Genomic DNA, 93,120 nt, shown 5'->3' with positions numbered 1-93,120 from the left:
AAGCAGCTAGTTATGTGAGTCAACCTGATGCACCTTTTGTCAAGCTTCCCCCCATGCTGTCAAATAATTCGGGAAACATTTATGCAGGGCCTGGCGATCGCGTCATGAATGATGTGCTGCGAACCAGACAACAAGGATGGCCAGCCCAGTTGGTAATTCCACCCAAACAAAGCCGGATGTTAATGAATCATCCCATTCCTGTGCGGACTTTAACGCCGCCATTGAATGGACGTTCTACTTTGTTACGTTTGTATAGCGATCGTCCTGTTTATCTGGCGAACCTGGCCATGTTTGCCAAACCCAATGCCGATGGTAGCGAACGAGCGCCTACTTTAGAAGAATGGGAGAATTTATTAGAAAATGGTGATTTTGCAGGGCCCCGCGAACCTGCACCCAGTCCTCCAGATCGGCTTGCAGGGGCAACAGAAATTTACGGACGGGTAGCAGGGGTAGCTATTGGCTCTCGTTGGCAAGCACAAGTTACCGACTCTAATAGTTCATACCTGACAATTCCCGGATCGGGACAAGCTTTTTCTTACGGTTTAAGTACCCTCTTGGCTGGCAAAATGGGTACTGGACAAAACCAAACTGCTAAACTCGTAGCGCGTTATCCTGGTACTGCTTACGAAGCTCACGGCAACTATGGCATTGAATACAACATCTCTCTACCATTATTCAACAATACGGATAAGCCGCAAACTATAAATGTACTTTTTCAAACGCCTATTAAAGAAGATGAGTTAAGTAAACCAGGGCTTCGCTTTTTTTCACCACCCGCACCATCTGTCTTTTTCCGAGGCACAGTTCGTATTCGCTACAATGACGATAATGGCTTACCCAGAACTCAATATTGGCATTTAGTTCAACAACGGGGACAGATGGGAGAACCGCTGGCTCAATTAAAAATATCTCCTGGACAGCACCGACTGGTAGAAGTGGATTTTCTCTACCCACCTGACGCTACGCCTCCTCAAATGTTGACAATTCAAACTGTAGATCGAAATTAACAATTTAAAATTCCAGAAGTATTGTATGGAATACAAGTCTTGATTTGAGTGCAATTTCTGATAAAACAGATGTTGTTCTGAATCTACTGGGGCAAAATAGAAAACATGACGATTGAATCCAATTCCTCTAATCTACCAACCCCAGAAAACGATTCGCAACCAGATGACTTTGACGGTGGCGCAGCTGAGAAGAACCTAAACTCAGAAGTACTAGCAACACCACAAGCTCTAGCGGCGATCGCGTCTTTAAAATCTCCGCAATATACAACTGCGCTACAACAAACTCGTTCGGAAGTCAAGCACCCTACTACCAAACAATTCACAGTTAAGCCCAGGGCATTGCTGATTACTCTAATCGCGATCGCCACCACCTTCATTGGAATTATCCTTAATAACTGGATCGTTGGCATTATCGGAACGCTGATGGCTTTGCTGCTATCACTGGCGATATTATTGCCTTGGTTGCAAGAAGTTTTAGACGAATGGTTTTCACCTCAAGAACGCACTCTGTTTGTGGCTTTTTTGGGATTACTAGTAGCCATTATCGGCACGATCAGGTTCACAGGTGTAGGCGATCGCTTGCTGCTTTTAGGACGCCAAATTAACTGGGACATTGCTGGAACCCTCGCTGATTGGTTTGGCGCTTTGGGGCAAATTCTCATCGCTATCATCGCCGTTTACGTAGCATGGCGACAATATGTTATTTCTAAAGACTTGACAATTCAGCAAAACCTGCTGACAGTTCAGCAAAATATCATCACCCAGCAACAGACAATTGATTCCTACTTCCAAGGCGTTTCCGACTTGGTATTAGATGAAGAAGGATTATTAGAAGATTGGCCCCAAGAAAGAGCGATCGCGGAAGGACGCACTGCGGCAATTTTAAGTAGTGTCGATGGTAGTGGGAAAGCGAAAATTCTCCGTTTTTTGTCACGTTCCAAGTTACTGTCACCCCTAAAACGCGATCGCTTGTTAGGTCGAGCCATTCTTGATGGAACTGGCGGATATGCAGAAGACCGCCTCGAAGGTGTGCGCGTCATCGATTTAGGCGTAATGCTAGCCGCAGCCGACCCTTTCTGGTACTGATTTACGTTGGACTGATCTGAGCGAAGCTAATCTTGTCCGCGCCAATCTGAGCGGTTGTGATTTAGTAAAAGCCAACCTCTCCCGCACAATTTTATATGGTGCGAATCTCAATGATGCTGACATCAACGGGATTCGCCTATTCTATGGTGTAGTAGATAAAGCCTCACCCCGCAGTCGCACCCAAGCACCAGATTATGAAACCGGCGAACAAACCGGCGCTGTGGTAGAAAATGCCGATTTCAGCAACGTACAACGAATGTCTGAGTCTACACGTAACTACTGTTGCACTTGGGGTGGCGAGAAAACTAGAGGTACTATTCCTGGTGGTTGTGAAGGTATTCCGAATAAGTTGGGAAGATAATTATAAGACTAGATAAAAAATTAGTTAGCCGCATTAAAAATCTGCTGTGCAGTTAAATTTAATTGGGGAAAGGTAGGTGATGAAATCGCGGTGTTACCTTGAAACGCTGTCATTTGATATTCACCATCAACTAATTCGCATACAAAAATAGTGGGTTGTTTGGGATTACCGATGAACTTTCTTGCACCCAATGCAGCATAATCAGCAATCCAATATTCGGGAATGCCCATTTCTTCATAATCTCCAAATTTATTGTAGTAATCATCTCGCCAGTTGGTTGAAACAACTTCGATGACTATTGGAACCGATGCAGCTTGGCTTACTGTTGACTGTTTTTGAAAAAGCGGTTCATTGTCGAGATTATCAAGATTTAGCAGCAACACATCAGGCGAATAAGCGGATTCGGCAGAAGCAGTTTGGAGCAATACAGTTTTGGGAATTCCGTAGGGTAAATTGAGACGATCAAACTCCACAGTTAATTTCCGCGACAAAAATGCAATAACTTTTTCATGTGTTCCGGTTGGAGGCGGCATTTCAATAATTACTCCTTTGTGCAACTCATAGCGTTTTGCATCATTGGGATACCATTCGATAAATTCATTAAAGGTGAGTAATTTGGGCAACGCTTGGATCATAATCTTACCTCCATATATGTTTTACTTTATCATCCAATAAATTTTGATTAGGACTTACGCATTGACAAAGTGATAAAAGAGTATCATATTGTACAAAAATTCTTGACATTGCCTACAAGTATTAATTTGCTTGCAAAAGTTTAGACAAAATGCCAGCATTCTAGAAATTTGATTGCTATATTAGATTAAATAACTATTCTGGCAAGGGTTGAAAAGCTGTGCGGGATGATTTACAGGGATTGGAAATTAGTCAGAACGATCTGCAAAAGCTGACTAATTTACCTGTCAATGAGGAACTTTTAATCATTACAAATCCTCTCAAGAGATTAGTAAATGTATATATACAAAAACTTCAAAGCTCTGAAGGAGCAACTGTGGTTTTTATTGGATTTTCTACATTTATTTTTATCTATATTTTATTCGATTTAATTATTAAAATGTTTGTGACGTGGATAACAATTCCATCATGGATATTATTATTTTTTTTAGGACTTTGGGCTGGTGGTCTGACGCAAAGCATTTTATATTTTGTCTGGAAAAGTAAAAGTAAGCTTGTTAAAGCTAACATGACAAAATCTCTGCAAATCCTGTTAAATGAGGTTAATAGATATAATACTGTTATTAGAGTTATAGATATCAATGACCAAATAGAAGAAGCTGGTAATCCAGAAGTGATTATAAAGGAAAGGGAGGATGTAATCGAAGCGCTTAAACTCACCAAAGCTGATTTAGTTCGCGCTTTGAAGACAGAAAGGATTTTAAGAGAAAATAAGAATTTTATCCTCAGTAATACAGAACTATTTATCAACAATTTAGCAACGTTAACAGCGATGCAAGTAACAGAGGAGGCTACTGAACATGGAAGGTTACTCAATGAAGCATTACAAATTGCATTAGATGTGCAATACGAAATGAAAAGATTACAGACTCAACGTTAAGATAATTCGTAATTAAGTTTTGTAATAGGAATTTAGAAAGCACTCGTAAATTCACTCGGTACTCAGTCAGAGTGAGAGAAAGCGTAGATGCTACTGATAAATCCATAGAGGTTACTGGGTGAGTTAGCTTCCAATCTGCTAGTAAAATATTCTTAATGGCTTTTTTCCATAATCTTTCCCACGGTTGCAATCCCCGGTCTACCATAAAGAATAATCGTAAAGCGATCGCTTATCCGTATGGACTGGAAAGAAATTAGAGGGAACTGGGTAATCATTCCCCAAAATCCCATAGGTATCGTTCATTTTTTAGGAGGTGCATTTGTCGCCACTGCACCACACATCACTTATCGCTGGTTGCTCGAACAACTGGCAAGTAAAGGCTACGTTGTAATTGCTACGCCTTTCGTCAATACATTGGATCATACTGCGATCGCAAAATCCGTGCTGTTAAACTTTGACCGCACCCTCGAACGATTGCATGATTCTGGGGCATTACGCAAGCTTTACTTCCCTATCTACGGCGTTGGGACACAGTATGGGCTGTAAACTCCACTTGCTGATTGGTAGCCTGTTTAAAGTAGAACGTGCAGGAAATATTTTAATATCCTTCAACAACTACGCCGCTAAAGAAGCTATCCCTCTAGTAGAGCAGTTCAATTCTACTTTTGCGATTGAATTTACCCCCTCACCGTTGGAAACTAACAAACTTGTCCAAGAACATTACAATATCCGGCGCAATTTATTAATAAAATTTAGTAATGACACCATCGATCAATCGGCAGCTTTAACCAAAATCTTACAAGAACGTTTTGATGAGATGGTGACAGCGAAAACGTTACCAGGAAATCATACAACACCTTTAGGTCAAGATATCAAATGGCAAACGGGAACATCTTTTACCCCCTTTGATGCTTTAGGGCAATGGTTCAAACAAGAAGCATACCGCGACTTAAACCAGTTAAAAAGCAACATTCTTTTATGGCTAAATCCTTTGGGAACGCCATAATATTTTATGACTCTTAAATAGTCGTAAATTTGATGAGTAAATAGAAATGAGTTATAGTGCTTCTTTCTCATTTGAGTCTAATAAAGACCAAACTCTCAACTCCTTACGCCTGTTACCCCAACGTCAGGTACTTTCTCTTAAAAAGAGAGAGTAGTCAAAGTCTATTGCATACATAGACACGTAGCGGCTACTTTACGAGTTATCTGTTCGTCCTAGCGTCTCCCCTTCTCCCAAAGGGAGAGGCTAACGCCAAGGGGGAAGGAGTACCCGCAGGGTACGATAAGCGCTATAGCATCTCTGTATTGATACTACTAGCTTATTAGCTCATATCATATTTTTATTTTCTAGTTTGACAAAAAATTATTAATGAGTGTTTTCAAAAAATTTATATGTTTCAAATACTAATAATTGATGACGATCATTCAATAAAAATACTCCTGAAAAGGATGTTGGAAAAACAGGGTTATGAAGTAGTTACTGCCAGTAGCGGCGAGGAAGGAATAGAAAAGGCATTAGTTTATCGTCCAGCACTAATTATTTGTGATTGGATCATGCCGGGATTGAATGGTCTGGAAGTTTGCCACCACATTAAGACAGACCCAAAATTTTTCACCACATTTTTTATTTTATTAACATCCTTAGATTCCGTTGCCGATTGCGTCAAAGGTCTAGACGCTGGTGCTGATGATTTTATCTCTAAACCTATTGAGCATAATGAATTACAAGCACGGGTAAGAGCAGGATTACGCCTGCATCAATTGAGTAGAGATTTGCAGGCTCAAAAGTTGCTTCTAGAATCAGAAATGTCAGAAGCAGCAGAATATGTGCGATCGCTGCTACCTCTTTCAATGACTGAACCCTTCAATATAAATTTTCGATTCATTCCTTCACGACAACTCGGCGGTGACTGTTTCGATTACTATTGGCTCGATGATGACTATCTAGCAATTTACCTACTCGATACTGCCGGACATGGACTCAAAGCTACTCTTCCTTCTGTTTCAGTGCTAAATCTGCTGCGTTCCCGTGCGCTCAAAGGTTTCGATTACTATCAACCTAGTGATGTATTGAAAGGTTTAAATGACACTTTTCAGATGAATTATCAAAATGATAAATACTTTACGATTTGGTACGGAGTTTACAACCGAATCAACCGCCAGTTAATTTATGCTAGTGCAGGTCATCCACCAGCAGTTTTAGTAACCGGCACATCTCCAAGAAAGTCTGAAGTTCAACTCCTAAAAACCCCTGGTATGCCAGTTGGCATGTTTCCAGAGGCAAAATATATTGATGGGTTTTGCAATATTGAAAAATTCAGTACCCTTTATATTTTTAGTGATGGCGCTTATGAAATAACTAAATCAGACGGCACACTTTGGAGTTTGGATGCTTTTATTCAGCTACTAGTTAGCTTACAAGATCCTGTTGATAGCCAACTCGATCGCGTACTCAGTTATTTAATAGCTCTGAACTCCAAAGATGCTTTTGATGATGATTTATCTATTTTGCAAATTAAGTTTGATTAATTACGTGTTAGAGACTAAAACCTGATTAAATGCGTCTTGGCTGGGAAAGATTTCAAATACTTTATCCATATTAGTCAGTTCAAATAATATCCTGACCTGCTCATTAATTGAGCAGAGAACAAGCTTAATATCTGCGGCTCGCAAGGTTTTAAAAGCTAATACTAAAGCTCCCAAACCCGAACTATCCATAAACGTTACATCTTTAAAATCAACTAACACAATTTTCGCACCACTTTCTAGAATATTTGTGATATTTTGCCGAAAGTCTTGTGAAGTTGTGGCATTCAAATTACCACTGAGCTTAATAACTTTTACTTGTTCTCTCATAATTATGTCACTCTGACTTATGTAAATAATACTCTGATTTCGCTATTATAGAACATTTAAAAATGCTTGTAAAATAAAATTTAAGATTAGAGATGGAATAATTATTAATCATTAATCAGGATAGAGAAGGATTAATTATCAAAATTTGAATCTATTTTCTTGTAATTTTAAAAAACTATTAGTTCAATTAAATATAGTTTTTTAACTATAAATAGATCAGCTATAAATCAACCAGTTAAGTAAGCTCGCATAATAAACAACTAGTAGATTTAGTTTTGTAAAGATGTTAAAATGACCAATTTATAAGCCGTTCGTTGATTTGATGTTCTATCATATATGTTGATTTTTTGACGACGACTTATTTGCATCTTATCGATTTAGATATATACTTACTTATATACAAGCTGAAGTTAGTGCTTTTCAGATTATTTCCCAAAAATTTTTGCAAAACTGAGATTCTCCAATCAATCTCACGATCGTAGCTGTCATTAAGCAATTCAAAATTCAAACAGTCTGAGCTACACTTACGTATAGCTAAACCTGGTCTAGCAGCAGCTTTTCCTCCGTGAGTATTTATGATAGTAACTAGGATCTACATTTATTTATGTCCAATTACTTACATAATTGAAAGAATTTACCTCTGGACTACCGCTCTAGAGCCAAAAATTTAGGTTTCAACAGCGCCAAGCAAGCTAGAACCGACACCAAGGCTTTAAAAGAAGTTTTCTCAAGGCGATCGCCTTTGCTATTTTAGTATTCCCAATATCTGTCATTTATCGACAAACAATACAAAAAGTAAAGAGTTATGAATTTGTTACTCCTAACTCCTGGAAAGACTTGGGTTAATCGCGTCTCTATTCCTCACGCTCTCAAACAGGACTCACTTTAGCTCTGTAAAGCAACTTCTCACCTTGAAGGTAGCCAGTGTAGCGTACTTTGACTGTTTCTCCAGGTTGTGCAGTTCCCTCCAGCAATTGGTGCAGTTGGGGATCGTAAGGTAATTCTGCTCCCACAGGGGCGATCGCTTCCACTCCCCACGCCTGTAATAGCTTTTCTAGGGGTTTCTGCACCAAAGGTACTATTTTGACTGCTGCTAGCTGGGGATTCTCCTGCGCTTTCTGTGCTGCTGTTGGCCATTGCAATAATAAAGACTCCAGCAGTTGTAAACTCGACTGCTGGAGTTCTTGTAGTAATAATTCTCGCTGTTGTTCTAATTGAAGCTGCGAGCGATCGTACTCTCTTCTTAAATCTGTAATTTCTTGTAACAATTCCTGAGTAGGCGCTGTTTTCTCTTGTAATAACTCTACGGTTGAAAAAGTTGCGATTAATTCATTCAATGGCATCTGTAGCACTGGCGAAAGCTTAAGCAGCACATCTACCCGCATCTGCTCTAACTTTCCTTGGCGTAAGCGTAAAAGTTGACGCTCTGAGACACCAGCAGCGCGACTCAGCCCTTTAAAACTAGAAATACCTACCTGTTGCATTAAATCTTGCAACTTTTGGGAATGGAGCATTGGAAATGGGGCATTGGGAATGGGGCATTGAGAATGGGGCATTGGCGATTAAGTTTTTTCTCTGTTCCCTATTCCCTATGCCCTATTCCCTATTCTTTATTCTTCCAGTAAACTTCTCAACATCCAAGCTGTCTTTTCGTGTACTTGCATCCGCTGAGTCAATAAATCGGCGGTAGGTTCGTCGTTAACTTCCTCTATCACCGGAAAAATAGACCGTGCAGTTCTGACTACAGCTTCTTGTCCTTCCACAAGTTCGCGAATCATCTCCACAGCTTTTGGAACTCCGGGAGTTTCTGGAATCGAACTTAGTTTGGCATATTCGCTGTAGGTTCCTGGTGCAGGATAGCCAAGCGCTCTAATTCTTTCGGCTATTAAATCAACTGCTAAGGCTAATTCTGTATACTGGGTCTCAAACATCAAATGCAATGTTTGAAACATCGGCCCCGTTACATTCCAATGGAAGTTATGAGTTTTCAGATACAGTGTATAAGTGTCAGCTAACAGGTGAGATAAGCCATCGGCAATTTTAGCCCTACTCGCCTCGTCAATGCCGATATTTACATTTTTGACTGTTACTTTCGATGACATAATTTTCTCCTAATTAGGTTATATGTAATGGGGGATTGGAAATTGGGCATTGGGCAGAAGAGGCAGAAGTTCTAAAATGTTTGAATTTTGAATACTTCGGCTACGCTCAGTACAAGTTTTGAATTTTGAATTGATTTCTCCCCTGCTCCCTCATCTCCCCACTCCCATTCTCTATGCCAAGTGCATCTTCAAAACGCTACGGGGTGCTTTACGAACTCTGGCTAAAACGGTTTCTTTGCCTAAACGCTGGCAAGCTTCATACCGATGGCAACCAGAAAAGCCATAATATTGTCCATCTACTTCTAGGACATCAATAGGTTCTTGCTGCCCAATCTCCGCAATCGATTCCATTAAGGCTTGTACTTTATTTGGATCGTTTGTACGCGGCAATGGCCGTTTTATCTGATTTAATGGAATTTCTTGGACTTTAACCATAAAGAGTTTATCCAACTAGTTCTGTTTTTTGTCTCTATATAAATCATAGTCATTATGACTTCGTTTTGCAACTAGTATTTAGGGCAAAATTGGTAATGGTATCATTGGAGCATTCATGCGACAAAAAAACCGCACTACAAAGCAATTGGAAAATCAGCTCCAACGACGCATTAAGGGGCAGAAGACGCTTGAGTACTCGCTATCGCTTCCCTATCAGATAGCCATGAAATTTTCGTTTTGGCGTTTTCCCCACGCTGTGCTTACAACATTTTGTCTATTGGGGGACTGACTGCTGCATCAGGGCCTGAGAGCAACATCCAGGATATAGAACTGAAAATTGGGATTGTGCAGCGATTTGGCGCCGAAGCCACAGCCAAGCTGCAACTCGAACCGATCAAAGGCGATCGCTTAAAGCTAAAATTTCAAGTAGGCAATAAGCAGCAAGTCCTGTTTACGAAAAATCCTGTAAAGCTGGAAACAGTCATGCAAGCTTTACCCCAGTCAGCAGTCCAAGAAGTAGTAGTTTTGGGCACATACCGTACTTTTGAAACTGCGGAAGACAGTGCTAATAAATGGCGTTCTCAGGGAATGGAAGTGGAAATAGCCCAGCCAGAACGCTGGCAGGTTTGGGCTAAACGAGATGTTTACAGCACCCCTTTACTGCGACGCTTGTTATTACAAAACATCCAAGCTTCTACTCAAGATAAAGTATATCTTGATACTAAAATTTTGAAGCAAGTGCCGCGAGTGAGCTGGGTAGTGGATGGTAATCGCTATAGCCCAAATAACTTGGAAATTAGCACTGATAAAAACTTGATTCGGCTAAATAAAAGCGAAAAACCAGAGTTTGCTCGTCTTTATGCCGGTCGAATGAATTTGCAGCCAAATGCTTATGGCACATACACTCTCGTTAATCAAGTACCTTTAGAAACTTATTTGCGTGGGGTTGTACCTTACGAAATAGGAACAGATGCACCAAAAGCGGCGCTGGAAGCCCAGGCAATTCTCGCCCGGACTTATGCTTTGAGAAATTTACGTAGGTTTGCCGCCGATAACTATCAGTTGTGTGCTGATACTCACTGCCAAGTTTATTATGGGCTGAAGGGAGCAGCGGCCAAAACAGACCAAGCGATCGCCTCAACTAAGGGTAAAGTACTAACTTATCAAAATGAACTCATAGACGCCCTGTATTCTTCTACCACTGGTGGCGTCACCGCTTCCTTTAGCGATGTCTGGAATGGCGAAGATCGGCCCTATCTGCGCCCTGTACTGGATGCTCCGACTAATTTTTGGGACTTGTCTAAGCAGAATTTAGCAGATGAAAAGAACTTTCAGAAATTTATTAATACGCAACAAGGATTTAATGAAAGCAAGTGGGATATGTTTCGTTGGCATAAGGAAACGCCTTTAAAAGATATTATCAAGGACTTGCAAAAGTTTTTACAGGTGAAAAACAGTCCCCATGCCAAATTTAAGACAATTCAGGCTATGGCAGTAGTGGAGCGCAGCCAGAGTGGACGTATCCTAGAACTTGCGGTTAAAACCGATCGCAGTACTTTTATTTTGCACAAAGACGAAGTTCGCAGTGCTTTTGCCGCTCCTACAAGTACGCTTTTTTACATCGAACCCCTGAACAAAGGCAAACCAGAACTCTGGGGATACGCTTTTATTGGTGGTGGATTAGGACATGGAGTTGGCTTGAGTCAAACTGGCGCTCAAAATTTAGCTAAACTAGGTTGGTCAAGTCCAAAAATTCTCCAATTTTACTATCCTGGTACTCAGATTCAAATTCTCAACAAAAAAACTAAGCTTTAAGCTTATTAACATTTAAGTTGCATCTTTCGCTAGGAGTCGGGAGTTAAGAAGAGGTAAAAAATAGAGAGCAAACTCATACTTAAAAAATTAAGCAGGAACACAGTAAATGTTGTGTTCCTGCTCAACACAAAATTAGACTTTTTGTCAAAGTCGCCTTCAGAGGTACACACGGCATTGCATTGCCAGGGTGTTAACTCTAGATATCCTGTTTGTATTTTGTCAACATTAGTAACTCTTGCAAGAGGTTTATGTTTGAGCCGCTTAACTCTTAATAAAGGTCTTCTTCTTTGTGAGTTTCGATTGTTACGTCAGAGGTTGGGTAAGCGACACAAGTCAGTACATATCCTTTTTCTATTTGTTCATCATCTAAGAATGACTGATCGCTCTGATCGACAGTACCCTTGGTGAGTTTACCTGCACAGGTCGAGCAGGCACCAGCGCGGCAAGAATAAGGCAAGTCAAGACCAGCTTCTTCAGCAGCATCTAGAATATAGGTATCGTCTTCAACGTCAATTGTTTCGTTCAGCCCTTCAGCCTCGTTGATTAGTGTGACTTTATAACTTGGCATTGAGTAATCCTCTCTTTTGCGAACGGCAGTATAAGTTATCTTAAGGCAAAGGTCACGGCTGTTCTGTGGAATTAGCCGTTGGTTCAAATTTGCTTCAATTCTGATACTACGAGAAAAATTAAACGATGTGACTGGAAATTGAACGCGATTAGTAATGAAATTTAGTTACTTAATCCCGATAAGTTTTGTTTATATTATTTTCGACCCTATTCAGGTTGTAATTAGAAAAAATTATATACCTAAAACATAAACATGAGTAAGGTTAATGTTACCGAGATGTTGTAGAACTTACGTAGAAAAGATTCCCTGGCTCCTTGAAAAAATAGGGCTGTTTCATTTTCTAATCTGATTTAAATGCGCCCGTTATAACAGTAGAGATGTAATTTTTCTTTTGCCATTTTTTTGCTCATAATATTGACAAATTTCTGAGATTATGGATAAAAAAAGGCTTTTGTTTTGAAGTCTTCATTTTTGAGTACACGTAATTTTATTAAATAGGACTTACGCACTGAAGCCTGAAACCCCGATCCCCCTTAAAAAAGGGGGGAACCTCTAAAGCCCCCTTTTTAAGGGGGTTGGGGGATCTGAGTGCGTAAGTTCTATTAAAGTCTTATCGATCCTTGAGGAGGTAGGACGAATGTTGTAAAGTCTAGACTGGTGAACCCCATGAAGAGAGAATCTGACTACTAGAAGCGTGGGAAGATCGAGAACAGAACTAATGAGGATCGTGTATAATTCAGAAGCAGCTTTGGAAAAAGCAAGAGTGCGTGTAGGTTTGGTAGGTACTGGGTATGCGGCAAAGTTTCGGGCTGAGGCATTGCTCCATGATGAGCGATCGCACATAGTCGCAGTTGTTGGTCATACAAGAGAAAAAACCGAAAGCTTTGCCAAAGAGTACCAGATTGAAGTCTTGAGTACTTGGCAAGAGCTAGTAGAGCGTGAAGATATAGACCTAGTAGCGATCTCCACTATTAATCGAGATCATGGGGCGATCGCTCGTGCAGCACTTACCAACGGCAAACATGTAATTGTAGAGTATCCTCTTTCGTTGGATGTATTTGAAGCCGAGGAACTGATTGCCTTAGCCAAAACACAACAAAAACTCCTGCACGTTGAACATCTGGAACTTTTGGGTGGTTTGCATCAAGCTTTGAAGCAAAACTTAGACAAAATTGGTGAGGTATTTTATGTTCGCTACAGCACCATCAATCCTCAAAATCCTGCACCCCGCAAATGGACTTATAACCACGAGTTGTTCGGCTTTCCCTTAATTGGTGCCTTGTCTCGCCTACATCGCCTGATCGATTTATTTGGTACAGTATTTACTGTTAACTGTCACCAGCGATATTGGGAAATAGAACCGGAATACTACCAAACCTGTTTCTGCAATAGTGAACTGTGCTTTAACAGTGGACTTTTAGCCCAAGTAGTGTATGGCAAAGGCGAAAGTATTTGGCAATCAGAGCGGAAGTTTGAAGTTCACGGTGAAAAAGGTGGTTTAATTTTTGATGGCGACACCGGAATATTCGTGCAGCCAGGGGAAACAACACCTATAGAGGTTGGGCCTCGCCGGGGTTTGTTCGCTAAAGATACGAGGATGGTGTTAGACCATCTTTTTGACGGGACTCCTTTGTACGTTACCCCAGAGGAAAGCTTGTATACCCTGCATGTTGCTGATACTGCACAAAGAGCTGCACAGACAGGGTTAACTATGTTTATGAAAGATACTTTAGATAAAAGTTAATGAAAACTGAACTAATTGTTATTTTATCCCAACGAGAAATAGAGAAAATGCGTCAAGCTGGGCGTTTAGCTGCTAAACTTCTCCAGCATCTAGAACCCTTTGTGAAACCAGGGGTTAGCACTCTCGAACTAAATGATGAAGCCGAACGTTGGACGCAAGCGCATGGAGCAAAAAGCGCACCCCTTGGCTATAAGGGTTATCCTAAATCGATTTGTACCAGTGTAAATGAGGTAATTTGTCACGGCATTCCCAACGCCAAGCAAATTCTTAAGGAAGGTGACATCATCAATATTGATGTGACGCCAATTGTTGAAGGTTATCACGGCGATACATCCAAGACATTTTTTGTTGGTTCTCCTTCCCCAAAAACGAGAAAGCTGGTAGAGGTGACAGAAGAGTGTTTGCGTCTAGGTATTGCTGAAGTTAAACCTGGGGCACGCATTGGCGATATTGGTGCAGCCATTCAAGAGTATGCTGAAGGACAAGGCTTTTCTGTAGTGCGAGATTTCGTTGGCCACGGCATCAGTAATATTTTCCATACTGCGCCGGATGTTCCCCACTATGGCACACGCGGTAAGGGCAAGCGTCTCAGACCAGGGATGGTTTTTACCATTGAGCCAATGATTAATGAAGGTACTTACGAAGTCGAAGTTCTGGGCGATAAGTGGACGGCGGTAACGCGCGATCGCAAGCTTTCTGCTCAATGCGAGCATACCTTAGCTGTAACTGAAGATGGGGTTGAAATCCTTACCTTACCTGAAGGCGAGAATTACTGGGCTGTATGAGTAACGAGAAAAGAAAAGTTTTTGCTCCCCTCTCCTGGTAGGAGAGGGGCTGGGGGAGAGGTCAAAATAGCACTCGTCGAACTCACATTAACATGAGTCCCTTTTCCCTAAGAGTGCAAAAATATATTTTTGCAAGAGACTCCATAAGTGGAACTCACAAGGAACAATGAAAATACTTATCCGGTTTTGCAAATTGTCGTTAAGAAACTGGTGGCGAAGTTTCCGCAGTGGAGTATCGCTTGCGTAAATGGGATGCTGGTGAATTAGGAGGAGTAGTGAATCAATACAATCGAGAAGAGTTTTGGCTTGCTGTTTAATATCCAGATACCCTTGTCTAGAGCGTTACCCGGCAATGTAGTTAACTTGATGACACCTCAATGACATTTTGGGCAAAGCTTTTATAAGCATCGCCCATTTGTTTAGCTATCGAGTCAGGAAAGACGTGAAAATCCCCAGCTTTGAGAGCTTTTATTATCCCGTCTGCCACAAGTGCAGGTGACTGTGCAACCTCACTCATTCCTGCTGCATCGCTCATATCCGTGGCAATCGGGCCAGGGTGAACACTTAGCACAATCGTGCCCTGCTCACTCAATAGTTCTCGTAATGCCTGGGTGATTGAATAGGCCGCAGCTTTTGAGGCACAGTAAGTAGCAGAGTCGGAGAAAGCCTTGAGCGAAGCAACAGAATTGATTTGGGCAAAGACACCACCTCCATTGGCTTTGAGTACCGGGGCAAACGCCTGAGCCATGTAGATCAATCCATATACATTGATGTTCATCTGAAATTCGAGAGCGGCGATCGCATTCTCAGCTAAGGGAGTTCCAGCTTGAAAGACTCCTGCATTATTGATAACAACTTGCACATCTGGGGCAGTTTGAGCAGCAGCAACAATAGATTGGCGATCGCCTAAATCAACCTGAATTGGTACTACCCGTAAGCCGTATTGTTCAACCAATGAGGAGACACTGTTGAGCTGACGAACAGCCGCATAGACTTTGGTGGCTCCGTGTTCAATAAACGACTCAACTATCGCCTTGCCGATGCCGCGATTTGCGCCCGTAACCAAAATGGTTTTGTCTTTGATGTCGTAGTTCATTGGGATTTTTACTTATGGTTTTTCACGATCTGAAAAACCTTGGACAATCGCTCTAAGTTAGGGCAAAGAAATTTAGCTGCTCTCTTGAAGAAAGACTGCGGCTTCCACCGCTCCTTCTAGCATGGTATCATCATCCATCATGCGAATCTAGCAACACCAATTTTTTAGCCTTCTTGAAAGTTTGTGCTTTTGGACACCTCGTTTCAAGCCTCTCCTTTATGGAGAATATTTAAAAAAATCATTATTGAAGCCTCTTCTTTAAAGAAGAGGTTAATCCTTGCATCCAAAATCGACGTGACCTTTCAAAACTTTTCAAACATCCTCTTAGAGCTTAGTATTTATTAATAGTAGTGTACAAACTATTGCACCAAGCATATAAACCATAGACGTGTCAGCCTCTTTTAAAAATAGAAGATAAAACATAGACAACACTACAAAAATAAACACTGTTATTTTCAACATAAAACCTAACAATTTCAACTATAACTACCAAAAAATACATCAAAAATATATCTTACGTTTTTTGAAATTGTTGTTTGCAGAAAATAGTTCAATTTCTAATAACATTTAAGACTTTATACCGTTTCTTTGTAAAGCTGCATATATTTACCCCCCAGCTACGCTGTCCCTCCAAGGCATCGGGGGACTACAGGGGGGTCTTATTATGTGCTTCTTCATGCAGAATTAGTATTAGCGTGAAAAAATTATTGAATCACTATTCTTAATATATTTCTCAAGTAATTATTTACCTGATTGTAATTATGACAGTTTTTTTTGTGGTAGTAACTAATCTAGACAAAAGTACCGATACCAAGTACTTTTATCTGTCTAAGTTAAATCTTGGTCAGAAATATGCCGTCTCTAGCATTATTTATTTTATTCTCTGGAAGTCCCTTAGTTAGATAATCTAAATAGTGTGAGCTTCTTTTTATTTTTCAGCAACCCCTAAATCATTGTGTCTTATTCGTTACATTAAGTTCGTTTTGGCTGAGGATTTAAAAATGGGGGGATGGGGGGACACTCTAGCGTCATGGCGATCGCTCTGAGTAAATCTGCTTCTGAAGAAGTAACTTTGTTATCTAATAGTACTGTGTGGGCGCAAGCATCAACAATAGATTGTTTGAGTTTGGGAGTGGCAAGACGCAGACGCTCAATACTTTTCTTTAGTTCAGTAAAATTACAACTTAATGGCATTTCTGGTTTTTCTTGCTCTCCGGCTTTGGGAAGTCGAAAAACTCCAGAACGAAAAGCATAAGCGATGTCTTCAGTAGACGCATCAGGTTGGGAGTGTCCGACACGAGCAATTACGGACAATATTAATAGACTATCTGGCCAAATCTGTTCGATGGAGGTGAATTCTACGGTTGTAGTAGATGCAGGATTTATACTAGGTTGCAGACGATACCACAGTATTAACTGCAACACAAAATGCCACAGCGATAAACTTCCCGTAGCTACAACTAAACCGTGAACGCATTTGCATAGCCTTTGGCATTCTTTGGCAGAGTTTTGGCGCAATATAGGCACTGCCAAATCCACAAGCGGCAAGCGAATTCTGGAATCTAACTGACTAATTTCGCTACTTAGTTCCAAGGTTTTGTCTACCAACTCAGCAGACTGCACCTCGCGTAACCAAGCAATTTGACGTTCTTGAATTTGGAGATTTTCCGTATCTAAAGTTAGTGCCAAAGCGATCGCCATTGCACTTTGTTGCTCCCGCGCACCCAAACGCAAGGATTCTGGTAACTGCGATAACAGCGCTTGAGCATGGGCAAAATGCTCTGGTGTAACGCTTCCAACTTGGTTTACAACCTGTGATGGTGTGGTGTTGCCACCACCAGCAAAGCCCATTGTTAAGGATTCTTGGGAAGGGGAACGCATTTGATTGGGAGATGGCATTGCTGCTAAATTTCTGACGTTCAAACCCCCAACGCGGCGGATACGTTCTGCTAAGGGTGGGTGGGTAGAAAACATATTTTCCCAAAAAGAGGGGTTGAGGGCATTGCCAAAAAACATGTGGCTAGAGGCTTCTGCACGTGGCGATATCAGGCGTGAATCCATCTGTTGGAGTTTTTGAAAGACTCCGGTAAGTCCGTTGGGGTTGCGAGTGAACTGTACGGCTGAAGCATCAGCGAGAAATTCGCGTTGGCGAGAGACGGCAGCTTTAATCAAGCGTCCGCAAAGTAATCCGATACCACCAATGGCCATTAATGCCAAACCAAACGCCCAGATAGGTAAACCCTTGTCTTCCTTTCCGAAGCGGAAGCTACCACGAAGGCGCCACAGCAATTCCCCGGTTAAATAAATGAACAAAATCCCGTGCAGTAGTCCCACCAAACGCAAATTCAGTCGCATATCTCCATTGAGAATATGACTGAATTCGTGGCCGATGACTCCTTGTAGTTCATCCCGGCTCAAGTGTTCCAAAGTTCCACGGGTAACTCCAATGACAGCATCATTGGGCGTAAATCCGGCAGCAAAGGCATTAATGCCGGTTTCTCTGTCGAGGAGATAAACTTGGGGGACAGAAATACCAGAAGCGATCGCCATTTCCTCGACAATATTTAATAGTTGTCGCCCTTGTTCATCGGCTATTTCTGGTAGCAGGAGTCTTCCTCCTAACTCTTGGGCAATGACGCTTCCGCCTTGACGGAGACAGGCAATTTTATACAAACTTCCGACTGCGATCGCAACTATTGTAATCCCAGCTACGTAGAGAAATAACCCTGGATGCCACCAAACACGAGGAGCCATGCGAAACAGAAATAAACTGGCAATATAAATTGCCATAATCATGACTGCGATCGACAGGGAAAATAACCCAATTAATTGTTGCGTATTTTGGCGTGCCCGATCCTGATGTTCAAAGAAGTTCATAGACACCTAAAAAGATACGCGTGGAGCATTTCTTATTTCTGGGGTAGCTTCAGGGAGCAATTCTGCAACAGTAAAGTTAAATGTATTTGCCACCAAGTTGCTGGGAAAAGATTCGCTCTTGGTGTTGTAAAGTGTCACCGCGTCATTAAAAGCCTGACGGGCAAAAGCAATCCGGTTTTCGGTGGAAGATAATTCTTCCATTACCTGAGTCATGGCGCGATCGGCTTTCAATTCTGGATAAGATTCTGAAAGTACCATCAACCGACTTAACGCACCCGTTAGCGCCCCTTCAGCATTGCCCAACTGTTGCATCGCTTGGGGATCGCCAGGATTTTGTACCGCCCGACTGCTAGCATTAATTGCAGAATTTCGGGCAGCAATAACTGCTTCTAAGGTTTCTCGCTCATGTTTCATGTACCCTTTGGCAGTTTCCACCAAGTTGGGAATTAAATCATAGCGGCGCTGTAATTGAACATCGATTTGAGAATAAGCATTTTTGTAACGGTTGCGATACTTAACTAAATCGTTGTAGGCATTAATGATAATTACAGCAACAATGGCAACTAAAGCAACAGAAAATATTAAAAGCCCCATATTTTTAGATTATTTCCATCAGGTACTTACTTTTTTGCAGATTTACCAAACACGGTAATCCTGATATCCAGCAAAATTAGTGTGGATATAAAGATGAGTCTACTTGTAGCAAGTTGGCTTCGTCGTCTGTAGAATTAGTTACGCAAGTTTACTGATGTAGGATTTTTAAATAACCGCAGAGGCGCAGAGAATGCAGAGTGAAATAATTTACAACAATTCCAAACTATTTGTGTCTAAGTATTTAGGCATAAATAAATTAAAGTTTGTAGTAAGGACTTGAGTCCTGATAATCCTTGTTCTGAGCGATAAATCACTCACTACAAATTAACAGTTTATTTTATTGTATTTAATTATGTCTACCTATTTACCTAATTATCATCTCTCTTTTCTCTGTGTACTCTGCGCCTCTGTAGTCGATTAAAAATTATAGCCAGATATATTACCTATGAATCTGCATAAATAGGGAATAACCACTGACAGCAAAAATAAAAAGGATGGCGGCAGGAAAAATTACTACATCCCTGACAATAAATAAAATCCAATCTTTTCTTAGTTCTTGTTTAAACTTGAGTTCTCGCAGTTTTCGCTCAAGTTCTACATCTTCTTGTGGCTGCAAGTTGACAGGTGACAAACTTAGCGGATTATCGCCTTTGCTGGCAATTCTTTTTGATAAATCTGTTATATCTGTCATACCGTTGAGATACTGATATTACTTAGTGTCTCATAAAAAAGAGCCAGAGAGTTCTAACTCTCTGGCTCAAAGCTGGAGACAAAAGAATCATCAAATAAAGGCTAACTTGGGTAAGAACCTAAATTCTTCCCAGGTTATGCAGCCCTAAAATAGCACCCACTCCTAAGATATGACCAAAGGCGGTAGTTGCTAAAAGGGCTGGTAAACCAAAATTACCAAAGAAATTGGCTGAGGGTAGTTTTGGTTCGGCATTGGGATACTTGATGCTAGATTTGCCAAAGGCAATGGCAATGATATTAGCAATAATCATAATCAGTCCAACTGTAGGACTCCATTGCAGAGGTGTAGTTGCAGCAGCGAGTAAGGTTGAGGTCAACACCTAGATTTGCTCCTGAGATTTATTAATGGTTGAAAACATAATCTGAAACTTTCCGAAGCAAATTCAAGAAATTGCCCGATTTTGCATCAATATTTAACAGTTATTCTTACTACTTAATACAATATGAGTTCAATGCGGCGAGCTGATTGTGGTAGCTAGTTTGAATTTCAATGTCTGAAACAAACGAACTGTTAGTATTGATTTATACTTACAGTAAAATTCAGGACTAAAATACGCTTTATATCTGGGTAACAGACTTAATTTGCGTACCTCCCGAACTTGAAATCTGCTGTAATAAAAGTGATTCCGATAAAATTATCCCTAACTTTTTGAAGGATACAGTTGAAGTCAGAAATTTCAGGAGCGGATTCACCTTTCGGTAGATTTAGACAGAATCATCAAAACTGTATATTTGGATGGAATAACATATAATTTGCCGCAAAACCTCATGCCAAATCAGTAATTTCAAGAACGACAGATGAAATTTTGATTGAATCTAGTTAATTTGTTCCTTAAGTTCCTCAAAAGCCATGACATCCCCTGAGCCTCAAACTGATTTGGGAGAAAAAGCTCCAGAAACGTCATTTGAGCCACCTTCTGGAAAACGGCGGTGGCTTTGGTTGAGTTTAGCCGGACTCCTATTATTAGGAAGCGGAGCAACTCTATGGCGTTTACTCACTCCACAAAATTCAGCACCTTCAAATGCTAACGCTCAACCTCAAGGGGTAAGAGTCAAAATATCAACAGTACAAAGCGGCATAATTGAGGAAAGTTCAGATTTTATTGCTAGTCTAAAATCCCTGCGCTCAGTCACGCTTCAGCCGAGAATTCAGGGTCAAGTTACCCAGATACTTGTCAAATCTGGAGATCCAGTTGTCCAAGGAGCGCCAATTCTCCAAGTAGATTCTACACCACAGGCAGCGATCGCTAGGAATAATCCTGTGCCTCAAGCATTTTTAGTGCAACTGGCAAATGCTCGCGCCACGCTCAAATCTTTAGAAGCAGAACGACCCTCCTACGTTGCGAATGTGCAATTGTACCAGCAGAACTACGAAAAGTTTGTCAGCCTAGCTGAACAAGGAGCCGTGTCTCGACAGACTAGCAATCTGTTTGCTAATCGTCTTGCCAATGCTAAGACAAGTCTGGATGCAATAGATTCCAGAATTCAAGCACAACGAGCCACCATCTTGCAGGCTGAAAAATCTTTGCAGCAATCTAATGTAAATCCTCAAACACAACAGCTCCAGTCTGACAAAATTACCGCTCCTTTTAGTGGCACAGTTGGTAACATCCCTGTGAAAGTCGGTGATTTAGTTAATACTTCTACACCATTAGTTAATATCACGCAAAATCGACCTTTAGAAGTGAATATCTCTGTACCAGTACAACAAGGGCCCCAACTGCGTAAAGGTATGCCAGTAGAGGTGATGAACACACAAGGTCAAAAGCTTGGTAGAAGTAGGATATTTTTTATTGCACCTAATGCTAGCAATGAAACACAAACGATATCGATCAAAGCACTTTTTGACAACAAAAACGGCCAGCTACGTGCAGATCAATTGGTTAGGACTAGAGTGTTCTGGAATCAGCGCCCCGGAGTTTTGATTCCCACAACAGCAATGACTCGTATAGGTGGAGACACTTTTGTTTATGTAGTTGAAACAGAGATATCTCCCCAAGGTGTATCCCAACAAGTAGCTCGGCAAAGGCGAGTAAAGCTAGGCGAGATCAAAGGTAATAATTACCAAGTTATTGAAGGATTACAGCCAGAAGATAAAGTGATTATTTCAGGGTTGCTCAATCTCAGAGATGGTGTTGCGATCGTTCCAGAATTTTAATTGAGGGGAGTAGCACTTCTCTACGAGACGCTGCGCGAACGACTCATTTCGGCTACGCTCAATGACCAACGCTCAGTGACCGAGGAGCAAGAAAGAAGTCTCAATCTTGTCTCCTACCAATTTTCACCCAAGAGCGTTACTATAGCGATCGCTCTTTGTTAGAGAACTGGCAAAATAGTCTCTAAGTGTCTATCTATGCAATACACTCTGAACTCACTTCCATTGTTTTCTCGTACAAAAAAGCATTCATGACATTTTAAGATATAACTCGTTTTGTCAATAGTGATTACGCTGTAAATTATCTATGCTATCGAGTATCTAATTAAGCTTTATACTAAATTTTATGGCAAGGATGACCGATGTTTTTAAATATGCGTAGGCGTAGCTAGTCTTGTCTATGAAACGCTATGCGAAGGCATCACAGGCTGGAAATTTACGTTTGTAACCTCGATTTTGACTAAATTTAATCACCACTACTTATTGGCAAATGGTTAACGATCTTAACCTGTCACCAATGAGTAAAAGTAAGCAATTACTTGATTACGTAACAGAGGCAAACAATTATGTCAGTGAAAATCATCCAATCTAAGTTTGGTTTAGTTTTAACTTGTTTACTTGGACAAATAATGTTGTTGGCTGCGCCAGTACAAGCTGGAGTGGAGGGCAAAAGCTACGATGTCAATGTTCAGTCAAGTCAGGGAGATAATTTTACTGCTTGTTTTGAATTTAACGCCAATGGTAACAGCCTTCGCTTTGTTGGGCTAGATGCTACTTATAGCCGTACAAATCTAGGTCGGGATCAGAGAAATTGGCAAGCAGTAACAAATCCAGGTTCAGAAGTAAGTATCGCACTTAGCGGTCAAGTAAGAGGAGACTTTATTCCAGATCGGAGGATAAGTGGTAATGCTATCAATTCCAAGAACACTACTTATACATTTAATGGAACACTCTTATCTGAGCCAACGTGTCCAATTGAGAATGAATCCGTGATCGGTTCAGAAAATCCCTTCTTCAAATAATTTAATCTACGCAGATACGATCGACCAGATGAGCTTCAATACTTGTCGGGTTTTGGGGAAAAGGTTATGTATTGTCCCCTTCCCCTTTAACCTTTACCCTTTTCCCCAAGAGTGCAAAAAGCACAAATGCCAAGAGGTCTAATATTCGCCAAGCCGTAGCAAATCTTAATCTGCTGTGAAGATGCCGCCAAGAGGGCACGTATCTTTACCTTTTGCAAAGTATTTTCATTTCTCCCGCCTGAGAGTTACTTGAATTCACTGGCGGGATTTTAGCTGGAATCAAGTCGGAAGTTTTAGCAGCGATCGCTAAATTTAACCTTGGAACAGTACTGTAAAAGCAGATAATCACTTTGGTGAACCAAAATAAAACTCGATTAATCTATGGCATCAATAACCGGAAAAGTTGCAATTATCACTGGTGCATCGCGGGGAATTGGACGAGCGATCGCACTCAAGTTAGCTGGTAATGGCGCATCTATTGTCGTTAACTATGCAGGCAATGCAGGCAAAGCACAAGAAGTTGTTGCAGAAATTGAAAAGTTGGGAGTAGAAGCGATCGCTATCCAAGCTGATATTAGCAAAGTACCCGACATCAAAAGGTTATTTGAACAAACACTTGAACGTTTTGGTAAAGTCGATATTTTGGTCAACAATGCTGGAATTGCCTTCTATAAACCAATTACTGAGGTGACAGAAGAAGATTTCGACGCGATTTTTGCCATTAATGTCAAAGGCACTTATTTTGCTTGTCAACAAGCCGCGCAACATATATCAGAAGGCGGGCGGATTATCAATTTTTCCTCATCTACTACGGCGATGATGCTGCCAACTTATAGTGCTTATGTAGGAACCAAGGGTGCTGTTGAACAAATCACGCGGGTACTAGCTAAAGAATTAGGTGCAAAAGCGATCGCAGTTAATGTTATTTCTCCTGGTCCCACCGATACAGAACTGTTTCGAGAAGGCAAAACACAAGAACAGATAGATCGTTTAGCCCAAATGGCTGCTTTTAATAAACTGGGAGATGTGCAAGAAATCGCCGATGTAGTAGCGTTTCTCGCTAGCGATGAAGCTAGGTGGATTACTGGGCAAAACATTCGTGTCAACGGTGGAATTGCGTGAGGAAAAACTCTCCTCATAAAAGCGATATTCCCCCTTTCAAAACCTCAGCCAGTAATGTGCAACGCCGTAATAGAAATTTAAGCCATGAATTCCAATATCAATCTTTTCACACCAGTTCAGCTTGGCCCTTACACCCTACCAAACCGAATCGTAATGGCACCGATGACGCGTTTACGGGCAATTGCAAGCATCCCCAACTCGCTAATGGCAACTTACTACACCCAACGCGCCAGTGCTGGGCTGATCGTTACTGAATGTACAATGGTTTCACCTCTGAGTTTAGGATACATTAACTGTCCAGGAATTTACTCAGAAGAACAAGTGGCAGGATGGCGGTTAATAACTAATGCAGTACACGAACAAGGGGGCAGAATTTTTTTGCAACTTTGGCATTCTGGGAGAGTTTCTCACTCAGCTTTACTTAATGGAGAATTGCCAGTTGCTCCCAGTGCGCTCGCAGGGATTGGCTCACTCCACACACCCATAGGTAAAGTATCGTTGGAAACTCCCCGCGCTTTAGAAACTCCAGAAATTACTGAAATTGTCGAGCAATTTCGCAAAGGTGCCGAAAATGCTTTAACAGCTGGTTTTGATGGGATTGAACTTCACGGTGCATTTGGCTATTTAATCGATCAATTTCTCCAAGATGGCTCGAACCAGCGCACAGATGAGTATGGCGGTTCAATAGAAAAGCGTAGCCGATTCCTCTTAGAAGTTGTGGAAGCAGTCGCTAGCGTTTGGGGTGCAAACCGGGTTGGCATCAAACTTTCGCCAAGTAACACTTTTTATGGAATGCATGACTCCAACCCTCAAGAAACTTTTGGTTATGCTATCAATGCTCTTAACTCCTTTGGACTTGCCTATCTTCACCTGATGGAACCGAACGAAGTCGATTTAGCAACCCGCGAAGTCATGAACCCAGTTACACCCTACTTTCGGCAAATATTCCAAGGTACTTTGATTACTAATGGTGGCTACGATCGCCAAACAGGAGATAGCATTCTTGCTAGTAGCAATGCAGATTTAGTTTCTTTTGGCAAGTTATATCTTGCTAATCCTGACTTACCAAAACGCTTAGAACTTAATGCACATTTGAACGCTCCAGATCCAAAAACATTTTATGCCCCTGACGCTACAGGATACACCGACTATCCATTTTTAGAACTTCAGACAAATTAAAGCAATCACAGTCATCTCTAAATCAAAAATATAATTTGTCAGTTGCACAATTTTTCGGTTTTATAATTGTCCAAGTAAGAGAACACAGCCGTGCTAGCTTCCGATCGAAACAGATTGCTTATGGGATGACAAAGTTTGTATAAAGCATTTATTACTTATACAAATAACGGCTTCTGTATCCGGTTGTAGAGTCTGTGCTTTTGCACTAAACATCACTTATCAGGCATTAAAAAATTATGGATTTGTCCAACTTTACTACACTTCAAAACCTAGAAGCTGCCTTCGGTGGCGAATCGATGGCAAATCGTAAGTATCTGTTTTTTGCTGAGGTGGCGCGTCAACTTGGGTTTACAGACTTGGCGAAACTTTTTAAAGAAACAGCAGATCAAGAAACTGAACACGCTTTTGCACATTTTAAGTTACTACATCCAGAACTTGTAGTAGAAAATGCAGCTGCTTTAACTGATGAACAAAAGCGGGAAATTGTATCTCGCTGTTTATCTTTGGCAATTGAAGGCGAGACTTACGAATATACTACAATGTATCCAGAGTTTGCCGCAGATGCCCAACGCGATCGCGACAATCCGGCAGCTGAAGAATTTCTCAAACAAGCTCAAGAATCTACCGATCATGCCAATACATTTCGGGAAGCTGCACACCGTTTTGACTTGTTAAAATTCATCGAAAATTACCACGCCGATCGCTACGCTGAAGCCTTAGAAGTATTAAATGGAGGACAAGCAGCAACTAGAGTTGCTGGTGAAGAACCTAAAACTCGGAAATGGATTTGTAAGCAATGCAGCATGATTTACGATCCCGTTGCTGGCGATCCTGATTCGGGAATTGCGCCAGGTACACCTTTTGAAGAAATTCCTGAAGACTGGGAATGTCCGATTTGCGGTGCTAGCAAAAAAACCTTTAAACCATTTGAGGAAAAAGTTGCAGCTTAAGACGACAATCAGTTAGGCAATCTTTTTTAGCAACTAAACGCGAAGCGTCTTAAAAGATACTTCGCGTTATTGATTTTTTATACGTACAAATTAAATGCGTAACAGCTGAGGTAATTCGTAATTCCTTTAGGAAGTGAGAGTCTTCTCAATGCGACGGTCAGGAATCAGCCACATGATTGCGACTAAAACGTACAATGCACAAGCAAACCATGAGTTCACAAAGGCAAGTGGAATTCCCACAGCATAGACAACTACTGATATTTTTCCTTTGAAGTCTTCACCAACTGCGATCGCTAGAGTCGAATCTTTGCCGTGGTGAGAAATCAGCGTGCGGGTAAGAATGAAGTAAGCGATCGCATTCAACAACAATACCGTACCATAAAGGGCAACAGGCATGGCGGCAAAGTGATTCTCGCCCATCCAACCGGTGACGAAGGGGATTAGCGACAACCAAAACAGCAGATGCAAATTCGCCCAAAGGATACGCCCATTAACGTGTCGGACTGCTTGTAGTAGGTGATGGTGATTGTTCCAGTAGATGCCGATATAAATAAAACTCAACACATAGCTCAGAAATACTGGGATTAGTGGACGTAGCGCGGCTAAATCGAACCCATGCGGCACTTTAATTTCCAGCACCATGATGGTGATAATGATGGCAATCACCCCATCACTGAATGCTTCTAATCTCCCTTTTCCCATGTACGCATTCCTTTTCTATTTACTTGAAACTTAGTTGCAATCCTCTGTACTTTATCGTACAAAGTAGTTGCCATTGATGAAGATTGTCTGCGTTGGCGTAGCTTGCCGAGGGCATCGCAAAATCAAAATCTTTAATTCTCACTCGCCAATTTCTGGCGTAATTCCCGAATAACAGCGCTAGTATTGCGCTTGTAGGAAATTTTTAGAGCTAATTTGTAAACTCAAGTAAAGTACTTGTCTTGCAAGGATTTCAGGAATTTGAGTCAAAAAAATACTTATTCGCTGAAACTCAGACCTAGTAACGAGTTGAGTATCCTTCAGATTTTCTTTACGAATCAGCTCTTAGAGACTCTGTGACTACTTCTGACACATTGATGTTAGGGAAATAACGGCTACTGGTTTCAACAGTGTAGCGATCGCCCTGCAATCTGTAAATTACAAGCTGGTTTTTCCTAAACAACCAAACTTCTGGTACTCGATAAGGTAGGTAGTCATTGACATCGGTATAGCTGGTGATGTCTATTTCCACTACCAAATCAGGTGATGGATCGACACCCCAATTAATTCGATCTTTACCTGCGATTGCCTGCCAGTTTTCAATATAAAAACAGTAGTCTGGTTCTATACCACTTTCCTGTGGTAGTTCCATTGTGATTGGGGTAAATGCCTCGTATTCTCGTCCCAAACGATCGAGCAAAACTTTGACTACATCTGCAATTACACTTACTTTACGCCCATGTTCTGGTAGCGGTGCCATCAAGATAATTTCTCCATCTCGATATTTAATGCGAGGAGAGGAGCGATCGCCTAGTTGTTCATTGAGTGCTTGATAATCTTGCCAGCTTCCAGGTAAGCGTACTACCGCACCTGGGGGCAAATGGATTGTATCGGGTGTGACAACAGCAAACATACAACTGAACCTCCACCTCAACTGTAATGCTTTGGATAAACTGTAGCTATACTTCGAGGATAATAACTGTTAAGCGCTGCAACAAAGTTTTAGTTTTATGGGAATCACAGGTGAGATTAAACAGATTTCGGCATCGACACTTGAATTATTGAAAGAAGATCCACTTCTTGTTGAGGTATTTCGTGATGCCCAATGGTTGCCAGAATCCGCTCTTTGGCAACGAGAAACTTATGGGTTAGGATATGAAACAATCAAAAAGAAAGCGAGGGCGCGGTTTGATAAATTGCCTACAAGTCAGGGTTTAAGTAGGTTTATTCCTAGAAATCGCCGACAGTGGAAAAAGAATTATGATTGGCAAGTGCTAGAACAACGGTTTCTCGCAGAATGGGAAAATCTCGAACTAGATTTACACAAATCTTGGATAGAACTGACATTTCTATTAGCTGGTTATGTTCCAGGTTATTATGCGACATCTCAAGGAAAAATTCCAGAATTGATAGTAGATCAAGGATATAAAAAAGATTTTCTACCATTTTCAGTAATAGAAAATTCTGCGTGGGATGGTATGCCTTTGATTAATGCTTTTGGTGCTGGTAAAGAAATCGGTGATGAAAATACAACGAGTTATGGCCCTATGAGGTATCTATCGCCAGGTGATGAAGTTGGAGAAATTCTGGATGGGTTATTAGAACTTTCACAAGAGGGGTTCCAGAATCGTTTCATCCGAGAATCACAGAAATCAGAACCAATACCCTGGATTGACTGGTCTGAAGAAGAAATGTTGGATTGGATGACAGATTACTACAACGAAATTGTTGATTATTACCAGAGTGCTGTCAGACAGCACAAGGCTCTCCTACTTTACCTTACTTAGTACAGCCCACCACAAAAAGAGTATGAAATTTAATCATTCGTAGATTCGGTGGAACGTAGTGAAACCCAACATCAACCCTCGATATTTCCGACCCCTTTTACGTTGACGTGTACTTAGTTTTTGTAATCGTTTAAATATCAATTGCTGCGGCTGAAAAATACAGCAGCTATAACAATTAAACCTAAAAGTGCTAAAGGAACCCAGAGATTAGGGATATCGGACAAACTCATAAAATACTTCCAAATAAGTAAGGTATATGAGGCGAAAGCTATAACGCATCACGATAGACAGTTGCTACTTGATAAATCAACTTTTAGGTAAGCCTTCTTTTAACTTCCTCAGCTAAATTTTCTAGTAGTACTTCTACTTGCTCGCCTGTTTTCAAATCTTTGAGCGATGACTTTTGTGCTGCTGCTTCTTCAGAACCAATAATTACACAAAATTGAATTCCTTGCTTCTCTGCTAATTGAAATTGTTTACCCAAAGGACGTTTATCAAAGTTAGTTATGACATTAATTCCTACTTGACGTAGATGTTGAGAAACTTTTAAATAAGTGGGCATTAAATCTTCTTGCATATTCACTACCATCACTTGGGCTGGTGTAGCAGCTAAGGTATTTAGAATACCAGCTTTTAACAAACGACTAATTAAGCGAGTTAAGCCAATAGAAATGCCGACACCAGGCATTTTTTCACCCAAGAAGACCCCGACTAATTCTTCATATCTCCCGCCAGAACAAATACTACCTAAAGCTTGATGTCCTAATAGAGTTGTTTCGTAAACTGTGCCAGTATAGTAATCAAGACCACGGGCAATGGATAAATCAATACAGAAACGATTTTCGGCAACTCCAAGATTACGCACGCCTGCAATTACTGTTTCTAATTCGCTAACTCCTAAACTCAATTGCTCGGTTTCTGGTAAATTTTGGGCGAGGTGCTTGAGCTTATCTAAAACTTCATCAACGGAACCGTCTATTTTGATAAATTCAATTATTTTTTGCGATCGCTCGGCTGCAATCCCTTCTTTCTCTAAATCTTGTTTGACTTTACTTTCACCAATTTTCTCTAGAGTATCAACAATACCAATACAAGATTTTATTTGATTTTCGGCAATACCTAATGATTTAAAGAAACCAGTAAGAACTTTACGGTTATTGATGCGAATCAGAAAATCACCAATATTAATTGCTTCAAATATCTCAGTGATAATTGCAGGCATCTGAGCATCATAGAGTAAACTGAGTTCGCGACGCGCAACTACATCAATATCGCACTGGCGGAACTGACGAAAACGCCCATCTTTTGCCCGTTCTCCCCGAAAAACTACATCGGTTTGATAACGAGCAAAGGGAAAAGTTAATTCATTCAGGTGACGCGCTATATACGCCGCTAAAGGAACTGTTTGATCGAACTTTAAAGCTCTGGCTTCCGAACCAGTTTCGCCCGATTTATCTCTCTCGGCTTGTCGATTTGGTGGCAATATAGGATTAATTCCATAAATGATATTATCGCCTTGATTACCTTTAGCTTGCAGTACTTCTAAACGTTCTACAGCAGGTGTTTCGATGGGCGTAAATCCATAGCTTTCAAAAACTCTACGGATGATATCTAACAAATATAATTCTAGACGCTTTTCGCTAGGAAGAAATTCTGGAAACCCGCTAGGGGTAGAAAAGTTTATTTTGTCACCTTTGGCCATGCGTGTACCTTACTAAGTTAAGATTTGAGATCAAAGCTTAACGACTGGAAGTCGTGGCTACACAAACAAAGTCCGCCTGCGCGGACTGGAGAATAATCAGTGGTTATCTCTGAAAGGAGAAATTACTATCTTAGCGGTTCTTCTTGTCTTATCCGTCAAACTCACGCTAATTAGTGGCAAAATCCTGACTTCGGTTGGAATTAGGACGTTGTAAGGAGGTTCCGGTGGCTCTTAAAATAATGGCTTCTAGCTCCAATAGTAACGTAGGGTTTTCCCAATATGAAATGAATTGCACTGCGATTCGCACATCTTCATCGTTATACTTATCGAGCCACGCTCACAAAAAAGCTTGATGTCCACCACTGAAACGCCCCCGCATCTTGGTTTTACCGATGTACAGCAATCCTTCAGTCCTGTGCCTGATTGCATAGATGCTAGGACTAGCCGGAATGCTCGTAAAATCACGAACGAGTCAAGGGTTGGCATTGTTCAAAGGGAATTAAGGCGATCGCATCCAGAATTTTCCTTTTCTTGACTTTGAAGTTCAGAATCATTTGTTGGCATGAAGACGAGAGAGGCGTGATTACACAGAAATCATATTCTCACGAATTCAGTTATTTTCTAGCCCTTCCCAAAGTTGAGCCACTGGGATACGCAATTTAGAGTTTGCCTGCCAGAATTTGAGCTGCTGTGAGATTGAGGTTTGGAAAGGTGGGGGATTGGATCGCTTCATTTCCTCGAAATTCAGTGGAGTCGTAAAACTGATGCTCCAGGATGCAGAGGGTGATTTTCCCTTCCAAGGGGTCAACGATCCAATATTCAAGGATTTCTAGCAGCCCATACTCAGCTCGTTTTGAGCGGTAGTCTTCAGCTTTGGTCGAGGGACTAACGACTTCGACGACTAGAATCGGAGGTGGCTCATTAAGATTAATTACAGCTTCGCGATCGCTCATAGCTTCCCATTGGGCAACCGTTAGAACAGTGACATCAGGAATACGGGAAGTATCCCAATTTCGCCCACGCGGAGAGCGAACACCAACGAGGGCAGGAAGTGCTACCCAAGGTTCCCCAGATTGCACCAGTGCATCCTCAAACTGCCGTGCAACAAAGTGGATGATTGCCCCATGTTTGCCAGTTCCTAAACTCATGGGTACCAGTTCTCCATCGACCAGTTCATAGCGGGTATCTGTGCCATCATCGTAGGCAAGGTATTCTTCAAAGGTGAGTTTTTGAGTCGTAGTCGTCATATAACTGTCTCTAGGCAAGAATCAGGCAACTGGGGTCTGTGAACTGTTGGGGCGGAGTGTGGGGAAACAGCGATCGCTTGCTTTATTGTCATCAATATGCTATAAATTCCGAGACTTCACGAATTAATTCAACGATCGCGCTTTTGAAGATTTCCTTAAGTTGCTCTGGATTTATAGTAATCTTATACATTATGCCTCCATTAGGTTAGTTTGAGTTTGATAGATTGATTCCTAACGCTTCAAGCTGCTGGTTCATCCAAGCCGTTGCTGTCGCTTCATCGGTTGCGATCGCTCTTTCTACTCCGGTTTTAGCAATTTCTAGTAGTTGCTTGGATTTAGATTTTGCATCTTTCCCATTTTGCATTTTCTCAGCTATTAAAAGTTGTACATCTTTGGTAACAAGTGGAATATACATATTTTTGATGGTTGGCATCAAAATCAATCGAAAATACCTTTTCCTTGACATACTCATCGCACTCTGGCGGCTTTGGTTTAGCCGTAAACAGATGACTGGCTTCCCGTCCTTGATCGCGCATAATCTGCTTCCAGACATGAAACATTGTAGTTCTGAACCAAAACTATCAAAATTCTTCCAGATGCTTTGATTATCGCGGACGAAACTGTGGCAGAGGCGATCGTCTCTAGTAAAATAACGTGAGTTCGATGAACTTCTCCCCAACCCCTCTTTGAGGCGGAGAGGGGCAGAAATATTCTTAGTTGACAACGAAAAAATTAGGGTTTCAAAGCCTCTCGAAGAGTGGGGGAGAGGAATGGAAGTGGGGTTTTTAGAGCCGTCGAACTCACGTTAAAATAGATATTTTGAAGAAGATGAGAATGCAATGCCAACTCTTGGAGACGCTTTGCGTAGCTTGCTTCTTTAAAGGAGTACGGCGGCAAGCTACGCCATTGGTTACGGTAATCAGTTGCATAGTGATAATGGCATTGGTCACTCCCCATTTTCAAACCACCAAGGGTCATTAGTAGCATTAGTTTTAATCAAAATAGCTTTTTTTCGCATAAATCGTTTCATCGCTGCTGCACCTATGCGTGACTGTCCCAAACCGGAGAATTTGAAGGCGTTTTTCTCTCCCTCATGCATGATGGCGGTGAGTCCAGCATCGTTGATACTAATAGCACCTGCATCTATTTGGTAAGCAACTTCTAAGGCTTCTGTTTCTGAGGCAAATACAGCAGCACTTAATCCATAGATTGAGTCATTGGCTAAAGAGACTGCTTCACCTACTCCAGAAAAAGGCATGACTGGCATAATCGGGCCAAAAGTCTCTTCAGTCATGACTTTCATGGAATGATTAACTTGGGTAAGCACTGTTGGACGACACCACCAACCCCCACCTAAATCCTCGATGACACCACCGCAGTGAATTACTGCTCCTTTTTCCACTGCATCTAGAAGATGATCGCTAATAATGGCTGCTTGTTTTTCGGCAACGATCGGGCCAATTTCTCCACTTTCGACTGTGGGATAGGCTAGCTTCAGGCGATGTGCTTTGGCTACTAGTTGATGGTAAAACTTTTCAAATATCGAGTCTGCAACGTAAATTCGCTCAATTGAGAGGCATGACTGTCCGGTGTTGACAACAGAACTCCACAAGATTGCTGAGGTTGCTAATTCTAAGTTGGCTGATTCTAAAACGATCGCCGGATCTTTTCCTCCTAATTCCAAAAAAGCTGGAATAAACTGTTTTGCAGCTGCTTGTGCAACTTTTCTCCCTGTGGCTACACTGCCTGTAAAGCATACCAAATCTACATTTTCAATTAAAAGAGATCCGGTTGCACCTGCTCCTTCGACAAAAGTTAATACCTCGTGCAGTTTGGGAACAGTGTTGAGTGCTGTAATTAGTGGCGCTACAAAGCGGGGAGTGATTTCACTGGGTTTAACAATGACAGCACAACCTGCCAACAATGCCGGAATGGTATCAACAGTAGACAGTGACAGGGGAAAGTTCCACGGGCTAATTACCCCAACTAAGGGATAAGGAACAGATGTTTGTTGCAAGGCAATAAAGGAAATCGCTGTATTTTTTGCCGATTCTTGTAGTAATTCCGGTGCTAACCGACACCAGCGATCGATGCTGGAGAGGAAGGAGTCTATTTCTAATACCGAGGCTGACAATCTTCCTGTATCATTTACCAAAGCTTCCGTGAGGCGATCGCGTCCAGATATTATCGCATCTTTCCACTGCTGTAAAGCTTCAATTCTCCCCTCTAAGCCCAACTGCTGCCAGCGAACTTGTGCCCGGCGCGTCCGCTTACATTGCTGTACCACCAACCTTGGAGGCGGCGGGATAATTACGTAATCAAATTTGCCAGTTCGGGGATTGCGGACTTCTATTGGTTTTGTCATTTGTCATTTGTCATTTGTCATTTGTTATTACTTCCTAATCCCCAATTTCCATTCTCAAATTCAAATCATCCCCAAATTGGTGAAGCACTCAATGGTGGTTTGCTGTGTTTGCAGGAAGTGTTTGCGGTCTACTTCTCTTTCCAGCATAGTATTAGCGGGGTAAAAGTGTAATTGGCGATCGCGAGTGAAGGTTGATTGCACAACCGATAACTTGCAATGCTAAAGCGCAGCACGATTCTAAATTAGTGGACATGGAAAATTGAGGGTCATAACAAATGACCAATACTTCGACTACGCGGTAGTTGAATCTCGACTTCGCTCGATTACCGCGCAGTCGAAACTCAGTACAAGTGACCAATGACAAATGACCAATTTAGAGAATCCGATCGCCACCCCAGAGCGATCGCACAAGTTTATCTGTCAATTCCGAGCCAAACATCTGTGCGGCAAATTTATTACCTGGATCGCGTTCAGCACTGATACGGCGGAGCGCTAAATCACGAGCCGCTAAAGTTTCTCGTGCATCTTCTGGCACAGGTTCAGCTACATCTACCCAAGTTAACCAGCGATCGAGTGTTTCGCGTGCAACTGTGCGAGTTAGTTCGAGAGTTTCAAAAGTAGGTGCGCCTGTGTAACACAAGCTAACAGGCGATTGAAATAGACGAATATAAGCACTTTTGCTGGTAAATACCTTGAGCCTAGAATCTGACTGTAACTTTAAGAATGTTTGATTAACTGGCTCATAGTAGCGATCGAGATATGCCAAATCAGTTAGAAGCTCAGTTCGAGCAATGTAATCTATATAAAATAAAATATTTCCATCTGGAAGTGTGCCAAACTCAAAGGCCAAATGAGGAACCTGAATATGGGACTTCAACCAAGTAGTGAGACGCATAGTTCCAAAGTTTGATTTTTCTGGGTTTCCCAACCACGAATGCACTAGCCAGTCAATTTCTTCCCCAGAAAAAGCAGTCAGCGAACCTTTCATGTTGCCATCAAGACTGCTATATTGCTGTAAATTTTCTACAGAAGGGTCTGGATGTAACTGAAAACGAGCCTCTAATTTTTGGCGGAGTTCCTTTGTAATCTCCCACAACTGCTCAAATACAGCTTTATTATCTAAATCAGTTGGTTGCTGAGTCATGGTTTGAGTTTGCAGTTTTTCTATAAACTTCATATTTAGTTTGACACTTTCCGGTATCTAATTCGTTACTGGTATCGAGCAACGCATTCATCGAACTCAAGACTGTGAGAAATAGTCCATCAACAAAGCGCGATCGAGCTATTGCTGCAACATCTTTTTTCACAGCATTGCAGCAATTTATCTCAGTCGATGATTCTTCATTTAGATGCTTTTGCTCTTAGCACAAGCTTCAGTGATAATACTGTAATTTTATGTAAAATTATTTTTTATATACTTAATTATAAAAATAAAAATAATTTTGTCGATAATTATAGACAAATTAGCAGAAAAACAAATATTAATAAGTTAATTGTTTGATTATAAATATACAAAATATGGCTTTTGATTTAGATAAAGCTTTTCAAATAGATATCGCTCAAATGAATTTGAAAAAAGCACATTCATTAGTATTTAGGTTACATGGTGAGCCGAAAATGCCTTTTGTCATTTGGCTGCTAGAGAATCCTAATAGCATAATGGCATTACCTGGAAAAATTAGTCTACTCCATCATGATTATATTCACATACTTTTAGATAGAGGGATTTCTTCACAAGATGAAGCTTTTGTCATAGGATTTACAATGGGTAATGACTTAAAGACTAATCAACTACATTTATTCATCTATCAATTTTTTGCTAAATTTATATATCCAGTTCCTTATAATTTTTCCAAGCTAGACTTTATGAGTTTTAAATTAGGATTTATCTATGGCAGAAAGATTAAAACTAAACAAATAAATGAAATTGACTTTGAAATTTACCAAAATGAAACCATAGGATTTTTGAGAAATTTCTTCGGTATCAATACTGATGATTCTCAAGTTATGCAAGAGGATTAATGGCGACAAGAACGAATTAAAATATATCTAAAAAAATAGTATTAAAATGCATCTATCTTATAAACTGAGATTTGCTTCTTCTCAACTAATAACTGTAACAGTACTGCTTACTCTGCTCTTATTCATTCCTCAAATTTGGCTCAACTTACAAGCATATTATAACTTCAATAGTATTACTAAAAATGAATTTAAACTTCAAAAACTAAGTGATGAAATTACTTATTTTGATGAAGTACTAACTATGTCATCTCGCATGAATGCTGCTACAGGAAACACTATTTGGGAACAACGATATCGCCAATTTGAACCTAAGCTTGACATTGCTATTAAAGAATCAATTAAACTAGCTCCTCAAGCATATAAAAATGAGGATGCCAAAAAAATTGATGCTGCTAATCAGCGCCTAGTCACAATGGAATATCAATCTTTTGACTTAGTTAATAAAAATCAAAAAGAGACAGCACAACAACTACTTTTTAGCCATGAATATGAAACTCAGAAGCAAATTTATGCTGATGGGGTGATGAAAAGAAAGTATAATATCTCATTGGAATTACAGCATAAGGTTGATGAATATTATCAAAGAATCCTATGGGCAATTTCGGAGTCTATTATAAGTTTAGTAATGCTGATTCCGGCATGGCTTTTAGTATTGCATTTATTACAACAATACTTAAAAGCTAAAAAAATTGCTCAAGCCGCTTTAGAAGAAACGAATTGTCGGTTGGAAATGCAAGTTGCGGAGAGAACAGCAAAATTAAAACATAAAAATATTCAGCTACAAAATACACTGCAAGAATTGCAACATACTCAAGTACAACTTATTCAAACTGAAAAAATGTCTTCATTAGGTCAGCTAGTTGCTGGTGTTGCTCATGAAATCAATAATCCAGTTAATTTTATTTATGGTAATCTGATACATATTAGAGAATATAGTCAGCAATTACTAACTTTAATTAAACTGTATAAGCAGCACTGTTCTAGTAAGAAATCAGAAATAACTACTCTAATTAATGAGATAGATTTAGAGTTTATTGTTGATGATATGCCGAAAATCTTATCATCAATGGCAGTTGGTACTGAACGGATTCGTGAAATTGTACTAACTTTGCGTAACTTCTCGCGCCTTGATGAAGCAGAAATGAAATTTGTTGATATTCATGAAGGAATTAATAGTACCCTATTAATTTTACAGTATCGTTTCAAAGAAAATCATAAACAGCAAGAAATTGCAATTCTTAAAGATTATGGAAATTTGCCTCTTGTTGAATGTTATGCAGGAGGGTTAAATCAGGTATTTATGAATATCCTCAGTAACGCTATTGATGCTTTACATCAACGGGAAGTAGAGTGTTTAAAAGGAGATATTGAAAGACAGCTTAATTCTATTATTATCCATACTCAAGTTAAAAATAAAGAATGCGTAATTATTAGTATAAAAGATAATGGTTTAGGAATAACTGAAGAAGATCAAACTAGATTATTTGACCCTTTCTTTACTACTAAACCTATAGGTAAAGGTACTGGCTTAGGATTATCTATTAGTTACGAAATTATAGTGGAAAAACATCAAGGAAAAATTAAGTGTATTTCTGTACCTGGTAAGGGTACAGAGTTTATCATTGAGATTCCTATCAAACAGACACGTTCAATAGTTACACATTGACAGAGAGCCATCTTTGCTATTTCAATTATTACTAATAGAAAATCCTCGACGCGTAGGTTTAACATTAGCTAACTCTACCTGAAAACTTACTTTGTCCATCATTTCCCCGCTTCTCGCTTCCAAAGCCCACTTACCAGGACGCAAATTCCAAAATAAAGAATTAGCTGAGTTTGTATCTAACTTTTCGCCGTTTAACCACCACTCCACTGGTGCAGATTTATTTCCCGCTAGCTTAAATTCGAGTTTTTGCTGCGTTTGTTCGCCAGGATAAACTAAAAATAAATCGCCATGATGGGGAGATAAAATTCTCAAACTGGTAGAAGTAAAATTTGATTGCTGTTGTTTTGCTAACCATTCATCATACTCTGGTGGCAAATTAAATTGATGCTCGCGTTCGTAATTACTTTTATCTTCAGGATAGAAATATTCCTGCACCACTGAGGTACAATCTGGGGTGGGTCGTAACCCAGAAATTGCACAAACAGGTAATTGCACTAAACCTTTTGGAGATGGAAAACCTGCTGGTTCTTGATGTTCGTGCAGATGTAACATAATTCGATTCCATAAAGGTGCTGCGCCCGTCACACCTGAAACTTGTCGCATCGGTTCGCCGTTGAAGTTGCCTACCCAAGTAGCGACGGTGTAATCTGTAGTGAAACCAACAGTCCAAGTATCCCGAAAATTGGAAGAAGTGCCAGTTTTAACAGCAACAGGAAAGGGTAAATTTAACACCGAGTTTACACCAAATGCTGTTGCACGAGCATAGCTGTCACTGAGTATATTGGTGATTAATTGCCATATTGTCGTTGAATTTTGGACTTCGACTTCGCTCAGTCGAACGATTTGAGATTTGGAATTTTGGATTGGGGAATCGGAAAATGTGCTTACTAAAGGAATCGCCTCTCCTTGTCGTGCTATGGTTAAGTATGCACGGGCTAATTCCCAAAGACTGACTTCGCCACTACCTAGAGTCAACCCCAAACCATAATGTTCTGGAGTTTGATTGAGGTGTTCAAATCCCAGTTGATGCAATCGTTCTAAGAAAGTTTCCACACCGACTTTTTCTAACACCTTTATTGCAGGTACATTTAAAGAATTTGCTAAAGCGATTCGTACCCGCACAGGGCCAAGAAATCTTTCGGTGTAATCTGTGGGGCTGTAAAGTTTCGCGCCGGGAATTGCATAATGGGCGGGTACATCTGCCAAAATGCTGTTTGGCCGAATTAAACCTTTTTCTAAAGCTAATTCATAGACAAAAGGCTTGAGGGTAGAACCTGGTTGACGTAGTGCTTGCACTCCATCATTGCGTCCCCAGTTTGGCTTCATTAAAGTAATCAGGTGAACCGACATAAGCCAAAACTTCACCAGTGTGGTTATCAATCACCAACGCAGCAGCATCATGGACATTGTTAGCGGCTAGGGAAGAAATTACCTGTTGTACCTGTGCTTCGACAAACTGCTGCAAAGGGCGATTGATAGTCGTGCGGATGGGGGAATTTTGTTCTGTTTGCGTCTTATCAAACTGATTGGCTAACCAAAACAAAAAGTGTGGTGCGGCGATAATTCCCCCTTGGCGAGACTGAAACACAACCTTTTCGGTGTGTGTTCGGGTTGCGTTCGCTCCATTAATATACTTTTCCTGTACCATCCGATTAAGGACGTATTTTTGTCGCTGCTTCAGCCGTTCCCAATGTTCGTAAGGATTAAAATATGTGGGATTATTAGGAATAGCAGCTAACAAACTAGCTTGAGCAAGATTCAACTCACTAGCTGGAATGGAAAAATAAGTCCGCGCGGCGGCTTCCACACCATATATATTCCCGCCCATTGGTAGCCGATTGATATATGCAGCCAGAATTTCATCTTTGTTCATCCCTGCTGCTAACCGCCAAGCTAGCCAAATTTCACTTAGTTTACCAGAGAAGCTGCGCGGTACTGGATCTAACATTCGCGCTAACTGCATAGTAATAGTGGAAGCGCCGGAAACAATTCTTTTGGCGTGGATGGCTTCTTTGCTGGCGCGGATAATAGCTTTCATATCCAACGCCCCATGATGATAAAAGCTGCCATCTTCGGCGGCTAAAATAGCATGGATAAACTGGGGCGAAACCTGATTTAGGGGTACTACTGATGTATGTTCTTGGTCGCGGGTGAGCAATGTTCCTAATGGTAAACCATTGCGATCGCTAAATTGCATTGCCAACTGATTTTGGGCAATATCTGCGGCCCGAATGGGCGCAAAATAAGGGAGTAAGCGTACCAGCAGACAGATTAGCAGCACAGCTAAGATAACTTTACTAGTGTGCTTAAGTTTGAGTAGCGATCGTAAAATTAGTTTCATCAGGGAATCCCCTGTCCAAGAAAACCTACCTTAATCTTGACGCAGCGATTACATCTACATCAGTAAATATTTCAAATCCTTAATAATTAATTTTTACTAACTCAGCAGATGTAAATTAATGTTTGCGAAATTTAAATACTTCTTTATAGTTAAGAATTGTAGTCATTTTTGGAACAATAACACTAGATTAGTTATCTATGTAAATAAACAGACGTTACCTCCGCAGCTGGTGTAAAAATAACTAGTTATCTTGCGTCCTTTATTAATGTTGGCATTTCCGGCTCCATCAGGTAATGCAAGTCTTTATTTGCTATAGCGTGTAAATTTTTTATTTTTAATTACTAGAAAAATGATTATCAGAGTTTTAATGCGTTTCCAGCATAAAATAACCTATCGCGTTCTTAGGATTATTAGGAATTCGGTAAAAAAAATTAGGCGTTCTTCAAGCCGGAAGAGAACAATACAGTTTATCCTTCTCTTTACATTTATATTAGGGATGGCAGGGTGTAATTTTTTTGGTATTAACTCAAGTAAAGAACAACTCCCAGCAGTATCCCCACTCACACCACCAAAATTACCAGACTGGATTGAACAAATAAGTCCCATTGGAGATGCAAAACCCCTCAATCAAATCCGCATCCGTTTTAAAGAAGCTTTAATCCCAGTTGAAAGTCTTGATAGTCCAGAACAACAAAAATTATTACAAAAATTTGCTCTTTGGCCGCCTTTACCCGGACAATTTCGCTTTTTAACACCGCGTATGGTGGGATTCCAAGCTGAAAAAGCATTACCAATAGCGACAAGGTTTCAAGTTACTCTGAAAGCAGGTTTAGCCGATTTAAAAAATCATCGCCTAGACAAAGATTTACCTTGGACTTTCAACACTGAATCCATTAAATTAACTAATTTACCCGGTGTCAATCCCATAGAAAAGGCTGATATCGAACCAATTGATTTACAACAGAAGCTACAATTTACTTCTAATGTCGAGTTGGATTTAGCTTCTGTCAAAGAACATTTACAGCTAATTCCAGAAGGTCAAAAAAAGGGTATAGGTTTTAAAGTTGAATTAAACAAAGAAGAAAAACCAATAAAAAATGAAGAAGATCCTTTAGAAAAATTTGACCCTTCAGCACGCAATTGGATTTATAATCTCATCCCACAGCAAAATTTAGAAAAAGCAACCAGTTATCGCCTGGTATTTTCTCCAGGAATACGTCCTGCTTATGGCAATCTAGCGACAGAAAAAGAATTTGCCAGTAAATTAGCAACTTATTCGCCTTTAGCATTTCAAAAAATTAACTATTACGGACAGCCAGATTCAGGCGGAACATTTGGACGATTTGTTAAAGGCAGTCCGCAGCTAGAATTTAATAATATTTTATTAGCAGATTCAGCTAAAGAAAACATTACTATTAATCCAGCACCAAAAGAAATTTCGAGAATTTTGCAAGTTAATGATGAAGATAAAATTGTCGGGATTAATCCTTATGCACTAGAACCTGCCAAGACTTATACAATTACTATCGGCGAAAATCTCAAAGATAAGTTTGGGCAAACTTTGGGTAAACCCGTCACCCTTAAATATGATACTGGAGATTTAGCTGGAGATATCTGGGTACCATCAGATTTGAATATTTTCCCTACAAGTAAAGATTTACAGTTAAATATTAGTACGGGAAATCTGCCAGAATCCAAATACAAAGCAGCTTATCGAGTAGTTCAACCGACAGATTTAGTTTATTTTAATAATAGTAGTGATTTATTACCACAACCTTCTGAATGGCAAAGCTTTAAGGTATCGGGTAAGAAAAATCAATCAGTTGATATTGCTGTTCCTCTGCGGGAAAAAATAAATTCTACTACGGGGATGTTAGCTTATGGAGTCCAAGCCCGCACGAATAAATATCAGGAGAATGGGAAGGAACTGTGGCGCGAACCTACGACTTATGGCATGGTTGAATTGACAAATTTGGGCGTATTTACTCAGTGGTTTCCTGAGTCAGGGTTAATTCGTGTCAATCATCTTACAGATGGTTCGCCAGTTCAAGCGGCTGCTGTTGAAATTTATCAATCAAAATTACAAGCAAAATCTCGCCCAGAAGCTTTACCTTGTGCAACAGGTAAAACTGATGACAATGGAATTTTTAGAATTGCTCGTGAAGGATTACAGAAATGTTATTCTGGCAATGAAAGCTCTAGTAAATCACCACAGTTATTAGTAATTGCCCGTGAGAATCAAGATTGGGCATTTGCTAGAACTGAAGAATATAGCGGCGTTTATGGCTACGGCATTGATGCAGGTTGGCAAGATAAGAAGCCAGAATCACGCGGGGTAATTTTCTCGGATAGACAATTATATCAACCAGGCGAAAAGGCTTGGTTGACTGGTTTTGCAGACTATTTACAAAATGGTGCAATTCAGCAAGATAAAAATGCTGCTTACCAATTAACTTTGGTAAATCCCGATGGACAAAAAACCAGCTTAGGTACGCAAACCACAAATGAATTTGGCAGTTTTTCTCTGGAACTGCCAATTAAAACTACTCAGCGCTTAGGCTACTATACAATCCAGGCGAAAGGTAAAAATGGACAAGAAATTTCTGGAGAGTTTCGGGTAGCTGAGTTTAAGCCACCCAACTTTAAAGCCGAACTTAACTTAGATAAAGAATTTGCTCTCATTGACGAAAAAGTTAATATTAATGCTACAAGCAATTATTTGTTTGGCGCACCTGTAGAAGGTGGAGAAGCAAAATATTTTATTACTCGCCAGCAGGCTGATTTTGTTCCTAAAGGTTGGGAGGGATTTAGTTTTGGTAGACAATGGTTATGGCCGGAGGAAACCCCTACTATATCTACTGATGTATTACAAACTAATGCCCAACTAGATGCTAATGGTAAAAGTAGTCAAACTGTAAATGTGGCTAATGATTTACCATATCCGATGACTTACCAAGTAGATGTGCAAGTTGCAGATGTTTCTAATTTGTCTGTAGCGAATTCCAAAACATTTACAGCTTTACCAAGTAATCGCCTGATTGGGTTAAAAAGTAATTTCATTGCTGATGCTGGTAAGGCTTTTCCTGTTGAAGTGATTGTTACTGACCCTACAGGAAAACCGATAACAGGTCAACGAGTAAGGGTGGAATTACAACAGATTAAATATAGCAGCGTTACCCAATTGGTGGAAGGTAGCCGAACTCCAAAAAATCAAGTTGAATATAAAACAGTAGGACAAACAGAAATTACATCTGCAAGTAATCCACAATCGGTAAATTTAACAGCACCAGAATCCGCTTCATATCGGATTAGAGTTAATTTTAGCGATGCTAAAGGTGAATTAAGTGCCACAGATTTACAAATTTGGGCAACTGGAGAAAATCCAGTATTTTGGGGTTCTAGAGAAGAAGATGTTTTAGAAGTTAAATTAGATAAAAAAGAGTTTAAACCTGGTGAAACTGCTACTGCACTAATTCAATCTCCCTATGCAGATGCAGAGTTGTACTTTGCTGTGATTAAAGATAAACCCCTTTATCAGCAGATTATCAAAGTTCAGGGAGGCGCACCACAAATACAGTTTCAAGTTACGCCAGAAATGCTGCCAAATGCAGCCATTGAAGCTGTATTAGTCAGACAAGGTAAACCCATAAATCAAGTAGAAGCGGGAAGTTTAGAAAACTTGGTGAAGATTGGTTTTACACCTTTTAAAGTTAATTTAGAAGATAAGTATTTAAAACTGCAAGTTAAGCCAGTGCAAGCATCATTAGAACCTGGTGCAGAGGAAACGGTACAACTAGAACTGAAGGACAATCAAGGAAACCCCGCCAAAGGACAGTTTACAGTGATGGTGGTAAACGAGGCGGTGTTACAACTTTCTGGTTATCGTCCGCCAGATTTGGTAGATACAGTTTATGCAGAACAGCCAATTTCTACGCGCTTTAGCGATAATCGCCCAGATGTCATATTACAAGCACAAGATGTAGCTAAACCGAAAGGTTGGGGTTATGGCGGTGGTTTTTCAACTGGTGCAGCCAATACTCGCACTCGCACCGATTTTCAAGCCTTAGCTTACTACAACGGTTCTGTCCTTACCGATGCAAATGGGAATGCACAGATAACCTTTAAATTACCGGATGACTTAACTACATGGCGGGTGATGGCTGTCGCCACTGATGGAAATCTGCGTTTTGGGAATGGGGACGCTACCTTTATCAGCACTAAGCCACTGCTAACTAATGCCATCTTGCCACAGTTTGCCCGTCCAGGCGATCGCATTCTCGCCGGTTTATCTGTAACTAACAACACTGGAAATACAGGAAATCTCTCAATAAATGGCGAACTTAGCGGTAATGTGAAGTTTGCTGACAAAAACTCCACAGCTACTTCTTTGCAAACCAAAGCTGAATCCGCAACTCACGCTTATCGTTTTCCCATGCTGGCGGATAGTGTGGGAACTGGTAAAGTTCGCTTTATGACTCAGTTAAATGGTACAGCCGCAGATGCTTTTGAAGTACCTTTGGAAATTAAGCCAATTGAAATTACCGAACAAGTTGTTGAATCTGGTGTCACTGAAAAACAGGTGAAGATTCCCTTAAATGTTGATAAAAATACCTTCCCTGATGCGGGAGGTTTAGATATTCAGTTGGCGAGTACTTTGATTCCAGAAATTAAAGCACCAGCAAAACAGACTGTAGAAGATGATGATTTACCATTTACAGAACCGGCGGCGAGTCAATTAATAATTGCTGCTAATTTGCAAATTATTGCACAGAAATATGGTCAGACATTTACAGAATTTAATCCTAGCCAACAGGCAAGTCAAGCAATTGAAAAATTACAAAAACTCCAAATAGCAGATGGTGGTTTTGCTGCTTTCCCCGGACAAGAAAAATCCGACCCTTGGGTTTCTTCCTATACGGGTGAATCTTTGGCTAAAGCTAGTCAGGTGTTCCCTAATTTAGTCGATTCTGCAACAGTGTCTCGCCTCAAACCTTATTTACAAAAAGTTCTAGCAAACCCCGGAGAATACGACTTTTGCAAACAACTACTCTGTAAAAGGCAACTGCAACTTAATGCTTTAATCTCTTTAGCAGAATTAGGAGACAAACGCAATACTTTCCTTGCAGATATTTATGAACAGCGCAATAGCTTTGATGTAGCAACTCAAATTAAACTAGCGCGATACTTATCTCAATTCCCAGAATGGCAAGATGAATCTCAACAATTAGTGAACAAGCTGCAACAGAATATCTATGAAACTGGTCGCACAGCAGTTGTGAGTTTACCAACTAGTTGGGGATGGATGAGTTCATCTACTACGACGCAAGCGCAAGCTTTACGCTTATTTATTGCCAAACAAAGTAAACCCGAAGTTATAGATAAATTATTCCAAAGTCTTCTGGCATTGCGCCGGGATGGTACGTGGCAAACCAATTATAATAATGCCCAAGCTTTAACAGCTTTGGTAGATTATAGTCAACTGCAACCCACACCACCTAATTTTGTTGCCACAGTGGAATTAGCTGGTAATAAGTTAGGAGAAAATCAGTTTAATGGCTATCAAAATCCCAGCTTACAGCTAAATGTGCCGATGAATAAATTACCTCGTGGGCGTAATGATTTAACCCTGCAAAAATCAGGTAATGGCACTTTACACTATCTGGTTGCTTATAATTATCGCTTGCAAGGTAATCAACCAGGCAGGTTTAATGGTTTACGCATAACACGAGAAATTAGTCAAGTAAATAAAGAAAAAGTTTTGCAAAAAACAGGTCTTTATGCTTTCGATAAACCCTTGACTTTAGCCTCTGGACAAGTGTTTGATATTGATTTAGAAATCATCGCCGATCGCCCCGTGGATCATTTGGTGATTAAAGATCCATTACCAGCAGGATTTGAGGCGGTGGATGCGAGTTTTCAAACTGCTACAGCTGCATTACAAGCAAAAGCCGATAGCTGGGAACTTGGTTTTAAGAATGTGTACCGCGATCGCATTATCGCCTACGCCGACCACCTGGAACCAGGAGTTTATAGCTTGCATTACTTAGTCCGTTCTGTGACACCTGGGACATTTTCTTGGCCTGGTGCAGAAGTTCACTTGCAATATGCGCCAGAAGAATTTGGGCGTACTGCTGAGTCTACATTAATACTTGAGGATATAAAGTAATTATTTATACTATCTTTAGCTACAACAAGTCTAAAAATCTTTCCAAGTATATACTCAAATTTTGGCTAGGGTAGAAGGTCTAACTAGCCGATTTGGTTTTTATGAGCGCAGGAAACGCTCATATAAGACCCTTTCTTAACAAGCGTACTTAAGTAAAGGCTACGTTTATTACATAGATATGTTGAAGTTAAAGTAAAAACAATAACAGTAAATTACCTGGTTACAATTTAGCGTTAGCCTCAATACGATATAACACAATATACCTAAAGCCCTGATGTAGAGGTGAGATTTATCGTGTGTTCAAAGACCAATTATCTACACACTTTTAACTAAACCTGCAATATCACAAATTAGACATTATTTGCTATTCAAATAGTGGGTTTTGAGCTAATGATTATCAAAAAAGCTTTGAGAATTTAACAACCAAAGCTTAAGCAGATTACCTTCCCACAACAAAGTCGGAAAGTTACTTCTGCTTGAATATTAAACATTGAAACTCAGCACAATTAAAAATGCAACAAGTACTAGCATTGATTGAACAAAAAAAACAAGAATTTGCTCAAGTGCCATTGTTTAATTTTATGCAACAGAAAAGTATAAATCCCAGACAAAGGTTAGCTTGGGCACCATGTGCTGCTCATTTTATTATGAATTTCGGAGAACTGAATAAGTATTTTTTGCGAGTAGAACCAACAAACGATCCAATTCAGACATTAATTAACAAACATACTTATGAAGATGACCATCATTGGTTGTGGTTTCTGGAAGATTTGAAGAATTTAGAATTTGACAAAACCTTGCAATTTAGTGATGCATTGAAATTTCTTTGGAGTGAAGAAACTCAGAATGCTCGCTGGTTGAGCTATCAACTCTATCGATATACTTTGCAAGCTACTCCTATTCAAAAACTAATAGTCATTGAAGTTACCGAAGCAACAGGTAATATAATGTTTTCTATAGCAGCAGAGATTGGCAAAGAAATTAAAGCAATTACCCAAAAACCATGCCGATATTTTGCAGATTTCCATTTGGATGTTGAAACTGGTCACATGACAGGTTCATCTGGAATAGATCAATTGTTACAAGATATTCCACTATCAGAAGCAGCCCAACAAGAAGCTTTTGAACTGGTTGAAAACTTATTTACAGTTTTTACCCAATTTACAAATGGTCTTTTGGTATATGCGAAAAACCATCAAGTTGAGCAACTATTAAAAGCTGGATAAATTAACTAGCTTCTGGAAATGGACAATTAATACTTAATTAAAGCCGCAAAGAGAAATTTTACTATGTCACAGCACGTACAAAATGTTGTAATTGTCGGTGGTGGTTCAGCAGGTTGGATGACGGCAGCTTATTTGAGCAAAGCCTTGAAAAAAAATGTTCAGATTACCTTGGTAGAGTCTTCTAATATTACAAAAATTGGAGTTGGCGAAGCAACTTTTAGTAGCATCAAGTCATTTTTTGATTTTCTGGGATTACAAGAATATGAATGGATGCCAAAATGCAATGCTACTTATAAGATGGGGATTAAATTTGTTGATTGGAATTCCGATCGAAGACACTTTTACCACCCTTTTGAAAGATTTGATTTTATTGATGGATTCAGTATCTCTGAATGGTGGTTAAAACTTAAGAGTGCCAATGAGGCATTTGATTATTCCTGCTTCATGGCACCGACGCTGTGCGATCGCCAAAGGTCTCCGAGATATCTTAATGGCAAAATCTTTGATGATAGAGTAGAACATTTATTCTCAGAGAAACATTTTTCTGACAAAAATCTCATCACACTTGCTGATGCTGAAGGTCAATATCCTTACGCCTACCATTTTGATGCAAATCTAATTGCTAGATTCTTGAAAGATTATTCAATACAGAGGGGCGTGAAACAAATTGTTGATGATGTGGTAGATGTAAATTTAACCGAAGATGGAAGCATAGATAGTCTCAACACTAACGAGCATGGCATTATCAGTGGAGACCTTTTCATTGACTGTAGTGGTTTCCGTGGTCTTTTGATTAACAAAGCTCTTGGTGAGCCATTCATTTCTTATTCAGAGTCGCTACTGTGCGATCGCGCGATCGCCATACAGATACCAAGCGATATTCAGAAAAATGGCATCAACCCTTACACAACTGCAACTGCTCTCTCATCAGGTTGGGTCTGGAATATACCTTTGTATGGCAGAGATGGTACAGGATATGTTTATTCCAGCGCCTTCATCTCTGCACAGGAAGCAGAACAAGAATTTCGCCAGCATCTAGGAAATGTCGCTGATAATTGCAAAGCTTCTCATATCCAAATGAGGATTGGACGTAACAGAAACTCATGGGTGAAAAACTGTGTAGCAATAGGGCTTTCCAGTGGATTTGTTGAACCATTAGAATCTACTGGCATATTTTTTATTCAGCATGGAATTGAAGAGTTAGTCAATCACTTTCCAGGGAAGTCGTTCAATGAAGAGTTGATCCGCAACTATAATAGAGCGATCGCTAACTGTCTAGATGGTGTTCGGGACTTTTTGGTACTCCATTACCGTGCCAGCGATCGAGCAGATACAAAGTTTTGGCAAGCAACTAAGCAAGAAATTAAAGTTCCTACGGAACTGCAAGAAAAGTTAAAGTTGTGGAAAAGCAGATTACCAAATAAAAAGAATATCAATCCATATTTTCATGGGTTCGAGACATACTCTTATTCGGTAATGTTACTTGGACTCAATCATAAGCCTGAAGCTAGTTTACCTCTGCTGGAGCATCTTGACGACGAGAAGGCGCTAGCTAAATTTCAGGCAATTAAAGAAAAAGCCAATTACCTGAGTACAAATCTACCCTCTCAATATGAATACTTAACTTATGTAATCAAGTCTCAAGAACATTCAGAATACCTCAAAGACAATCATTTTCCGACTTCATCAGTTAACGATAGCGCATATCAAATTCCTGTGCCAATCTAATATAGAACTTACGCAAACAATAGTCAAAACTTTAATTTTCAGGTAAGTAAGGGCAATTCATGAATTGCCCTTACTGCGTGTATTTTTCCGTAAGTCCAATAATAATTAAGGAAAATCCAAGATGACAGCGAAACAAATATGCGTGATTGGGGCAGGAGTGAGCGGATTAGTCTCAGCCAAGACATTTATTGAAGAAGGTTACGAGGTTACATTGTTCGAGAAGCAGCAGGAACTTGGCGGTGTGTGGGAAAGGTCGAGAGCTTACCCAGGACTGTCGCTCCAAAATCCCAGAGACACCTATGCTTTCTCAGACTATCCTATGCCTGCCTCTTATCCAGAATGGCCTTCAGGAGAACAAATATGCGCTTACCTTGAATCCTATGCCCAACACTTTGGTGTCACAGAAAAAATTCAATTCGGTGCAAACGTAACTAAAGTGGAGCGCAAATCAGGAAATACTCCTGGATGGATAGTTAGTGTTAGCTTTCAAGAAAATGGTAAGGAGATCGGAAAACAAAATTATAACTTCGACTTTGTGATTGTGTGCAATGGTCTTTATGATATTCCCTACATTCCTAACTTGCCGGGAATGGAAGAGTTCATTGCCGCCGGAGGTAAGGTAATACATAGTAATAACTTTAATGACGCCTCTGTAATTGAGGGTAAGCGCGTGGTTGTTGTCGGTTTTGGCAAGTCAGCCACCGATTTGGCAAATTTCGCAGCTAGCAAGGCTAAGGAATGTACCCTTGTGTTCCGTCAAGCGCTGTGGAAATTTCCCAACTTCTTTCTCGGTTTGTTCAACATCAAGTATATTTTCCTGACTCGGTTTGCAGAAACTTGGATGCCCTATCATAAACTTCAAGGATGGGAAAAGTGGCTGCATAGTTTTGGCAAGCCACTAGTGTGGGCATTCTGGCGGCTGAATGAGACTATTATGCGTTTACAGTTTCCTCTTGATGCTTGTGGGATGGTGCCCAAACAGCCGATGAACAAATTGATTGGTTGTAGTGTCGGCTTGGTGCCTGAAGGCTTTTTTGAACATGTACGCGCAGGCAAAATTCGTGCTGTGAAGACAAAAATCAACAAGTTTTTTGCTAGTGGTGTCGAATTGGATAACGGGGAGCAAATACAGGCAGATGTGGTTGTCTTTGGCACAGGGTTTCTTCAAGATATCCCCTTTTTAGAAGAGAAGTATCGCAGACACGTATTTGATGAGCAAGGCACTATCCATCTTTACCGCCATCTCATTCACCCTCATGTTCCCCAGATGGGTTTTGTTGGTTATAATTATACTTTCTGTGCCCAGTTATCAGCAGAAATTGGTGCTAGGTGGTTATCAGAGTATGTCAAAGGAAATTTACCTTTACCATCCCCGCAACAGATGTTAGAGGATGTAACAGTAGAGTTGGAATGGAGGAGGAAAGATAGACCCTATGCTTTCGTTAGTGGAGCATGTGTGACTCCTTTTACATTCCATTACATTGATGAGTTGCTTCAGGATATGGGGTCTTGGCACCCGCCGCAAACAAGGAAACCTGCTTGGAGAGTTGATGATGCCAGCAGATCCATCTGCCTACAAGAATCTCCGACAGGAATTACAGGCAAAACAACAGCCATCTCTTAATGATTCTGCGATCGCGGCAAGTGTAAAGGTAAAAAGCGTTCTTTGATATCTCCATAATACGGTTCGATGAAGTTCTAAACCGAACTGTATTATGAAGAGTGCAGAGTACTAAAGAACCTAAATTTTTCAGTATTAACAGCTTGTTTTACTGTTGCATTGGAATCTCGATCGCAAACTCAGTTCCCTTTCCTGGAGTTGATTCACAGCTTAACTGACCTTTATGTTTGTCCACTACCACTTGATAACTAATTGACAACCCCAACCCCGTACCACTTCCTACTGCCTTAGTGGTAAAAAATGGATCGAATATTTTTTGCTGTACCTGTGCAGTCATCCCATAACCGTTATCAGCAATCCGAATCTTCAATGTATTTACTTCTCCTAGTTCAGTACGAATACGAATCTGAGGATTTTTCCTTGGAGAATCTTCTCCATTGTTGTAGTCCTCTAAAGCATCGATCGCATTACTTAAAATATTCATAAACACTTGGTTAAGTTGACCGGCATAGCAAATAACATCCGGCAGTTGTGCATATTCTTTTAATACCTCAATTTCCGCGCGATTATTATTTTCTTTTAGTCGGTGCTGCAAAATCATTAGGGTACTGTCGATGCCTTCATGGATATTGACAGGCTTCATTTCCGATTCATCTAGACGAGAGAAGTTACGTAAGCTCAGAATAATATTTCGGATACGGGAACTTCCCACCTTCATCGAATCGAGAACCCTTGGCAGGTCTTCTCTCAGAAATTCTACATCCATTTCCTCGATTTTCTGCTCCACTATTGCTGAGGGATGGGGATATTGTTGCTGATAAATGTTAATCAAATCTAGCAATTGTTGAACATAATCACTTGCGTGAGTGATATTACCATGAATAAAATTGATAGGGTTATTAATTTCATGGGCAATTCCCGCCACCATTTGCCCTAACGAAGACATTTTTTCACTTTGAATTAATTTACTTTGGGTACTTTGTAATTCTTCTAGAGCTTCTTGCAAATGCTGATTTTTTTCGTTTAGTTCTGCTGTTCTTACTAGCACCTTTTTCTCTAGTATATGGCTGTATTCCTCCAACTGCTCATTCGCTTTAGCCAAATTATTGTAGAGAATGGCATTTTCTAAAGAGATTGCAGCTTGGATAGTTAAAAGCTTGAGAACTTCTAGGCGATCGCGTGTAAATGCTGCTGTAGTTAAATTATTTTCTAGATAGATCAGCCCCAGCAATTTCCCTTGATTAAGCATTGGAATACATAATATGCTTTTTGGTTGCTCGCGGTTAATATAACTATCTATCGCAAAAGAAGCTCGATCTGTAATGTCATCAATTACTAATATTTCTTGGGTTCGTTTGACATAATTAATCAGAGAAATAGGAACAATATCGCTAGACTCGAAAGGAATAGATAAAAACTCTGTGTGAGTATCTCTAAAAGTTGAAGCAGAACTAATTGCAGCAATAGTTAAGTCTAAATTATTAGCTTCACTCAATATCAGCACACATTTAGAAGCTCCTGCATTCTCCATCACAACTTCCATTAAAGTAGAAAGAAGTGCCTCCAATTCAATTTCTCCAGATACAGCTTGAGAAGCTTTAATGACAGTTCCCAAATCTAACATATCTGAAATACTAGTGTTGGAGCCAATGACAGTTTCATTCGTCACCAAAGTAGATTTATTGCTAAGTGTAGATAGATGTAGACTCAGTTCAGGTAAATTATTTTCACTGTAAGAATAGCTAAGTTCTTCTTGCTGAATCGTGGGGAGAAGTAATTGAGGATAGCGTTTTTGCAAATCATAAACTTTGGCTAATGCTCCCCAGCGAACATAGCAATAATAGGCATCAGTCAGGTATAATTGAGCAATTTTTTGTTTACCCCATTCGAGATAAAATTTAGCCGTTAATTCACAAGCCAGAGCTTCTTCATTAATGTAGTCATTTTCTTTGCTAAGGGAAATAGCGTTCTCGTAATTATCTATCGCTTCAAGATATTGACCAAGAACTCGATGCCGTTCCGCCTCTACTAAATGAAATTTATGTAAGTAATTCATTGGAGCATGATGTGCCCAATGTGCTATTTTTGCTTGATTTTCTATAACTTTTTTGAGAATTTTTTGTTGTTTATCTTCATCAACATCAGGGTACAAAGCAAGCTGTACTAATGAATCATAAAAATAGAATTGAACACTGATTATCATTCCTAGACCAGCATATAAATACTGTTCTGCCTTCAGAGAATTTTCAAGTGCTTGGGAATAATCTGTAAATAGGTAACATAGTTGTAGTTTACAAATAAACAAGCAAATAATTGCAACTCCATCATTAGCTGCTATATGAATCGGTAACATTGTTTGCTCATTATATGCGTCACCAATTAAACAACAAGAATTTTCTGAAGAACCTAACAAATTCAATACCATCTGGCGATATATTTCATTCCAATGAAAAACCCGCTCTTGCTTTATTTGTTTGATAGCATTGCTATGCGTTGCCATTTCCTGCTCAAGAAGAACTAATTCCTTACCAATAAAATATGCATAATAGGAGTATGTATAAAGACAATAAGCCCCAAATTCTAAATCTCCTGTTTCTAAATTGTTAGAGTAAACTTCTATCAAAGGTTTTAAAGTATTTCTAACATGTTCTTTCCAGGGTTTGATCAGTTGATTATATGTTTGAATTACCTTCAACATAACTTCTTGAGTTTGGAATTTGCTCAACATACTTTCAGCCAGTTTACCAAATCGATAGCCAGACTCAATATCTCCCACTACACTGCACAATATAATCCCATAAGCAACATACACGAATGCAGATAAAGATGCATTGCCATATTTAATCGATAAGTTGATCTGATTCAGAACTATTAATGGAAACAATGTGGGAACAACTGTGTAGGTAAAAGCAGTTATATTAGATAATATACGTATCACTACTAATGACCGAGAGTCCGTCATTTGGGGTAAATTAATTAAATCTTCAATACTCCTGCCGCTTAGATGTGATGCTGTTTCTGCTAATGCTATTTCAATATCAGACTGCTGAGGATTACAGGGAAAGTCTACTCCTAATAATTTTAAAAATCCTAGTGCAAGATTAACAGCTTCTAGTGCTTGACCCTGTGCGCCATAAGCTTGAATTTTTACTTCATAGACTTTCACTTTTTCTAAGAGTGTTTTAGCTCTTACTAATACCACCTCTGCCAATTTCTCCATCTGCTCAAAGTCGCCAGCCAAGTATGCTGCTTCTGTTGCTATTTCATACAAAGCTAGAGTTAGCTCATATTTTATCTCCCAACTATTATCTGCTAGTAGCTCAATTCCAGTAGTTAAATACTTAAGTGCCGATGAATAAGCTGTTGATACTAAAGCTTTACGCCCAGCGATTAGATTCATTTCAGCTAACTCATTACGTTTAGCTTGATGGATGATAAATTCAGCTGCAATATTCAAATGATTGACAAGTTCAAAAACATTTTCTTCCCGTTCGGCAACTGGGGTATTTTTCAAGAGAAGCAGCCCAATTTTTAAGTGCATTTGCTTGATTTGGTCTTTGGGTATTAGAGAATAAGCTGCTTGCTGAACTCTATCATGTACGAATTTATATCTGGGAAGTTGAGAATTAGTTGCTGAGAAATTTTCTGATTCTCTACTTGAAAAGCTTAATAGTTGTCTATCATTTTCTGGTGCCAAATTATAACTATCTTTTTGAAGTATAATCAGTCCTTCAAGTAATGCTTGCCATAATTCTGATGCTGTATCTATTACAGATTTTTCATTAACAAGTGATAATGTTTTTAAGTCAAACTCATTACCAATACAAGCAGATATTTTTAATACATTTTGTACATTCTGGGGCAATTTTCCTATTTGTATGCCCATAAACTCTACTACATCATCTGTAAAAGATAATGTTTTAATTTTGGTAATATCATACTTCCAATAGCCAGCATCAAAATTTAATTCAATTAGTCCATCATCATATAATAATTTGAGAAATTGAGATGTAAAGAATGGATTGCCTTTAGTTTTGAAAAACACCATTTGAGTCAGAGATACAGCAATGACTTCTGGACAACGTAGCGTATCGGCAATCAGATGATTTAAATCAAGTTGACTTAAAGGTAAGAGTTTAAATGTATTAATTACTCCTCCAACTTTGGCAATTTCTTGCAGTGTCAAATTTAAAGGGTGTAGATTTGAAACTTCATTATCTCTATAGGCGCCAATTAGTAGCAAGCTACCTTGACTTTCATATGTTTTCTCTGTATCTTTAGCAAGGTGAGAAGAAGTTCCATCCATTAATAGTTGAATAAATTTCAAAGAAGCCGTATCTGCCCATTGCAAATCATCTAAAAAAATGACCAGAGGGTGCTCTTTCGTAGTGAATACTTGAATAAATCTTTGAAACAATAAATTAAAGCGATTTTGAGCGGCGCTACCAGTAAGTTCAGCAGATGGGGGTTGTTTGCCAATAATTATTTCCAGTTCAGGAATTACATTAATGATTACCTGAGATTGCGTACTCAATGCCGATAAAATTTTGGTTTTCCACTGTTGAATTTGGGCGTCTGTTTCGGAGAGTATTTGACTAATTAAATCTTGCAAAGCTTGCACCAATCCTGACAACGGAATGTCACGCTGGAATTGGTCAAACTTACCTTTGATGAAGTAACTACGCTGTCTAGCAATGGGTTTGTGGACTTCATTAACCACAGCAGTTTTACCAATCCCTGAGTAACCAGAGACTAAAATCATTTCCGTATTTCCCTTTGTCACCCGGTCAAAAGTAGTGAGGAGAATTTCAATCTCTCTTTGACGACCATAAAGTTTTTCAGGAATGGCAAAATGATTTGAGATATCCCGAATTCCTAATTCAAAGGCTGTAATATTTCCTTTCTCTTGCCATTGGTTTTGACATCTCTCCAAGTCATACCTGAGTCCATGAGCGCTCTGATATCGGTCTTCGGCATTTTTTGCCACCAGCTTGCTGATAATATCAGATAAAATTGTGGGAATATTAGAGTTAATATGACTAGCTTTTGGCGGCTCTTTGGCAATGTGAGAGTAGACTAACTCCATCGGTTCAGTAGTACTAAATGGTAACTGCCCTGTCAGGAGTTCAAAGAAGGTGATACCCAAGGAATAAAAGTCGGTACGGTAGTCTATACCACGATTCATGCGTCCTGTTTGTTCAGGGGAAATATAAGCTAGAGTACCTTCTAGGACATTGGGATTTGTGAGAAATTGAATTTCTTTTGGTAATAGAGTTGCAATACTAAAATCGATGATTCTAGTCTTACCCGTTATCGGATGAATCAAAATGTTAGCGGGTTTGATATCTTTGTGAATTATGCGATGGCGATGTAATTGTTCTAAAGTTGCACTAATTTCAATAGCAATATCGAAAAACTCACTCAATGAAACAGAATGATTTCCTTTTTTCTGCTCTTCTTGTTGCCAAAGATTCAGGGCAATACCACCAAAGTCTTCCATTACTATCACATACCTATTGTGATATTTTTCTAGATTTATTGGTTTGACTATGCCTGGAATTTGAAGATTTTGGGTAATAGTGTACTGATTATGAAACTGATTAATTTCAGCAAAACTAGGATCTTCATTACGCATCAATTTTAAAATAACTGATTGCCGATCTTTTTCATTGATAGCTCGATAAACTAAGGTTTTTTTACCTGAATATAATTGCTTAATAATGCGATAGCCAAGTATAGAAAATAATTTATCTGATTCTACTAACATTGCATTTAGCTATGATAATTTTCTTTCTCTGGTTTAGTATACCCAGAGCATAGTAGCTACTATCAGTGAGTCATGTAATTTTGTAATGTGCTAAAAATTAGAATTATTAATCACCAATTGGCAGCAGATTGTAGGTAACTGAGCTATAAGAAGCTCAGTGTATTAACGGGTAATGAGTGGCTATTTATGTTTAGTTTCTTCAAAAAGCGAAAATTGAAAAATGCTGCGATCGCACATAAATATTAGACATTTTAACCGCAGACAGATATTCATTTTGCTGTATCTAAAGGTAGAGGATATACTCACAATTGTTCATAGTTTTGACAGCAAGATACATTTGACAGAGTATAATGTGTATAAAACAATTAGAATTTACGTAAGTTATCACCAAATTACAAAAGCGATCGCACTCATAACTTTATTCAATTTTTAAGACTTCACTACTACCCATTGCGTCACAGCCGCCATTGCTCGCCAACCTAAAAATTTACCAATAGGTTCCGCTCGCTGAATGGCAATACGAGTTAAATTGCCACCGACTTGTTCATACCATTGAAATAAAGTTTGCTCGCCCTCTACTGTGACAACATTGGCCACTAAACGTCCACCCGGCCGCAGTGCTTCCCAGCAAACATCAAAAAGTCCGATTGCTGTAACCCCACCACCAATAAAAATAGCGTCTGGTGCTGGCAAATCTTTCAGGCTATGGGGCGCTTTACCTTCAATGATTTGCAGATTTGGAGTACCGAGAGTGGCAGCGTTGTCAGCAATATACAGTAGTCTAGACGAGTTTTGTTCGATCGCGATCGCTCGACATCGCGTATTACTCCGCATCCATTCAATTGAAATTGAGCCGCAACCCGCGCCCACATCCCACAATAACTCTCCTGGTGTGGGTGCTAAAGCTGCTAGGGTGATTGCCCTAACTTCACGCTTCGTTAACTGTCCATCGTGGCGGTAGGCGTTATCTGGTAATCCTGGTAATCTTGGCAATGGGATAACCCCAGTATCAGCAATACAATCAACTGCGATCGCATTCAAAGCCGCAACTTCGATTTCACTCCAGGATGCAGCCGTACCTTCCACAATTCTTTCATGAGCGCCGCCCATACGCTCCAATACGGTGATTTTACTGCCACCATAGCCGCGATTTGTCAAAATTTGAGCAACGAGGGCTGGTGTATCTTTCCCCTCACTCAAAATCAACAGCCGCGCTCCCGGATAAATGTAGGACTGGAGTATGGAGGATGGACGACCATTCAAACTCAAGGTTTCTACCTCAGTCAAAGACCATCCCACCCTGGCACAGGCGAGGCTGAAGGCTGAAGGTGCGGGGATAATCGTCATTTCAGAGACGGGAATTCGCCGCATTAAGGTGACACCAATGCCGTAACACATCGGATCGCCGCTTGCGAGTACGCAGATTGACTGACCCCCGGCGCTGAATGATTTCCTCTACTGAAGCACTAATGGGAGATGTCCAGACTAGTTTCTCACGTCGATCGTCTGTAGGAAGCATTGCTAAATGGCGATCGCCTCCCACAATTACTTTCGCTCGATCGAGTAAAGAAAGAGCGATCGCGCTTAACCCCTGTAATCCATCTTCCCCAATGCCAACAATAGAAAGCCATTTCTGTATCATGCTAATTCATGATTAATTACTTCATAACGTTGTTGGCAGGAACTTTTAACTGATAATTCCGAGATTGTTGTAGATTTCGATGAGATTGCCATCGGGATCGCGCAAATGAGCTGTGCGGATTCCCCAGCTTGGGCGATCTCGTGGTTGAGTCACAACGAGCGCATTTTGAGCCTTTACTTGCTCATAGACCTCATCCACGTTATCCACTGCCAAAATCAAGACTATTTTATCTCGATTGACAACGTATGAAGGCTGTTCAATTCTTGGGACTACTTCAGCCATTAATTCTTGTTTGAGTAAACCCAGCTTGAGATATCCGGTATTAAACTCAGCATATCCGGTATTTTCATCGCCCCAATCGACATCAAATTTCAGCAGATCCCGGTAGAACAGAAAAGAATCTTTGTAGTTGGAGACAAGCAGTCTCAGGTGTGTTAGCTGAAGCTTCATATCTGTTGGGTTAGTCTACTAACTGTGAATTCTAGGTTCTGGGTGCAAAGTCGCCAGCAACTCGCTTTCGACAATTGCTAATTCATCAAGCCGCTGCATAACAATTTCTTTGTCGAAATAAGTAGCAGCTAAAACCCAATATATACCGTAGTGACGCGCTTCGGATGCCATTAGCCCACGATAAAATTTTGCTAACTCTGGCTCTGGACAGTAAGCAGCTAATAGTCCCAGGCGTTCGTGAGAGCGAGCTTCAATTAAACCAGTGACTAGTAAGGAATCCAGAAATCGCTCAGGTTCTTTGGGGCGTACTTGAGCTTTTAAAAGAGCGCCGTAAGGAGGGGGTGGTAGGGGAGCTAGGGGAATATTCCGGCGTTCTAACCATTGGTTGACTAGCTCAAAATGTTCTAGTTCTTCGCGGGCGATCGCAGTTAACTCCCGTACCATTTTAGTATTGGAAGGGTAGCGAAACATCATGTTCAAGGCTACCCCTGCTGCTTTGCGTTCGCAGTGGGAGTGGTCGAGTAAGATGATATCTAAATTAGCGATCGCTTGTTCTAACCAAGCAGAACTAGTGGGCTGTTTCAGGGCGTTGATAGTCGATAACTGAGTAAGCACAGAGTCAATCAATTTTGGATTTTGGATTTTGGATTTTGGATTTTTCAATAGTTTAAACTATTAGTCCGCCAAAGAAACTTTGCGGGATTTATCGTCAGAAAATCAAGTTCTTTTCTCCCTACCTTGCCTACTCCCCTGCCCCCGGTTACTGAGCGTTGGTCATTGAATTTCGACTACGCTCAATTACCGCGTAGCCGAAATGAGTCGAAGTATGCTCCCCTGCTCCCCTGCCTCCCTCATTCCTGCCGCTGCCGTTTCTCCATTTCTTGAGTAGAAATCATACTGTTGACTTTCTCTACATCTACCATCATCAAAACTGCTCCTTGCATTTCAATTCCAAGCAGGGGAGTAATTGCTAGGTAACATTTTATTTGTCTACCCCGACGATTGGTAGCATTGAGGATCATTTCTTGAAACTGCTTTTTCCCGGATAGGGATTCACGAATAGGCGATCGCAACTGCTCGACGGGTAGCCCAATATCTAAGCTGAAGATAGACTTGCCGATCACTTCATCAGTCCGCAAGCCCCATAAATCTTCGACCATGTAATTCCAAATAGAGATATTAAAGCTGCCGTCAATTACCACTACTCCCGTTTGCAGACTTCTGAGAATAGAAATGAGACTAATATTTGTGTGATTAAGTTCTGTGGTGCGCTGGCTCAGTTCGCTATTAATTGTCTGTAATTCTTCATTAGTAGATTGGAGTTCTTCATTCATCGTCTCCAATTCTTCATTGGTAGATTGGAGTTCTTCGTTAGTAGTTTCTAACTCTTCATTGGTAGATTGTAATTCTTCGTTGGTAGTTTCTAACTCTTCATTGGTAGATTGTAATTCTTCGTTGGTAGTTTCTAATTCTTGTTGGGAACGTTTCAAGGCATCTTGGAGTTTAATATAACGGGTGACATCATGAAAAGAAATACTGACTCCTAAAAAGCTGCCATCTGTATCTTGTAAAGGTGTAATTTGTACATCTAGATATTGAATTTCTGTGTTAGACACATAGCGCTCTACATTTGTTATGCTCACAGGGCGGCGTTCGGTATAAGCCCGTTCAATTAGCGATCGCAATTCAACAGGTCGATAGGAAAGTTCTAGATCCTGGAAGGGACGAGTTAAATCTTTGGGGAAAAGACCGAACAAAATCCGCGCTTGCTCGTTCATCATTACCAGAGTGCCATTGGTATCAATGACTATTTGGGCGATTGGAGTTGTGTCAAAACCCATTTCTCGCAATCGGAGATTTCGAGCCAAACGGTTGCTAGATTCGTCATCTGCGGGATTTGCCATAACTAAGAGGCGATCGCGTAAATTCACCGTCGATACTTTAGTAAATATTCGATTTTTTAAGTCCAGCGGCATAAACAAATTAGAATGCATCAATAGCATCTCTGCTTTTCCTAAAAACAGATAGCCATTATCATTTAGTGCAAAATGAAACCGGGCTAGAATTCGCCCTTGAGTCTCAGAATTAAAATACATTAATGTATTGCGGCTGACTAATAAATCTAAACGCGAAATGGGTGCATCCTGAAGCAAATCGTGACGACCAAAAATCACTGAGCGGCGCAAGTCTTGGCGGAAAACATAGCGGTTCCCCACAAGTTCAAAGTATTTCTGCCGCAGTTCATCTGGTATAGATTGGACATCTTTTACTGAATACACAGCTTGCCTAGCCTGGTTGAGAGCATCTTCATCTACATCTGTGGCGTAGATTTTCACTCGTTGACGAAATTCCTCTGCTCCCAATATTTGGGCCATCAACATTGCCAGGGTATAAGCTTCTTCTCCAGAAGCACAGCCAGCGCTCCAGATACGGATTTGATCGGCAGCTTGTTTATTGTTAATCAGATTAGGCAGTATTTGCTCTGCTATCTCTTCCCAAGCTGATGAATCTCGAAAAAAAGCGGTCACGTTAATTAAAATCGTATTGAAAAGATGATTAAATTCTTCTGGATAAACTTCTAGATAGTCTTGATACTCTTCAAAACTTTCTATGGCTAATGACTGCATCCGCTTGAGTACTCGACGTATCAAAGTCGAGCGCTTATAGCCTGTAAAATCAAATCCCCGGCTTTGTCTGAGATAAACCAATAAATTTTCAAATTTAGGATCTTTTTCTGCGGAAGTCATAGTTTAAGGGGGCAGAGGGCAGGAACAAAGGAGTGGAGTTCTAGATTATGCTTCCACGAGTATCAAAGACCCATTAATGGAGTTCAAAGCCACATTAACGCAGTTTAAAGCCTCATTAATGGAGTTGTGAGCTTCATTAATGGAGTTCAAAGCCTCATTAAACTATGTTGACACTAAGTTGGTTGCACTTTAATACATATCTCCTCTACTCCCCTGTCCCTATGCCTCTCAGTTTAGTTAAATTTTGCCATGACTAAACTTACCAAGGTGGTAGAAATTTCATCAAGAGGTAGAATAAAATCTACATTCCCAGTGTTAATTGCGGCGGAGGGCATCCCTGCAAATTCGGCGGTTTTTACGTCTTGGACAATGACAGTACCACCCATTTTTTTAATTGCTTCTATTCCGATTGCGCCATCGCTACCTGTTCCACTTAGCACAAGGGCCATCGCTCTGTCTTTGTAAGTGGCTGCAACCGATTCAAATAATAAGTCAGCCGAAGGACGTAAAAAATGTACTAATTCAGATTGTGATAAAGAAAGTGTACCGTCACCATTAACCAACAAGTGACGATCGGGTGGAGCAACGTAAGCCGTTCCTGGGGGTCAGGGAATCTCCTTCTTGTGCCTGTTTGACAGTAATGTCTGTGCGCCGACTGAGAATTTCTGCCATAAACGACGGATGTTCCGGAGCCAAGTGTTGCACAATGGCGATCGCGGCAGGAAATTCTGCTTTTAGAGTCGATAGCACTTGAATTATAGCAGTCAGTCCGCCTGCCGAGGCTGCGATCGCCACTATATCAAAGGCAGCATTAGTAAAGTGAGGTGGATGATTTTTGGCATTTTCTGCCATTTCAATCATGATTTTGCCCCTATGACTATCTGCATAACTTCTTTAGTTACAAATAGTATTACATTAATTAAGTTGCAATTTTTTCTTATTTACATATATCATACAATATATTTTAACTACTTCAGTATTTTTTGCCTTTACCGATCAAATTCACAGGTTAATCTTCCTGCTCTAAAATAGATTTCGCTTTCAAAAGTTGCTGCTTATGTTCCTCACTAACTGTTGGGTATTGCAGATTTAGTTCTTCTAATTTTGTGCAGATAATATTGGCAACGATCAGCCGTGTAAACCATTTGCGATCGGCAGGAATGATATACCACGGTGCCCATTTAGTACTAGTATTATTAAAAACTTCTTCATAAGCATTCATATAATCATCCCAAAAAGCTCGTTCTCGGACATCATTATCTGAAAACTTCCAATTTTTATCAGGAGAGTCAATCCGTTCTAAAAAGCGTTTTTTCTGCTCTGACTTAGAGACATTTAGAAAAAACTTCAAAATGATTACGCCATTATCAACCAAATATTTTTCAAAGTTATTGATTTCTTCAAAACGCTGTTTCCATATCTTATTTCCATTAGGAATGTGAGGAAGTTGTTGTTTCTGAAGCATTTCTGGATGGACGCGAACCACTAGCGCTTCTTCATAGTATGAACGGTTGAATATGCCAATTCTTCCTCTTTCTGGCAGAGCTTTCATTGAGCGCCACAAGTAGTCATGGTCTAATTCTTCCGCACTGGGGCCCTTAAAACTAAACACCTGAAATCCCTGTGGATTAACACCAGAAGTTACGTGTTTAATAGTGCTGTCTTTGCCAGCAGCATCCATTGCTTGAAAAATAATCAACAGAGCATAGGTGTTTTGAGCATAGAGAATATTTTGGTAATTAGCTAGTCGTTCAATATCTACTTTTAATTTGGTTGCAGCATCACTTTTTTGATGGAAATCAGTTTTATAAGCTGGGTCATAGTTTTTTTTCAAAGAAATCTTTGAACCAGGTGGAACAATGAAAGCATCATGATTCATCTATCAAATCTCCTAACAGCTATTTAATACAAAAGCACATTTTGAAGCGTTGATTCCTGAAAGTTAAGTAAAGCAACGTAAATAATTAAAAGTTTGTAGTAAGGACTAAAGTCCTCTCTGCGAACTAATCTCAAGATTTATTACATTACTTAATCTACTTCGATTTATTCTCATCTACTTACTTACGTCGCTTTGGCATCGGACGCATTGCTTCACGTCCCAAGATAAACATCCCTGTGATACCTAAACAGACAAACCAAATATATTGATACCAATATTGCCGAATCTGTACAACTGTACTAGTTTTTGGATGCAATGTATTTAAGTATAGCAGCAGCATCAATATCATCAGTGCCCCAAAACCAACAAGGCTCAAGCCAATAAAAATTCGTGCAGAACGCAGTTCAAAATCACTAATAGTATTTAGGTCAATTTCTGCCAGTTCCTTAAAGGAGTCATCCGCTAAAGATGAGGCTGCTTGAAATCTATTACTCAGTTTTGATGGCAAAATTGGCGACAGTTTTGCTACAGTTGGGCGACGAAGTAAAGCCTCAGTATCTCGCAGCAATTCTAGTGGTTTACGGGTAGTAGTTGGTTGAGCAAACTCTATGTTTTCTGTAGGAGTTGAGGCATTAGCTTTGCTTTCAAAATCCATAGTATACTTCGGAAAAACCAGGATATACATAGCCTAGCGAATCAAAAGACAAATGCGTGAAAATAATTTGTAATTTGTAATTAATTGATTTTTGGGAAAATACTAATCATTCTACATTACTGATAAATTCTGACTCCTGACTCACCTCGGCTCATTTCGGCTACGCGGTAATTGAATCTCGACTTCGCTCGATTACCGCGTAGTCGAAATTCAATGACCAACGCTCGGCGACCATCTGAGTGCTGAATTCTTACTGAAAAACTATTCGTCCATTTCTTTTAATGTAGCTAATGCCGATGGAGATAAACGACTGAGATAGCGGAATATCCAGTATTTAAAAATAGTATTTAAAATCACAGGAAATGTAGCAATAAAGAAAAAGATTACATTTCTAGTGGGTGGTAGACCTAAATGTTCTGCCAATCCTGCAAGCAGGACTTCCCAACCGTCTGGTGAGTGAAATCCGACAAATATATCAGTAAACAGAATAATTAAAAAAGCTTTGGCACTATCGCTCAGACCAGAGACAATGGTATCCATAAAAGACTTAAGGATCGCAATTTCTCTTTTGCTCATGGCGATAACTATACCAAAAGAAAATAGTGATATTAAATCAGCAAAAATATTACTAAGACTACTATTGCTTTTTCTCCTAAATTCTTCCGAGATTTCAATTGCTTTACTTTTAATTTTTCCTTGTGTTAACTCTGAAGAAAGTGCTGGTGCTTGATTAATAAAATATTCAAATCTCAATGCTTCTTGAAAACTATGGAATTCATGGAGAGCTTCTTTTTCCATATCAGAATTGATGAATATTGTAGTTGCATTATCTCCTCTAACCCTTTCTAGGATTGGACTTACAATATATTCTTTAGATAAATATTGAGTTAAAAGCGGTACAAGAATGAGAACTATCAAAAATCGCAGAGCAATTATTGTTCTACCTTTAGAAAGGCGATAATTCCTGACAAATTCTTCTTCTGTCTGCGGTGCAAAATCTGCTTGAATTTTATTAATCCTTCTGCCGATAGAACTCTTAGGCAATTTAGGTTTTGGAATTGGAGGGTTAATTTGAGGATCGTTTACATTAGCTGAATTTAGCTGTTTTTTGATTTCGTTATCATTAATGTTTAAAGGCTGATAAGTGGGCACTAAGGAAGTCTTATTAATTACTTCATCTTTGATAGCATACTTCTCTACTACTTCATCAATAATCTTCAACTTTTCTAATAAAACAGAGTTAGAAATATTGATAATTCCCCGACTAAGCTGAAATTCTGCAAGCCTGATCTTAATAATAGTTAGGTTCTTATTAAGATACACTTGCCAATAAGACATTACATTTTCAGTATAATTTACTGATTGTAAAGATATTTTTTTGTTATCAAAATGTTCGTTCTCAATGTTTTTAATTCTCTGAGCTGCTTGGTAAGCTTCTAAAAGTGCCCTTTCTGGCGTATCTGAAAACCAACGCTTAAGCGATCGCAAATATTTTTGGAATGTTCTGGTAAGTGAGTTTTTCATTACATATATGACTTTTAGATAATGTGTATTATAGTTATATAATCATAAAAAATGGGTAATACAGCTAAATAGTTAGTCCAATCCAGATTCAGGTAATACTCCCTGATGCAATAGACCTCTTGCAAAAATATATTTTTGCACTCTCAGGGTAAAGGGAAAAAGGTAAAGGGAAAGGATTTTGAGTTTTTTTATCCTTTTCCCCTTCACCTTTACCCCGACAAATGCCAAGAAGTCTAATGTCTAGGAAGGGCTACGTCTACGCTAGCAATTTTATATTACCTGTAAACTCAGATGGATCGGCATAGATTGGCAGTTTATCCATTACACTGTCATTATTGACACTACATGTCAGTATTTCTGGTCTATACAAAAGCCCTGATTGTAACATTTCACAATCAAAGCAAATTTTCCATTATGCAGAGTTTATCACTGTTAAAAGGAATAGGAAGTAAAGATGTTGTTTTCTCATCTCCCTTATCCCTCTATTCACTACTCCCCACTCCCAAGTTTTAAATTATGAGTTTGAGTCTATGCATGATTGTGAAAAACGAAGCAGCAACACTGCCTAAATGCCTAAGCAGTGTGAGAAAAGTAGTGGATGAAATGATAGTCTTGGATACAGGCTCAATCGATCGCACTCCCAATATTGCCCAACAACTCGGTGCAAAAGTCCATCATTTTAAATGGTGTAATGACTTCAGTGCTGCCCGCAATGCAGCTCTCAAATATGTCACTGGTGATTGGATTTTGGTATTAGATGCTGATGAAACTCTGACTTCAGCAATTGTACCGCAGTTACGAGAGGCGATCGCAAGAGATGAATATTTGCTCCTCAACCTCGTCCGCCAAGAAGTTGGTGCAGAACAATCTCCCTATTCTCTGGTTTCCAGGCTATTCCGCAATCATCCAGATATTCGTTTTGACCGTCCTTACCATGCCTTAGTAGATGATAGTGTGTCAGAAATTTTAACCAGAGAACCCCACTGGCAAATAGGTTATTTACCTGGGGTTGCCCTTGTACACACAGGATATCAAAAAAGTGCGATCGCTCAAAATAACAAATATGCCAAAGCCGCTACAGCGATGGAAGGGTTTCTGGCAACTCATCCCAACGATCCCTATGTTTGCAGTAAATTAGGAGCGTTGTATGTGCAAACTGGGAAAATTTCTCAAGGTATGGATTTGCTAAGACATGGAATCACCGTTGCTGAAGACAACTACGATATTTTATATGAACTCCACTATCATTTAGGCATTGCCTACAGTCGCTTGCAAAAATCCCCACAGGCGATTTATCACTATCAAGCTGCCATCAAATTGCCAATCTATCCCATGCTCAAACTAGGAGCATACAACAACTTGGGTAACTTACTCAAAGCAGCAGGAGATTTCAACGGTGCGAAAACTGCTTATATCACAGCTTTGAAAATCGATCCCACTTTTGTTTTTGGACATTATAATTTGGCGATGACATTTAAGGCTTTGGGTTTATTTGCAGATGCGATCGTATATTATCAACATGCAATTACCTTAAATCCTAACTATGCCGAAGCATATCAAAATTTGGGGGTAGTGTTGCTGAAAGTTGGCAATCATCAAGATAGTTTAGCAGCTTTTAGAAAAGCGATCGCCCTTCACGAAAGGTATAATCCCGAAGAGGCAAAGAGACTACGCCAGGGATTGCAAGAGATGCAGTTGATATAGGGCATTGGGCATGGGGCATTGGGCATTGGGTATGGAGGAGAATAACAAATAACAAATAACAAATGACAAATGACAAATAACAAATGACAAATTCAGAGGTTTCGATGAGCCAAAGTATTGATGAACGGATACGCTGGACAAGTGCAGACTTAGAGTTATTGCCAGATAACGGTAATCGCTACGAAATTATCGATGGGGAATTATTTGTGACTAGGGCACCGCATTGGGGACATCAAAAAGCCATAGCAAATATTTGTGGAGAATTAAGAACTTGGTCACTCTCAACAGGTCTTGGTGAGGCTGTCCCCCAACACCAGGAATTATTTTTAGTGATGCAGATAACGTTATTCCCGATGTGGTTTGGGTAAGTAAAGAACGCCTCGCCATTTTACTTGACCAAGAAGGACATTTAACGGGAGCGCCAGAACTGGTTGTAGAAGTACTTTCCCCTGGAGTCCAAAACGAGCGACGCGACCGCGAAGTCAAGCTAAAATTATATGCTTCTAGAGGAGTTCAAGAATATTGGATTTTAAACTGGCAATTACAACAAGTTGAAGTGTATCGCCGAGAAAAAGCAGTTCTGAAATTAGTAGCAACATTATTCCCAACAGATGACCTCTCTTCACCTCTGTTACCAAATTTTGTTTGCACTGTAGCGCGGTTGTTTGTGTGAATATGCGGAACTTCAAAAACTTGAAGCTGGAAACACAAAACATCAAACTGAAGTATAGTTCAATACAGTTAAGTTAACTGTATTGACTTATAGTCTCAAGACTTGCCTCCCCTAGTTCTCCCCGATTGTTACCTAATCTAAAAATACCAACACAAAAGTTAAAATCAAAACTTTTGGCAGTATCAAACTTTTCATTATTTTATGAATAAAGAGATAAAGTTATTTCGTTTATTTTGTTCATATTCGGTGATGTTGGCAGCATAATTGCCTTCACGGGCATAATTCTTTAAAGAATATGACAACGTAGATGCAATAAGTATCTGAGGAAGTAATACCTATGCTTGAAACCCATCTTATCCACACCGAAGCTGATTATCGTGCTGCACTTGATGAAATTGAAAGATTGTTTGATGCAGAACTAAATACACCAGAGTTTGACCGCTTGGAAGTTTTAACTACGCTTGTGAAAGCATACGAACAAAGGTATTATCCAATCGAAACACGAGATCCTATTGAAGCCATCTTATATTATCTTGAATCCCGTGAGTTGTTTTTAGATGAGATAGAGCCAATGAAACCAGCCATGTTTTACTAAAAACCCCTGGAACTTGAGCTTCAGAACGCGAAACTTGAGCTTCGGAACACGAAACTTGAGGTTTAAAAATGAACTCCACCAGTTCTGAGTCGAAAAGGTGGAGTTAAAAAGTTGAAGAGTAGAGAAATGCTCCTCACAAATGACAAATACTTCTCTACGAGAGGCTGCGCCAACGACTACGCTCAGTACAAGTGACAAGTGACAAATGACAACCGACTAAATACGCGACTTGACAAATTTCTCTAATCTATCCATTCCCTTTTCAATCGTCGCCATATCTGTGGCGTAGGAAAGGCGAATGTTGTCATCAGCGCCAAAAGCAATTCCGGCAATGACAGCAACTTGATGTTCTTCCAATAAAGCGTCACAAAATTCTAGGGATTTTAGACCTGTTTTGCTGATATCAGGGAACAGATAAAAAGCGCCATCTGGTTTTGCAGTACTCAATCCGGGAATGGCGTTGAGTCTGTCTAGCATTACCTGTCGCCGTTTGGCGAAGGCTTGGCGCATTTCTTCGACACAATCTTGAGAACTTTGTAGCGCCGCGATCGCACCATATTGGGCAAAGGTACACACGTTAGATGTACTATGCCCTTGGATGGAACTGGCTGCTTTAATGATTTCTACAGGCCCTGCTAAATAACCAAGTCTCCACCCAGTCATAGAATAAGCTTTCGCAAACCCATTGCTAATCAAAGTCCGGTCAAAAATTTCCTGACCCAAAGAACCGATGCTGATATGTTCTGCACCGTCGTAGAGAATCTTTTCGTAAATCTCATCAGAGACAACAAAGATATCTGCATCAACTATTACCTGCGCCAGTGCTTTAATTTCATCTGGCGTGTATACCATCCCAGTGGGATTAGATGGAGAGTTGAGGATAAATAACTTTGTCTTCGGCGTAATCGCTTTACGGAGTTTTTCGGGAGTAATTTTATAACCCGTCGTGGCATCTGTAGGGACAATTACCGAAACTCCACCTACCAAAGTCACCATTTCAGGATAACTTAGCCAGTAGGGTGCAGGGATAATTACCTCATCACCTGGATCGATTAGCGCCACGATTAAGTTGTACAGAGAATGCTTACCGCCATTGGTGACGATGACATTCTCAGACTTGTAATCAAGACCGTTGTCGGTTTTAAGCTTGTGGGCGATCGCTTCCCTTAACTTTGGTTCTCCGGCTGCTGCACCATATTTGGTTTTGCCTTCATCCAAAGCTTTGACTGCTGCGGCTTTAATATGCGCTGGGGTATCGAAATCTGGTTCTCCAGCGCTAAAACTACAAACATCTATTCCTTCCGCCTTCAGTGCCTTAGCCTTGGCTGCGATCGCTAAGGTTAATGAAGGTGTTACCTGACTTACTCTTGCTGCCAGCTTCATTCTTACTATTTTTGGCAAATCTTTCACTTATCTAAGGATATCCCAGAATCCCTACCAAGATTTGCTTTTTCTGAATTCGTTGAGAATCGGGGAGATGAGGGAGCAGGGGAGCAGAGGGGCTGAGGGGCAGGGGGAGCTGAGGGGCAGGGGAGAATAAGAAATAACTAATGACCAATACTTCGGCTTACCTCGGCTCCGCTCGGTACGAGTCGCTCAGTACAAGTGACAAATGACAAATGACTCCGCAAAGCAGTTTGATTATTGACTCTTAACCATGTATTATGTATAACTTTATTTTTAGGTAAACTAGTTGTTTTTATGCAGATTAAGAAACTTTTAATTGCATCTTCTCTGTTAATTACTGGTCTTTTTATACCTAATGCTGCCATTGCTCAAAATCGCGGTACTCCGGGTAAATTTGATTTTTATGTACTGACACTCTCTTGGTCGCCAGATTATTGTGCGGCAAATGGTAGCCGTGACAAGCAGCAGTGTGGTTCTGGAAGGAAACTTGGTTTTGTACTACATGGTTTGTGGCCGCAGTATCAAACTGGTTATCCTGCTAATTGTTCTACACAAAAATTACCGTCGGAAGTAAAGCGACAATTTCCAAATTTGTATCCTAGTAATAAACTTTACGATCATGAATGGGAAAAACATGGTACTTGTTCGGGGAAAACTCCTGCGGAATACTTGGGATTGAGTAAAAGGTTAAAAGATGCGATCGCTATTCCCGCAGCTTATAATCGTCCGGCAAAACCATTGCGTACTACAATTACAAATTTTAAAAATTCCTTTGTGAGTGCTAATAATCAAATTACTGCTGATGGAATAGCACCTTTTTGTTCTGGTTCGGGAAGATTTTTGCAAGAAGTCTTCTTTTGTTATTCCAAAAATGGTGAACCTGGGATTTGTAGCGCCGAGATTTTGAAGCGATCGCAAAAAAGTTGTGGCCAGCCAGATTTCTTACTGCGAAACGTTAGATAAAAATCGGGAATGGGGCATTGGGCATTAGTCATTAGTCATTAGTTATTTCTTATTCCCCTTGTCCCCTCTGCTCCCCTGCTCCCCTGCTCCCCTGCTCCCCGTAACTATGATTTGAAGTTCCTTAATTTATTTTTTACTGTTTCTTATTTATTCCTTAACCTATTTATTCTAATCTTCTAATTGTAATTAGAACCTATTCTTATTTTGAAATAACAGATGCAATCAGAAAATTTATTTAGCACAAAGTTGTATTTTTAATTATAACTTTTTGTGTAGCTCACTGAATTGCAATAACTCCAAGTTTTTTCCCAGTTTTAATAGTTTTTTGCAACACAAATTATTTTAGTCAGGGTGCATTCTTGTCTTTTACTAGGAGTGCTAAATGGAATATTTATTTCTGGCTTTGGCGCTGAGTCTTGCACTCGGCTTCGAGTTTGTCAATGGTTTTCATGATACTGCAAATGCAGTTGCCACGGTCATTTATACTAACACCCTAAAGCCAAATATTGCCGTTGTTTGGTCAGGCTGTTGGAACCTAATTGGTGTGCTGACATCAAGCGGAGCTGTTGCTTTTGGCATTATTGCCCTGCTTCCTGTTGAGTTGGTACTCAATGTTGGCTCAAGTGCAGGCTTCGCAATGGTCTTTGCACTTTTGATTTCAGCGATCATGTGGAACTTGGGAACCTGGTACTTGGGCTTACCTGCATCCAGTTCACACACATTGATTGGCTCGATCATAGGTGTTGGTTTAGCAAATTCAATGTTGTCTTCGGGTCATATTTTTGGTGAGGGCGTGAATTGGGCAAAGGCACAGGAAGTTTTTACATCTTTACTGATTTCGCCAATTATTGGATTCACCTGCGCCGCACTGCTATTAATACTAGCGAAGATACTGATTAAACGACCAGAGTTATACCGTGCGCCGGATCATGGTAAAGCACCGCCGCCTTGGATACGTGCTTTGTTAATCTTGACATGTACTGGCGTGAGCTTCGCCCACGGTTCAAATGATGGTCAAAAAGGTATGGGTTTGATCATGCTCATCTTGGTAGGCATTCTACCAGGTATGTTTGCACTGAATATAGATACCAATGCAGGAGCGATCGCTCAGTTGGCCGCTACGTCCAACTCTGTGATTTCAGTGCTGCAACAACCACTACCTGGAACATTCTTAAACAACCAAAACGTCTCAGATGAGCTTTCCGACTACCTCAAACCAAGTAACGAAGCCACCGAAAAAACATTACCAGCTCTTGCTGCTAAGAGTCGTACAATCAAAGATAAGCTTGCTGATAAGACTAGTTTCAAGCAGCTTTCAAAGGATGAGCTTGGCTCATTACGAACTGATATGTATCTAGTAGCTGGAACAATTGCAAAGTTGGACAAACAGAAAAAATTAACTAATACCAAACAAGAAGAGGTGCTTACCAGTTATAAAACGCAGTTGGATAAAGTAACCAAATTCATTCCCAATTGGGTAAAATTTGCCGTTGCCATTGCACTGGGTCTTGGCACAATGATTGGTTGGAAGCGGATTGTAGTAACAGTAGGTGAAAAGATTGGCAAAGACCACCTTACTTACGCTCAAGGAGCTTCCGCCGAGTTAGTAGCTATGACAACCATTGGTGCTGCGGATTATTTCGGTCTACCAGTCAGCACCACTCACGTACTATCATCTGGTGTAGCGGGTACAATGGCGGCGAACCATTCGGGTTTGCAAATGGATACTCTAAGAAATCTGCTCCTAGCCTGGGTGCTGACACTGCCGGTTTGTGTACTGCTTGGTTCTGCTACATACGCAGGTGGCTTGTATATAGTCTTGAATATTCTAGGCTTGAAGTAGGACAATGGGGCATTGAAAAGTAAAAAGTAAAAAGGCAAAAGATTCTTTTCTTTTTACTTTTGCCTTTTACCTTTTGACTTCTTAAGCGATCGTCACATCTGGCGACAAGTAAACATCTTGAATGTTGTGAAACAGTTTTACACCTTCCTCAAAAGGACGTTGGAAGGTTTTTCGCCCAGAAATTAATCCTGAACCACCAGCGCGTTTGTTGATTACGGCGGTGCGTATTGCTTCGGCGAAGTCGTTTTTACCAGTCGCGCCACCAGAATTAATTAGCCCTACACGCCCGGAGTAACAATTGAGTACTTGATAACGAGTTAAATCAATTGGGTGATCGGTTGTCAACTCTGTGTAAACCCGCTCATCGGTTTTGCCGTAACTCTTACCACTGGCTTTGGCAATTGCACCGTAACCATTGTTATTTTCGGGTAACTTTTGTTTGATAATGTCGGCTTCAATGGTTACACCCAAATGATTCGCTTGTCCGGTGAGGTCGGCTGCAAGGTGGTAATCTTTATCTTGTTTAAAGGCGTTATTCCGCAGATAACACCAGAGAATTGTTGCCAAACCGAGTTCGTGGGCGCGTTTAAAAGCTTTGCTGATTTCTTGAATTTGTCTGGTAGAATGCTCCGAACCAAAGTAAATTGTCGCACCTATCGCCGCCGCCCCTAAATTCCAAGCTTGTTCGACATCCGCAAACAATACCTGGTCAAATTGATTGGGGAAAGTCAGCAATTCGTTGTGATTGATTTTGGCAATAAAGGGAATTTTGTGGGCATACTTGCGCGAAACTATACCTAATGTCCCCAAAGTAGTAGCAACAGCATTGCAATCTGCGGCGATCGCTAACTTGACAATATTTTCTGGGTCAAAGTAAATTGGATTGGGCGCAAAAGACGCGCCAGCTGAGTGTTCAATCCCTTGGTCTACTGGTAAAATCGAGAGATAGCCTGTATTTGCCAGACGACCAGTAGAGTAAAGTAAGTGGAGATTACGCAATACTTGAGGATTGCGATCGCTGTTGAGCCAGATGCGATCTACAAAGTCTGGGCCCGGCAAATGTATTAAATCACGAGAAACTTTTGCTTTGTAAGTAAGCAGGTCTTCAGCCTCTTTACCTAGCAATGACTCAATAGAATTAGGCTCTTTGAGCGTTGTAGTCATAGTATTATCCTCAAAAACTGAGCAAATGACCTTGTTTTTAAGATAGCATTTCTAATATTGCTAACTTGGTTGTACGGTCATTAGTTATGTGTATTCTTTTTGAATATATAGCAATCTTCTTTTATAAATGAAAACCAAAAGGCTGAGATTTCCCACTTGTTTCAATAAGCCGAGAATCTTGTGATGAATGATTAAGTAAGGCTATACTACCGGAAGTATTAAATCAACTTTCGGAATTGATATTTTCAACAGTGACCAACATCAAACAGTACAATCATACTATCTGGCGATCGTAACTGAAAATTGAAAACCCATCTTTCCCGGATTTTGGTAATAATTTTGAACAAAATAAATACAATTGTATGAATAAGTTTCAAATCGATATCGACTTTAGCAATATAGATTTAGCTTCCCTTGAGACAGAAGAAGATTTTCAAAGAGAAGCAAAAATGTTACTTCCAAAGGCACTGGTCAAACTAGGTGAAAGTGTGGGTGAAAAAACTTGGGAAGAATTACAGCAAAAGCTGCAAGGAACTGGAGGTAAACTCAAATCTTCTCCCAGCGAGAAACGTAGGTTTATTCAAGAAACTGGAAGAACTTATCAACGAAATGCTAGTAACAGAGAAAAACAAGAACTAGAAGATTATATAGTAGAGCAATTACGCCAGCACAAGTAGTATTTGTCAGAAGTTAACTTATCAGACATAATTCAAATAAACCAGCGACGAATAAACTCCACTTGAAAGCGATAGCCGTCGTCAACTTCCTCAATTAACTTCCGTTGCAACAGCAAGTTGAAAATAATATCAGCATCAGGGAACTGTTGCAATAGAGTTTGGCGGCTGACTATAGCCCCTTCCCCTTGAGCGGCGATAAAACATAGAATCGCTTGTCCAGTAGCATCTACTTCGTTGTTTTGAATGTCAGCTAATAAAAATCTGCCACTTTGCAAAGCTTCTGAATTGCAATTCCAGCGATCGCTGCAATAATTAGCTTGGAATATTTAGGTGTTAATAAGTCAAAATTTATTCTAGTCTACTAGCAGAATTAACATCTAAAAACAACGTTGCTTGTGGTTGTTGACGAAGAATAGAAGCTGGACAGTCTGTACCGATATAGCTTTGCAGCATATCTTTTACCACATTCGCTTTACGTTTTTCTGGAGCAAGACAGATAATTTTTTTAGCCGAACAAATTGTTGGGATGGTAACAGTAAAAGCATACTGTGGAACATTTTCTAAATTCGGAAAGTGACCTGTACTTACTTGTTGCTGACGGTTTACAGTATCCAGCTTTACCAGTTTTACGCTGTAAGGATCTTGAAAATTTGCTACAGCCGGATCGTTAAAAGCTAAATGTCCATTTTCGCCAACACCAAGACAGCATAAGTCAATCGGTTGTGCTTGCAATAATTTAGTGTAGCGATCGCACTCTGCTACTGGTTGTAATGTATCACCTTCTATATAGTGAAATTTCTTAGGGTTAACCCGATTTTCTACACGTTCTCGCATATAACGCCGAAAACTAGCAGAATGATCGGCAGTAATTCCCAAATATTCATCTAGATGAAACAGAATAATCCGTGACCAATCTACACCACCCAATGCAATCAAAGCATCAAGAAATTTGAGTTGGGAGTTACCTGTAGCTAACAATACAGCAGCTGTATCCTGAAGATTAAGAACTTGCTGTAAATACTTTTGCACGATTACGGCAACATCCTCGGCCATTTCGACTTCAGAGTTGTAAATCTGCACTAATAAATCGTCAACGCGAAAAAAGTTTGTGGCGGCTACCATTTGTTTACGAAGAAGGTTATCAATTATACGGCAGTTTGCCCAGAGATTTTACCTGTCTACCCTTATATGCCCTATTCAGTATAGATTTTAGGATTTAGCAAAGTAATTTGTGACTCTTGAAATTTTCTTCTCCAGTCCCCAATCCCCGTATTAACAAAGGAACAATCACTAAAGGCAAAAAACAATGTAAACTATTTAAATTAAGTTAACAATTATTTACATTTTACCCAAAAATCATGCTGGCTGCAATTCTCTTTGACCTAGACGGCACTATTGTCAATACCGATCCTATACACTACCGAGCTTGGCGGGAAATGCTGTTAAATTACAGCATAGAAATAGATGAAACATTTTATAAATCCCGAATTAGTGGAAGGCTAAATCCAGAAATTGTTAAAGACATTCTGCCACAATTATCGGCAGCAGAAGGGCAACAATTTGCAGACGAAAAAGAGGCGTTCTTCCGCAAGCTAGCCCCACATCTCAAACCGCTAAGTGGATTTTCTGAACTACTAGCATGGACAGAAACACATCAATTAAAACGAGCATTAGTAACTAATGCTCCTAGATTAAATGCAGAATTTATGCTAGAGGTTTTGGGGATAAAAGAAGCTTTCCATACAGTTGTTTTAGCGGATGATTGTATTGCAGGTAAACCCGATCCTGTGCCCTACCAAGTTGCCCTGAATAAATTGGGGATTACAGCAGAAGAAGCGATCGCTTTAGAAGACTCTCCCTCTGGGATTCGTTCAGCAGTGGGTGCAGATATCCGCACCATTGGCATCGCCTCCACCCACGAGCCGCAAATTTTGCAGTCAGTCGGTGCATTTATGGCAATTCCAGACTTTACTGATTTGCAGTTATGGACATTGCTAAACTCACTCATCGAGCCAGATTTAAGTGCGATCGCTTCTAATTTTTGAGGACATGGGGAAGAGGAGGCAGGAGGCAGGAGGCAGAAGGCAGAAATTCTTTAATTTTGAATTTTGAATTTTGAATTTTGAATTGATTTCTCCCCATCCCCAAAAACTCCACTTTTTAACCGAGCCATATCACGCAACGGTGGTGCGCCGAACAAGCGACTGTATTCACGGCTGAACTGTGAGGGACTTTCATAACCCACATAATGACTAGCTGTTGCTGCATCCATACCTTGCCCCAGCATCAGACGACGGGCTTGTTGAAGCCGAAGTTGTTTTTGATATTGCAAAGGACTCATGGTGGTGACAGACTTAAAGTGATGATGAAGCGACGAGGGACTCATGCGCGCTTCACGAGCGATCGTATCGATCCGAAATGGTTTTTCGTAGTTCCATTTCAGCCAATTGATCGCTCTGCTAATTGCTTGGAATTGTTTATCGACTAAAGCAATCTGTCGCAATCTAGCACTGTGTTCGCCAGATAACAAACGGTAGAGAATTTCTCGGACAATCAAAGGTGCGAGGATGGCAATATCTTGAGGCGTTTCCAACAATCGCACAAGTCGGATTGCAGCATCAAGCAGTTGCGGGCTAACAGGATTAATAGACAAGCCCGGTTCTGGTGGTTCGTTCGCAGGAGCCTCTAGTTTTGCCTCCATCATCAGTGTGCTGAGTTCTCCCATATCTAAATCGAGCCGAAGACACAAATACGGAAGGCTTGGCGTTGCTTCAATCACTTGACCGACAACAGGCAGATCGATGGACACCACCAAATATTGGTCTTGACCATAAACATACAGATTGTCTGCCAACATTACCTGTTTCTTGCCCTGAGCGACGATACACAGGGCAGGCTCATGCAGGGTATGGAGAGGGGCAGTAGGTTGTAATGAACGGATCAGGAATAACCGCTCGATCGCTGTGGGATGGACACCATCTCCATTACTGTTTTGTGCAATCAGAGCGGCTAGCTCGGACTGCTGCTTTCTAACAGTCTGTTCCATAATCTCGTTTGAAATCCTTTATTAAACTAACATTCAGGGCAGCCGCAATCTATTTAGCCGCTGAGGTCAGTTTATCTTTTTATGATAAACATGAATAAAAATGCAGGATTAGGCAAGAATTTCGCAGGTTCAGATTACCGCATCAAGCTTTGACTCCCTTAGATTAAGAGTGTGCTAGAGAATACAACAACTTGGAGATCCGGTTTTATGACTACCAACCAACAGAAAGTCGTACTAATTACAGGCGCAAGTAGCGGTATCGGTGAGGCAACAGCACGTCTGCTCGCTCGTAAGGGCATCCACGTCATCCTGGGCGCACGACGCACGGAACGGCTGGAAAACCTCGTGGCTACAATCCGCGCTGAGGGAGGCTCGGCGGAGTATCAGACTCTTGATGTTACTAATCGCGCCGACTTCCAAGCCTTTGTAGAATTTGCTCAGAGCAAATTTGGCCGCATTGATGTCATCGTTAACAATGCAGGCGTTATGCCGCTCTCGAAGCTAGAAGCGCTGAAAGTTGATGAATGGGACTGGATGATTGATGTGAACATCCGTGGCGTACTCAATGGCATTGCTGCTGGGCTACCGCTGATGAAACGCCAAGGATTTGGCCAGTTCGTCAACCTGTCCTCCATCGGCGGACACGCTGTCTGGCCAACCTGCGCCGTTTACTCAGCAACTAAGTTCGCGGTGTTGGCAATTTCGGAGGGGCTGCGTCAGGAAAATACTGACATTCGCGTTACAGTTATTTCACCGGGTGTAACGGAGTCGGAACTAGCCGATAGCATTACTGACCCCGAAGCTGGCAAAGGTATGGAGGAATTCCGCAAGATTGCGCTTCCGGCTGAGGCGATCGCCAGAGCGATCGCCTTTGCAATCGAACAACCGGATGACGTTGATGTGAATGAGATTATCGTGCGTCCTACAGGCAGCGTATAGTTACGCAAAGATGCGAATAATTTTGAATCTAAGCTAGTAGTAAAACAACTGAGAAGCCCTATATGACTACCCAAAATAAAATTCAACATCGCCAACTTGGTTCAATGGTCTAACTATTTTTCCCCTAGCTCGATGTAAATCTATCCCCAGAAGACTTAACCCGTATTGAAGCAGCAATTCCTGCATCTGCGATCGCAGGCACTCGTTACGATCGACATCAAATGCAGATGTTGGACAGCGAACGCTAATGCGATCGACAGCGCGAGCAAAGTACTAGAGGAGTTGTAGTAAGCAATTTGCTGCTTAGAAACTAAGGACTAATGTCTTACTACGAGCCTCTACTTATTTTTCAGCCAGAATCGCGTAGATTTCCCGTTTAACTTGCTCTAAAAGCTCGCGCACCCGATTTATCCGCTCCATATTGCCACTACGAGCCACCTGCGCCACCGCAGCAGCTAACTCTGTGGCGGCATTCCGCAACTCAATAAACTCTTGGGGCTTACCTGTAACAAAACTTTTGAAGGTATCCCAAGGAGTGTCTGAAGGTTCTTGTTGGGAACGTTCTGCCAATAATTGTTTACCTTCATCCGTAATCGTATAAATCCGCTTGCCCCCTTCCTGTACGCTCTTGAGATAACCTCCTTCTTCCAACAATTGGAGTGTTGGATACACTGAGCCAGGACTGAGGCGACGGAAACCACCATAGCGAGTTTCCATCTCTTTAATCAGGTCGTAACCATGACTAGGATGCTCAGATAACAATTCCAGCAGAATGAACTTGATGTCACCCCGACGAGTCCGGTATTCATCTCCCCAACCACGACCAAACATTTCATTATCAAAGCGTTTGTCATGATGTCTACCATGATGCTTGCCATGTCCAAACCAAGACCTGACAAGCAATGAATCCTCCTCGCTAACTCCTGCCCATGCAGGTGCGCCAAAACGTGATCGAAAATGTCTAAACATAAGTAAATCTCAAATCAACTTTCTCTAATATACGATATATCGGAATATATCGCGATATATCGGAATAGAATTTTGGTTAAGATTTGTAACAAAAGTAGCATCAACTAGTTAAGAGTCTGCACTTGTTCGACAAAAGACTCTACCCAATACTGCACGCTTTGTGGATTTTTAACTCGGAATTGGATTTGGGGAAAAGGTTAAAGGCTAAAGGTTAAAGGTTTTTTCTTTCCCCTCCCAAAACCCGACAAGCATTGAGACTCTACCCATTGCAAAAATGCTTAATCTACGGCGTTTAGTCGTAAATTAAGCATTTTTACTTGATTCTGAAGTGATAGGTGTAACAAAAAGTTCAGTCTACAGATAAAACCCCGTATTTTTAGATGGTTTGCTTTTTTTGTGTCTTGTATTTCTAGATAAAATATGTATAAATACGAGATATTTTAGTTAAATATTTTATTGAAATCGGTGTTAATTACAGATGTGAATATAAGAATTTATTGCTAGTTAAAATTATTAGAACTAATTTTGTGAATTTATAAAATACTTTATTTTTTTGTATAGATTGTGAACTTAACTTGGGAATACTAAGTGTGAGGAAAGTTAAAATTATACATAAACTGATGATTGTTTAACTTTTTTACTAGCATTCGCTGCTAAATAATCTAGATTCCTTTTTTAAACCACGTAGGGAACTAATCAGATTCAATCGGAGCTGACTAAGTTCTCTCAAAACTTTCATTGACCCCAACAACAGTTTATTTACACTTGCTTGATTCATATATCCTATTTAGTTAAGAATCACTTTAGGTTCAATACTATTCGGATAAGATAACCCCGCCTGGATTTGAGGGAGTGAAAGAAAAAATAGTCTCCCTTTTAAAGAAAGCCAGTGTGTTGGGAACTCTCCTAAATTTATAGGAGCAGGTGTCAGCAAAGCTGACTACCAGTTTTCTATTGAAGAAAAGCTGATTAAATATTTTTGTTTTGGTTGAGATAACAATGTTAGAAACTGACGGTGGCGAACGTGGTAGTGGCAGATAGGACGAGTGTAAAGTTCTCTCTCGATTATTTGCAGGAATTTTTGAGTGTTGCGGTCAAAAAACTAAAATCCCTCGTACTTTAGGCGGGAAATGAGCTTAAATTGCGGCAATGATTTTGCTAATGGCACAATTGAATGGTGTGAGTTCGACTTGACGAGTGCCTTCATATCCATAAGTCAAACTCACGCTCAGATAACTATCTGGCTTGTAGGGTAATCGTTCTGCCCATTCAACTGCCACAATTCCTGGTATCACTTCAACACCTTCCCAGTAACTTTCTAAATTTAGGGTTGCGACTTCTTGCGGTTCCAAGCGATATAAATCCAGATGGTAAAGGGGAAAGCGTCCTTCAGTGTACTCATTAATCAGCGTGAAAGTAGGACTGACAATGGGTTCAGCAATTCCTAAACCTTTACCAATGCCTTGAACTAAAGTAGTTTTACCAGCGCCCAAATCACCTTCTAGTAAAATCACGCTGCCAGATGTCAGGGATTCGCCAAGAGTAATACCTAAGCGCAGCGTCGCTTCTGTATCTGCAAGAAAAATTTTCATAATTAGTCATTAGTCATTAGTCATTAGTCATTAGTCTAAACAAAGAACAAATGACTAATTTTTTATCTTAAGTGATGACCTCTACCGTACCACCGTAATAACACTTGTGCTAGTTTCTGCGGATTGTGACGTACAAAACCTGTTTCATCTTCATACAAAACATTCGCTGGAACAATCCGTCGCCCTAGTTGAGTTACGGCTTCTCTATCGAGGAAAACGGGATGGGAGTTTTGTTGGGCGTAGCGGATAAGTGATTGCTCCGAAGGAGATTTTTTGTGTATTAATACAGCATCGAATAGTCGTCTTTGTCCGCAAGCAGCATCAATTGCTCTGATGTGATCGGCAACAGTATAGCCTTCAGTTTCTCCTGGTTGAGTCATGATATTGCAGATATAAATACGGGGGGCATCTGATTGAGCGATCGCATCGGCAATTTCTGGTACTAATAAATTAGGAATTAAGCTTGTATAAAGGCTACCTGGGCCAATAATAATGTAATCAGCTTCTTTAATTGCTTTAATAGCTGCTGGCACCGCCGGAGGATTAGCCGGAATGCAGCCAATTTTGACAATTTTACCGCCAGCTTTGGGAATACTAGACTCCCCCTCAATCCGACGACCATCGGCTAATTCTGCCCAGAGGCGAACATCACTGAGAGTTGCTGGTAGTACTTGTCCTCGCACCGCTAGAACTTTAGAACTGGCTGCAACTGCTTGTTCTAAATCTCCAGTAATATCGCTCATTGCCGTTAAAAACAAATTGCCAAAACTGTGACCCAGTTAATCCATCTCCAGCCCGAAAACGGTATTGAAACAATTCTGTTAATAACTTTTCTTCATCTGCTAGTGCAGCCAAACAATTGCGAATATCTCCTGGTGGTAGCACTCCAAATTCTTGACGCAAACGCCCAGAAGATCCACCATCATCGGCGACAGTAACAATTGCAGTAATATTAGCGCTATAGGTTTTCAGTCCTCTCAACAACGTAGAAAGTCCCGTACCACCACCAATTACCACTATTTTTGGGCCTCGGTACAATCGACGATGGGCCAGCAAGACATCAATGAGTTCCTCTCCGCCTTCTGCTCTTAGTACCTTAGTAATTGAGCCGACAGTCCGAGTTTGCCCCCAAAGCACTAACAGCAAGCCGCCAAGCAGTACCAAAGGCCCACTGATATAGTTCGGTAAGAGGTTGGTGATTACTCCCAAGAAACCTCTAACCAACTCAATCATCCAAAAAATTGGGGTTAGCTTAATCCAAATGGCTAACCCCAAACTCGCCAGCAGTACACCCCCAACACTAATTAACAACCAACGTTTTACCGATAGTCCAGGGGATAACCATTTGAACCACTGGTTAACTCGATAGGAAGTACGAGAGCGCGACTGCTTTTGCAGGGCGTTGAGGGCTTGTCTGAGAAAACCAATTGACATACCTGATTTGGAGCAGTGCTACAAACAATAATTAACAGAAAATTTACACCGCTTGGTTTAAAAAACCACGCGTGAAACTATTATATTTATCAATCCTATTAGACTAAGAGCAAGTCGTGAACATTGCCAGGATTTCTAGTTAAACAATACCCTGGCTTGATAAAAGTGAATTTAATGGAAAAACGAATTTTAGGATTAGATCCAGGACTGGCAATTTTAGGATTTGGGGCAATTAGCTGTACACAAAATCTCAAAAAGGTGCAAGAGACTACAGTAAATATGCTGGATTTTGGAGTAATTAAAACGTCAGCAGATGTAGAAATGGGCCAGCGCTTATGTACCTTGTTTGATGATTTACACACCCTGATAGAGGAATTTCAACCAGACTTAGTGGCAATCGAGAAACTCTTCTTCTATCGGATGTCAAGTACTATCCTGGTTGCACAGGCGCGGGGTATAGTCATTTTAGTGTTGGGGCAGCGTCGTCTTCCTTATGTAGAGTTTACTCCGGCTCAAATTAAACAAGCTTTAACAGGCTATGGCAATGCTGATAAGTCAGAAGTGCAAGAAGCGGTGGCGCGGGAGTTAGATTTAGATGAAATTCCTAAGCCGGATGATGCTGCGGATGCTTTAGCAGTGGCTTTGACGGCTTCTTATCAGCTGTAGGTTGTAAAAAGAGAATAAAGTTGGAAACTGAATAATAAATGTGGAAACTAGAGAATAAAGTTGGAAACCAACTGGCACAGATGGGAACTTGGCTCAAAAAATCAGAATTTCATAACTTATATAAAATTCTGATTTCAAGTAAATAGGTAGGCACGATAAAACCGATATATGTTTAGTTTTGTCAAAACTGTGAAATAAGGAATTTCTAAGGTATTGCCTAAATTTATATTTCGTTACATACTTGGAATTCTCCCACACACTTACTTAGTAGCGATTATTGAATAATAATTATAGAACTTACGCAGTTTACACATTAACCATCATGTGGATAGTAGGCTTGTTAAGCTAAAAGTTCTGCCTTCTGGTTTGACGGGAGGCAGAGCCTCCGACAAGAGCGTTACAAGGCTCTGCCTTGTAAAGAGAGGTCATCCACACTTAGCTGTTTTTGTCAATGCATAATCTCATGTCCGCCTAATCACTTATGATTACCGTATCTGTGCAAAAATCCCAAAAGTCTTTTTCCCCCTGCTCCCTGCTCCCTGCCCTCTAAATGATAAGTCTTCAACCGGACATGATATAAGTCCTAAATTAATAACCCTCTCTACCTGTGCCCAATAAATCAAGTAGCCGTCATAAACTGCCTTCACCAGAACGTATATGACGGCTATTTTCTATTTATTTAGGTAATGGCTCAGACTTAGGTATTTCTAAAAAATAATTTATTCAATCTTGTGCTGCGGGCATCTTGCTCACTTTTCTTTGTGGACGGAATTTATATAAAAGTTAAAGAACTCTGATAGCATTGAACTGATCCAGTTTGAGTCTCGCCCATTGGTCATTAGGTAGTATTTTTGCATACGCTTGCAAAAAAGCAACAGCTTTACCTGTATCTCTCAATTGCTCAAAAACCAACACAAGGCGTTTAAGGATGGCAGGATAGTTTGGGTGTTCGCGATTCAACAATAACAAAATCTTAGCGGCATCTTCATACCTTGCCTGTAAACCCAAAAGTGAAGCTTTTTTAAGTAACAGGGGTCTGGCAAAAGGCCCTCAATTGCTAAACACTTTTCTACCATTTCAACAGCTTGATGAATTTGCCGCGTTTGCATATATGCAGCTAATCCAATGCGATAAAGATCGCCTCTTAAAGGAGAATCGGCATTTAACAAGTATGGATGTGCTTCAATATCTCTTAGGCAATCAAAATACCTTCTGTCTCTGTATGCTGCGGTGATCATCAGTAAGAAAGCATGGGGGTCAGAGCTACTTTCAAACTCTAAATGTGCTAAATTTTCTAGTTGAGAGTAGGCTTTTGCTTCTAACAACCGTAAAGCCTGGGTTGACCAATCTTCAGAAGGTTGCTGCCGATGTGACAAGATACGCATGGGTTGATAATCTATTTGAGTATTAGCAACTTGTCTAAATGCGATCGCCATTGTTGAGACCGATTCCCAGCGATTTATTGGTTCAAAGGCAAGGCAGCGTAAAATAAAATCTTCTAAAGTTGATGAAACCGATGAATTAATCTCACGAGGACGGGGAAAAGGTGTATACCGAGCAACTTGACTGAGAGTATCGTGAGGTAGTCGCGCTGTGACTAAATGGTAAATTAATACACCCAAACTGTAGATATCAGCTTTAAAAAGGGTTTCAGCAGTACGCCCTTTTAAAGTTGAGCCTACTACTTCAGGTGCTGAATAAAGAACTGTTCCACCATTTTCACGAGTCCGGGCATATATATCATCAGGTAACACACTACAGCCAAAATCAGTCAATTTTACCTGGTCGCCAGAAACAAGAATATTTTGGGGTTTAATGTCACCGTGGGACATTCCGAGTTGGTGAAGATGCTGTACTCCCATTAAAACTTGCTGGTAAATATCAAGGACTCGCTTGTAACTAGCGACAAATCCTTGTTTTCCTTGATCAAGCAGTTGAGAAAGAGTCAGGCTGGGGAAATACTCCATTTCAATGGCATACCATTCGCGCTCTGGGGGAATTCGTCCCATCCAAAACACTTTAATAACGTTGGGATGAGTTTCTGCACCCACCAATGCTGAACCCTCGGCAAGGTCTTCATTTTTTGCCCCCTGTTCTTTGGGAATTTTGACCGCAACAATTTGATTGTCTTCTAGACGTTGCGCTCGCCAAACCCAACCGTAAGTACCATCTCCTAAACATTCAAGGAGTTCGTAGCGATTGCCTAATCGCCGATCAGCCCGTGGAATAAAAAATTTAGATTTACGACTCATCAGTTTTCTCTGAGAATAATCTCTGACAAATGATAAATTGAAGGGTTAATGTTTTTTCGCATGGCAAATTCAAGTACGAGCAACTGCCCTCTACTGCTGCCTTTGACTCGTTCTTTTGCTTGAGTTTCAAATCCTCTGTTGATAATTTGCTGGAAATTTGAGTGTTCAGGAGGCGAGATAAGTCTTTTTGTCCAGTAAGCCAATAATAATAATTCTGCTGTTTCCTGCCAACGATGCTGTGCCAGCAACAAGTTTTTCACCTTACCTTCTAATTTCGACTGATCTTCTACGCTGCTGTAGCGCTCAAATTCAGCAATCAGAAAAGGCGAATGAGTGGTTTGGTCAAACCAAACTGCATCTGAGCGCACATCATCCCCAATATAAGCGTATTGTCCTTTTTGTAATGCTTGAACTTCTGCAACTCCTACGTAACCAAGATGATTGCCTAATAAGGCTAAGTAGGTCATCCCCAAGCTGTGAATTGATAAACCTAAATCCTCAACTCCCCATTGAATATTCCAAATTGGTAACAGATTTTGAGCCGTTTTAAGATTTTGCAGTTCAGTAGTTATAGCGCTTTCAAAACGTTCAGCCATTGAATCGTCCCCACAGATCGAGAACTTCTGGTGACTGTCCACCGTGAATCAGTGCTTTAGTACCGATTTTTACTAACAATGGTGCAGGAATTGAGCGTCCACAAATCAATGCTTCTCCGGTAGAAAGACTGGGTAATTCTTCGATATCAGCTTTGCTCACCATGTCCGAAGTTTTAGTAATAAACCTCTGATCGTCGGGATTTTTTAAGCGCATAGTAATTAAGGTATTGCATTGCGAAGTTACATCAGAATCTAGCTTTGAGGGACGCTGACTCACAATGGCAAACCCAATCCCAAATTTACGTCCTTCACCTGCAATCTTTTTGATAATGCGATGACTTACTGCTTGTTGTCCTGCGGGAGCAAAATTGTGTCCCTCTTCATAAACCAGAAAACAGGGACGAATGCGGTCTGTTTTACTGGCAGCAGCGCGGAGAATTTCACTAGATATCAAAGCTGTAATAATTTGTTTTGCTGTATCGCTTAAACCTTGTAAGTCAACCACTACAAGCCTACCGCGCTTATCACTGGGTCGACCTACCATATCATATATATCCGTAGGTCTAGCTAAGGCTGCGGAATAAAAACTTTGGGCTTCGTTGAGAACCCGTGACAGTTTCATGGAAGCAACTGCTGCACTGCGGCTATTCAAGGCAGCAGCTTCGGCAGAACTAAGTTCTTCCCACTCTCGTAACTTTTCTAAACCATCTCCTAAGTAGTACCGTAAAGAGTTAATATCTCTTGGTTCAGTTTTTTCACTTGTTTTCCAGTAACGAATGGCTACATCAAGTACCCGCTGTTGAGGCTCTGTTAATCCAGGCAGAATTTCACTCACATCATCCATTTCAAAGCGGTCAAACTGAAGTGCCAATTCTTGATTTTTACCTGCATATTTCTCGCGGAATGTAGTGTTTTGAGGAGTGTAAACTACAACTCCCGCACCAACTTCTTGCAAACGCTGAAAATTTTCTTGGATTTCGGGAATACTCTTGCGATCGCGGGGGTCATCAAGATTGCTAAAGTCAAGATTGAATTGCAAATTACCACCTTGCAGAGCGCGACCATATTCGCCGTGGGGGTCAAAAACCACAACTGTGCCATTATTGAGGGTGACAATACGCTCAATAATGCGACCAACTGTGTAAGATTTTCCCGAACCGGTCATTGCCAAGACTGCCAGATGTTCTGTTACCAAGCGGTTAACTTCTAAGTAGACAGGAACAATGTTGTCGCCAGATTCATAACCTACTAAGTTGCCTATATGTAAACTGGTTTGTTCATCAAATTCGTAGAATGAGCTAAGGAATTGATAGTCTACAGTTTCGACTTTCGCGCCAGGGTCAAGGGCGCGGCGGGGAATTTTAATTTGGCCTGTATATGGGTCTTTATAACCAACAAGTTCTAGTTTGGCAATTAACCGTTCTCCGGTAATTTGAGCGCCTGGTAGTAGTTCTAAATCTGTAAGGGATTGCCCCATTTCTGAGTTGTAGAGAACATTGCTGCGGATGATACCGTTAATTCGCCCTAGTACATTAATTTCTGGTTCTTCTTGGCGTTCTTGGTGACAAATGCGGACAAACTCGCCTCGTCTACCAGCAAACGAAGAGGAGAGAATCATTGTGAGATTGTTGGGATCGCCAGTATTACCTACCAATTTGCCTAGAATTTGATTTTTCATTGCCGTTTTTATAGATAGATTATTAAGAAAAATCATCTAGATCAGATAACCATAAATTCTCAACTTCACGCCGTCTGATTTCTGCTTGTAGACTTTGACTGTAATATTCGAGAAAATTATCTAAAGCTTGTTGTTCTCTTTCTGCCAACTGGATTGGTAAAGGAGTCGCTTGGGAACTTCCAGTTACTGTAAGTGCCATGACTTGAGAACAAATGCAATCAAGGTTATTTTGGTTCCAGTGAGGTTCATCCCCAATTAATTGCAGTAATTGAGGGGTATTGGTTTGTGCTGCTTTGAAGTGATAACCGAGTACGCCTAAAGAAATTACATCGCTTGGTTCCATACGCGGTGTTTGCACATTCAAGCGAAAAGCTGCTGTGCGGGTGTAGCTGTTGAGAATGCCATAAATAAAGCGTCTTTCCCCGATTCCGGCGATCGCTTCTTCTGAACCGATAATTTGACGAGTTAGATTTGCATCAATTCCCTCACTACTCAGGATATGTTTACGACCTTCTACTGTGCGTAAGTCTTGTTGAGCAATGTAAACGATCGCTCCGTAACGCTCTGATGCCAAGCCCACAACAGCAGTACCATTGGGATTCCAGGGCTGTAGCTTTTGGCGGTGAGTTGACCAAAAATTAGAAATTGCTGTTGTGGCACTATCAAAAGCACTGCGATAACTAGCATAACTCTCTGCTTCTCGCAAAGGCACCATGCTGCGGTCTAGTACCAGAGGACAATCTAGCAAAATCAGGTCGTAAAAATTTTCCGATCGCATTGCTCGATCTGCCATTTCATAAGCTTGGCGCACACCTATAAGTTGCAGGCGTTTTGATTGGTTTTCGTAGTTGATATCGTCAAGTTCGCAGGTGCTATCCTGACCAACTGTGGAAATGATATTATTATCAACTGCTAAATCAACACGAACCGCCGCCGCCGCATAGAGGAAGCCCCCGATAGTTTTTGTAGTTGTGGCTTTAGTTGCAATTCCTGCTACGCAGAGGTTTAAAGGATTGGGACGGTTAATTGAGCGCACTAAACCCGCTTGAGAAAAAAACGGGGCGACGCGCTCAATATCTCTAATTTGTTTTAGGATACGACCAACTGTTCCTGCTAAATTAACCTGTGATTGAATAGCGAGCGTTTGTGCTAGCGATCGCCCCTGAGTGTTAAAAGTTTGTGTCATAAAGCTAATGCCTCCAGAGCTTCTGCATAGGCTAAATAGGAACTGCCACGAATTGCATCTTGACCAAGTTCTGTTAACTTGGCTCCTTCAACCAATCCCTGAAATTGCAGGTCAGCTAATAGGTTTGGGCGGTTTTCCTATCCATAGAGAAAATAGTTGAATTTTGTAGTGCTGTGAGTGCTGTTGATGCATCAGCAAATTTTTGGGTAAGCAAGTGTAGCATGACAGTAAAGTGTTCTGGTTTTGGCTGAAATAAAGTTTGCTTTACTGCTTTGGCAACAGGTTGACCAGCAATACTATGTAGTTGCTCCAGCCATTTTTGCAGTTCTTGTTCTTGATCGAGTACAGCTAACGACCATAACGGTAGACAAGTAATGGCAAAGATTCCAGAGTGGGGGTGCTTACGGTAGTATGCAGTATTAATGCTGAAATCATCCCAAGCACCGCCAATTTGAGTGACAGTTTGTAATTTTCCTTGAAGTTCGTAACGCACTTCTGGAGCCAGTACCTGAAGTAAGGGTACATCTGGCTTTGCTCTCACACCAGAATGCCGCCGGATTTGCCATTCACAGGGGATAGAAGATTTTTCTGTTTCAAATGGGGGAATTAATAATAGTATCCTTCCTGGCTCTTGAGTCCAGTTGTACCATTGTTGTTGCTGTTTTTCGTCGGCTTTCTGAAAATCGCTGCCAAATAGCAGACACAAACCAGAAGACGGGAGTTGATTTTCTATAGGTTGAGCAGATATTACATCTTGTAAAATGCGACGGCGGCGATGGGTTGCTAAGGTTCCCGCTAACCAAACGAAAGCGTTCATGATGTTTTTGCTCCCAGCCGATATGTGCGAATGAGAAAGCCTTGATTAACAAGCTTCTCCGCTTCATCTGGTTCTAATTGGGGGTCACGTTCTGAGTTAATAGCGGTGATAATTCGCTGCCAGCGGTCGAAGGAAATACCTGTAGAAGCAAGGATGTTTTCTGCTATTTTTAGGCATTCTTGGCGACGTTGTTCTTTAAGTGCGATCGCACCCTTCAAGCTTCCTGTTGCTTCCAATTCTACCAGTGTAAACTTGTTATAGGGAGATTTTCCTTGTATTCCTTGTATTTTGAGTAAAGCATTCACACCCTGTTCTATAGCTTCTAAACTTGTATCATTTAACAGTTGTTTGTAGTAACTTGTGACTGCGTTTTCTAAAGATAAGACCTGACCTGATAAACCATCTAAGCTCCGTTTTGGTTCGGTTAGCAATGATTCAATGGCTGCATCCATTAATGGTTTAAAGTTCCCAAATTTAGCAGGCTTATCATAAGTCGAGTCACCACGAAGACGTTCAGCATCATCATCTTTGATGTCGGTTAAAGCATCTTCAATCAGGAGTGGTTGCGCCGATAATTTAGTAATTGGTTGTAAGTTTTTAGGATAATTGAAATCAGCAGGAGCATCATTTAGAACATCTTGCAATTTATCCAGTCTGTTTTTAATATTACTAAGTCTTTCTGTAAGTTGTTCGTAGGCTTGCTTAAGACGACGAAATCCACTAATAATTAAACCGTCAATTTCTCCTAAAGGAGTTTGTTTCTGAAGGTTTAGGTCAATCCCAACTTCTCGCCCTAGCTGTAGTAATCTTTCAGTGGCATCAGCAACTTTTAAATCTTTCAGAGATTGACCAAGAGTTCCTGCTTCTGTCACCTGTTTTCTACCTGTACTACTTTGAGGAGAGCTATAATGCAACGCTCCATCCAAGATATCGCGGATTTTTTCTAAAGATAAAGTAAACAAAGACACGGGAAAACAAGATAATTCCTTGACCTCTACCTTGATTTCTTCTTTTAGAGAATCAACACGATCGCAAATGCATTCTGCAAAATCTTGTACCGATTTAGCGAAAAGTTCGGCGCGACGGATGCGTTCCCACAAGGGTTTTGAATCATCCTCAAAATTAAGAGTCTTAATGTTTTCATCCACTTGCATACTGTTGTAATCGTCGCGGCGATAGACAGAATTGATATCTAGGAGTAATGAAAAACGCCATTTTGCTGCTGCAAGTAAAATTGTCGGCTGATTTTCAACTGCAATGCTAGTGTATTGATTTTCTTCTGCGGCTGTTAGGGCTGATAAGGAATCTTTAGCGCGTTTAATAGCAGCTTGAGCCGTGCTGGTTTTTGTGCCAACACGTTTACTGCCCAAAGGAGCGAAAAAATCCTGTACCTTTCCTTCACCAAAAACTACCTGCATATCCTGAACAATTTTTGGGTAGTCATTTTGTAACCAGTTCTCAGCTTCTTGAATTAAATTACCCAATTCACTGCGAGTCCGCAGGCTATATTTTTTATCTTTACCACCTGTACCGTCTGCCTCAACTTTAGCGAAATCTAATTCACAGGTTAAAGCCATCCACTCAATAAAAATATCCTTGGATTTTGCTCCTTCCCAAATGTAGCCCCAAAAACCATTCCCTTTCTGCTGCGTCTAAAGTCCAGGGTTGTCCCCCTAAAAGACGGTCGAGAATTCTTTTTAAGAAAGGCGGAAATACTGCATTTGCTGTATTATCGAGCCGATCAAATAACCAAGCACGTTCTTGTTGTTCATAACCAGCCCTCTGCGCTTTGGGGGTAATTCCCAGTTTCCCTAAAACAGCTACTAAAGCTTCTACATCTATACCACTACTGCGATCCAAGCGTGACAGTGATTGAGGCAAATTCTGTTCTATCAGTAAATAACGCCAAGCCCTAAAGAGTAAATCCTTTTCTTCATCCTTTAATTTGCCGCTAGGACGCAGAGGAAACGCGATCGCTCCTTGTTCATCCAGGTTTCTCCGCCATTTGTGGATTTCCTCCATTAATGGGCGTAACAGGGAGTTAGTCCGGTTAAAAAATGCTGTGGTAAAGCCTTGTCCATCTATTTTGAAGCCTACACACCCGGAAGTGGGTATTCCTATTTGATGCAGGGCAAACTCTTCGCTATCTGATAGCTGATAAAGGAGCAAGTATTGATGGGCATTTTTAAGGCTATCTGTTGATGGCTTACTAAAAATATCTACCAACCCCCGCGAAGAGGTCAAAGCTAAAACTGGGGTTCTTCCTTCTTGATGAAATTGTGTGGATGCTTGACTACATAAAAGTTCTAGTTTCTGGTGTATTGTTGACCCAAGCAACAATGAGTCTGCTTTGCGGGTGAAGTTTAAGTGCATCACAAGTTACCAGTCCTCCGTTGCGTCCACTAGGAGTAACAATTGCCACAATATCTTTTAATCCTGAGTTGACAGGATCGTATTTCCAGTTTTGATCCAGAAGACGCATAACCCCCGTTAATATTTGGATGGCTTTGTCTGCTGGAGGTTGCTTTTGCAGATGCTTGATTACTGATTCGTGAGCAGAATTAAAATCTGGGTCTCTAAAAATCAGCGAATTTTGGCTTTGTTTGCGATAACGCAAATTCAGCCGTCCCAACATAGCAATACTGGGGCCAATATGTGTTGCTTGAGACACTTCTAAGTCTTGTTCACCAATGAAACCTCGCCACAGCGCCCGTGCTGTATCTACAGCCGCAGCATGGGGATAGAGAAGGCTAACAAGTTGCTCCCAATCAGTTTTTTGCAGAGGAACTAAGAGTGTATGTTTGCCTAAGTTATTTTGGCTGTTGCGGCTTTCGTGAATTGCGTAGGTGCTGAGGTTGGCTAATAGTTGTCTGAGGTCGAGGGGTTGATCTACACCGTTCAATTTCCAAGTACTTTTGTCTCGGACAAACTTAGCTTCTCGTAAGGCTTTATTACAATCCACATCATCCCAGTTGACCTGGCGATAGTACAGGGCAATGGGTTCGTCGTACTCGTTGACGCCTGTTAATAAGGCGTTGAGTTCTTCTGTTTGCCATTGCGTTAAAGGAACTGGTAATTGCCCGTACAGTAATTTTTTGGCTGCTAGTAAATGAACTCGGTCTAGTTTAAGTTCATCGATGGCGTTATGGTCGAGGATATGGTCGCTAATGCGGTTAGAAACTTTTACAGATGCATCAAACAGTGCAGCGACTGTTGGCTGGTCTTTTTCTCCACTAATGCGGCGATCGCGCAAAATTTGATCTACATTAGCCATAATGACGTTAAACCAGCCAAAGTTACCGCCACTCATAGCGTAAGCAGCTTCTACTAAGCCTTCGGGATAGGTTTCGCTTAAGCGTCCTTGTTGTGTGAGAGCATTGACAAAATCACTAACATCTGCAAATGCATTTTGTGAAAGTTCAACTAATTCAAAACGTCGAGCTGTAGACTGGATTTCTCTTAGTTCATCACCAATCACTGGGGAACATAAGGCTACATATCTCAGCCAAGGTAATTTTCGCCGGGGGTCTTCTTCTTTGATAGCTTTCCCCATCAGCTTAATTGCCCGACCATCAAGACGTTTAATATCTTCAGGTTCTAAATCG

The 93,120-nt window shown here is 40.5% G+C and carries 70 protein-coding genes and 8 pseudogenes (1 of these 78 cut by a window edge); 30 read left to right on the top strand and 48 right to left on the bottom strand.

Annotated elements, in window-relative coordinates:
* Together NSTCB13_RS31830 and NSTCB13_RS31825 are read left to right on the top strand one after the other, a co-directional pair.
* Window positions 1–1,007, top strand: a 1,007-nt coding sequence (locus NSTCB13_RS31830; protein WP_448275018.1) for a DUF3370 domain-containing protein, incomplete at its 5' end; no start/stop codon positions are given.
* Between the two features lie 105 nt (window positions 1,008–1,112).
* Window positions 1,113–2,454: pseudogene (locus NSTCB13_RS31825) on the top strand (pentapeptide repeat-containing protein).
* Between the two features lie 20 nt (window positions 2,455–2,474).
* On the opposite strand, the gene NSTCB13_RS31820 reads toward NSTCB13_RS31825, so the two are convergent.
* Entirely contained in the window at window positions 2,475–3,089 is a 615-nt protein-coding gene (locus NSTCB13_RS31820) for a Uma2 family endonuclease (protein WP_445626537.1), read from the bottom strand.
* Window positions 3,090–3,307: 218 nt separating this feature from the next.
* On the opposite strand from NSTCB13_RS31820, the gene NSTCB13_RS31815 reads away from it, so the two are divergent.
* The 3 genes and pseudogenes from NSTCB13_RS31815 to NSTCB13_RS31805 all read left to right on the top strand — a co-directional run bounded on the left by NSTCB13_RS31815 (window position 3,308) and on the right by NSTCB13_RS31805 (window position 6,559).
* Entirely contained in the window at window positions 3,308–4,027 is a 720-nt protein-coding gene (locus NSTCB13_RS31815) for a hypothetical protein (protein WP_445626538.1), read from the top strand.
* Window positions 4,028–4,264: 237 nt separating this feature from the next.
* Window positions 4,265–5,033, top strand: a pseudogene (locus NSTCB13_RS31810) (DUF1350 family protein).
* Window positions 5,034–5,422: 389 nt separating this feature from the next.
* Complete coding sequence (locus NSTCB13_RS31805; RefSeq protein ID WP_448266525.1) at window positions 5,423–6,559, top strand: PP2C family protein-serine/threonine phosphatase; 1,137 nt, start codon at window positions 5,423–5,425, stop codon at window positions 6,557–6,559.
* Here NSTCB13_RS31805 and NSTCB13_RS31800 read toward each other — a convergent pair whose 3' ends face one another.
* From NSTCB13_RS31800 to NSTCB13_RS31785, 4 genes are all read right to left on the bottom strand, one after another.
* Window positions 6,560–6,886, bottom strand: coding sequence for an STAS domain-containing protein (locus tag NSTCB13_RS31800; RefSeq protein ID WP_322675524.1), 327 nt, complete (start codon window positions 6,884–6,886; stop codon window positions 6,560–6,562).
* 869 nt (window positions 6,887–7,755) lie between these two features.
* A complete protein-coding gene (grpE, locus tag NSTCB13_RS31795) occupies window positions 7,756–8,400 on the bottom strand; it encodes a nucleotide exchange factor GrpE (protein WP_448266524.1) in 645 nt (214 codons plus the stop codon).
* Window positions 8,401–8,496: 96 nt separating this feature from the next.
* Window positions 8,497–8,988 carry a Dps family protein gene (locus tag NSTCB13_RS31790; RefSeq protein WP_289799395.1) on the bottom strand — a complete coding sequence of 164 codons (492 nt, stop codon included), beginning with the start codon at window positions 8,986–8,988 and terminating at the stop codon, window positions 8,497–8,499.
* Between the two features lie 171 nt (window positions 8,989–9,159).
* Complete coding sequence (locus NSTCB13_RS31785) at window positions 9,160–9,423, bottom strand: ParB N-terminal domain-containing protein (RefSeq protein WP_104907642.1); 264 nt, start codon at window positions 9,421–9,423, stop codon at window positions 9,160–9,162.
* Window positions 9,424–9,538: 115 nt separating this feature from the next.
* On the opposite strand from NSTCB13_RS31785, the pseudogene NSTCB13_RS31780 reads away from it, so the two are divergent.
* Window positions 9,539–11,238, top strand: a pseudogene (locus NSTCB13_RS31780) (SpoIID/LytB domain-containing protein).
* 268 nt (window positions 11,239–11,506) lie between these two features.
* Here NSTCB13_RS31780 and NSTCB13_RS31775 read toward each other — a convergent pair.
* The gene (locus NSTCB13_RS31775; RefSeq protein WP_448275016.1) at window positions 11,507–11,806 is read right to left on the bottom strand and encodes a ferredoxin; all 300 of its coding nucleotides are present in this window, start codon (window positions 11,804–11,806) and stop codon (window positions 11,507–11,509) included.
* A gap of 718 nt (window positions 11,807–12,524) precedes the next feature.
* Between NSTCB13_RS31775 and NSTCB13_RS31770 the strand changes: the two genes are divergently transcribed.
* Together NSTCB13_RS31770 and map are read left to right on the top strand one after the other, a co-directional pair.
* Window positions 12,525–13,550 (top strand): Gfo/Idh/MocA family protein, encoded by a 1,026-nt coding sequence (locus tag NSTCB13_RS31770; protein WP_445626544.1) that lies wholly within the window; start codon window positions 12,525–12,527, stop codon window positions 13,548–13,550.
* The gene (gene map / locus NSTCB13_RS31765) at window positions 13,550–14,335 is read left to right on the top strand and encodes a type I methionyl aminopeptidase (RefSeq protein ID WP_322675519.1); all 786 of its coding nucleotides are present in this window, start codon (window positions 13,550–13,552) and stop codon (window positions 14,333–14,335) included. The genes NSTCB13_RS31770 and map overlap by 1 nt, the downstream gene beginning before the upstream one ends.
* A 358-nt stretch (window positions 14,336–14,693) precedes the next feature.
* Here map and NSTCB13_RS31760 read toward each other — a convergent pair whose 3' ends face one another.
* The 5 genes from NSTCB13_RS31760 to psaK all read right to left on the bottom strand — a co-directional run bounded on the left by NSTCB13_RS31760 (window position 14,694) and on the right by psaK (window position 19,972).
* Window positions 14,694–15,431 carry an SDR family oxidoreductase gene (locus NSTCB13_RS31760; RefSeq protein ID WP_445626545.1) on the bottom strand — a complete coding sequence of 246 codons (738 nt, stop codon included), beginning with the start codon at window positions 15,429–15,431 and terminating at the stop codon, window positions 14,694–14,696.
* 972 nt (window positions 15,432–16,403) lie between these two features.
* Window positions 16,404–18,308: a M48 family metallopeptidase gene (locus NSTCB13_RS31755; RefSeq protein WP_448275014.1), complete on the bottom strand. Its 1,905-nt coding sequence runs from the start codon at window positions 18,306–18,308 to the stop codon at window positions 16,404–16,406.
* 6 nt (window positions 18,309–18,314) lie between these two features.
* Entirely contained in the window at window positions 18,315–18,902 is a 588-nt protein-coding gene (locus NSTCB13_RS31750; RefSeq protein WP_322675516.1) for a LemA family protein, read from the bottom strand.
* A 439-nt stretch (window positions 18,903–19,341) separates the two neighbouring features.
* The gene (locus NSTCB13_RS31745) at window positions 19,342–19,593 is read right to left on the bottom strand and encodes a hypothetical protein (protein WP_445626547.1); all 252 of its coding nucleotides are present in this window, start codon (window positions 19,591–19,593) and stop codon (window positions 19,342–19,344) included.
* Between the two features lie 118 nt (window positions 19,594–19,711).
* Window positions 19,712–19,972, bottom strand: a complete 261-nt coding sequence (gene psaK, locus NSTCB13_RS31740; RefSeq protein WP_445626548.1) for a photosystem I reaction center subunit PsaK — start codon at window positions 19,970–19,972, stop codon at window positions 19,712–19,714.
* A gap of 530 nt (window positions 19,973–20,502) precedes the next feature.
* Here psaK and NSTCB13_RS31735 point away from each other — a divergent pair.
* The 5 genes from NSTCB13_RS31735 (at window position 20,503) to NSTCB13_RS31715 (ending at window position 26,080) form a co-directional block, all read left to right on the top strand.
* Entirely contained in the window at window positions 20,503–21,810 is a 1,308-nt protein-coding gene (locus NSTCB13_RS31735) for an efflux RND transporter periplasmic adaptor subunit (protein WP_448275012.1), read from the top strand.
* Window positions 21,811–22,373: 563 nt separating this feature from the next.
* Window positions 22,374–22,829 (top strand): hypothetical protein, encoded by a 456-nt coding sequence (locus NSTCB13_RS31730; protein WP_445626550.1) that lies wholly within the window; start codon window positions 22,374–22,376, stop codon window positions 22,827–22,829.
* A 381-nt stretch (window positions 22,830–23,210) separates the two neighbouring features.
* A complete protein-coding gene (locus tag NSTCB13_RS31725; RefSeq protein ID WP_448275011.1) occupies window positions 23,211–23,951 on the top strand; it encodes an SDR family oxidoreductase in 741 nt (246 codons plus the stop codon).
* An 84-nt stretch (window positions 23,952–24,035) separates the two neighbouring features.
* Window positions 24,036–25,130 (top strand): alkene reductase, encoded by a 1,095-nt coding sequence (locus tag NSTCB13_RS31720; RefSeq protein ID WP_448275009.1) that lies wholly within the window; start codon window positions 24,036–24,038, stop codon window positions 25,128–25,130.
* Window positions 25,131–25,366: 236 nt separating this feature from the next.
* A complete protein-coding gene (locus NSTCB13_RS31715; RefSeq protein WP_448266518.1) occupies window positions 25,367–26,080 on the top strand; it encodes a rubrerythrin family protein in 714 nt (237 codons plus the stop codon).
* Window positions 26,081–26,206: 126 nt separating this feature from the next.
* Here the strand turns inward: NSTCB13_RS31715 and NSTCB13_RS31710 are convergent, their stop codons facing one another.
* Together NSTCB13_RS31710 and NSTCB13_RS31705 are read right to left on the bottom strand one after the other, a co-directional pair.
* Window positions 26,207–26,782 carry a TMEM175 family protein gene (locus NSTCB13_RS31710; protein ID WP_448275008.1) on the bottom strand — a complete coding sequence of 192 codons (576 nt, stop codon included), beginning with the start codon at window positions 26,780–26,782 and terminating at the stop codon, window positions 26,207–26,209.
* A 328-nt stretch (window positions 26,783–27,110) separates the two neighbouring features.
* Window positions 27,111–27,692, bottom strand: a complete 582-nt coding sequence (locus NSTCB13_RS31705) for a Uma2 family endonuclease (RefSeq protein WP_448275007.1) — start codon at window positions 27,690–27,692, stop codon at window positions 27,111–27,113.
* 97 nt (window positions 27,693–27,789) lie between these two features.
* Here NSTCB13_RS31705 and NSTCB13_RS31700 point away from each other — a divergent pair, with 97 nt between their 5' ends.
* A complete protein-coding gene (locus NSTCB13_RS31700) occupies window positions 27,790–28,566 on the top strand; it encodes a DUF1877 family protein (RefSeq protein WP_448275006.1) in 777 nt (258 codons plus the stop codon).
* A gap of 313 nt (window positions 28,567–28,879) precedes the next feature.
* Here the strand turns inward: NSTCB13_RS31700 and hisS are convergent, their stop codons facing one another.
* Window positions 28,880–30,268 (bottom strand): histidine--tRNA ligase, encoded by a 1,389-nt coding sequence (hisS, locus tag NSTCB13_RS31695; RefSeq protein WP_448275005.1) that lies wholly within the window; start codon window positions 30,266–30,268, stop codon window positions 28,880–28,882.
* 352 nt (window positions 30,269–30,620) lie between these two features.
* Between hisS and NSTCB13_RS31690 the strand changes: the two genes are divergently transcribed.
* On the top strand, window positions 30,621–30,803 hold the full coding sequence (locus NSTCB13_RS31690; protein WP_445626557.1) for a hypothetical protein: 183 nt from the start codon (window positions 30,621–30,623) through the stop codon (window positions 30,801–30,803).
* A gap of 124 nt (window positions 30,804–30,927) precedes the next feature.
* Here the strand turns inward: NSTCB13_RS31690 and NSTCB13_RS31685 are convergent, their stop codons facing one another.
* The 7 genes and pseudogenes from NSTCB13_RS31685 to NSTCB13_RS31655 form a co-directional block, all read right to left on the bottom strand.
* Entirely contained in the window at window positions 30,928–31,515 is a 588-nt protein-coding gene (locus tag NSTCB13_RS31685) for a Uma2 family endonuclease (RefSeq protein ID WP_445626558.1), read from the bottom strand.
* A 91-nt stretch (window positions 31,516–31,606) separates the two neighbouring features.
* Complete coding sequence (locus tag NSTCB13_RS31680) at window positions 31,607–31,705, bottom strand: hypothetical protein (protein WP_448275004.1); 99 nt, start codon at window positions 31,703–31,705, stop codon at window positions 31,607–31,609.
* Window positions 31,706–31,720: 15 nt separating this feature from the next.
* Window positions 31,721–32,239: a hypothetical protein gene (locus NSTCB13_RS31675; RefSeq protein WP_448275003.1), complete on the bottom strand. Its 519-nt coding sequence runs from the start codon at window positions 32,237–32,239 to the stop codon at window positions 31,721–31,723.
* A gap of 222 nt (window positions 32,240–32,461) precedes the next feature.
* Window positions 32,462–33,880 carry an aldehyde dehydrogenase family protein gene (locus NSTCB13_RS31670; protein ID WP_448275002.1) on the bottom strand — a complete coding sequence of 473 codons (1,419 nt, stop codon included), beginning with the start codon at window positions 33,878–33,880 and terminating at the stop codon, window positions 32,462–32,464.
* Window positions 33,881–33,940: 60 nt separating this feature from the next.
* A pseudogene (locus NSTCB13_RS31665) lies at window positions 33,941–34,054 on the bottom strand (nitrilase-related carbon-nitrogen hydrolase); the annotation flags it as partial.
* Between the two features lie 199 nt (window positions 34,055–34,253).
* On the bottom strand, window positions 34,254–35,024 hold the full coding sequence (locus tag NSTCB13_RS31660; RefSeq protein WP_448275001.1) for a red chlorophyll catabolite reductase: 771 nt from the start codon (window positions 35,022–35,024) through the stop codon (window positions 34,254–34,256).
* On the bottom strand, window positions 35,005–35,187 hold the full coding sequence (locus NSTCB13_RS31655) for a hypothetical protein (protein WP_448266504.1): 183 nt from the start codon (window positions 35,185–35,187) through the stop codon (window positions 35,005–35,007). The genes NSTCB13_RS31660 and NSTCB13_RS31655 overlap by 20 nt, the downstream gene beginning before the upstream one ends.
* Before the next feature lie 211 nt (window positions 35,188–35,398).
* On the opposite strand from NSTCB13_RS31655, the gene NSTCB13_RS31650 reads away from it, so the two are divergent.
* The gene (locus NSTCB13_RS31650) at window positions 35,399–35,902 is read left to right on the top strand and encodes a hypothetical protein (RefSeq protein ID WP_448266502.1); all 504 of its coding nucleotides are present in this window, start codon (window positions 35,399–35,401) and stop codon (window positions 35,900–35,902) included.
* A gap of 46 nt (window positions 35,903–35,948) precedes the next feature.
* A complete protein-coding gene (locus tag NSTCB13_RS31645; RefSeq protein ID WP_448275000.1) occupies window positions 35,949–37,568 on the top strand; it encodes a sensor histidine kinase in 1,620 nt (539 codons plus the stop codon).
* 21 nt (window positions 37,569–37,589) lie between these two features.
* Here NSTCB13_RS31645 and NSTCB13_RS31640 read toward each other — a convergent pair whose 3' ends face one another.
* Entirely contained in the window at window positions 37,590–38,894 is a 1,305-nt protein-coding gene (locus NSTCB13_RS31640; RefSeq protein ID WP_448274999.1) for a penicillin-binding transpeptidase domain-containing protein, read from the bottom strand.
* A complete protein-coding gene (locus NSTCB13_RS31635) occupies window positions 38,869–39,909 on the bottom strand; it encodes a transglycosylase domain-containing protein (RefSeq protein WP_448274998.1) in 1,041 nt (346 codons plus the stop codon). Before NSTCB13_RS31635 ends, NSTCB13_RS31640 begins: the two co-directional genes overlap by 26 nt.
* A gap of 496 nt (window positions 39,910–40,405) precedes the next feature.
* On the opposite strand from NSTCB13_RS31635, the gene NSTCB13_RS31630 reads away from it, so the two are divergent.
* From NSTCB13_RS31630 to NSTCB13_RS31615, 4 genes are all read left to right on the top strand, one after another.
* A complete protein-coding gene (locus NSTCB13_RS31630) occupies window positions 40,406–46,075 on the top strand; it encodes an alpha-2-macroglobulin family protein (RefSeq protein ID WP_448274996.1) in 5,670 nt (1,889 codons plus the stop codon).
* A gap of 512 nt (window positions 46,076–46,587) precedes the next feature.
* Window positions 46,588–47,301, top strand: coding sequence for a hypothetical protein (locus tag NSTCB13_RS31625; RefSeq protein ID WP_448266496.1), 714 nt, complete (start codon window positions 46,588–46,590; stop codon window positions 47,299–47,301).
* A gap of 63 nt (window positions 47,302–47,364) precedes the next feature.
* A complete protein-coding gene (locus NSTCB13_RS31620) occupies window positions 47,365–49,029 on the top strand; it encodes a tryptophan halogenase family protein (protein ID WP_448266495.1) in 1,665 nt (554 codons plus the stop codon).
* Between the two features lie 121 nt (window positions 49,030–49,150).
* A complete protein-coding gene (locus tag NSTCB13_RS31615; protein WP_448274994.1) occupies window positions 49,151–50,653 on the top strand; it encodes a flavin-containing monooxygenase in 1,503 nt (500 codons plus the stop codon).
* A gap of 145 nt (window positions 50,654–50,798) precedes the next feature.
* Here the strand turns inward: NSTCB13_RS31615 and NSTCB13_RS31610 are convergent, their stop codons facing one another.
* From NSTCB13_RS31610 to NSTCB13_RS31570, 9 genes and pseudogenes are all read right to left on the bottom strand, one after another.
* Complete coding sequence (locus tag NSTCB13_RS31610) at window positions 50,799–56,417, bottom strand: ATP-binding sensor histidine kinase (RefSeq protein WP_448274993.1); 5,619 nt, start codon at window positions 56,415–56,417, stop codon at window positions 50,799–50,801.
* Window positions 56,418–56,846: 429 nt separating this feature from the next.
* Window positions 56,847–58,059, bottom strand: a pseudogene (gene cbiE / locus NSTCB13_RS31605) (precorrin-6y C5,15-methyltransferase (decarboxylating) subunit CbiE).
* Between the two features lie 45 nt (window positions 58,060–58,104).
* A complete protein-coding gene (locus NSTCB13_RS31600) occupies window positions 58,105–58,509 on the bottom strand; it encodes a VOC family protein (RefSeq protein WP_445626576.1) in 405 nt (134 codons plus the stop codon).
* 18 nt (window positions 58,510–58,527) lie between these two features.
* A complete protein-coding gene (gene miaE / locus NSTCB13_RS31595) occupies window positions 58,528–59,124 on the bottom strand; it encodes a tRNA isopentenyl-2-thiomethyl-A-37 hydroxylase MiaE (RefSeq protein ID WP_448270159.1) in 597 nt (198 codons plus the stop codon).
* A 236-nt stretch (window positions 59,125–59,360) separates the two neighbouring features.
* Entirely contained in the window at window positions 59,361–61,256 is a 1,896-nt protein-coding gene (locus tag NSTCB13_RS31590) for a CheR family methyltransferase (RefSeq protein ID WP_448274991.1), read from the bottom strand.
* Between the two features lie 233 nt (window positions 61,257–61,489).
* Window positions 61,490–62,117: pseudogene (locus tag NSTCB13_RS31585) on the bottom strand (chemotaxis protein CheB).
* A 148-nt stretch (window positions 62,118–62,265) separates the two neighbouring features.
* Window positions 62,266–63,135, bottom strand: a complete 870-nt coding sequence (locus NSTCB13_RS31580) for a polyphosphate kinase 2 family protein (RefSeq protein WP_445626580.1) — start codon at window positions 63,133–63,135, stop codon at window positions 62,266–62,268.
* Between the two features lie 178 nt (window positions 63,136–63,313).
* On the bottom strand, window positions 63,314–63,790 hold the full coding sequence (locus NSTCB13_RS31575) for a hypothetical protein (protein ID WP_445626581.1): 477 nt from the start codon (window positions 63,788–63,790) through the stop codon (window positions 63,314–63,316).
* Window positions 63,791–64,051: 261 nt separating this feature from the next.
* Complete coding sequence (locus tag NSTCB13_RS31570) at window positions 64,052–65,314, bottom strand: proton extrusion protein PcxA (RefSeq protein WP_448274989.1); 1,263 nt, start codon at window positions 65,312–65,314, stop codon at window positions 64,052–64,054.
* 534 nt (window positions 65,315–65,848) lie between these two features.
* On the opposite strand from NSTCB13_RS31570, the gene NSTCB13_RS31565 reads away from it, so the two are divergent.
* The 3 genes and pseudogenes from NSTCB13_RS31565 (at window position 65,849) to NSTCB13_RS31555 (ending at window position 68,286) form a co-directional block, all read left to right on the top strand.
* Complete coding sequence (locus NSTCB13_RS31565; RefSeq protein WP_448275047.1) at window positions 65,849–67,018, top strand: tetratricopeptide repeat protein; 1,170 nt, start codon at window positions 65,849–65,851, stop codon at window positions 67,016–67,018.
* A 104-nt stretch (window positions 67,019–67,122) separates the two neighbouring features.
* Window positions 67,123–67,691, top strand: a pseudogene (locus NSTCB13_RS31560) (Uma2 family endonuclease).
* A gap of 337 nt (window positions 67,692–68,028) precedes the next feature.
* A complete protein-coding gene (locus tag NSTCB13_RS31555) occupies window positions 68,029–68,286 on the top strand; it encodes a helix-turn-helix domain-containing protein (protein ID WP_448274987.1) in 258 nt (85 codons plus the stop codon).
* Between the two features lie 216 nt (window positions 68,287–68,502).
* Here the strand turns inward: NSTCB13_RS31555 and NSTCB13_RS31550 are convergent, their stop codons facing one another.
* On the bottom strand, window positions 68,503–69,669 hold the full coding sequence (locus NSTCB13_RS31550) for a pyridoxal phosphate-dependent aminotransferase (protein WP_448274985.1): 1,167 nt from the start codon (window positions 69,667–69,669) through the stop codon (window positions 68,503–68,505).
* Window positions 69,670–69,987: 318 nt separating this feature from the next.
* Here NSTCB13_RS31550 and NSTCB13_RS31545 point away from each other — a divergent pair, with 318 nt between their 5' ends.
* Window positions 69,988–70,656, top strand: coding sequence for a ribonuclease T2 family protein (locus tag NSTCB13_RS31545; RefSeq protein WP_448266486.1), 669 nt, complete (start codon window positions 69,988–69,990; stop codon window positions 70,654–70,656).
* Between the two features lie 382 nt (window positions 70,657–71,038).
* Window positions 71,039–72,499, top strand: a complete 1,461-nt coding sequence (locus tag NSTCB13_RS31540) for an inorganic phosphate transporter (RefSeq protein WP_445626587.1) — start codon at window positions 71,039–71,041, stop codon at window positions 72,497–72,499.
* Between the two features lie 81 nt (window positions 72,500–72,580).
* Here NSTCB13_RS31540 and NSTCB13_RS31535 read toward each other — a convergent pair whose 3' ends face one another.
* Window positions 72,581–73,663, bottom strand: coding sequence for a class I fructose-bisphosphate aldolase (locus tag NSTCB13_RS31535; protein ID WP_445626588.1), 1,083 nt, complete (start codon window positions 73,661–73,663; stop codon window positions 72,581–72,583).
* A 362-nt stretch (window positions 73,664–74,025) separates the two neighbouring features.
* Between NSTCB13_RS31535 and NSTCB13_RS31530 the strand changes: the two genes are divergently transcribed.
* Window positions 74,026–74,340 (top strand): hypothetical protein, encoded by a 315-nt coding sequence (locus tag NSTCB13_RS31530; protein WP_445626589.1) that lies wholly within the window; start codon window positions 74,026–74,028, stop codon window positions 74,338–74,340.
* Window positions 74,341–74,372: 32 nt separating this feature from the next.
* Here the strand turns inward: NSTCB13_RS31530 and NSTCB13_RS31525 are convergent, their stop codons facing one another.
* Together NSTCB13_RS31525 and NSTCB13_RS31520 are read right to left on the bottom strand one after the other, a co-directional pair.
* A complete protein-coding gene (locus NSTCB13_RS31525; protein ID WP_448274983.1) occupies window positions 74,373–74,615 on the bottom strand; it encodes a hypothetical protein in 243 nt (80 codons plus the stop codon).
* A 73-nt stretch (window positions 74,616–74,688) separates the two neighbouring features.
* Window positions 74,689–75,462 (bottom strand): glucosamine-6-phosphate deaminase, encoded by a 774-nt coding sequence (locus NSTCB13_RS31520; protein ID WP_448274982.1) that lies wholly within the window; start codon window positions 75,460–75,462, stop codon window positions 74,689–74,691.
* Between the two features lie 236 nt (window positions 75,463–75,698).
* Between NSTCB13_RS31520 and NSTCB13_RS31515 the strand changes: the two genes are divergently transcribed.
* A complete protein-coding gene (locus NSTCB13_RS31515; protein WP_448274981.1) occupies window positions 75,699–76,385 on the top strand; it encodes an HAD family hydrolase in 687 nt (228 codons plus the stop codon).
* Between the two features lie 50 nt (window positions 76,386–76,435).
* Here the strand turns inward: NSTCB13_RS31515 and NSTCB13_RS31510 are convergent, their stop codons facing one another.
* Complete coding sequence (locus NSTCB13_RS31510) at window positions 76,436–77,386, bottom strand: AraC family transcriptional regulator (RefSeq protein WP_448274980.1); 951 nt, start codon at window positions 77,384–77,386, stop codon at window positions 76,436–76,438.
* Between the two features lie 171 nt (window positions 77,387–77,557).
* Here NSTCB13_RS31510 and NSTCB13_RS31505 point away from each other — a divergent pair, with 171 nt between their 5' ends.
* Complete coding sequence (locus NSTCB13_RS31505) at window positions 77,558–78,325, top strand: SDR family oxidoreductase (RefSeq protein WP_448274978.1); 768 nt, start codon at window positions 77,558–77,560, stop codon at window positions 78,323–78,325.
* A gap of 342 nt (window positions 78,326–78,667) precedes the next feature.
* Here the strand turns inward: NSTCB13_RS31505 and NSTCB13_RS31500 are convergent, their stop codons facing one another.
* The 3 genes and pseudogenes from NSTCB13_RS31500 to NSTCB13_RS31490 all read right to left on the bottom strand — a co-directional run bounded on the left by NSTCB13_RS31500 (window position 78,668) and on the right by NSTCB13_RS31490 (window position 82,320).
* The gene (locus NSTCB13_RS31500; RefSeq protein ID WP_448274977.1) at window positions 78,668–79,294 is read right to left on the bottom strand and encodes a PadR family transcriptional regulator; all 627 of its coding nucleotides are present in this window, start codon (window positions 79,292–79,294) and stop codon (window positions 78,668–78,670) included.
* A gap of 1,136 nt (window positions 79,295–80,430) precedes the next feature.
* Window positions 80,431–80,886 (bottom strand): tRNA (adenosine(37)-N6)-threonylcarbamoyltransferase complex ATPase subunit type 1 TsaE, encoded by a 456-nt coding sequence (gene tsaE / locus NSTCB13_RS31495; RefSeq protein ID WP_448274976.1) that lies wholly within the window; start codon window positions 80,884–80,886, stop codon window positions 80,431–80,433.
* A gap of 62 nt (window positions 80,887–80,948) precedes the next feature.
* Window positions 80,949–82,320, bottom strand: a pseudogene (locus NSTCB13_RS31490) (gluconeogenesis factor YvcK family protein).
* Between the two features lie 174 nt (window positions 82,321–82,494).
* On the opposite strand from NSTCB13_RS31490, the gene ruvC reads away from it, so the two are divergent.
* Complete coding sequence (ruvC, locus tag NSTCB13_RS31485) at window positions 82,495–82,986, top strand: crossover junction endodeoxyribonuclease RuvC (protein WP_322668374.1); 492 nt, start codon at window positions 82,495–82,497, stop codon at window positions 82,984–82,986.
* Between the two features lie 956 nt (window positions 82,987–83,942).
* Here ruvC and NSTCB13_RS31480 read toward each other — a convergent pair.
* The 8 genes from NSTCB13_RS31480 to NSTCB13_RS31445 all read right to left on the bottom strand — a co-directional run.
* Window positions 83,943–85,238, bottom strand: a complete 1,296-nt coding sequence (locus NSTCB13_RS31480; RefSeq protein ID WP_448274975.1) for a serine/threonine-protein kinase — start codon at window positions 85,236–85,238, stop codon at window positions 83,943–83,945.
* Window positions 85,238–85,834: a hypothetical protein gene (locus tag NSTCB13_RS31475; protein ID WP_448274974.1), complete on the bottom strand. Its 597-nt coding sequence runs from the start codon at window positions 85,832–85,834 to the stop codon at window positions 85,238–85,240. Before NSTCB13_RS31475 ends, NSTCB13_RS31480 begins: the two co-directional genes overlap by 1 nt.
* On the bottom strand, window positions 85,827–87,512 hold the full coding sequence (locus NSTCB13_RS31470; RefSeq protein ID WP_448274972.1) for an ATP-binding protein: 1,686 nt from the start codon (window positions 87,510–87,512) through the stop codon (window positions 85,827–85,829). Before NSTCB13_RS31470 ends, NSTCB13_RS31475 begins: the two co-directional genes overlap by 8 nt.
* 22 nt (window positions 87,513–87,534) lie before the next feature.
* Window positions 87,535–88,698: a hypothetical protein gene (locus tag NSTCB13_RS31465; protein ID WP_448274970.1), complete on the bottom strand. Its 1,164-nt coding sequence runs from the start codon at window positions 88,696–88,698 to the stop codon at window positions 87,535–87,537.
* Between the two features lie 115 nt (window positions 88,699–88,813).
* Entirely contained in the window at window positions 88,814–89,515 is a 702-nt protein-coding gene (locus tag NSTCB13_RS31460; protein ID WP_448274969.1) for a hypothetical protein, read from the bottom strand.
* Window positions 89,512–91,092: a hypothetical protein gene (locus NSTCB13_RS31455; RefSeq protein ID WP_448274967.1), complete on the bottom strand. Its 1,581-nt coding sequence runs from the start codon at window positions 91,090–91,092 to the stop codon at window positions 89,512–89,514. The genes NSTCB13_RS31460 and NSTCB13_RS31455 overlap by 4 nt, the downstream gene beginning before the upstream one ends.
* A 4-nt stretch (window positions 91,093–91,096) precedes the next feature.
* The gene (locus NSTCB13_RS31450; RefSeq protein WP_448274965.1) at window positions 91,097–91,891 is read right to left on the bottom strand and encodes a hypothetical protein; all 795 of its coding nucleotides are present in this window, start codon (window positions 91,889–91,891) and stop codon (window positions 91,097–91,099) included.
* On the bottom strand, window positions 91,809–93,120 hold the 3' portion of the coding sequence (locus tag NSTCB13_RS31445; RefSeq protein WP_448274963.1) for a hypothetical protein. 695 nt of this gene lie beyond the right edge of the window; the window shows 1,312 of its 2,007 coding nt (coding positions 696–2,007); its start codon lies off the right edge, out of view — the gene reads right to left on this strand; the stop codon is at window positions 91,809–91,811. The genes NSTCB13_RS31450 and NSTCB13_RS31445 overlap by 83 nt, the downstream gene beginning before the upstream one ends.

The organism is Nostoc sp. DSM 114160, from assembly GCF_053470305.1.
Note: the sequence above shows the minus strand (reverse complement) of the source record. Positions and strands in the feature narration are given on the sequence as shown.

Coding starts and splice junctions, on each gene's coding strand:
- NSTCB13_RS31820 (WP_445626537.1), bottom strand. CDS start 3,089: ATGATCCAAGCGTTGCCCAAATTACTCACCTTTAATGAATTTATCGAA.
- NSTCB13_RS31805 (WP_448266525.1), top strand. CDS start 5,423: ATGTTTCAAATACTAATAATTGATGACGATCATTCAATAAAAATACTC.
- NSTCB13_RS31800 (WP_322675524.1), bottom strand. CDS start 6,886: ATGAGAGAACAAGTAAAAGTTATTAAGCTCAGTGGTAATTTGAATGCC.
- grpE (WP_448266524.1), bottom strand. CDS start 8,400: ATGCTCCATTCCCAAAAGTTGCAAGATTTAATGCAACAGGTAGGTATT.
- NSTCB13_RS31790 (WP_289799395.1), bottom strand. CDS start 8,988: ATGTCATCGAAAGTAACAGTCAAAAATGTAAATATCGGCATTGACGAG.
- NSTCB13_RS31785 (WP_104907642.1), bottom strand. CDS start 9,423: ATGGTTAAAGTCCAAGAAATTCCATTAAATCAGATAAAACGGCCATTG.
- NSTCB13_RS31775 (WP_448275016.1), bottom strand. CDS start 11,806: ATGCCAAGTTATAAAGTCACACTAATCAACGAGGCTGAAGGGCTGAAC.
- NSTCB13_RS31770 (WP_445626544.1), top strand. CDS start 12,525: ATGAGGATCGTGTATAATTCAGAAGCAGCTTTGGAAAAAGCAAGAGTG.
- map (WP_322675519.1), top strand. CDS start 13,550: ATGAAAACTGAACTAATTGTTATTTTATCCCAACGAGAAATAGAGAAA.
- NSTCB13_RS31760 (WP_445626545.1), bottom strand. CDS start 15,431: ATGAACTACGACATCAAAGACAAAACCATTTTGGTTACGGGCGCAAAT.
- NSTCB13_RS31755 (WP_448275014.1), bottom strand. CDS start 18,308: ATGAACTTCTTTGAACATCAGGATCGGGCACGCCAAAATACGCAACAA.
- NSTCB13_RS31750 (WP_322675516.1), bottom strand. CDS start 18,902: ATGGGGCTTTTAATATTTTCTGTTGCTTTAGTTGCCATTGTTGCTGTA.
- NSTCB13_RS31745 (WP_445626547.1), bottom strand. CDS start 19,593: ATGACAGATATAACAGATTTATCAAAAAGAATTGCCAGCAAAGGCGAT.
- NSTCB13_RS31735 (WP_448275012.1), top strand. CDS start 20,503: ATGACATCCCCTGAGCCTCAAACTGATTTGGGAGAAAAAGCTCCAGAA.
- NSTCB13_RS31730 (WP_445626550.1), top strand. CDS start 22,374: ATGTCAGTGAAAATCATCCAATCTAAGTTTGGTTTAGTTTTAACTTGT.
- NSTCB13_RS31725 (WP_448275011.1), top strand. CDS start 23,211: ATGGCATCAATAACCGGAAAAGTTGCAATTATCACTGGTGCATCGCGG.
- NSTCB13_RS31720 (WP_448275009.1), top strand. CDS start 24,036: ATGAATTCCAATATCAATCTTTTCACACCAGTTCAGCTTGGCCCTTAC.
- NSTCB13_RS31715 (WP_448266518.1), top strand. CDS start 25,367: ATGGATTTGTCCAACTTTACTACACTTCAAAACCTAGAAGCTGCCTTC.
- NSTCB13_RS31710 (WP_448275008.1), bottom strand. CDS start 26,782: ATGGGAAAAGGGAGATTAGAAGCATTCAGTGATGGGGTGATTGCCATC.
- NSTCB13_RS31705 (WP_448275007.1), bottom strand. CDS start 27,692: ATGTTTGCTGTTGTCACACCCGATACAATCCATTTGCCCCCAGGTGCG.
- NSTCB13_RS31700 (WP_448275006.1), top strand. CDS start 27,790: ATGGGAATCACAGGTGAGATTAAACAGATTTCGGCATCGACACTTGAA.
- hisS (WP_448275005.1), bottom strand. CDS start 30,268: ATGGCCAAAGGTGACAAAATAAACTTTTCTACCCCTAGCGGGTTTCCA.
- NSTCB13_RS31690 (WP_445626557.1), top strand. CDS start 30,621: ATGTCCACCACTGAAACGCCCCCGCATCTTGGTTTTACCGATGTACAG.
- NSTCB13_RS31685 (WP_445626558.1), bottom strand. CDS start 31,515: ATGACGACTACGACTCAAAAACTCACCTTTGAAGAATACCTTGCCTAC.
- NSTCB13_RS31680 (WP_448275004.1), bottom strand. CDS start 31,705: ATGTATAAGATTACTATAAATCCAGAGCAACTTAAGGAAATCTTCAAA.
- NSTCB13_RS31670 (WP_448275002.1), bottom strand. CDS start 33,880: ATGACAAAACCAATAGAAGTCCGCAATCCCCGAACTGGCAAATTTGAT.
- NSTCB13_RS31660 (WP_448275001.1), bottom strand. CDS start 35,024: ATGACTCAGCAACCAACTGATTTAGATAATAAAGCTGTATTTGAGCAG.
- NSTCB13_RS31650 (WP_448266502.1), top strand. CDS start 35,399: ATGGCTTTTGATTTAGATAAAGCTTTTCAAATAGATATCGCTCAAATG.
- NSTCB13_RS31645 (WP_448275000.1), top strand. CDS start 35,949: ATGCATCTATCTTATAAACTGAGATTTGCTTCTTCTCAACTAATAACT.
- NSTCB13_RS31640 (WP_448274999.1), bottom strand. CDS start 38,894: ATGAAGCCAAACTGGGGACGCAATGATGGAGTGCAAGCACTACGTCAA.
- NSTCB13_RS31635 (WP_448274998.1), bottom strand. CDS start 39,909: ATGAAACTAATTTTACGATCGCTACTCAAACTTAAGCACACTAGTAAA.
- NSTCB13_RS31630 (WP_448274996.1), top strand. CDS start 40,406: ATGGCAGGGTGTAATTTTTTTGGTATTAACTCAAGTAAAGAACAACTC.
- NSTCB13_RS31625 (WP_448266496.1), top strand. CDS start 46,588: ATGCAACAAGTACTAGCATTGATTGAACAAAAAAAACAAGAATTTGCT.
- NSTCB13_RS31620 (WP_448266495.1), top strand. CDS start 47,365: ATGTCACAGCACGTACAAAATGTTGTAATTGTCGGTGGTGGTTCAGCA.
- NSTCB13_RS31615 (WP_448274994.1), top strand. CDS start 49,151: ATGACAGCGAAACAAATATGCGTGATTGGGGCAGGAGTGAGCGGATTA.
- NSTCB13_RS31610 (WP_448274993.1), bottom strand. CDS start 56,417: ATGTTAGTAGAATCAGATAAATTATTTTCTATACTTGGCTATCGCATT.
- NSTCB13_RS31600 (WP_445626576.1), bottom strand. CDS start 58,509: ATGAAGCTTCAGCTAACACACCTGAGACTGCTTGTCTCCAACTACAAA.
- NSTCB13_RS31590 (WP_448274991.1), bottom strand. CDS start 61,256: ATGACTTCCGCAGAAAAAGATCCTAAATTTGAAAATTTATTGGTTTAT.
- NSTCB13_RS31580 (WP_445626580.1), bottom strand. CDS start 63,135: ATGAATCATGATGCTTTCATTGTTCCACCTGGTTCAAAGATTTCTTTG.
- NSTCB13_RS31575 (WP_445626581.1), bottom strand. CDS start 63,790: ATGGATTTTGAAAGCAAAGCTAATGCCTCAACTCCTACAGAAAACATA.
- NSTCB13_RS31570 (WP_448274989.1), bottom strand. CDS start 65,314: ATGAAAAACTCACTTACCAGAACATTCCAAAAATATTTGCGATCGCTT.
- NSTCB13_RS31565 (WP_448275047.1), top strand. CDS start 65,849: ATGATTGTGAAAAACGAAGCAGCAACACTGCCTAAATGCCTAAGCAGT.
- NSTCB13_RS31555 (WP_448274987.1), top strand. CDS start 68,029: ATGCTTGAAACCCATCTTATCCACACCGAAGCTGATTATCGTGCTGCA.
- NSTCB13_RS31550 (WP_448274985.1), bottom strand. CDS start 69,669: ATGAAGCTGGCAGCAAGAGTAAGTCAGGTAACACCTTCATTAACCTTA.
- NSTCB13_RS31545 (WP_448266486.1), top strand. CDS start 69,988: ATGCAGATTAAGAAACTTTTAATTGCATCTTCTCTGTTAATTACTGGT.
- NSTCB13_RS31540 (WP_445626587.1), top strand. CDS start 71,039: ATGGAATATTTATTTCTGGCTTTGGCGCTGAGTCTTGCACTCGGCTTC.
- NSTCB13_RS31535 (WP_445626588.1), bottom strand. CDS start 73,663: ATGACTACAACGCTCAAAGAGCCTAATTCTATTGAGTCATTGCTAGGT.
- NSTCB13_RS31530 (WP_445626589.1), top strand. CDS start 74,026: ATGAATAAGTTTCAAATCGATATCGACTTTAGCAATATAGATTTAGCT.
- NSTCB13_RS31520 (WP_448274982.1), bottom strand. CDS start 75,462: ATGGTAGCCGCCACAAACTTTTTTCGCGTTGACGATTTATTAGTGCAG.
- NSTCB13_RS31515 (WP_448274981.1), top strand. CDS start 75,699: ATGCTGGCTGCAATTCTCTTTGACCTAGACGGCACTATTGTCAATACC.
- NSTCB13_RS31510 (WP_448274980.1), bottom strand. CDS start 77,386: ATGGAACAGACTGTTAGAAAGCAGCAGTCCGAGCTAGCCGCTCTGATT.
- NSTCB13_RS31500 (WP_448274977.1), bottom strand. CDS start 79,294: ATGTTTAGACATTTTCGATCACGTTTTGGCGCACCTGCATGGGCAGGA.
- tsaE (WP_448274976.1), bottom strand. CDS start 80,886: ATGAAAATTTTTCTTGCAGATACAGAAGCGACGCTGCGCTTAGGTATT.
- ruvC (WP_322668374.1), top strand. CDS start 82,495: ATGGAAAAACGAATTTTAGGATTAGATCCAGGACTGGCAATTTTAGGA.
- NSTCB13_RS31480 (WP_448274975.1), bottom strand. CDS start 85,238: ATGAGTCGTAAATCTAAATTTTTTATTCCACGGGCTGATCGGCGATTA.
- NSTCB13_RS31475 (WP_448274974.1), bottom strand. CDS start 85,834: ATGGCTGAACGTTTTGAAAGCGCTATAACTACTGAACTGCAAAATCTT.
- NSTCB13_RS31470 (WP_448274972.1), bottom strand. CDS start 87,512: ATGAAAAATCAAATTCTAGGCAAATTGGTAGGTAATACTGGCGATCCC.
- NSTCB13_RS31465 (WP_448274970.1), bottom strand. CDS start 88,698: ATGACACAAACTTTTAACACTCAGGGGCGATCGCTAGCACAAACGCTC.
- NSTCB13_RS31460 (WP_448274969.1), bottom strand. CDS start 89,515: ATGAACGCTTTCGTTTGGTTAGCGGGAACCTTAGCAACCCATCGCCGC.
- NSTCB13_RS31455 (WP_448274967.1), bottom strand. CDS start 91,092: ATGGCTTTAACCTGTGAATTAGATTTCGCTAAAGTTGAGGCAGACGGT.